This is a genomic window from Seonamhaeicola sp. (assembly GCF_028281565.1).
Classification (GTDB): domain Bacteria; phylum Bacteroidota; class Bacteroidia; order Flavobacteriales; family Flavobacteriaceae; genus Seonamhaeicola.
On record NZ_JANQJQ010000009.1, the window covers coordinates 57,672 to 165,086 of the forward strand.

Below are 107,415 nucleotides of genomic sequence, written 5' to 3' on the forward strand. Positions count from 1 at the left end.
AAAATGTAAACCTCTTAAAACTCCTTTAGAAGATTTCGATTGATTGTCTTGTACAAAATTGACATTGACGTGTGTTTCTTTCTCAAATACACTTTTATTGAAACTTTCAAAAAAATAGCCTCGACTATCTTTAAATACCTTTGGCGTTATTATATAGCAACCTTTTAAATATGTTTCTTCAACGATCATTCTCTATATTAATTGTTGAAGGTACTTACCATAGCCACTCTTAAGTAGTGGGTGCGCCAATTTACTGAGCTGTTCTTTATCAATAAACCCCATCTTATAGGCTATCTCTTCAATACACCCTATTTTTTGTCCTTGACGTTCTTCAATAACCTGAACAAACTGTGAGGCTTGCATTAAAGACGCAAAGGTTCCTGTATCTAACCAGGCTGTCCCCTTGTCTAAAATTTGGACATTCAACAATCCCTGATTCAAATATACTTTGTTAATATCTGTAATTTCCAACTCATCCCTACCACTTGGTTTAATTTTTTTAGCAATTTCAACTACTGAATTATCATAAAAATAAATACCTGGAACTACATAATTGGATTTTGGCTTTTCAGGCTTCTCTTCAATTGATATTACCTTGTTATACTCATCGAAATTAACTACACCGTATCGTTGAGGGTCCTGAACGTGGTAGGCAAAAATAATACCTCCAACAGGATTGACTAACCCCTTTAAAGTTTTGCTTAAACCAGAACCATAAAAAATATTATCTCCTAAAATTAACGCCACATTATCATCACCTATAAACTTTTCTCCAATAAGAAAAGCTTCTGCCAGCCCTTTAGGTTGTTCCTGGATAGCATATTCAAACTTGCAACCATAATTACTACCATCGCCCAATAGGTCTTTAAACCTATCAATATCTGTTGATGTAGTAATAATTAAAATGTCATTTATACCTGCCGACAAAAGTGTAGTTAAAGGATAATATATCATAGGTTTATCATACACAGGCATGAGTTGCTTACTTACTACTTTGGTAAGTGGATAAAGTCTTGTTCCTGATCCTCCCGCTAATATTATTCCTTTCATTTAACCAATATACTTGTTAATATACCACGCTATGGTTTTCACTATACCTGATTCGAAATTTTCCTTTGCTTTCCATCCTAGTTGTTCTTCAATTTTTCTGGCATCAATCGCATACCTGAAATCATGACCTGGTCTATCCCTAACAAAGGTTATTTGTTTTTTATATGATGCCTTCTTAGGTCTTATTTTGTCCAAAATCTCACATATAGTGTTAGCAATATATAAATTATTCCGCTCGTTTCGACCTCCAATATTATATGTCTCCCCTGAAACACCTTTTGAGAAAACTATATCAATTCCTTGACAATGATCTTCTACATACAACCAATCTCTAATATTCTTTCCATCTCCATATATTGGAATTTTTTCTCCTTCTAAGGCTTTTCTAATTATAGTTGGTATTAATTTTTCATCATGTTGCTTAGGTCCGTAATTATTTGAACAATTTGTGGTAACTACATTCATCCCATAAGTATGATAATAGCTTCTAACAATAAAATCTGATGAAGCTTTAGAGGCGCTATATGGACTATTAGGAGCATATGACGTTCGTTCTGTAAACAATCCTGTTTTTCCAAGTGTACCATAAACCTCATCTGTAGAAATATGATGAAATCGTGAAGTTTTATACTCCTCTCTTACCTTAAACGGCGATTCCATCCAATGATTCTTAGCAACATCTATTAAATTAAATGTCCCAATAATATTGGTATTTATAAACTCATCAGGACTATCTATTGAATTATCTACATGAGATTCAGCTGCAAAGTGAATAACGCCTTTAAAGCTATACTGATTGAATAAACTTTCAATTAAACTTCTATCACAAATATCCCCTTTAATAAAGGTATAATTTGAATGATTTTCAACCCCTTTTAAATTATTAAGAGTTCCTGCATAAGTAAGTTTATCTACATTAACTATACTAACATGAGGGTTTTGTTTAAGCAAATAAACTATAAAGTTTGAACCTATAAAACCTGCCCCCCCTGTTATCAAAATATTCATGTATTATACCTTATCCTTAAACTGTTCTAAATACTTTATAAACTGAAGTCCTAATAATACGAAGAAGGTTAGCCCAGTAAAAATAATACCGTAAAATACTTTACCACTTACAGATATTCCTAATAGCTCCTTTTTATTATCTATAGAGCCACTGTCTTGTTTACTGGATGTTATTTCAATGATATGCTCCTTATCTGCAATTTCCCTTTCAATATCCACCAATTCTTGTTTTAGTTCTATTGACTTATTGTAAAGCTCAAACTCCTTGGTAGAACTTGTTTCTTCCATATTAGAAGATATCTTAATTTTTGATTGAAACTCGTTATCATTTTCTGCTGATTTTACAATGGCTTTTTGATAAACATCTAATAGAGTATCAGACATAATTAATGCTTCCGATATGGCCAAAGCCTGATCTTTAAGCTCTCTTAAATCCTTTTCCTGTTCCCTTTTAAAATAAGCGTTCGAGTTAATGTTTGCAATAATCTTATCAAATACTGTTTTAAAGTTATTTCGCTCTTTAGCTTTAATTGTAATTTGCTGATATTGATGATGATAATCCTCTGAATTTCCTAAAAAAGTTTTATACTCAACTGTTTTTGCTACCGTCGTATCAAGTGTTTTAAGGTACTTGTCGTATTCCTGCAGTTTTTGATTTTTGCTAATTACAGACTCCATATTAAAATCTAAAATAGATGCTGCTTCTTCAGGTTTAATCTCCAAAACAGTTTCTAATGTACCTACATCCCCCTGCTTAACTAAGTCGTTATAATAGATAATAGAATTGTACAGGTTTTCACCCGTATTGTAATTTTGCTTTATCGTAACATATGATTTATAAACAGGATCTGATGTTTTCTCCAACAAAACACTTAATCCTGTTCCTAATGTTCCTGCTATTACCAATTTTATGAAATGTTTTTTAATAAAAAACACCAACCAAACAAATGCCAAAAACAGCCTGTTAAGAATGCTTCCAATAAACTTAAAAAGTTTATCAAACATATTACTAATCATTTTAAACAACTGTCCTAAATCTACTTCTTCAGATTGTTGTGTGTCTTTACTCATAATTGTATTCTGTTAGTTTAATATTTGTTCTAAAATAGTTCTTGTTATTAAATAGGTTGGTTTAACTCCGGTAGTCCCTAAACCACCCGAAGCTAATGTTGCTCCTGTTTCCAGAGGGTTATCACTGGCATAATAGGCATATCTCACTTTTACATCGGAACAAATACTTCCTCTTACTTTTGAAGCAGCCTGTATGGCTTTTTGGTAATGCGCTCCTTCCATTTCCAAACCAATGACTTGCCAGGTGGAATTATAAAAGAACTTTAAAATGTCTTTATTCTGAAGCGATGTTCCCAAAACGGTGATCATGGTGCCTTCATAAACATCTACTCCCTGACCTTCCAGGTCTTCCTTTCCTAATTCATTTTTAAACGGATAATTATCTGCTGTTCCCTCAAAAATGTGCGCTGACGGAATCATAATATCTCCTTTTCCACCTTCCAAAATGCCTGCTTTACCCATAATAGACATAGATTCAACATTTAAATGAACTTGACCGCCATTCTTTTTATAAGGTTTCAATAACTCGTCAATGGTTTCATAGGCCTGTTCCCCAAAAGCATAATCCATTACCAAAATAACCGGTTTATTTTCTTTTAAAGCAGACTCATTAGCATTTATATCAATCTTGGATATATCAATTTTACCTGTGTCAAAAATTTGAACATCGATATTTGTTCCGGACGCATCTTTTATATACAGCATGCCATTTTGCAAGGCCAGCGCATTGACTTTATTACGTAAGGCTTCATTTTCTTTATTACTTAAAGCTTCATAAACCTCAAAAATATCCTTTTTAGAAGCTAAGGTCTTTAACGCTGAAGGTGCAAAAAGTGTATTCATAACACTATGCATGTTGGCACTAATAATGTGAATTGGCCTGTCCAGTAAATTATTTTTGAACAGAACTTCCTTAATGTTATCTGCCCAAATTTCACCATGGATATGATGCCCAATCCGTTCTCTTAAAACCGGACTAAAAGTAACTGTTCTTTTATTATTATTTACTTGTTCCTCTATGGCCAGTTTACCAAGCCAATAAACAATATGCAATAATCTTTCCGGTTGTTTAGGTGTAGAAAAATCTTCGTAAACTGCCCTTAGCTCATTAAACGTTCTTCCTAAAATATTCGCGGTATGGGTAATAGCAATTTCACGCTCCTCCTTTGTAAGCTTCTTTTTTGACAAAACTGCTTTTTCAAGCTTTTCCCAATCTCTTGTAGTTAAGCCTTCTTCATCATTTATTAAAACGCGGTTACTAATTTTATGAGATTCGACAAAAAGAAACGTAAGATGTGTTAAAATATCGTAGATTTCAGAACGGCCTCTGGTAATCTCAATATTCATTTGCTCGTCATCAATCCTGTAACAATTCCTGCGTCTTTTCTCTGGAATTATGGGCTTAAAATGTGAATTAGAATAGCCTTCATCACTTGTTAAATTGATAAAAGTACATTCTTCAATCCCTTCAGGAAGCCTGTCTATAACATAAAGTAAACCTTCCAGTTCGGCTTTTTCGTCACCTATGGAGCCATAAATTTCCGGTCGTAAAAGTAGTAATGAATTACGAAGCATTTCACCTGAAACACCCATAGGTTTATAAAACCCCCGAATAAACAAATGGCGCATGGTAATATACATCCTTTCAATAGCATTCGAACTCTCTTGAGCTCTTGTTCTTTCGTGATGCTTTATATTACTCATTAGCGCTTTTTTTCCTTGCCAAAGATAATACTATTTGATTTAATTTGTGTACGGAAAATCGTCAACCAGTTTTCTGTCGTTAGAAAGTCTCGGAAGCTTATTTTGCCCTCCCAATTTCCCAATGGATTTCATATAATTTTTAAATCCGTCTTTTTTAACCGGTGTGATTTTTAAAGTTTGCAGTACATGACCCTGAATTAAATCGAAGTAATATGTATTTTGTTTTTGAAGCGACTCATCTATTTTTTTGGCTAAAGCCGAAAGATCTTTAGGCTCTTCTTCAAACTCAATAAACCATTCGTGATACGGCAACCCTTCTTTTGGATTGATTTGGGGTGCTACGGTAAACTCCGAAACGCTTATACCAGTTTTAGCTGTCGCCTCCTGAATAGCTTGCTCAACTTCCTTACCAATAACGTGTTCACCAAAGGCAGAAATAAAATGTTTAATCCTACCGGAAACTATAACCCGATATGGATTTGTAGAAGTAAACTCAACTGTGTCACCAATATTGTATGCCCACAAACCAGCGTTTGTTGAAATTATCATTACATAATTTACGCCAACCTCAACATCCTTAATAGTGATTCGTTTAGGGTTTTCATCAAAGAATTCATCAGCCTTTATAAACTCATAAAATATTCCTGAGTTTAGCTGAAGCAACATGCCCTTTTCATTCTGTTTATCCTGAAACGCAAAAAAACCTTCGCTTGCAGGATATAACTCTATACTATCAACTTTTCGTCCTATCAAGTTTTCAAACTTGGTCCTGTATGGCTCGTAATTGACGCCTCCAAAAATGAAAAGATTGAAATTTTTAAAAATGTCTCCAACCGGTTTACCTGTTTTTTGAATGAGCTTCTCAAAATACATTTGCACCCAGGAGGGAATCCCTGAAATAATAGTCATGTTTTCCGGCAGGGTTTCTTCAACAATGGCATCCACTTTAGTTTCCCAGTCTTCTATACAATTGGTTTCCCAAGAGGGTAATCTGTTTTTTTGAAGGTACTTAGGCACATAATGGGCTACGATACCTGAAAGCCTTCCTAGTTTTACACCATTTTGTTCATTTAAAATGGGGCTTCCCTGGAGGAATATCATTTTGCCGTCTACAAACTTGGTATTTCCGGTTTCATGGATATACATTAAAATGGCATTTCTGGCGGCCTCAACATGACTAGGCATGCTTTCTTTGGTTATAGGAATATATTTTGCTCCTGATGTGGTTCCCGATGTTTTGGCAAAATAGATGGGCTTTCCCGTCCAAAGGATATCTTCTTCTCCATCAACAACTCTGTCTACGTAAGGCTTTAGCGCTTCATAATCTCTTACGGGAACTCGTTTTACAAAATCTCCATACGAATTTATACTAATAAAATCATGGTCCTTTCCAAACTGTGTCCTGGCAGCTGTAGAGATTAATTCCTGAAAAACTTTTTCCTGTGTTTTAACCGGGTTGTTAGCCCATTTTTGAATGCTTTTATAAATACGTTTTGCAAATGGTTTTGCTAAAGCAGATTTTATTGATAACATTATTTAAAATCTATAAAATTTGTTGGATTGATAGGATACCCGTCGTTCCAAAGTTCAAAATGTAAATGAGGCCCTGTTGAAAGTTCTCCGGTATTTCCTGCGGTGGCAATTACTTCACCTGCTTTGACCAAATCACCTTGAGATTTAGTGAGTCCAGCATTGTGTTTATACACCGAAATAAGTCCGTAACTATGCTCCAAAATAATGACATAACCTGTGCCTGCTGTCCATTCAGCAAAAATAACAATCCCATCGGCTGTAGCCTTAACAGGAGTGTCTTTAGGTACCACAACATCAACGGCATAGTGCTTTTCTTTTAAATTGTAATGCTCACTAATGGTACCGCTAACCGGAGGGAATAACACAAAATTTGTGGCTGAGGTAGCAGATTCAAACAGGTTGTACTTATCTTCTTTATCTACTTTTTCTCTTAAAAGAGAATCTTCCGCCGTAGGTGCAAAATCTACCTCACTTGCTTCTAACTTTACTGCTTCAATAATAGAATCTTTATTGAAGTCAACAGTGCTAACATCGCCTTTCAATACTTTTTTTATGGAGCCATAATACAACTCGTTCATTGCTATTACTTGTTGTAACGAGTCTGTTTTAAAGTTAAGCTCAGTCGCTTTCTTTTTTAATGCTGTTGAAGAATATCCGGGAATGTATTCTCTTAAAGGCGTAAATGCAATTAATAAAAAAGTAAGTGTTATTAAAAACATTGCTGATAAAGACCCCAAAACAAAAACATTTAGCCTTGTTAATTTAAAAGATAAGCGTTCTTCAAAAGTAAGTTCATTAAGTATGACCAACCTATACTTATCCAGTAGTTTCTTTTTTATTTTTTTAGGCTCCTTTTTTTTCTTCATGAAAAGCAAAAATAACGAATTTCTTATAACCAACTATTCCTGAAACCAGAGTTTCAGAAGTATTCGGGCTTCTTTACTTACATACTAAAGTAATCTTAAAAATTCTATTTATTTTTCAGATTCCCGATTTCTCGGGAACGACAATTTCAACAGAAACTCTTAAGCAATGCTTTAGAGAATTCACTATTATTAAATAAAATTATTGCAAGACTAATTTTTGTACATATTAAAGTTATGCTTTAAACGACATTATTAAACTTTAATTATTAACTTTGTTCTTTAAATTAATTATTATGAGCTTATATATGTTACCCTTAGCTATTGGACCCTGGCAAATAGCTTTAATAGTTGTTGTAGTTTTACTGTTGTTTGGCGGAAAGAAAATACCGGAATTAATGCGAGGTTTGGGAAGTGGCATTAAGGAGTTTAAAGATGCCAGTAAAGAGGAAAATGGCGAAAGCGACAAAAAAGAATAACTTTATTTTATTTATAATGAAAAGGGCAACATAACGTTGCCCTTTTTTGTTATCCGTATTTATATTAAATCATTCAATTTTAACCGATTTAATAATAGCCTCTAATTCCAGCATATAGTTGCGTTTTTCAACCGAAGGTGCGAATATAAAGCCTTCCACACCAACCCAGCGTTTGTTCACTTTGTCTTCAATAGTGTAGTTTATAAAAGAACCTCCCATAAAATCATTTGTCAACTCCCAAATACCTTTGGTTTCAAAAGCCGGTTTATTATCAATAATGGTTTCTCCGTGAAATGGTGTATAAGCATCCTCTGTAACCATAAAAGAACTAATGGTTGTACCATCAGTATCAATATTACCATCAAGCCTGCCTTTAAAATAGGCTTGCCCAATAGAGTCTCTAATTTTTATTATTTGTACCACTGTGCTGTCGTTCCTTTTAATTGCATCATATGGTAATTCATAAATCATTAAATGCGAATGACCTGTAGTAATATCTTTTCTAAGCCAAAAGAAATTGTCACTTTCTTTTGCCAGGTCATAAATGGAAGGAAATTTAATAGTTAACCCCAACTTTTCTTTTATGGAAGTAAAGTTATGAGGTGATTTAGCCATTTGACGTTGCCTTTCAGCAATCTCCATAGTTCTAAAGGTTTCTGTTATTTTATCACCATTTTCGGTTACCAAATCAATAATATCTTGTTTTGTATTACCGGAAAGAAGAATCACTTTTTGCGGTTTAGCATAAATATTTTCTTTAATGGTCATTCCGGGCGCTTTATTCATTTCAATCTTTAATATGGTCCTGTTTCTTGTTACAAATCCTGAAAATACAGAAGGGGGGATTTGGCTCAATGTGAACAACGGTTCATCTTGCGGAAGCCCATAGATAGTTTTGGTTAATACACCTCTTATGGCTTCGCCAACCCTTCCATTCCATAAATCATTATCTACAATAACCGAAACGTGATTGATGTTTCCACTAGAATCATAAAGAAATCTTTTAGGGGTTTTGTTTTTGTCCTGGCAGGACATTACAACCAACAACAAGAAGGCTAACAGAAGGATTTTTTTCATTAGTACATTATATTTATTTGAGGAACTATCCTTTGGATATTTTAAGTTTCATTCCCGGTTTTAAATTATTACCACTAATACCGTTCCAATCTCTTATATTTTGAATAGAAACTCCAGAAAATTTTTGAGAAATACTCCATAACGAATCACCGCTCTTAACCGTATAGATAATAACATCACCTGTAAGTGGTTTGGTTATGGTTGCTTTTTTTGATGTAGCTGTTGATGATGCCACAGGTGGCGTATAAGGTTTTCTCGGGTATATGGTCAAACGTTGTCCAATTTGCAAATTGTTAGAACGCAAACCGTTCCAACGTTTAATCTGACTGACCCTAACACCATAACGCCTGGCTATTTTTCCTAAGTAATCACCGGAACGAACTTTGTAACGTACTCTATCGGTAGCATTGAAAAATTGCGGTAAGGGCTTTTCTCTTTTTGCAAATTCTTTCTTTACAAAGGCATAAATTTTTTCTTCATTGTTTACAAAAGTGCCAACAACTTCTATGGGAAGTCTCAAATAATAGTGCTCTCCTTTTATTACCGGAATGATATCTAATTTATACGAAGGATTTAAAAACTGAAGCTGTTCAACAGGTGTTCCGGTAACTTCAGAAACCTGATCTAAAGTAATCATACTTTTAACCAGTACCGTGTCTGTTTCAGCAAGTGCAAACTCCGGTTTCACCTTTTTAAAACCATGTTCTTCGGCATATTCAAAAATGTACATATTTGCTAAAAATGCTGGTAAATAGCCTGCGGTTTCTCTTGGTAAATTGTGCCTGATATTCCAATAGTTCTTATACCCTCCGGAACGCCGTATAGCCTTGGTGACATTTCCCGGACCGGAGTTGTAAGCGGCCAGAGCCAAATCCCAATCACCAAAAATCTCATATAGTTTTGCCAGATATTTTGTAGCTGCTTTGGTAGACTTAATCGGGTCACTACGTTCGTCAACATAACTACTCACATCCAATCCGTACATTTTACCGGTACTAAACATAAATTGCCATAATCCGGTAGCACCTACTCTTGATTTTGCTCTTGGTTTTAATGCCGATTCTACAATGGCCAAATACTTTATTTCTAATGGAATATTGCTATTATCTAACTCACGTTCAAACATGGGGAAGTAGAAATCACTTAAAGTTAGAAGCCTTTGAATGAGATCTCTTCTGTGTTTTAAATACGATTTAATAACACTTTCTAGAGAAGGATTGTACTCCACATTAAACGGTGTTCTGGCATTAAGGGCTTCAAGCCTGGCTTTTAACGTATCGGTTGGTAGTTCCGGATAGTCAACTTCTTTAAAGTCTAATTCCGAAACCGTTTTGTAGATCGTATCAAACAGGCTATTGCTATATAACTCTTCAAGCCATTTTTCATCTATACCTGCCGCCAATTCATGGTCTTCCAGTTTTTTAATGTTTGTACTGTCAGTAATCGCTTCAATGGGTGTCGCAAGTTGGTTTTTTCCATCAACAACAGTGTCTTTAACTTGTTCTGCTGACGGCAAAACAGGATCCGGAGCTTGTGAAAAGCAAAGTGATGAGCCTAAAAATAATATGAATATATAAAAACGAAAAGCCATAATATCTATTCCATGTGAACGATAGTATGGCTAAAATCGTATTTTTTATGGGAAATAAAAAATTTCTTAAAAAAACTGATCCAATATAGATAGTTTTACGGCATTTTCTTCCTTACAAAATTTTTTATTTCAGATTCCCGTATTCACGAGAATGACAACTTTAATGGAAACCACAAGGCTTACCCCTTGTGGAGTTTTTTTCGATTTGAAAACTTAAATAAAGAATTTCAACAAATTATTTATATCCCTAATCATGTTCAGAGTTTACAAGAATGTAAACAAATGTCCCCTTGAGGGGACTATAGGGGTGTGTTCTATAGTAATGACAAAAACACCTCCCTTAATCCCTCCTCAAGGAGGGAATTCCAAATATTGTTAGGATTAGTACTTGTTCTAAAAGTCAAGTTTATTCCAAAATAGCAGCTATTCCCGGCAACGTTTTTCCTTCTAAACTCTCTAACATGGCACCACCACCGGTACTAACATAGCTTACCTTATCCTGGAACCCGAATTGTTTTACAGCTGCCACAGAATCTCCTCCACCAACAAGTGAGAAAGCACCATCTTTAGTGGCCTTGGCAATGGAATTCCCTAAGTCTATTGTTCCTCCTGCAAAACTTTCCATTTCAAAAACACCTAACGGTCCGTTCCAAAGAATGGTTTTAGATTGCATGACAACCTCATGGAATTGCGCTCTGGACTTTGGGCCGGCATCAACACCTTCCCAGCCGTCAGGAATTGCATCAATATCTACTATTTGTGTGTTGGCATCGTTACTAAAATCGTCAGCAGCAATAGTATCCACCGGAATGTGAACCTGTACATTCTTTTCTTTGGCCTGTTTTAAAATATTTAAGGCTAACTCTTGCTTATCGTCTTCACAGATGGAATTACCAATGCTTCCGCCCTGAGCCTTTACAAAAGTAAATGCCATACCACCCCCAATGATCAGGTGATCCACTTTATCTAAAATGTTTTCTATTATGGTGATTTTAGACGATACTTTAGCGCCGCCAAGAATGGCTAAAACAGGTTTTTCACCTGTCTCCATTACTTTCTTAATACTGTCTATTTCCTGAGCTAACAGACTTCCAAAGCATTTATCCTGTGGGAAGAACTGAGCAACAATGGTTGTAGATGCATGCGCCCTGTGAGCCGTTCCAAAAGCATCGTTTACATAAATATCGCCTAATTTTGATAGCTTTTCTGCAAAACCAACATCACCTGCTGTTTCTTCTTTATAAAAACGAAGGTTTTCCAATAATAAAATCTGCCCCGGTTCTAAATTTGCAGCAGCAGCTTCAACATCGTCTCCTATACAATCGACAACAAACTTAACCTCAACGCCTAAGACATCTTCAACCTTTCCTACAATGTGTTTTAATGAAAATTCATCCTGGAACCCTTTTGGACGCCCAAGATGAGACATTAAAACACAGCTTCCGCCGTCTTCTAAAATTTTAACAATGGTTGGTTTAGCCGATATAATTCTTGTAGCATCGGTTACTTCAAAATTTTCGTTTAAAGGCACATTAAAATCTACACGGATTAAGGCTTTTTTATTTTCGAAATTAAAATCGTTTAGCGTCTTCATTTTTATAGTATTAACTAATTAGTTCAGCAAAAATAACTAATTAAACAGCACTAAAAAATGCCTTTTTTAACGAAAACGTTTGAAGTGAAAAATATTTTTAAAAAAACTGGTTTTCTTACTCTTTTTTGATAGAAAATCCGGAATCTATAAGGGTAATAAGCTCATTGAAATTCTCTAAAATAGCTGATTTCAGTTTTTTCCTTAAAAGGGGCTTCATAATAATCCCTAAGGGTTTAAAATCTGCAAAAACCTCAATAGCTACTTTGGTAATACCCTCTTCAATCTCTTCTAAAACAAAATAATTGCTCATTCGTTTTGTAAAGGGAAAATCGGTGGTAGATTCACCGTAGACCATTTGATTTTCAGACACCGCCTTAGTTACAGTGGTTTGACTCACTTCCTGGTTATTAACCAAACATTTATGTTTTAGACCGGCTCTATTTACTTTATTTTTTTCGTATTCCAAATCATCAATTCCTTTAACCCAAAGCAATCTATAGTCAAAATTACTCAGGATTTCATAAAGCTCTACGGAAGGCATTTTAACCTCAACCGTTTCTTTAATTAAGCATGTTTTGGGAACATCACTTGGTATTGGGTCAATATCAGGCAGGTTTTCTTTTAAGTGAGAGAGTTCATTATAAGAGAATACAATATCACCAAAATCGTAAGTCGCTTTTAATTGTTGTTTGTTTTCTTTTTCAATCGGTAAAACTTTTTCTGTAAAAAGCGCATATTCATTTAACGGCACTTCATTTTTTAGTAAACGATGCACTTGAATCACGTTACTACCATAGGGTTTTTTAGAATCTTTTACTTGAATAAACTCAATCTCACCATAATGCACCACAAATTTAATCTTCAAATTATAAGCCGACGAGCAAGCACCACAATGACAAATACGCTGATATTCATAACGCTTTATATGTGTATGAAACGCCAAGTACATGGCTTCGATTTGTTGTTCTATAACCACTACGTCAACCTGATCTTCCAACTTGTATAAAAACAAGGCATCGCCTTCAATTTCTGCTAATTCCAAACCCATGGTATTGCTATCTATTAACAATTCCAAAAGCTCAGAAATAATATGCCTGCTATGACTTATGTCTGTATGATGAACAAACTCCGTAAAGCCGGAAATATCCGGAATAAAAAGTATAGCGTTATGGGTCATTCTTTACTTTGATTGGTTTTAGAACTATAAAAATAAGACGATTTAAATTTATTTTGTTACAAACTAATGTTAAAGCTGCTTTATAGACCGTTAAGCTTCAAAAGCTGAAAAAAAATATGTACGTTTGTCCAATGCTATTCTCTGAGATTTTAGGGCAGGAACACATTAAAAACCACCTCACCCAAAGTGTTGATAACGGTAGAATTCCACACGCACAACTTTTTGTTGGAAAAGAAGGCTGTGGCACCTTACCAATGGCTTTAGCCTATGCACAGTATCTTTTATGCAACTACGTTAACGGTGAAAATAACAGCGGTAATGAAGCTTGTAACCTGAAGTTTCAAAACCTGTCCCATCCCGATTTACATTTTGCATTTCCGGTAACAACCACGGATAAAGCTAAAAGTCACCCGGTTTCCAGTCATTACCTTGAAGAATGGCGTCAATTATTAAAAGAACAACCTTATGGGAACCTGTTTGATTGGTATAAGCTACTTGGCGTTGATAACAAACAAGGTCAGATTGGCGTTGACGAAGCACAGGATATTGTAAAAGCATTATCCTTAAAATCGTATGAAGGCGGTTATAAAGTGATGATTATTTGGATGGCGGAAAAAATGAATATCGCCTGTGCCAATAAATTATTAAAGCTTATTGAGGAGCCACCAAATAAAACCATTTTTATTCTTATTGCTGAAGACGAAGAGCAAATAATAAATACTATTAGGTCACGCTGTCAAATTTTGCATTTTCCTCCTTTAGCCGAAGACGTGATAAAGCAAGCGCTTATCAAAAATTATAATTTAGATATGGCTGTTGCTACCAAAATTGCCCATCAATCAAACGGGAATTACAACAAAGCCTGTGATTTGGTTTATCAGGATTCCGAAGATCTGCAGTTTGAAGAATGGTTCATTTTTTGGGTTCGAAGTGCTTTTAAAGCCAAAGGTAACAAAGCGGCTATTCACGATTTAATTTCCTGGAGTGAAAACATAGCCAAAACCGGGCGGGAAACACAAAAACAGTTCCTGAATTTTTGTTTGGATTTTTTCAGACAAGCCTTACTGCTTAACTATAATGCAACCGATTTAGTTTTTCTGGAGCCAAAAACTGAAAAATTCAAACTGGAAAATTTTGCGCCTTTTATACACGGCAATAACATTATGGATATTAGTAATGAGTTGCAAGACGCCATTTATCATATTGAACGCAACGGAAATTCTAAAATTATCCTGACTGATCTATCTATTAAGCTTACGCGATTATTGCATAAAAAGGTTGAATAGCTATTAAGTATTTTAGAGGTTCCATTCTTAAAAACATCCTTTTTAATAAATCTAAGCTATTTAGCTCTTTGTGCCAGACCTTTTAAAGATTAGCAATATAATTTTCAAGCTTTGCGGAGCGGTCTAACCCAATCTTTTTTCTAATACGCGACCTTGAAATGTGCACACTGTGAGGTTCTATATTTAAGATTCTTGCCATTTCTTTGGTACCAAAATTCAATTTAATTAAAGCACAGTGCTTACGTTCGGTCACACTTAAATCAGGGTGTTGATCTTTAAGCTTTTCGTAAAATTGACTGTTAACCTCTGTAAATCGTAAATTAAAAGAATCCCATAGATCTTTAGAGCCTTTTGTGTACTTATAACTCATAGCTTTATATGACGAAGGAGATTCCTCCTTAAGGACTTGTAAAAGTTCGTCTATATCCTTTTCCTTATCGATTAATTGCAAAGCGTAAGAGGTGAGTTCTTTACTTTTAGATTCTATTTGAGCTTTGCTCTGTTCCTCTTTCACTTTGGCTTGTAACTCGGTTTCTTTTTTATCAAGTAAGGTACGTTTTAACTTCAAACGCATACGGTAAACCACTGAAAGTGCGACTATCAAAAAAACCGTTAGCCCCAATATTATTTTTAAGCGAAATTGAACCAACTCATTTTCTGCAATTAGCAATTCCTGTTCAGCTAATTGCTCGTTTTTTTGTGATAGTGATTTTAAATAACCATCCTTGATTTCAAAAAGTTCACCGTTAGTTATATTTCTAAGTTGTAACATACTATCGGCAACCTTCCTGGACTGTTCCAAATAGTTGTACGCCCTGACATACTGCTGTTTTTTATTATAAACCTGAGATAATTTACGAAGAATATCAGGCATTAAATCGCTTCTGTAATTTTTCGCTCTAATCAATCTAAGCCCTTTATTATAATAGAAAGCGGCACTATCCAGTTCATTAGTTGCCGTTTTGAGCTCCCCTAAATACATACTGATGTTGGTCCTGTAATGAACCGGTTTATTATCGGTGTTTTTACTTGCCGAATGCAAAAGTCTTTCCGCCTCGTTAAGGACTCCCAATCGCAGCATGATATACCCACGCTCAGCATCAATAAAAGGCATTTCAACCTGTTTATTTTCTACCACCGTTTCGTTAACCAAACAAGAGTCTAAATGTTTAAGGGCAATTTTGTAGTTTTCCAATTTACGCTCTTTAACGGCCAAATTCATATAACTGGCAATTAATTGATCTACATCTTCCTCATTTTCAAAATATATATCCTTGGAAATACCAAGCGCTTCATTAAAATGATAAAATACTTCATCATTCATACTAAAAATGTCATAAAGCCTTCCTAGTCTAATGTGTAATTTAGCCGTTTCTTCATTGAGCTCAGCATTTTTTGATAAATAAAGCCCTTCCCAGGAATGATCAAAAGATAAACTATACTTCCCCTTTAAAAGTTGGATCTCTGCCATATTCATAAGGCATTTTACAACTAATGATGTATCTTTCTGTTGACTAAAATAATTATGACTTTTCTTTAAAACCCCATAAGACCTATTGGGGTATAACTTATGTTGTTTAATAGCTCGATCTAACTGGTTTGTATAATATGAAGTTGAGTCAGGTATAACCTGAATAACAGATGCATGTGAGAAACCATATGCAAATAAAAAAATTACTATTATTCTTAATAATCTATTTAGCAATAGTTTAGTGTCTTTAGTTTTAACCGGTTTACAAAACTATTTAATTCCTTTCAGTATAAGAAGCAATATATCAAAAATTAGTCTTTATATAATTTTTGTATAGTGACACCGTTTGATGGCATATTCCCATTTCAGTAACTTTGAAAAGTTCTAAACTAAGCTATAAGATGCTCAAATATTCTTTGTTAATCCTTGCGTTTTCATGTTTTTTAAGTCATTCTATTAACGCTCAAAAACAGGATAGACCCAACGTCATCCTGATCCTTACAGACGATCAGGGTATTGGTGATATTGGTTGTCACGGCAATCCGTGGATACAGACGCCTCACCTGGATAAGTTTTATAAACAATCTGTTAGGATGACTGATTTTCATGTAAGTTCGGTTTGTACACCAACCCGAAGTGCGATAATGACAGGGCGTTATCCAATTAACAACGGTGCCTGGGCAACATACAAAGGCAGGGATGCCCTGTCTGGTGATGCCATGACTATGGCGGATATTTTTAAGGCGAATGGCTATGTGACCGGAATGTTTGGAAAGTGGCATTTAGGCGATAATTATCCTGTAAGGCCTACAGATAGTGGATTTGATGTGGCCATTCACCATAAATCAGGTGGTGTAGGTGAACTGTCCGATTATTGGGGAAACACCTATTTTGATGATATTTATTTTGTAAATAATAAACCTCAACAATTCAAAGGTTACTGCACCGATATTTGGTTTGAAGAAACCATGAAGTTTATTGAGGCCAACAAAAACAAACCATTTTTTGTATATCTACCCACAAATGCGCCTCACGGTCCTCATTATGTAGAAGAAAAATATGCCAACCCATACAAACCATTGGTTGGAACCGAGATCATGAATGCCGAATTCTACGGAATGATCACCAACATTGATCAAAACTTCGGGAAACTGGAAGCCTATCTGAAAAAATCGAAATTGGCTGATAACACGATCGTAATATTCATGACAGATAATGGGACGCATCATGGTTATAGCGCCGATGGCAAATTAGGTCACAACCACGGGTTTAGAGGAAGGAAAGGTGGTAAACAGGAAGGTAGTCATCGTGTGCCGTTTTTTATCCGTTGGAAAGATGGTAAAATTTCGGGAGGCAAGGACATTCATGTGGAAACCGCCCATGTAGACCTGATCCCTACTTTAACTTCGCTTTGCGGAATCGATATTCCGAAGACAAAAAAATTAGACGGAATTGATTTTTCGGGCTTGCTGACTAGAAAACAAAGAAAACTTGAAGACAGGACCATATTCGTACATAACCGTCAGGATTGGCGGCCGCCAACCGATATTGATAAAACCTGTATCATTAAAGACAACTGGCGCCTTATTGATGGTAAGGAGTTATACGATATAGAGAAAGACCGTATGCAACAAAATGACCTGTCTGCACAATTCCCTGAGGTTGTAAAAGAATTATTGGTGTACAATACACAATTTTTAAAAATCACCAAAACCAATCCGGAATACTATGAATTACCGGTGAGTATAGCAGGCAATGAAAAGCAAAAAGAAATCACCTTAACCATTCAACACGCCATTGGAGAAAGTGCCGGTATTTGGAAAGCAGAACATGTTGCTGTAGGAAAGAAAAGCTTGAACAACACCCACGCCATTGAAATTGAAAAAGAAGGGCTTTACCAAATTGAATGTAGACGGTGGCCTAAAGAATGCCCTGGTACCATTTGGGGAATTCCTGAGAAAAACCCAAAAAACTTCTACACTTATGAGACAATCAAACCTCAAAAAGTGCGGATAAGCATAGCCAATCAAATCCATGAAAAGGCTATTAAAAATGAAGATGAAGCTGTTGTTTTTACTGTAAATCTTCCTAAAGGGAAAACCTTGTTGGTAAATGATTTTATTAATGGTAAAGAGACGTACGGGGTTTACTATACTTATATCAAACCTGTTTTAAACTAAAGAAAACGCTTTTAAAACTATATATGAAACTCGCTATTTACTTAATAACTGTACTAGTGCTTTTGGCTTGTAAGCAAAAATCCTCTGAAGAAATAATTCAAACAAAGGAACAAGGAGGTTTCCCATTTGTTCTTCCAGATGAAAAACCTAACCGACAAATGAGTGCCGCTATGGAACGCATTTATACAGATTATGCAGCGCCTCAGCCACAAAACAATGAGCTTTTCAGTCAGTTTAAATACACAGAACTAAAAGGGTTTGATTATAACAATTTTGATGGTACTATCTCACGTAGAGATCCGTCAAAAGTGTTATTTCACAATGGAAAATACTATATCTGGTATACCTACAGAAACACGCCAACACCTCCACAAGGCGCCAAAAAAAGTAATGATACCATTCCGTCTTCGGATTGGGATTTAGCCGATATCTGGTATGCCACCTCAACCGATGGCTTTAATTGGGAAGAACAGGGAGTTGCCATAAAACGTCCGAAAAAACCAATAGTAGGCTGGCGCTCGGTAACGACTACCGATATTTTAGAATGGGAAGGTAAATTCTATTTGTATTACCAAGGGTTTATGGAAGCCAGTGGTAAACGTGGAGACGATTGTCCGGTAGCAGTATCTTATGCCGATTCTCCTGAAGGCCCCTGGACACCGTACAACAAAATTGTGATTCCTAACGGAGCAGAAGGCGAATGGGACCAATATTCCATTCATGACCCATATCCACTTGTTCATGATGGTAAAGTTTATATTTATTATAAATCAGATTTTGGAGAAAGACCGGATTTGGTTAGAATGCAAGGTCTGGCCATTGCGGATAACCCACTAGGACCGTTTAAAAAACATCCTTTGAACCCATTGATCACATCAGGCCATGAAACCTCTTTATTTCCTTTTAAAGAAGGTGTAGCGGCTTTAGTTTACAAAGACGGACCGGAACATAATACTATTCAGTATGCAAAAGACTGGGTGAATTTTGAAATTGCTTCTATCACAGAATTGATGCCTTATGCCGCGGCGCCTTATGTGCCGGATGCCTTTACAAATACTACCGACGGCCGCGGTATTACCTGGGGAACAGCTCATTTTATTAATGCGAATAGTAACTGGAGTAAATTCTGCTCCAAACTTGTACGATTTGATTGTGATTTAAGCTTAGATGTGCACGACCCGGAAATGAAAGAACACCGTGTGGTTCATAAACCGGATGTTTATTATCGTCAAGGTTTAAGCAAGGAACAAAAGGAGCGTATTGCAAAGGAAAATGAAGCTTTAATTGGGAATTCAAACAATGAATAACCATTTATCATTTTAGGTGAGTTACTCATTGGTAATCTCAAATATGCTGCTCATATAATATTAGTTTCAATATGAAAACAAAGACTAATATTTAAAGGGTATGGCTTTATTATTTTTTAACGGTTTATTATTTATTCGGTTTTATCTACCTCGACTTTTGGAGCTTTAAAAACAATTTGAGCACTTGCGGAAAGGGAAGAGTTTGGCACAGCCTGATTGCCATCATCCAGATAAGATGCCATTAACACATATTTTCCACTGCTATTATCCTTAAGATGATCCTTAAACTCAACTATACCGGATAGTGGCAATAGTTGTTCATTATGGTTCTCATCCGCGTTTAAGGATAGGATATAATCAATAATTTTTCCTATTTCCTCAATTTCAAGTTGTGGATGGGCAGACATCGGGGATTCTCCCCATACTCCTGAGCCTCCTTTAACAACCCTGTCAATAAGGTAATCCTTATCTTCTTTAGTATACCTTTGAGCAATCTCGGTGTAGCTAGGACCATTTACTTTTTCCGTGGCAGCATGACATGCTTTACAATCGGTTTCATCTATGATTTTCTTTCCTTCGGGAACCACATTTTGTTGATGTCCCAAAGTGGCTTTTATCATGTCTTCCCCTTCCGGAATGTAACTGAATGTTACTTTGACCTTGTCTGAAGCAATAGACCCGCTTTCGGAATCACCATCTTCCGTATCAGTAACCACAACTTTGTAGGCCACTTTTTTATCACCGGTGTATATAGAATCCTTGGGTTGGGTCCGGATCTCAAGCTTAGGAGCATCATTTCCGACCAATAATTTGGTATCAGCTATCCCCGTGTTTCCCAATTCATCGGTAACCTTAAGCTGAATTGTATAGGCGCCGGCTTTTGTAAATGTGTATTCAAGGTCAGCCTCTGTAGATTTTACATTGGAATCATCGGCAAAGGACCATTCATATTTTAATTTATCACCATCATAGTCTATGGATGATGCGCCTGAGAATCTTACCGTAAGAGGAAGGGCGCCAATTTCCTTATCAGAAATTATTTTGGCAATCGGGTTCCGATTCCCGGCTATATAGGATATTTTACTCAAACGGGCATCCAGATTCCTGGTATTCCATTTTTGTCCGTACTCCAGCATATACATGTTCCCGTCAGAGCCAAAGATCATATCCATAGGATGGGAAAATTCGGTATTGGGCATAAAGGGCTCCGCTTTTACATAGTTTTGATCTTGATCCAAAGTGACTATATAAATCCAATCCCGCATCCATTCATACACAAAAAGTTTATTTTCAAAATACTCAGGGAACACACCTTCCCGAACATTGGGGAATTCCGAGGAATGGAAGACCATTCCTGCCATAGGATTTACACCACCTTCACCCAGCCACGGAAATGCTTCAGAGCGGTCATAAGAGTACCAAATAAACGACTCCCGGGCAGGAGGTAGTTCTTTAAGTCCGGTATTGTTAGGTGAATCATTGATCAAATGATCAGGATTAAATTTTGGCCCTGATTGTTTCTTTGCAAAGTCATAATCATTGTATTGCTGATTGTTTCCTCTCGTATAGGGCCATCCCCAAAACCCGGCTTTTCTGGCCTGATTAAATTCTCCCATACCTTTTGGGCCACGGTCTGAGTTGTCATTTCCGGAATCCGGGCCTACATCTCCCCAATACACAAATCCTGTTTTGGGATCGATTGAAAACCTAAAGGGGTTACGGCATCCCATTACATAAATTTCGGGCCTGGTATCAGGAGTTCCTACGGGAAAGAGATTGCCATCGGGAATAGAATAGGTACCGTCATCTTCAGGTGTTATCCGGAGGATTTTTCCTCTTAGATCATTTGTGTTGGCAGCAGATCTTTGGGCGTCCCAGAGTTCTCGGCCCTCTTGTTCATCAATAGGTGCAAATCCCTGAGACTCAAAAGGGTTGGTATTGTCACCTATGGCGATAAACAAATTACCTTGGGGCCCAAACTCCAAAGCACCGCCACTATGGCAACACTCTCGAAGTACCGGGATCTTAATTAATATTTTTTCCGAATCCAGGTCCAACTTATCATCTTTAAGGGTAAACCTGGATATACGTTGTTCCCGCTTGTCAGAAGCTGAATAAAAAAGATAAATCCAATGATTCTTTTCATAATCTGGATCTACTGCCAATCCAAGAAGTCCATCCTCGTTCCCGTAAAATAAATCCAATTTGGAAATTTCCCTAGTATTGGAAGTTTTAAAATCATAGAGTTTGAGACGCCCCCTTCTTTCAATAAATAAAATCCCTTTTCCGGGTAATTCGGCCAACTCCATGGGTTCATCCAGATTAAAATCCAGGACGTTTTTAATAAACCTGTTTTCCGGGGGTACCCGGTGAGATTTTGCCATTGTGTAGTCTAGCAAGCCATCTCCCATGGCATACTGCAAACCCGCCAAAAGGTGATTTAGGAACGTCGAATCCGTATAGGTGTCATTTGTATGTCCCATAGCTGTATAAAATGACCTGCCACCATCAAACTCATGATACCATGAGATCGGGTGGTGCTCACCATTCTCACCTCCGTTATAGGAACTTTCATCTATTTCTATCAATACCTTAATGTCTGGATTGATACTTTTGAAGTTATACCATTCATCTTCTTTTAACCAAACACTATCCAGTTTTTCGGTACTCATATGACCTTTATCCACAATGCGAAGTTTAGCAGATTGAACTGCCGGATGCCCATTGAAATACGCACCAACCAACTTATTATACCAGGGCCAATCATGTTCTGTATCAGTAGCTGCATGTACCCCAACAAATCCACCTCCTGCCTGGATGTAGCGCTCAAAATCCGCCTGCTGAACGGCATCTAAAATATCACCTGAGGTATTAAGAAAAACAACGGCATCATAATTTTTTAATGAATCTTCAACCATATAGGCCATATTTTCTGTAGCCTTTACCTTAAAATCGTTTTCTATTCCCAATTTCTTTAAGGCTGCTATTCCAGGCTTTATGGATTCGTGTCTAAAACCGGCTGTTTTACTCAGCACTAATATTTCTTTTTCTTTTTTTCCACAGGAAATTGCGGTTATGAGCACAAGAAGTACTCCCAAATACCTTGTTACATTCATACTGTTAACATTCAGAATTTGATTAGCTCTTTTAACTAAACAGATTATCCAAAATTTAATTGCATCGTTCAATAGACATTTTTTTAGCAATAATGCGTTCAAGTACGCCATGGTTATTCAAGCATCTTATCCTTAGGTATTATATTAGTACCCGAAGCGGCTATCAAGGATTTTCTAACAAAGCGCCTTCAATCAGTGATTTCTTTTTTTGCCGTACATCTAAATTTCCTTCAATTCATTGACTTTAAAGCACAAATAAATACGCTTAAGCATAAAAAAAGGGGTATTAAACAGGGTAATGCATTTAAAAAATCTATTTTTTCAAAAGAAACTTGATCGATTTTCATACAGAATTTTCATTTGTAAAACTTCCACTAATAAAAATTCATACATTTAAAACACTAAATATATACTTTGGAAGATGCTTCAAAAAAATGGTTTGTTATCGTTAATCCTACTTCAGGTAATGGCAAAGCAAAACGCAAATGGCCAAACATTGAGCGTTTACTAAAACAGCATCAATTTGATTTCGAGTTTGCTTTTACCCAATATGAAAAGCACAGTGTTTACCTGGTCCAAAAAGCCATTCGGGATCAATTTAAGCACATCATTTGTGTTGGCAGCGACGGTACTTTGCATAATACCGTTAATGGTATTATGGCCCAAAAACTTGTTTCGAGTCAGGTAATTCAAGTTGGTGTTATTCCTATTGGAACGGGTAACGATTGGGTGAAAACCTATAATATTCCCAATACAATGGAGTCTGCCATAGAGATCATCAAAAAAGGCCATATAGCCTCTCAGGATATTGGGAAAATTGAATTCGAAAATGATCACCGGGAGCCTATTTACTTTAATAATTTAGCCGGTGTGGGTTTTGACGGTTATGTGGTAAGCCGGGTGGAGACATATAAAAAATGGGGCGCCTTAGCTTATTTGATCGGAGCACTTTCGGGAATGTTTTCTTTTAGAAATTTCAACACTAGATTACATGTAAATTCAAAAGTCATATCTGGTAAAACATTGATGATTTTAATAGGTATATGTCAATATTCAGGCGGTGGTATGCAACTTACGCACACGCCCAATCCCTCAGACGGCTTATTCGATATTAGTTATGTAGGTAACCTCAATAAATTGGAGATCATCAAAAACCTTCCCAAACTATTCAATGGTACTATCACGAACTATAAAAAGGTTAAAATCTTTAAGGCGGCATCTGTACGTATTGAGTTAACTGGTAAAAGTCAACCTTTAATTCAAGCCGATGGTGAATTAACAGGTACGGGGAACTTTAAAGTATCTGTCATTCCCCGGGCATTTTCATTTTATACCTCTTAAAATTCTACTCTAAACACAAGGTTAGGCGTTATCCCCAATGATGCTCTGGCAGTTTCCTGCAAAAAAGATGGCGTATTCGGATCTGAAGATACGCGCACTTTATAGACCCTGCTTAAAACATTCTCCCTATTATACAGGTTAAGTATGGACAATCCTAATTTTCCCTTCCAGGTCTCTTTTTTAGAAAAATTAAATGTATAGGTAGTTGAAAAGTCCAACCTATGGTAATTGGGTAAACGTGCATTATTTATCTTATCGTAGATAATGGTAGTATCATCATTTTCAAAACCTAGTGCCTCTGTATAGGGTATCCCGGTTCTAAAGCGCCAACCCAGAGAAAGATCAAACCTGTTTAACTTATAAGAATGCATCCAGTATAGCTGATGCGCTATATGAAAATTCCCCGGAAATGTTTGCCCGTCATTAATAGCATCGAACTTAAAATCCTTTTTTGCTGTGGTATAACTTAACCAGGTCCTATAATTACCTGATTTTTTTTTGATTAGAACATCTAAACCTGAAATATCGCTTTCACCTTCAGAATAGTTCGAGTCCGAATTTTCAAACCCGCGGGCTAATGACGATAATCCTTTTGTTTTTCTAAGATAAAGGTCCGCATCTATGTTCCACCCGTTTTTTGTAAAATTAATCCCAAAAGACCATGTACTGCTTCTTTGTAAGGGAAGAAAATCATCCTGAGCCAGCGCCCAAATCTGATTTTCCAAGCCAAAATCCAAAGTATTAAACTCTAATATCTGGCTCACATTCTGATGTCTTTTTTCAAATGCTATCCGGGTCTTAAAATCACTATTCAAATATATTTGAGTTGAGATCCTTGGCTCTAAGTAAAAGGTCTTTAATACCGATACGTAATCCCCTCTAAGACCGGCATTTAGTTGCCACTTTTCGTTTTTTTTATGTTCATAATCGAAATAGAAAGCATTTGTTGTATTGGTGCTATTATCGGTTTCTAAAAAATTGCTGTCAGCGATAAAATTACTGTCAAATCCCAAGATATAATCTACCCGGGTTTCTGAGAGCTGATAGCCAACCGATAATGTTTGGTTTGTATTAATGTTCCAATTGGTTTGAACTGAAACACCTTTATCCTGAATGGTATTCTCCTTATCCGTAAGATCAAAAAGGTCATCCGGGAATTCATTGGTGCCTCTATAATCTAAATTAAACTCAGAATAATATGCCTGTACCTGGTGTGAAAGCGATTTGCCGTAGCTGTGGTTCCAGGAGGCACTAATGCCCTTGTTCTCTATTTCTAATTTGTCATTCGATGTTTCTTCAAATTCCTCAATTAAAAAACTATAATCCAATGCATTTTTGGTAGCTAGGCTGCTAACAACAATTTTATCGTTATCCGAGGGTTTAAAAATGGCCTTTAGTGTAATATCCGAAAAACGAAAGTAGTCGTTAGTTATGATAAAATCATCATCATCAAAAATCTTATTGCCTTCTGTAATTTTGGTGTTTTGAAAAACCCGGTCCGATAGATTTTCAAACGTAAACGTGTTGATCGCATCGGTATACGAGCGTCTAACCGAAGCTATTAAGGCAAAATTATCTGTAACCGGTGTTTTTATAAAGGCATCTGCATGCGTCATATTAAAACCAAAACCTCCTTGAGTATTCCCGGGAATTTTATCTACCGATTCAATGGCTATAATACTGGAAATGCGATTGCCGTATCTGGCATTGGCTCCAATGGTGGATAGCCTTACGTTACTTGTTATATAAGGATTAAATGCTGAGATCATTCCAAAAAAATGTCCGGAGTGATACATTTTTATACCATCCCATAATATCAGGTTCTGGTCTGGTGTACCACCCCTGATAAACAGCCCCGATGCGGTTTCGGTAGGGTTTTGCACTCCGGGAATTAATTGTAAGGTTTCCAAAACATCCGCTTCCGTAAGCCCTGGTAATATGCCCAGCTTTTGTGGTGATATGCTTATGGCTCCGTCTGCCTTCCTACTTATTCCTGAAGTAAGGTACTCTGTTATAACAACTTCGTCTAACTGTTGCGTTGTGTAAAATTCCGGTTCTGATCGCGCCTTTATAAGGTAATAGCGTTCTGTGATTTTATGAAATTCTAAATCTACCTGTTGTGTAATTTCAAATAAAATAGTTTCTAATGTGGCTGCCGCTTTTTTAAAGGAAATGGTTTGGTTATGGATCAACTCCGAACTATACGAAAATTTAACCCGGAACTTGTCTTCTACGTCTGAAAGTACATCAGCAATAGGCTCACGGTCATAATACACTGAAAGTGTTTCCTGGGCGTTAACAACCGAAACCCAAAGAAAAAAAGCAAAGAAAACAAATCTGGATACCACTACTATTATTGAATCTTTTGTTATGTATAACAATAATAATCAAAAAAAGTTGCCCATTTATTTGTCCTTAAGCAAAATTGTATTGTTCCCTGTTGTTGTATATGTAATATCTAACGGTTCAAAAACGGTTTTCAGGGCCAGGTTTAGGTCGTTATGGGTAAAACTTCCTGTAAATCGTCTTTCCAAATCAACACCCGAAACATCGATCTTCACTTTGTATTGATTTTCCAGAGCTATTATAACCTGCTTTAAAGGGGTATTGATAAAGCTGCTTTCTCCTGTTTGAATCCAGGAGGGTGTCACTTCATTAAAAACCCATGTTTCACCCTTATTTTCAACTATTCTAATAGCTTTCCCGGATTCTAACAGTACTTCAATATCATTGTCCGGATTCAATACCCTGACCCGACCTTCATAACACCGGACTTCAAAATAATTTTGCCTGGAAATTACATTGAACTCCGTCCCCAAGACTTCAACCGTTCCCTGGTTTGAACTTACTTTAAACGAGGTGCCCTTTTCAACATCAAAAAATGCTTCACCCTGAAACCTTACTATTCTATGCTCTTCCCAATGTTTAGCTTTAAATTCCAGTGAAGAATTTGCGTTTAAATTTACTTTGGAGTGATCAGGTAATGTCACTACTAATTGTTCTCCATAAGAGGTTTTAAAGTGAGTGGACCTGTTATTCATAAAGAACAAAATACCAAGCGTAACTACCAGGACCGCTGCAGTACTATAAACCCAGTTAGGTACCAACTTAACAACCTTTGTTGTTTTCTTTTTTGCATCTATATTCTCTAATAACTCAGAAAAAGCAGCCTCTTTATCATAGGACGGGGATTTAAGCTGCTGAGCCTTATCATTAATTCTCTTAAATGTTTTGTAATCCCCGGATGCTTTAAATGCCTCCAGCTCTTCCGGGGTTAACTCTCCGGAAATCCATCTGGCTAAAAATGTATCATCAGTGTATTGTTTTTTCATCGTCCCCTTTCGTTTTATAATAAAACAAATAAGTGTTGTTCAACCCTACTTTTATTAAACATTTCCTATTTTTTTTCTTAATGTAACAAGTGCCAGGCTCATACGTTTTTCCACAGCTTTAACAGTAATTCCTATTATTTCGGAAATTTCAGAGTACTTTTTTTTGTCAACCCTGCTCAATAAAAACACCTCTCGCTGCCTATACGGTAAGCTTGCTATGGCTTCATTTAATTTTTCCTCAAACTCTTTCTCTTCCAATAAAAATTCAGGATCTATCGTGGTGCTTTCTTTTACATTGCTTTTCTGATATTCCAAGACCACTTTTTGGTGTGCTACCTCATTTAAAAACGCATTATTTGCTACGGTGAACAAATACGACCTAACTTTCTTATAAAGAACCTTAGCACAATTTTTCCATAGTTTAATAAAGGTATCCTGAACTATATCTTCTGCCTGCTGCAAGTCACCACATTTGTAGTATATAAAATTTCGCAAGGTTTCAGAATACGTATGGAAAATCGCTTTGTAAGTTTCTTTCTCGCAAACAGATTTCATTGTCATTTGTTAGATGGGTCTTTTTCCAAAACTAAATAAAAATTAAATAAAAAGTAGGGTGTTTTTGTCAGGAACTGTTTTACCTACAAACCACGTTGAATCTAAAAATTAAAAAACAGATGAAAAATTTAAAACATATTTCAATCCTTGCGATCTTATTTTCACTTTTATTCATTTTTAATTCCTGCAACAATGAAGACATTTATGAAGAAGACCTAACCGGTACTATTGTTGATGTGGGTAATGACCCTAATGATGATGGTGATGATGACAGTAATGGCAGTGAACCCGGAGATGATAACCCGAACGGAAGTGACGGCGATATCACCCTTTATAGAGTAGAGGGAGATAACATTGTTAAAGTACAGGACTACAAAGTTACCGGGCAGGATCTCGTGTACCAGCAGGATATTGAAAAGCATCAACACATATGGGACTTAACAAAAAAAGTAGTGCCTCCAAAGTACAGATCTAAGATGAGCGAGTTTTTAATTTTCAACGGAGAGCCTTCCGGTACAGCAGGGTTTGTTGTTGAAACCAGTTCTGATCTTTCTAAATGGCAAATGGCCATTGCCATAAACTACAGTGATGATGAACAGGAACTGATCTATACTATAATTCATGAGTTTGCCCACATTTTAACCCTAAACAACGATCAGGTTAATTCAGGTATCAATGAATCCTCCTGTAATAACTTTTTTACCGGTGAAGGTTGTTCTAAACAGGCATCTTATATCAATAAATTATATGGCCAATTTTGGGCCGATATCTGGGGAGAATATCTTAAAGCCAGTGACTCTGAGACCGGATTGGACAATTTTTATAACAAATACGAGCGTCGATTTGTTACACAATATGCATCAACAAACCCGGGGGAAGATATTGCCGAGGTCTTTGCAGTATTTGTAACCAGAAACGGAGGGGTTAACGGAAACAGTATTGCTGAGCAAAAAATTCAATTGATGTATGATCACCCTGAACTTGTGTCCCTAAGAGATTATATAAGGAACAATTTAGGAGCATCCAGAACATCAAAAGGAAGGAATATGCTTCCCGCTCCGGGCAGTTGGAAACATGCCAATACCTTTGGAAACCCCAAGAAGTCACATTGTTCAAAAACAAAATAAATTAGTTTTTTTGGTTGGTTAGTATGATAGCTTGTAACAAAGTGGCTTTTAGAAGCGCTATATGCTTTGTTGCAAGCTTTTTTAAACCTCCATTTAAGATATAACGACATGAAATATTTAACAATAATTATAATGATCATGATCACTTTCTCATCTTGTTCTGCAGGAAAAAAGAAACCGCAAAGCACTCCGGATAAAATAGTTGTTTCTTATTCGAAAGGAAGGTGCCTTGGAAAGTGCCCGGTATACGATTTACATATTTATGATAGTGGCCGTATGGTTTATAACGGTTTAGATAACGTATCAAAAAAAGGGATTTATAAAAGTACTATTTCCTTAGATACCTTGAAACGTATTACTTCTCTCATGAGGTATGTTACCCCAAAAGAAATAGGGGAAATACCGGGTAGGGATCTACCCTTAACCGTGTTAAAGGTCCATGATAAAAAGGTGGTTTACCAGGCTTTGAGAATAAACGGTAATTTACTGGATATCAATACGTTAATAGAGGGTATTGTAAATAATATTTAAGCGTTATTCGTTATTGTATTCAGCATTCAGGGCCTCTAAAATGGTTTGAGTTAAATTGTTTTCATCCGTACCATAAAGTACTGATGCAGCACCATCACTTGTACCTAAAATATAGGTATAACCATTTGTTTTGCCATAGCTTTTTACAAAGTCCTTCACTTTAATAATTAAAGAATCAATTTCAGACTGGGCCAATTGATTTAACTGCTGCTCTTCAAATTGTATTTGCTGTTGCAGTAATTGTTGCTTTTGCTGTAAACCACCCATTAATTCCTGAGCTTTCTTCTGAGACGATTTTTGAGCCGTAAGTTGAGTTTGTTGTACTTCTAATTGAAAAGCCTGACTAATACTATCCGTTTTTTTCTTAAAAGCTTCTTGCTTTCCCTGAAATTTAGTTTCTAAATCCTTCTTTTCCTGAATTTCATTAATCAAGATGGAATTATCAACATAACCAATTTTTTGTTGTTGGCAAGATGTAAATGCAAAAGCTATTAGTATAAGGTAAATTAAGTTTTTCATGTGTTTATTTTTATTGTTTTAATCGGTCACATGTAACCTTACATAATTAAATAATTATTTAATCATGTCGGTTTCATTTTTTTGTTTTTAGCTCGGACAAATGTAATAAACAAAATAGATTATGAAGTTGAAATTAACCCGGAATTAACTCTATAAATAAAACTTATTGAAATACAACTCAGCAATTAAAAACTTTTATTAGCACAGGGTTAAAATAAAGCCATTTAAGAGGCTTTTAAAAATCAGGCAGGTATTTCGACACCTCTATTGCTAAACTCAAAAGAACGTTAATTAAAATAAGTTTCAGCTGTTTTTTATACAATAAATTAAAGAAGACACTTCTTTTGAGGTTAAGCCTTTAAAATTTGATACAGCTCCTATGAAAAATCCTTTAACGGGATTCATTTTTCCGGTTTTATATTTTTCAGAAAGCAGGCTCACATAAAATGCATCAAACCACATGGGTTTTATTTTTACAACTCGCATTGAAAATTTAGACACTAATCTTGAAATAGATGATTTACTAAAATGCCAAAGGTGTCTTGGCACATCATAGGCGGCCCAAAATTCTTTGTAGTGTTTTGCATCAAAACTTTTATAGTTTGGTACAGCAATTATTAAAACACCATTTGGTTTTAAAAGTTTTTTGAAAACAGCCAAGTGATCTTCCAAATTTGGTAAGTGCTCCAAAACATGCCAAAGTGTAATGACATCAAAACTGTGTGTTTCAAATTCCAAAAGTTTCTCAATTTCAAAAACAGACTCATTAGTTTTTTTATTGGCAATAGCCCGGGCTTGTTCATTAGGTTCTATTCCGGAAACTGTCCAATTATTTTTTAAAGCTTCCTGCAAAAAATCACCGGTGCCACATCCAACATCTAAAAGATGTTTACTTTCCGGTTGAAACGCATTAATCAATTTTGATTTTTGTTTTAAAGATATGGTTCTGATTACATGATATACTTTTTCAAATAAATTTCTCCTGGCATCTGTGTGTGAAATGTAATCTTCACTTTGATAATATTCGGGTAATTTTTCCTTAGAAGGTTGTGGCGTGGTTTCTAAAAAACCGAATGTTTCATTTTGAATCAACTCAAAAGTTTCTCCTGAAACGGCATGGTCTTTTAGAGTTAAAAAAGGAGAATTGTTTTTCATTTGGAATAGATTCTGAATCAAGTTCAGAATGACAAAAAATAAAAATTAAACCTAATGTTCCACGTGGAACATTAAAAAATTTACCGACCCATATACACCAATAAAACGGAAATATCGTTTGGTGAGACGCCACTGATTCTTGAGGCTTGCGATACGGTTGTTGGTTGTATTTTTTTTAGTTTTTCACGCGCCTCAAAACTCATGGATTTGATTTTAGAATAATCAAAATTCTCAGGAATTTTTACATATTCTAATCGGTTTAGTTTATCGGCATTGTTTTTTTCCTTAGCAATATACCCGGAATATTTTACCTGAATTTCTGTTTGCTCTATCACTTCCCTATCCAGATTATGATCCTGAATATAAGACTCAACACTGGACACTTTTCTGATATCTTCCATCTCAATATTAGGTCTGGCAAAAATCTTAAAAAGTTTTCCGGATTGTTTTACAGGTGCTGAATTTTTATTCTCCAATATCGGATTAATTGCTTCCGGCTTTACACTTGTAGTTTCAAAAAACGAGACAAATTTTTCAGCCGCTTCGTGTTTTTCCTCCATCCTTTTAAGACGCTTTTCACTAGCTAACCCCAATTCATAACCTTTAGGAGTTAAACGTAGATCGGCATTATCCTGACGTAACAACGTTCTGTATTCTGCACGAGACGTAAACATTCTATAAGGTTCTTCCGTGCCTTTTGTAATCAAATCGTCTATTAAAACACCTATATAAGCTTCATCTCTTTTTAATGTAAACGTATCTCTTACCTGAACTTTTAAACTGGCATTGATGCCTGCCATCAGACCCTGAGAAGCGGCTTCTTCGTAGCCTGTAGTTCCATTGATCTGCCCCGCAAAATAAAGTCCGTTTACAAGCTTGGTTTCCAAAGTGTGCTTTAACTGCGTCGGTGGAAAATAATCATATTCTATAGCATAACCGGGTCTAAAAAATTTCACATTCTCAAAACCTGCTACAGAGCGCAATGCTTTAAACTGAACATCCTCCGGAAGGGATGTTGAAAACCCATTTACATAAACCTCCACGGTATTCCAGCCTTCCGGTTCTATAAATAATTGATGCCTGTCCTTATCCGCAAAACGATTAATTTTATCTTCAATAGAAGGACAATACCTTGGGCCTAAACTCTTAATTCTACCATTAAACATGGGTGACCTGTCAAACCCTTCACGAAGCAAATCATGCACCTCCGGACTGGTATAAGTCATGTGACAAGACCGTTGCTTTTCCAAAGGTTTAGTGACATTTAAATACGAGAATTTTTCAGGGTTATCATCACCTGGTTGCTCAATCATTTTAGAATAATCTAATGACCTGCCATCAACACGTGGAGGTGTTCCTGTTTTCATTCTACCGGAATCAAAACCTAAATCCACTAATTGTTCAGTGATACCGGTAGCCGCTTTTTCTCCAGCTCTTCCTCCTCCAAAATTCTTATCGCCTATATGAATTAATCCATTCAAAAAAGTACCATTAGTCAATACAACCGTTTTCGATTTTATCTCAACACCAAGCGATGTTCTTACACCTACAACCTGATCACCTTCAATCAATAATCCCGACACCATTTCCTGGTAAAAATCCAAGTTTTCGGTTTGCTCCAAAAGCATCCTCCAGTCCTCAGCAAACCGCATTCTGTCACTCTGTACTCTCGGACTCCACATAGCGGGTCCCTTAGATTTATTAAGCATCTTAAATTGAATAGCTGAGGTATCAGACACGATACCACTATAACCACCAAGCGCATCGATCTCACGCACAATTTGTCCTTTTGCAATACCACCCATAGCCGGGTTGCACGACATTTGAGCAATGTTTTGCAAGTTCATGGTAACCAACAACGTTTTACTACCCATATTGGCAGCGGCTGCAGCAGCCTCACTACCGGCATGACCGGCACCAACTACAATAACATCATAAACTTCGTTAAACATTACTTTTTATTTTAAAGATGTTCCACGTGGAACATTCATTATTCAGACTTCTGTCTCAATGTAAATGAATTTGCAAATATACGTCGAAATCCTGATTCTAAGCAAGTCGCTCCAAATAGTAATCTTCCTTGCTTCTCATTGCTTCAGTATCTTCAGCGGATTTATCCTTATAACCACAATAGTGCAATACCCCATGAACGATAACACGATGTAGCTCTTCTTCAAAAGCAACACCAAAATCATCAGCATTATCGGCCACCCTTTCTACGGAAATAAATATATCGCCCTGTATAATTTTTCCGACCGAATAATCAAAGCTAATAATGTCAGTTAAAGTGTCGTGATCGAGGAATTCAACATTCAATTTATGTAAATAGTCATCATCACAAAACACATAATTAATCTCCTCAAGTTTGTGTTCCTCAGAGTTAATAACATCTAAAATCCATGTAGAGATTCTTTGTTCGTCGGCTAATGAAAAATCAGTTTCGTAGTTAAAGTTAATCATTAGATTTCTTAAAATACGCTTGCACTTTCTTTCTGTAAATTTGCTGCAAAGGTAAGGCTTGTTTGTCTAAAATCTCAATAGTGTTGAAATATTGTTTTGCGGTTGGAATTTGGTTTCCGGAAGTATTATTAAACTGTTCTTTATTGGTTTCCGATTCTCTTTTATCATCCTCTCCTTGTTCAAAAGTTGCATTCTCCATTTTTAATAATTGGTGCTTAAGCTCCATCATTTTCTTAAGCGTTTGATTGGTGAATCCCTTATTCAATAACTCCAACTCTATATCTTCCATTTTCCGGGTCAAATTATTTCCCTTTGATCCCAATCCTTCTTTAGCAATTTTATCCTTTAAAGCATTACGTAACTTTTGTTGCTCCTGGTAAATTTCATATAACAACCCATCAAGTTCTTCATTAGTACCTTCTCCCTCCCCATGGAGCTTCTCTCCATCCTTACCCTCCTTATCACCTTCTTTACCTTCATCTCCTTCTTTCTGCTTACCCTCATTTTGTTTTTTACCCTCTTCAGACTTTTTAAGCCCTTCTTCCATCATTTTGTTGAGCTCTTCCTGGCTCATGATGATATCGGGTAATTGCATATCACCTTGCCCTTTTCCGGCCGACATACTCATACTCTCCTGCATGCTATCAAGAATATTACTCAGGAAATCAGCTAAATTATTAGCCGCCGTAATGGCGAATTGCTGATTAGACACTCCCTGGTACAGCTGGTTCTCCGCCAACAAACTAATAGCTTTATCTATATTAAAATAGACTTCTGTGATTTCCTTATTGACTGTTTCCGACAGTTTAGGCTGGCGAAGCGACAATGCAAATAAACTATCATCTATATGCTCAAAGTGTTCTCTTAAGGTATGTTGCTTACGCAAATAGGATGCATACTTATTGTGTTCTCCGTTTATAGATTTAAAACGGTCCATGAGGGCTTCCTGATCAAAAGAAAACAACACCAAATTATCCAAAATCTGACGTAACATCTCCATATCTTCCTGCATTTGTTCTCCTCCCGAAGCATTCATGGCACTTTGCATACTCTGAGCCATCTGCTTCATTTTCTTAGCGGCGTTCTTTTGACTTTTTTGAGCGTTCTTCTGACTTTGACTTTGCTTCTCAGAAGGTTTCTGCTCATCCGTCTCATTGGGCATTTCCTGTTCACCCTTGCGCAATTCATCAGAAGCTTTTTGCTGCTCCTTTTTTATTTCATTTTCGTCTAGCTTATCCTGAGGAATCTCTATTGGCTTTTTTAAGGCTTTCCCCTCTTTCTTTAAATCCTCTAGTTCCTTGGTAAATTCATCAAACGCTTTGTTAAGCTCCTCTTGTTTATCAACGGTATTTTCCTTCTCATCCTGATCAGAAAGTTTCTCCTGATCATTGGCCAGCCTCATCAAATCTTCTTTTAACTTTTCAAGTTTCTTTTCAACATAAAATCGTTTGGTCAATTCTATCAGTTGTTCGAGACTTCGCTTTTTATTCTTATTCTGTTTTGCCAGCTGATCAAGCTTTTTAACCAACTCATCCTTATTGATTTTTTCCTGGAGTTTTTTTAATTCTTCCAGTAGCTTTTCATCCTTTTCCAACTGCGCTTCATTCTCCTTTAACCGCTTCTCCAAATCTTCCTTAAACGGATCCTCTTCCAAATTCTCGTTTTGAAACTTCTCTAAATTATTCTTGAATTTCTTATTGAAACTTTTCATCATGTCGTCTTGCTGTTTCTGACGCTTTAAAAATGATTCCAATTTCTTTTTATCATTAAAATTCAAATCCGGTTTTTCTTTTTGAGTCCTTGTAAGTTCCTCTAAGATCTTATCCTGCTCTTCAAACCTATTTAAGGATTTGTTAAGATCCCGGATGGTTTTACTCTGTTCATCCAATTGTTTTTGAATCGCTTCCTCCCTGGTTCGTTTTCTATAAGTATAAACCGTGCTTTTAATGCTTTTGTAGTTGTTAACTACATCATTATCAAATACTTGGAAGTATAAATTATAGGGTATGCCTTCAACAATTTCCAAATTATTCGGAAATGCACTAATAAACTCAGCAATATTGGAATTGGTTATAGGCATGGTCTCAATTTGTTTGTTATCCTCAGAATCCGCAGGATAATAAACTAATTGCAGCTTACTAAAACCATAATCGTCACTGGCTTGTCCAAAGAAATACAAGGTTTGCTGGTCCAGGCTATCCACTTCCATTTGAATGTTTAACTCAGGATATTGGTCTTTAACAACATCGATTCTAAAAGCCAGATTCTCATAATCCTGCAGGTTCTTGTTGCTGGTACTAATGCTATAATCCAAATTCCTTAAAACGCGCTTAGAAGTTTTAAAAACACCATTGTCCTTATTAAATCTTGTAGTATCCTCAGTATAAAGATTTACATAATCGGTGGATTTGGTTTTTAATTGCCATGTAATATTAGTGCCTTCAGGAACCAAAGCATTCCCCGTACTTTTTAAAACGGCATCTTGCTTTTTAGTATACTTAGGATAATCTAGAATCATTTCAAAACTCAGCAAAGAAGGCGCTTTAATAATATTGAGTTCATAGGGCTTTGAGCTAACATTATTGGCATGTAATTGAAATTCAATCGGTGCTTTGGGTTGCGTGAAAACATACTCAAATTCACCTACTCCGGTTTGATGTAAAAAGTAAATTTCATTGTCATACTCAATTTGGACATTCTCCGGGATCAACTCACCGGCAGTCCTTACCATAAGTTTAAAATCTTTATTCTCTATGGTTTGTAAATTCTCATTGACTACGAAAAACTGAAATGGTGCCGGTGGTTCATATTCGGTTTTATAATGCACCACCCGTTGGTAACTATTACTAAACCAATTCAAATTATCAGTTAAAAAAGTTATCAAAAGAATTAAAACCGGGACAGCAGCGTACTTTAAATATTTTACGTTCTGCCTTAGATTAATGGCGAGTTTGAACGGAACAGGTTTTAATTCAACGGACTTCTGCTCAATACCGGCCAGTAGTAATTCTGATTGTGCCGGGTTATCATTAAGCTGAAGTACGTTCAGTAATTTATCATTTACTTCGGGAAAATGACTCCCGATTATTTTAGAGGCCTCCTGGTAATTAATGCCTTCTTTTAGCTTAAATAGTTTGACAACAGGTAATACTATAAACTTTACTAAAAGTGCTAACTCAACAGCTATAAACAGCCAAAACAAGACTGTTCTTGCGCCTGTTCCCAACCATAAGGTATACTCAATGAAAAGCGTGAATAGAAAATACAACAACCCCATGGTAAAAAACAAAATGGTCCCCTTGAGCAACTCATTGGTGTAATAGCGCTTAATAAAAGCTTCCAGCTTGTTTTTTATGGCTTCAAAGTTTTGCATAATACTAAACTACAATTTTATTCAGTACACCCTTTATAATAATGTGTTAATTGTATCTTTCTTCAAAGAAACCACCCTTCGACCGGCTCAGGGCATCGCTTTGTTAGTCAATAAATTTTTTTCATTTTGACCATGTAAATTATAAACGAAAAAATTCATTTACTTTTGCCCTTAAATATAAAAAACATGACCAAAAGCGTTCGTGTGCGTTTTGCACCCAGCCCAACAGGCCCTTTACATATTGGCGGAGTTCGTACTGCGTTATTCAACTATTTATTTGCTAAAAAACACGGTGGTGATTTTATTTTACGTATTGAGGATACGGATCAAAGCCGCTATGTTAAAGGTGCGGAAAAATATATAATTGATGCGCTGAATTGGTGTGGCATTCCGTTTGATGAAGGCCCCGATAAAAACGAAAAATTCGGCCCTTACAGACAAAGTGAACGTAAAGGTTTATACAAGCAATATGCAGAACAGCTTATTGAAAGTGGTCGTGCCTATTATGCTTTTGATACCGCTGAAATCCTGGATTTTCACAGAAAAGACCATGAGGTTAAAGGAAAAACTTTTATTTACAATTGGCATAATAGATTAAAACTGAGTAATTCTTTATCGCTTTCTGCCGAAGAAGTAAAAGCAAAGCTCGAGGCCGGCGAAAATTATGTGATCCGATTTAAATCACCGCAAGACGACACTCTACACTTAAAAGATATTATCAGAGGGGACATTAAAATAGATACGAATATTCTGGATGATAAGGTGTTGTTTAAAAGTGATGGTATGCCAACCTATCATCTGGCTAATATTGTGGATGATCATTTAATGGAGATCACACATGTTATTCGTGGCGAAGAGTGGTTACCTTCTTTAGCATTACACTATCAATTATACCAGGCTTTAGATTGGGAGGCTCCTGAATTTGCCCATTTACCATTGATCTTAAAACCAACGGGAAAGGGCAAGCTAAGTAAGCGTGATGGTGATAAGCTAGGCTTTCCCGTATTCCCGTTACAATGGGAAGACCCTAAAACACATGAGATCTCCAGAGGGTACAAAGAAGATGGCTATTTTGCTGAATCTGTGGTCAACTTTTTAGCCTTTTTAGGCTGGAACCCTGGAACGGAACAAGAAATCTTTAGTTTAGAGGAACTTATTAAAGCCTTTGATCTAAATCGCGTTAACAAAGCCGGAGCGCGTTTTGATCCTGATAAAATTAAATGGTTCAACCATCATTACATGCAGGAACAGTCTAACGGTGATTTGGCTAAAGCGTTTAAAGAGGAATACCCTCAATTAAATGATATTGATGTCAACTATATTGAACTGGTTATTGGGCTTGTAAAAGAACGTGCAACCTTTGTTTCTGACTTTTGGGATCTAAGTTATTTCTTTTTCCAGGCACCAAAAAGCTATGATGAAAAAGCCTCAAAGAAAGCCCTTAAAGAAGACACTAAAGGTATTCTTAACTCGGTTCTAGGCCTCATCGATAGTACCGAGGAGTTTACTGTAGAACATCTTCAGACCACTATTAAGGGTTGGATCACTTCTAACGAAATCGGTTTCGGAAAAGTTATGATGCCATTGCGTTTAGCTTTGGTTGGTGCGTTACAGGGGCCCGATGTGTTCGATATCATGTTTATGATTGGAAAGGTTGAAACTACTAAACGAATACATGCCATAATCGATATATTATAACATCATGAAACACTTTTTTTTAATTGCCATAATTGTACTGTTTTGTTCGTGTAACCATTCAGAAAAAGATTTATATCCCTTACATAATAAAAAGGTTTTGATCCTTGGAAACAGTATTACGGAAAATGGCAGATATGTTGATTTTATTGAGTATTATCTTAGAAAAAACTACCCTGAAAAGCCTCTGGATATTATAAGTGTTGGCCTATCGAGTGAAACCGTTTCAGGCGATTCAGAACCTGACCATGGCTTTCCCAGGCCATGGGTTCACAACCGGTTAGACAACGCTTTAAACTATACCAAACCGGACTTAGTCCTGGCTTGTTACGGCATGAATGACGGCATCTATTCTGAGTTAGACAGTACCAGATTCAACAATTATAAAAAAGGTATTTATAAGTTAAAAGATAAGGTGGAGGCACAAGGCGCCAAAATCATATTACTGACACCAACCATTTTTGATGCGGCACAAAAAAAAGACTACCTGTTAGTCGATAGCGATACTTATTCATACAATACACCTTATGCATATTACAACAAGGAAGTCCTTAAAACTTATGCCAATTGGCTTTTAGAATTTGAAGATGTTCCTGTTATAGATTTACATAGCTATTTAAGTAAAATCCAGGCAGAATTTAAACAAATAGATTCTGCTTTTACTTTAATTCCGGATGCGGTTCACCCCAATGAAACGGGACATTTTTTTATGGCTAAAAAGATTCTAAACGATTTGTATCCTGAAATTTCCTTAGAGATTGATTATTCTGAAGTTGAAAACCTGAAGGAAGATTCATTGTATAATTTAGTTAGAAAACGCAGACATATTAGGTCTAAAGGTTGGAGAGACTACATTGGTTATGAAAGAGGCGAGACCGTAAAAACGAATGATATTAGACCTACCATCGATCAGGTACAGGAACTTGACAAACAAATCGGTGACCTTTTAGAGACCCTGAAATGATCCCGATAGCTATCGGGACAGAGTGACACATTAAAAAATGTATCAAAACGAAAGAATTGCTCCCAGCACAAGCATATTCATATGGCCTTTAAGCCTGTCTTCGCCACCTGAAGTATCCAAATTTTTACCGTCCAGCTTATTAAAAATATTGGTAAAGCCATAAATATATTGGGCCCTGAGTTTAAAGTTTTTAATACCTAAAGAAGCACCTATGGCACCGTTTATATTGAATCGGGATATATCAGATATATCACTGGCTGTTAGATTAGAATAATTGTTTATATAGTAGTTTTCCTGAGAATCCTCTTTTAACTCCAATTTACTGTTGTATTGCAACATAGGACCAACATCGATAGTGAAATGGTCTTCAATTATCTTAACGTTCATAAATAAAGCCACCTGGGCCATAAATAATTTATAGTCAATAAACTCATTGGGATTGCTGGCGCTTAACATTGAGGGCCTTGCAGAAATGCCTATAGTATTTTCAGAAAGTTGCATACCAAAACTAACATTATACCATTGATATGGGATATCAACTGTGGCTAAAAATCCACCGGCAAAACCTTTCCCTTTCTCTGTAATGAAATTATCCGTAGCAATATCTAATTGACTGAAACCTCCGGCAACCGAAATACCGTTGGTAATAGGATATCTGCCACGTTGGGCTAAACTATTTGTAACAAAAGTTAGGGATAATACTACTAATAGTATAAGCTGTAATTTTTTCATAGCATTTTTGGGTTAAAGGGCAAATATAACTTAAATTTAGTAACACATTTATTCTAACAAATATTATATAAACCATGAACTATCTTTTGATTCCTATTATTTTTTTCGGATTAATTATATTAATCTCTTCCTTCTTTATTGTTAAACAACAAACCGCAGCAGTTATAGAACGTTTTGGACGCTTTCAAAGTATACGTCATTCGGGTCTTCAGCTAAAGATCCCTGTTGTAGATAGAATTTCGGGAAAACTGAGTTTAAAAATCCAACAGTTAGATGTTATTGTAGAAACTAAAACCCTTGATGACGTATTTGTAAAATTGAAGGTTTCCGTGCAATATTTAGTCATAAGAGATAAAGTTTATGACGCCTTTTATAAACTGGAATATCCTCATGATCAGATTACATCTTTTGTTTTTGATGTAGTTCGTGCCGAAGTACCAAAAATGAAACTGGATGACGTCTTTGTTAAAAAAGACGATATTGCTATAGCCGTAAAACGCGAGCTACAGGAATACATGTCTGAGTATGGCTATGATATCATCAAAACCCTTGTAACGGATATTGATCCGGACGCCCAGGTAAAAGAGGCCATGAACCGTATTAATGCTGCTGAACGCGAAAAGATCGCTGCTCAGTTTGAAGGGGATGCACAACGTATCTTAATTGTTGAAAAAGCAAAAGCCGAAGCTGAAAGCAAACGTCTGCAAGGGCAAGGTATAGCCGATCAACGCAGGGAAATTGCCCGCGGACTGGAAGAGTCTGTTGAAGTGCTTAACAAAGTTGGCATCAATTCCCAGGAAGCTTCTGCGCTTATCGTAGTAACACAGCATTATGACACCTTACAGGCTATAGGCGAAGAAACTAATAGTAACTTAATCCTGTTACCAAATTCACCACAGGCCGGAAGCGATATGCTAAACAACATGGTAGCTAGTTTTACTGCCAGTAACCAGATTGGTGAAGCTATGAAAAAGCAGGCCAGGAAAAATGAAGACGAATAAATTATATTAAAGCTTTGTTTTGAAAAGCAGGAGGATCAAAAAAAGCCCTTAAAAATTAAGGGCTTTTTACGTTAGTTATTATGAGCTGTTTCATCGGGGTCTGCCTTATTTGGAGTCATGACCATTTTTGTTTTGCTTTCATCAGAATCTTTTTTCCAGGGCTTGTAATTTTTAAACGCAGGGCCTTTCAATTCAACTCTTTTTGAGTTAAAGGCAACTTTATTGTATTCTTTATTATTGTTATTCTGCCAAGGTTTATTGTTTTTAAAAGCCGGGCCCATTAACTTTTCCTTTTTTGTAGTTGTATAAACAACAGTAGCGGGTTCACTTTTATCCTTATTTAACCACGGTTTGTAGTTCTTATAAGCCGGTCCTTTAAGGTCACTTCTTTTTTGAGCAAAAACACCAGAAGCTATAAAGACCATCGCTAAAGTAAAAATTAGTGTTCTCATAATCCTTCCGTTTTAAAATTCACTCAAATATAAATACAGAGCATAGCATTTGGAGTTCTATGAAATCACTTAATGTATATCCGTATAAATACGGATATTTGATTAAATAAGTTTCATTTTTACCGCTTTTATAATAAGCTCTGCAGTATTTTTAGCACTTAACTTCTTAAGGATATTAGAACGATGGGTTTCTATGGTTCTTTTACTAACATAAAGTAAGGCAGCAATTTCCTTGGTTGTGTTTCCTTTTGAGATTAATGTCAGCACCTCTATTTCTTTTTTTGAAAGTATGTTTTCGCTTATGGAATTATCAGACATATAATCAATCATCTTTTCAGATATTTTGGGACTGAAGTATTTCTTTCCTTTACTAACTATGCGAACAACCTTTATAAGTTCTTCTTGATCAGTGTTTTTTAATAAATAGCTATAGGCACCCATTTTAGCACATTTAGCAATATAATTTCCCTCGTCATGCATAGATATTATTATTGGCTTAATGGCCGGGTTTAAGTCTTTTATTTCGTTTAAAACCTCAAATCCATCCATGTTTGGCATAGTGATATCCAACAGAACAATATCTATCTCCCGGTTAGCTTTAACGAGTTCAATAAACTCTTCGCCATCACCAACACAGCTTATGACTTCAATATCATGATGCCTTTTTAATAATTCTTTCAGACCATTTCTAAACAGTTCATGGTCATCGGCAATAACGAGTTTAATTGTTTTCATTTTTTATAGGTAATTCTATATCAAAAGTTGTCCTTCCTTGTTTGGAGTTTATTTTAATCTTCCCGTTGCAAATTTCAACCCTTTCCCTGATGTTAATAATACCTGAACCCAGTGTTACATTATCCATATTAAACCCTACCCCATCATCAAAATAAAACAGGGACACAAAATCATCAAATTCTGATAATGTAATCCTTATATTTTTCGCTTTCGCATATTTTAACGTATTGTTTATTAATTCCTGGGTTATTCTAAATATATGAATTTCCTGGTTCTTTGTAAGTCTACTGTTCTTCTGCTTTAAAAGATCTTCAAACACGATGGAAGCATCAGATGCTTTCTTAATGTCTTCCGTAAAATTTGTAAGTGCGGCACCAACGCCAAAATCGTTCATAGTAGAAGGTGCCAACGCATTAGACATGATCCGGATCTCAGAAATGGTGTCATCAATTATTTTTCCCATCTCCAAACGTAACACCTTGTTATCAACCTTATTATCAATATAAAATTTTAACGATGTTAATAACGGACCTAATCCGTCATGAAGCTCTCTGGAAAGTCGTTGTCTTTCATTCTCCAAACCATCCACTAATTGACGTTTAGTGTTAATACGGCTTATGTTTTCATTACTTCTGAACTCTTTTAGCTTATCCCTCATTTTAATCAAGCTTTTTCCTAAAGCGTCTTTTTTACTTTTAGGGATGTATTCTGAGTTCAAATTCATCTCTCCAATTTCCTCAGAAAAATTTACCGCACCTTGTAATGACTTTTTTAAATTATCCAGGGCCTCAAACATTTCCTTTATTTCATTAGAGTTTTTTGTAAACCTATTGATCTCATTATAATTACCATCTGCCATTTCTTTCAGGCTGTTTTTCATATTTAAAATTGGGTTGGCAATTATTCTGGTAAGGAACAAAGAAATGAAAATGGCTATGATCAGAATTAAAAACATTAAGACAAAAAGCCTGCTTTTCAAGCTTTGTAATGGTGCTTCTACCTCTTCTTTATCTATCTCAGAAAGTATGACTAGCTTAAGATTCTGTATTTCAATAGGGCCGTATACACCATAGACATCAACATGTCTATAATCTTTATACAGGCCTTTTCCAAACTCACCCGATAAAGCATTTGACACCCCTGTTGTTTTTACAATAATATCATATGGTACGGAATCCTTAAAAAAACGTGATTGCGACCGCATTCTGTAATCATCTCCCACCAAATACGATTCCCCCGTTTCTCCCATTCCGGTCCGCTCCAGCAAAATATTCATCACTTTACTGTAAGGTATAATTTTTATAGTGTGTTTACCATGCTTTACATCAACTAAACCAATAGTTAGCTGATGATTTTTATTGTACTTTGTGAAATCATAAATACCTGTTTTAAAATCTTTTTCCGGTAACTTAAAATTCAAGCTGTCTTCTTCTATATTGGACACATTGATAAAATTACTCCATTCAGATTGAATTAGTTTTTCAATCTGATTTTGTTTCAGGGTTTTAATGGAATTTAATTGTTGCAGAATCCTATTTTGCAGTACATCTGAAAACTGCCCGTAAAATGTAATTGACAGCATGACAACTACCAAAAAAACGAGGCCGTTTATAATAATTAATATGAGGGATTTTAAGCTAATTTGTCAAGGTATTAATAAGTTCTTACACCTTTTTATACAAATATAGCACTAATTGATTTTATTAAAAGGATGCCTTTCTTCCCATTTCCGTATGGGGTTCATATACTTAACCACGCACTTTAAAACCGTATTGGCAATAAAGTTATTGGTGTGCTTCAAATACACGTGCATGGTATGGGGTTTGGCTCCAATAGAACTTTTGATCTCCATGGCGGTTCTGGCATATACAATGGTTTTAAAGTTGTTTTCAATACCAAAAGAAGCCATGTTAAAAAGCATATTTAAATACATTTGATATTGACGTTGGAGCTCCTTGTTATAACCCAAAAAATAGGTTTCCAAACAATGGCCATTCATTATCAAAGTATAAAAACCAATGAGTTCGTCCTTTAGGAAATACCCAAAAACCTTGAATGATTCTTTTAGATACTTCTTTAAACTTAAAAAATGGTTGCGATCCAGTTTAAATGAATTCACTCTGGCATTATCAGATACATTTTCATAAAGTTTGAAAATCGTCTCTGAATGCTGCTCTATGTAGTTTAAATCCAATTCTTTGCAAGTTAAGTCAGCACTTTTTCTTCTCGCTGTTTTATAGCGCCTTTTATACTTTTTGTTGAAACCGGAAATATAGTCTTCAGGTGTTTTCCAGGAGTCAGAAACCTGAAACATCATATTGGGCTGCACCTGAATTTTATAAAGGTTTTGGCTTTTGAAATAAGTCATGCTTTGATGTATTGAATCGTCTTCAAAATAATCCTTAAACGCAACAATGCGTATTTTTTTATTGAATCGCTCCTTTATTTCAATGGTCAAAACATCGATTGCTTTTTGTATGGTATTCAAAAAATCATTTTGAGAAATAGCATCGGAATCAAAATAAATTCCATGTTGCCCGGTATGCATTAAATTGCCAATTACCAAAGCATTTCCTCTTACAAACCTGGAAACCAATTGCTTTCCTATTTGTTTTAAGTAACTGTTTGAGGTACGCCTGAAGACATCATCCAAATACATTTGAACCCGTTGAACAATAGCAATGCCAACCAAGGCATCGGCTTTAAAAACCCCAATATAATATGAAGTAATATTACCGGGCGATGAGTTTTCAAGTGCTTCTAAAAACGATGATCTCAAAAACACATCATTAACAGGTAAGTTATTCCAAGTCGATGGAAGTTCAGAAGTAGTCCGATATATTTTATAGCCTAGCAATAGCAAAGAAAAAGACCGAAGTTATACACCTCAGTCTTTGTTTATGTTAAAAAATTACAAAACTTTTATTTCCATCCGCAAATGATAGCGCCCATGACACCCATAGTCACTACCCAATAACCTGTATTAATAAGAATATATTTAGCACTTTTACGCTCAAATAAAGCATTAGTGCCCAGAATAGGAAGTGCTACGAAAATACCGGCTATAACACCGTGAAACGCCCCGTGTTTAAACGTTCTAAACTCATTGGCGTATTCCGCCATAAACGCTTCATAAGAAGGTTGCACTCCTAATTCTCCCTGCGCCAAACTAAAAGCACCCATTTGGTGAATCACCATAGGCATAATTGACATAGCCAGTAAAACAGCAAAAATAAAGGCCATAATAAAGATCTTTGCCATATTAGCACCTTTCATTTTCTCTTCACTCATGTCTGCGGCTTGCATCCAGGCCGTACCAAATACTTTCGGATTGTACCAAATAAAACCTACAACAAGGGCAGAAACAGCAGCAACAAGAATTGCTGGGAAATTCATTGCATCCATAATAATTTTAGTTTATAGTTAGAACTTAAATATAGCTAAAAATATAATACAGGATTGCTTTTTAACGCTTTATATCCGTTATGAAGAACTTCTAAAGCGCTTCTGCCTCAGTAACTAAAAGGGTGTTTTTATCTTCTAAAGCTTTAGTTATGAAGCTATCGATAGCTTCGTTTCTTTCCAAACCATTTTTAAGCAAAACACTAAGGGCAAGCGCCGTTGCAATACGTGTTCCAACCTTTTTAACAGCGGTTCCAAAAAGCGGTTCCAGGTCTTCATAACTAACCCCTTCGGCCAGCTCTAAAATTTCCGATTTAACCTTTTGTTGCTTGGCTTCCGGTAAGTTAGTATACTTTTTACCCAGTTGCTTAATAAGGTCTATTGGCTTACGTTGTGATTGCTGCTGTTGTTGCGGTTTAGGTTGAACCTGTTTCAAAGTGTTTTGATTAGTTTTTTGCTTCGCCCAGGTATCTCTTAGTCCAACGGTTTTATTAAAAATAAGGTTTTCAGAAGTTGCATCATCATCCACATTAAAATACCCTAAACGTTGAAACTGAAACCTGTTCCCTACTTTAGCATCAATTAAACCGGGCTCCACATAAGCTTCAATCACTCTTAAAGAATCCGGGTTGATAAACGCCATAAAATCTTTGTCCTGATGACTATCCGGTGCTTCGTCCATAAACAGCCTGTCATATTCCCTAACCTCAGCTTTAACAGCATGTTGAATAGACACCCAGTGCAGCGTTCCTTTCACTCTTCTTGCCGTATCTTCAGAATACGTACAATGTATCTCGGTAATAGTGCCGTTTGTATCTTTTACAACATGTTCCGCTTTAATGATATAAGCATTTTTTAAACGAACCTCACCTCCTAGTTTCAACCTGAAAAACTTATTACCGGCTTCTTCTTTAAAGTCGTCTTTTTCAATATAAAGTTCTTTTGAAAACGGTACTTTTCTGGAACCGGCAGCTGCATCTTCCGGATTGTTTTCAGCATCTAACCACTCTACCTTACCTTCCGGATAATTTGTAATAACAAGCTTAACAGGATCTAAAACTGCCATTACCCTTGGGGCCGTTTTATTCAGATCTTCACGAATACAGAATTCTAATAGCGATACATCAATGACATTATCACGCTTGGCAACACCTGCTGTCTCCACAAACTTTCTTAGGGCATTTGGTGTATAACCCCTTCTTCGTAAACCTGAAATAGTCGGCATTCTGGGATCATCCCATCCCTTCACCACGCCTTCATTTACCAGTTGCAGCAGCTTACGTTTGCTCATGATGGTATAACTTAAATTCAAACGGGCAAATTCGCGTTGCTTTGGTGGCAATGGAAGTGTATCTGAACTATAATCATGAACTATATCCCTAAACCAATTATAAAGCTTTCTATGGGGCTTAAATTCCAAAGAGCATAGGGAGTGTGAAATTTGTTCAATATAATCGCTTTCCCCATGGGTCCAATCATACATAGGATAAATACACCATGCATCACCCGTTCTATGGTGATGTGCAAACATAATACGATACATGATAGGATCCCGCATTAACATATTGGGATCTTCCATATCTATTTTAGCACGTAATACATGGGTTCCGGCTTCAAATTCACCGTTTTTCATACGTGTAAACAAATCCAAATTCTCTGCCACACTTCTGTCTCTGTAAGGACTGTTGGTTCCTACCTGTGTTGGTGTTCCTTTTTGTTCAGCCATTTCCTCACTGGTTTGAGAATCTACATAGGCCTTACCATCTTTAATCATCTGAACAGCCCAATCATACAACTGCTGGAAATAGTCTGAAGAATACAACTCTTTATCCCACTTGTACCCTAACCAGGCTACATCACGCTTAATAGCATCTACATATTCCTGCTCTTCTTTAGTCGGATTGGTATCATCAAACCGAAGGTTAACCGGTGCATTATACTTTTCACCCAACCCAAAACTAATGCCAATAGCTTTAGTGTGTCCTATATGCAAATAGCCGTTTGGTTCCGGAGGAAACCTAAAACGCAGGTCGTTTTTAGACATTCCATTTGCTAAATCCTCTTCTATAATTTGCTCAATAAAATTGAGTGGTTTTTTATCTTCAGACATATCATAAATAAAACGCAAATTTATAGAAATAATAGCATATTTAGCTATAAAAAGCTTTCAGAAAACAATATTCCGAAAGGGGTGTGCTTAAATAAAAAACAGCTTTATCCAGGTACTTTTATTGTTTTTATCAAAGTATATCCATCTGATGCATTACCGGTAACAGAATCTGCTAGGTTTGAATTATCTACTATTCCATCATTAAGGTTATTTGTATCTGCTGTTCCTTTATAACCTGTTGTTGCATAGACGGTATTTGATATCGTATCCGGAAATGAAACTTGAGTAATTAATAGTGATTTATTAGAAGAATCTTTTATTTCAACATGAAGATGTGGGGTGCGTCCTGGATACCAACCTGGATATATACTTATAAAAGACGCATTACCATTATTGTCTGTTGTTTGTCTGCCTCTTAAAAAGCTCTCATTAGTAAAATTGCCATCTAGTTGGTCGGAATATTCAGAATAATTCCCCTTAGCATCACAGTGCCAAACATCTACATAGACACCGGCTAGGGGCGAACAACCCTGATTGACATTTTGAATAACAAATTTCATCAATAATGGTACTCCTTGTTTGTTTCCAATTATATTTTCTCTTACCAAATCGGCAGGTGTTTTTATTGGAAAAGGTCCTGCCGTTTCTCGTGGTGACATTGTACATGAATTCGCAGAAACCTCTTCATCTGTACTTTCACATGAGGTTACTAATGTAGGTACTGCAGCTATGATCCCAATTGCTTTAATTCCATTCTTTAAAAAAATTTTTCTATCCATCTGTTGCTTTTTTAATACTAATTCTTGACTCGTTAATTTAATTATGTTTTTATTACTTTATGTATATTAAACAGCTACTATAATAGTTACCCTACTTTATAAGTATATTTGTGCTTTTATATTAAACTAAAAATGGGAATAATAAAAGTTGAAAACATTAAAGTTTACGCTTATCACGGTTGTTTAAAAGAAGAGACAAAAATTGGTAGTGATTACAGGGTGGATTTAGAGGTAAAAGCCGACTTACAAACCTCGGCAAATTCTGATGATTTAAAGGATACAGTGGATTACGTATTTTTAAACCGCATTGTAAAGGAAGAAATGTCTGTCCCGTCAAAGCTACTGGAAACGGTAGCAAAACGTATATTAGACCGCATTTTTTCTGAAGATGTATTAGTTAAAAAAGCTACGGTTTGGGTTAGTAAAATAAATCCTCCTATTGGTGGTAATGTTGAAAGTGTAACCATTAAAATGACTGATAAACGTAAAAAATAATTTTAAATAAGAAAACGTAATAAATTTTTTTACATTTGCAGCAGATTCCTGATCTCGTTGGAAGAGACGGTTTCAAAGGTTTATCGAAAATAAATTTTTGATAGATTTTTTTCATTATGGCGTCGTGGCCGAGTGGCTAGGCAGAGGTCTGCAAAACCTTTTACAGCGGTTCGAATCCGCTCGACGCCTCAAAGAGCTTTCAGTTAATCTGGAAGCTTTTCTTTTATAGGGTTTATTTGTTCCAGCTTTTCTTTATTCTTTTCATAGGTTTCCGGAAATAGTCCCTGAACCAGTAAAAGCACGCCAAATCCTAAAATTACCAAAGCCACAATTTTCTTTGTTTTAAATATTAACCGTGGTGTTAATCGTTTCTTTATCCGTTTAGCAACAGCAATTTTTACTAAATCAACTAATAAATAAGTAACTAAAATAGTACCTAAAAAGATAAAAACTCCGTACTCGGAAGTTGTTAAAGTATTAGCTAAAGCTATAAAAACAACCCAACCGAGCAGTACGCCTATATTAATAAAATTGAGTAAGAATCCTTTTAAAAACAATCTGCCATAACCTCTTTTAAATTCTACAGCGTGATATTCCCTAACAATCTCACGAAAAGATTTTGATGTTTTTATAAAAGAAATGATACCATAAGCTATTAGCAAAACACCTCCGAATATTAAAAAATTAGGATCATCCTTTACTCTGTCTAATAATCGATTGGTACTGAAAAATGCCACAAGAATAAACAGGATATCGGCTAAAATAACACCTAAATCAAATATTAAAGCTCTTCTGAATCCTTTAGTGGCACCCGTTTCCAACAGCACAAAAAACACCGGACCAATGGTAAAGGCCAGTATAATTCCGAAAGGAATAGCTGTTAAGATATCATCAAACATACTTTTATGAAGCTTTACACAAAGTAAAGAAATATTTTATGATTTTTCTTATAGTTATTTCAGTGTTATTAAAAAGAAAAAACCGCTAAAATTAGCGGTTTTATTAGAAGTTTTATTTCATTAATTTATTTACATTCGTTTTACCCTGCCTCCAAAAACACGGTCCTCATTAACCGTCTCAGGGTCGCCATAAATGAATACATCCCCACCGGCTCTAATTTTAACATCTACCAGATCTTTAGCATTAACATAAGCTTCACCTGCAGCTCTGATAGCTACTTCGGTTTTGTCGGTTTTAAGCTCCGCCCCTTTATAAACACCACCGGTTAACAAAGAAACATCCTGGCTTTTGGCTTTACCGGTAACCTTAATAACACCGCCGGTAACCGATTTAATATTAGCATAGGTAACATCGACTTTGACTTCAATTTTGCCACCTTCCTGGGATTTTAGATCTATTTCAAACTGTTTTATTTTGTCGTCGGAATGGACGGCTGCACCTTCATTAACATCAATAACATCCACCTTCGAATAATATAACTTTACTTTAGTGTCATTACCATCAAAGATCTTTTTTAGGTTCATTTTAATTTTCAAGGTGCCATTTTTGTTATTTATTAGAACATTTTCAGTATCCTTTCCCGTAATAACAACTTTATTATGTTTTGATTTAATCATTTCCACATTAATTAAATCATAAACTTTTAGTTCACTAAATTCTCCTATTTCCTTTTCTATTGAATTTTGAGCAATAACTGCAGTAGTTATAAGAATGGCCAGTATTGTTGATAAACTTTTCATGGATTAATATTTATAGGTTTTTAACTTAAACGTAAAATTATCAAGAATTATTCCGTTGTGTATTAACTTTAAGAAAATTTTTAATCAGATAGCTACTTTTACAGCTGTTCCGGTTATAGAAACAAAAAAATAAACACCCGATGATGTTTCAATATCTAATCTAATACCAACAATAGCGTTAGCTTTTAGATTCAGGGCATTGGTTTTTAAATTTTGAAAAGCTTCTTCTTTAGCCTCATTTATAAGGTCTGAAGTTATTTCTAAATTCTTAGTTGTCTTTAAGGAATACTTCTTTTTTATATTAGTAGATACTCCAGTTACTATACCTAAATAATCCTCTATTTTGTGTCCTTCAATGGAATTTGTTGTTGTTAGTACCATAAGTCTATAATGTTTTAGTAATTAGTTCTTGATACAAAAGATTGTTACTATGTATCTTCCGGCTTACCTATTAGATGAAAGTCTAAATGTTTTTTAACCAAATCGGTATTTTTAACTTTTACAACCACTTCATCTCCCAACTGATACATGTTTTTAGAATGCCGGCCTACCAACGCATATTGACTTTCATCAAAAACGTAATGATCATCCGTAATATCACGTATACTCACCATTCCCTCACATTTATTAGTAATAATTTCAACGTAAATACCCCAGTCGGTTACCCCGGAAATCACGCCTAAAAACTCCTGGTCTTTATGATCTTCCATAAAACGTATTTGCATGTATTTTATAGAATCACGCTCTGCCTTAGTGGCTAAATATTCCATATTACTGGAATGCTGGCACTTATCTTCATAGGCTTCTTCATTAGCTGATTTTCCACCATCTAAATAGTGCTGTAAAAGTCTATGGGCCATAACATCCGGATAGCGACGAATAGGAGACGTAAAATGCGAATAATAATCGAATGCCAAACCATAATGACCGATATTATGTGTTGTGTATTCCGCTTTACTCATACTCCGTATAGCTAAGGTATCCACTAAATTTTGTTCTTTTTTACCAACGACTTCGGATAGTAAACTGTTTAAAGATGCCGATGTTGATTTCCTGTCTTTAAAATTAAGTTTATACCCAAACCGCCCAACTATGTTTTGAAGTGCTGCTAATTTACTAACGTCAGGTTCATCATGTACACGATACACAAACGTCTTTTTAGGATTTTGTTTCCCTATAAATTCGGCCACTTTTTTATTAGCTAACAACATAAACTCTTCTATGAGTTTATTCGCATCTTTACTGGTTTTAAAATAAACACCTTCCGGATTATTATCAGCGTCCAAATTGAATTTTACTTCCACTTTATCAAATGAAATTGCCCCGCCTTTCAAACGTTTTTTACGCATGATCTTCGCTAATTCATCAAGTTTTAAAATAGCATTAGCTAAATTTTGATCTGTTTTATAAGCCTTTCCTGTTAAAGAAACTTCTCCAGGAATTTCATTTGTTTTAGATTCTATAATAGCCTGGGCTTCTTCATATGCAAAACGTGCGTCACTATAAGTAACGGTTCTGCCAAACCATTGGTCTTTAACTTCGGCCTTATCATTCATTTTAAACACGGCTGAGAAGGTGTATTTCTCCTCATGTGGCCGCAATGAACACGCATTATTCGATAATATTTCAGGTAACATAGGCACTACCCTGTCTACCAGATACACAGACGTGGCACGGTTATAGGCTTCATCATCCAGAACAGTACCTTCTTTAACATAATGGGATACATCGGCAATATGAATACCTATTTCATACAATCCATTGCCCAGAACCGTAAACGATAAAGCATCATCAAAATCTTTAGCATCTTTGGGATCTATGGTAAAGGTCAGATTTTTACGCATATCTCTGCGATTAGCTATTTCTTCTTTTGTAATGGAAGTATCTAACTTGTTAGCATAATCTTCTACTTCATAAGGAAATTCATAAGGTAAGCCGTACTCGGAAAGTATGGCATGGATCTCTGTGTTATGTTCTCCCGGTTTTCCTAAAACCTTCATTACTTTTCCATAGGGTGAATCGGCATTCTCAGGCCAATCTTCAATTCTAACCAACACCTTGTCACCTTCTTCTGCTTTGAATGTTTTATTGATTGGAACAAAAATATCTTTATACATTTTAGCACTATCCGGAATCACAAAAGCGTACTTTTCATGTATTTGAATGACACCAACGTATTCATTCTTTTCTCGCTTTAAGATACCTGTAATTTCACCTTCCAGTTTTCCTCGTTTTCGTCTTTTATAAAGGTAAAATTCAACTTCATCACCATTTAAAGCTCTATTGATATTATTAGAGGCTATAAAAACATCTTCATCAAAAGCATCACAAATGATGTAACCGGATCCTTTAGGAGACAGGTCTAATATACCGGTATGATATTCGGTATTTATAATAGCCTTAAATTTTCCTCTGTCTACTTGCTGTATTTCTTCTTTAGCCGCAAGTTTAGCTAAAGTTTTTATAATTTGGTTTCGACTGCTGGCATCATTGACACCTAATTTGGCAGCTATTTGCTTGTAGTTAAACGCTTTATTTCGTTCTTTTTTTAATAAGCTTAAAATGGTATTGGTTAAGTTTGGGATGCCTTTTCTGGATTTTCTCTTTCTCTTTTTTGCCATGAATTAATTGAAGCAGTAATATATTTTGTTATTTGTTAAAGGTATTAAGATTTATCTTAAGAATCTAAATTAAAATGTTATCCACAAATTATATTATAATACTTTTTTCTTTTAAAAATTTTAAAAATAAAATGATGGTTATTATAGTGTGTTAATAAGGCTGATAACTTTTTTAAGGTTTATTTTGAAATGTATTTTATTGAATTTTGTTGATAGGAAATTAACAGGTTTTAACCTGGTTAACTCATTATTTTTTAGGTAGTTTTATTTTACTGTTAACAGTTGTTCACAACCTTATTAAACAATTTTTTTTAATAAATAAATGACTTAACATTGGTTACTAAAATACCTTTTGGTGCTAATAACTTAACTAAAAATTTACATAAACTAATTTGGATGTTACCTAAATGTTACGGATTGTAAAAAATGATCAATTTTCCAAGTTTATTTTTTAGAAAATAATGAATAGATATTAACATGTCATTAAAAATGTAGTTAACAGGTTTTGATTTATTAACTTTGACAAAAATATAATACACCTTAAAATTATGACTATTTCTATAGGAAATGACCATGCGGGAACCGATTATAAATTCGCTATCAAACAATATCTTGAAGATAACGGGTATACTGTTGTTAATCACGGTACAGATGCTTCCGATAGTGTTGATTATGCTGATTTTGTACATCCTGTTGCCGAAGATGTTGAAAGCGGTAAATCTACTTATGGCGTCTTAATTTGTGGTAGTGCCAATGGTGTGGCTATGACCGCTAATAAACATCAAAAAATACGTGCCGGTTTATGCTGGAATAAAGAAATAGTTGAGTTAATTCGCGGACATAACAATGCAAATGTTTTGTGTATTCCTGCAAGATTTACAGCTATTCCACAGGCGATTCAAATGGTTGAGACTTTTTTAAATACTGAATTTGAAGGTGGTCGTCATCAAAAACGTATAGATAAAATCCCGTTATCCTGTTAAATGGGGCACTCACATACGCATAATCACTCGCATTCACATACCGATTTAAAGGGCCGGAACCTTTTTATTTCTATTTTTTTAAATATCCTGATAACTACCGCACAGGTTATTGGTGGTTTAATATCAGGAAGCCTTTCTTTATTAAGCGATGCATTACATAATTTCAGTGATGTTGTATCACTTATCATAAGTTATATAGCAAATAAACTGGTAAAGAAAAAAGCGTCTTTACACAAAACATTTGGCTATAAACGCGCTGAAATTTTAGCCGCATTCATTAACGCGGCCACTTTAATGATTATATCTGTTTTATTAATTATTGAAGCTATCGAGCGTTTTAGAAATCCGCAAGAGATTGAATCCAATCTGGTTATTTGGTTATCCATAGTAGCCATCTTAGGAAACGGTTTTAGTGTCCTGTTGCTAAAACGGGATTCTGAAGCTAATATGAATATGAAAAGTGCCTATCTGCATTTATTGACCGATATGATGGCCAGTGTGGCAGTTCTTATAGGTGGTTTATTAATGAAATACTTTCAATTGTATTGGGTGGACAGTGTATTGACGTTTTTAATTGCCCTGTATTTGATTTGGATGGGGTTTGACCTGTTAAAACGGTCCACTAAAGTATTGATGTTATTTACACCGGAAAATATTCCTGTGCAACAAATAGTTACTGAAATAAATGCTTTGGACTCTATAAAGAATGTGCATCATGTCCATATTTGGCAATTAAATGAAGAAGAAACACATTTGGAAGCCCATATTGATTTTAATGAGGATATAACCTTATCTCAATTTGATACTATTTTACAGAAAATAGAAGATCTGGTACTTAAGAAGTACGATATTAACCATGTTAATATTCAACCGGAATACGGTAAAGAAGATGCTAAGGATGTGATTGTTCAGGATTGACAAACAAGTTCAGAATGACAAAAGTATGTTAGACATTAAAACCAAATCATTTTCAGAATTAACTACCCGGGAATTATATGATCTATTACAATTGCGAAGCGAAGTTTTTGTGGTAGAACAAAACTGTGTCTATCAGGATATTGATGGAAAAGATCAGAACGCACTCCATGTTCTGGGTTATAAAGAAGGTATTTTGGTCGCCTATACACGTATTTTTAAACCTGGTGATTATTTTGAAGATGCCAGTATTGGTAGAGTAGTAGTGGCTAAAGATCAAAGAAAGTACAAGTATGGATACCATATTATGGAAGCATCGATCCAGGCCGTCAATCAACATTTTAATTTAAGTAAAATCAAGATCTCTGCCCAGGTTTATCTTAAAACGTTTTACAATAATTTAGGTTTTAATGAAGTAGGTGAGGAGTATTTGGAAGATGATATTCCACATATTGTTATGATAAAAGCGTGATCACTCGAACTGACAAGTCAATTACCGCTTTAAAGTAAAGTGCCCTTTTATAGGAACATCGGCATCACGGTATATTATAAACCAATAATCATCGGTATTCATTAATTGGCCATTAAAAGTACCATCCCATTCAAAGTTGTTGGGTAGAAGCGATTTTAACAGTTTTCCGTATCGGTCATAAATACGAATGGATGTGAAGGAACCTGCATTATCTATCACTTTCCAGGTGTCATGACTGTTATCATTATTAGGCGTGAAGTATTTTGGAATATAAAAATCACCGGAAGTTATCACAACATTAAAACTGGATTCATTAGTATAACATTGGGTACTACTAAAAATATAAATGGTTTGTGAGGTTGTTATAACCGCTCCAGGCAAAAGCTGTTGACCACCCGCGTCAGGTTCCGTATGATAGGTTCCGTTTGTTAATGGTGGTAAAGTATAGGAACTTCCAACAAAATCACTTAAAACATCTACGTCAGGTGTTCCATTTCCTAAAGCATCACAGTCACTTTGAGAAAGAACAAAATTTGTGACCGGATCAATGTTTGTCCAATTTGTTGTACTATAGGCAACATCATCTACAAAGACACAACTTAAAAAGGGGTTTAAAGTGGCTTCAAAAGCCGTTATTATTGAATTATTCCCGTTTTGAATATTGATAAAACAAAGTAAATTATCTACGCAATTTAATTGTTCCAGTTTTGTATTACTACTTAAATCCAAAGAGCTCAAGCCGTTTAAACCAATTGACAGTTCTACTAATTCAGTGTTGTTGGAAGTGTCTAAAACAGATAAAATATTACCATTACCAGTAACCCTTGTTAATTCAGTATTATTGGTGATATCAATAACTGCAATGGTATTGTCATCAAAAGAAAACTCCTGTAGTTCCGTATTATTGGTGACATCTAATGAAGTAAGCAAATTATTGGCACAATTAAACTGTTTTAAATCCAAATTATTAGAAGTATCAACTGTAGTTAAAGCGTTGTTATTACAAAAAAATATATCTAATGAAATGTTTTGGGAGATGTCCATTGAAGTAAGTTGATTGTTATCACAGATAAGTACATTAAGTTTAGGATTGTTTGTAACATCTAAATTAGTGAGTTGATTTTCACCGCAATCTAATGAGATTAATTCCGGGTTATTAGTAACATCTAAATTCACTAATTGATTGTTATCGCACCAGAGGATTTGTAAAAGTGTATTATTAGAGACATCTAAACCTGCAAGTTGATTATCGTCTACAAATAATTGAGTTAAATTTGAATTGTTTGTAATATCAATACCGGTTAACAGGTTGTTTGTGCATTCCAGAATAGACAATGCCGCAAAATCTTCAATACCTGTTAAATCGGAAATATTTTGGTTATCTATATTTAAAATTGCAATACCACTGATATCGGATGTGGTTACAGAGCCATTAACAGGTGCCGTATCATAACCTAAATCAATTAGCGCCTGTTCAAAATTAGGATCCGGAATAAGTGTATTTTGTGAAAAACAAGTGATACTTATCTGGCATAAGAATGTAAATAAGAAAGCGGCTTTTTTAAACATCGGTTATTGATTCTCATCTCCTACGTAAGTAATTAAAATTTCAACACGTCTGTCATACTTGGGGTCGCCACCAAGCGGGAATTTACGTCGCATACCCATATAGCGCATACGTCTTTTATCTACCCCTTTTTTAGCAAAATAATCATACACATACCTGGCTCGGGCCTCAGAAAGGTTTCGTTTTTTTGTTTTTCGGTCTACGGCGTCACGGGTATATTTTGTACAACAGACATGACCCTGAATAGTAAAGTAGATATTATCACGCTCAACCAATGCCTTTGCAATAGATTCCAGTGTTTTCTTTGATTCGGGATTCACCCTGGCATATCCGGTTTTAAACAGAATATTTTCAAAAATGATCTTATCACCAACCTTAACATCTCCCCGTATCTTTTCAGATGAACTTTTCTTTATCTCGGCAGCTACTTCTTTTTCTTCTTTGGGTTCGGGTGCTTTAGGCTGAACAATAATCTCAACTTTTCTATTTAATCCCCTGATTTTTATAATACTTGTTTCATCAACAATTTTGAGTAGAATTTCGCCTTTTCCATCAACATTGGTGATCAGGTCTTCACTAATTTCATTTTCTGAAAAAATAGTCTTTATAGCATCAGCTCTTTGTTGCGATAATTTTAAATTATAGGTATCTGCACCCCGATCGTCACAAAACCCATATATTGAAATAGATTCAATGTCCAGATCTGCTAAGGTTGAAATAAATAGAAGTAAACGATTTGCTTCTGTTGAAGGCACTATATATTTATCAGTATCAAAATAAACCTCATGTGTCAATTCCTTTTGAGCAAAAGACACCCCACAAGTAAGTAATAATGATATTAGAAATACTAGCAGTTTATTCATAGTAGGTCGAAATATTATGGGATATAAATATAATATTTTTGAGCAATTAGCCCAGAAATCACCTAACTTTTAAGTTAAATTGCAAATACTAAAGGTTGAAAAACAAGTAGTTCTAGTTTAAATACCCCAAATAGGTTGATGTACTACCAAGTATTTCCGTAGCCTTTTTTATTTTAGGATCATGAATTTTATAATAATCGTATAGCCCTTCCCTGTAAACATAACGCTTCACAATTTCTTCGGTTAACAGCTCCAATAAAAAGCTCTTATTTTCGTCAATAACCTCTTCTTTTGAGCGATTCAAATTTGTGATCAAGGTATTAAAATCTTTTTCAATATTGTCATTAAGTTCTTCATCTGTGGCAGCTTCAAAAGCTTTGTAAAGCACTTTTTCGGTTTCGGTCTTGAACGAAAAATTATGAGCTTTCAAATATTTTTTAAAGTTGGAGAAATCGGCATCTTTCAACATAAAATCATTCACATTGCTGAGCATGTTTTTATAATAATAATCTGTTGCAAAGTTGAATATAAGGTCATCATTTACAATTGCATTGGTAACTGTTGCGTTTTTAGAGGCATCAAAAACCACATCGGGAAATACACCACCACCGTCAAATACTTTACGTCCGTTTTTGGTTTTAAACTCGTTATAGTTTTCCTGTTTTACACGAACCGCTTCACCTTTTTCATCCCTGTTCCAATAGTCCAAAGATTGAATACATCTGCCGGAAGGCGTATAATATCTTGAAATGGTAATCTTTACCTGTGTACCATAGGTAAGTTGTTTTGGGCGTTGTACCAGGCCTTTTCCAAAACTTCTGGAACCCACAATAACCGCTCGGTCCAAATCCTGTAACGACCCCGAAACAATTTCACTGGCAGATGCACTGTTGCCATCAATTAAAACCACTAACGGAATTTCCGTATCAATAGGTTCGGTTTGGGTGTAATAGGTTCTGTTATACTTTTTAACTTTAGATTTTGTAGTTACCACCAATTGTCCTTTAGGTACAAACAGGTTTACAATTTTAATGGCTTCGTTTAATAAACCACCCGGGTTTCCACGTAAATCCAAAATAATGCGTTTGGCACCCTGAGCTTTTAAATCGCGTAGGGCATAATTGGTTTCTTTGTACGCTTTTTGGTTAAACCTACTTAAAACAATATAACCGGTTTTATCATTTATCATAGAGAAATGCGGTACTGCTTTTATCTCTACTTCAGCCCTTTCAATGGTTGTGGTTGCCTCTTTTCCCTGGCGTTTATAAGTTACTTCAACTTTAGAACCTGATGTGCCTTTAAGTAAATCACCACTGTTTTCTTTATAATTTTCAATTAAAGTATTACCTACTTTAATAATTTCATCACCCGCTTTTAAGCCTGCTTTATCAGCCGGGTAATCTTTGTACGGCTCTACAATAACCAGCTTATCTTTAAAAGTTTTTACTCTGGCGCCAATACCGGTATAATCGCCGGTATTATTAATTCTGGCAGCTTCCACATCCTGTTCGTTCATAAAGTTGGTGTATGGATCCAGGTCGGCCAACATACTTTTTATGGCGGTATCCATTAAATCGCCCGGGTTGGTCTCATCAACATAATTCATATTGAGCTCTTTGAACAACGTAGTGAAGATCTCTATCTGCTTAGCGATTTCAAAAAAGTCATTCTTAAAAGCCGTAGTGCTTAAAAAAATAGTTGCTGCTAAGATGAAAAGGACAAATCTATTTTTAATTATTTTCTTCATGGGGATATATTTTTATTCGGCAATTTTGTTTAAAAATTTATCAAACAATTGTTTCATTTTTGTTTCAACCTGGAGAAACGTTGGTTCTTCCTTGCCAATGTACAAAATCATTAACGCATATTGTGTTGTAATGTTGTTAAAATAGTCAGACTTATTTAACCGGTAAGCCTCTCGTAATAAGCGCTTTATTCTATTTCTGTCAACAGCACGTTTAAAATGTTTTTTACTAACAGACACACCGGCCTTCACCATAACATCATCTTCAAATCCCATTTTCATATATACCAACCGTATGGGAAAAGCAGATACGGATTGTCCTTCTGTAAATAGCTGGTCTATTAACTTTTTGCTCTTGAGTTTTTCTTTTTTAGGAAATGAGGTGTTCATTAAGGTGCTTTATCAAAACAAAAATAGTAATAACAATTAATACATTTCATTAGCTGGGATTTCATAAATTATGATTTCTAATAAGTATTAAGTATGGTGTGACTGAGAAAAGAAAAGCGACGGAATAATTCGTGCTTTAGAGGTGACTTTAGCCCTTTTTATATGGAGTTTTACAGAGAACCAATATGATAAAAATCATAGTTTAAGCACTGTTTCAGGAGTAATTTAGCTAGGTTCTAAGCACTTAAAATATAGGATCATGGGAGATTTAAATGTAATAAAACTAAAGAATAAAAAAGATAGAGCAAACTACATTCATCACTTATTAAACGACATAAAAGCACTCGATCTGATCATTGAAAGAGGTCTGATTGAAGAAGGCCCGTTAAGAGTTGGTGCAGAACAGGAGTTTTGTTTGGTGAACGATCAGTTTTTACCGGATAATAGATCGTTAGAGGTTCTTGAAGACATAAACGATGACCATTTTACAACCGAAATAGGTAATTATAACCTGGAAATCAATCTGGATACCCAAAACTTAGGTGGTGAGTGCTTTTCTAAAATACATAAACAATTGGAGTCCTTATTGGAAAAGGCAAAAGAATCGGCTTCAAAAAAAGGAATTAAGATAGTACTAACAGGGATTTTGCCGTCGCTTACGGTTAAAAACGCCGATGAACAAAATATGACTGAAGTAGAGCGTTATGCCGTTTTAAATGATGCTATAAAAAGCCATAGAAGACAGAATTTTGATATTCACATAAAAGGGGTTGATGAGTTGAACCTATTACATGATTCCGTCATGCTGGAAGGTTGTAACACCAGTTTTCAGATGCACTTGCAGCTAGGCCCTAAAAACTTTGTAGATAATTATAATTGGGCCCAGGCTATTTCAGGCCCTGTTTTAAGTGCCTGTACCAATTCACCCTTATTATTTGGTAAGGAACTTTGGAGTGAAACCAGGATTGCCTTATTTACCCAAAGTGTAGATACCAGGGCCAATTCGTTCTTATTAAATGAAAAACAATCCAGGGTTAGCTTTGGAAGTAAATGGCTGACAGGAGCTATTACCGATATTTTTAAAGATAATATTTCAAGGTTCAGAAGTTTTTTAACTACGGGATTCATTAAAGACAGCGTGCAAATGCTTAATAATGGTGAGATGCCAAAATTAAGGGCTTTAGGGCTTCATAACGGTACGGTTTACCCCTGGAACAGGGTTTGCTATGGTGTTATTGACGGGAAACCCAATTTGCGCATTGAGAACAGGTACATTCCTTCCGGGCCCACCATAAAGGATGAGATTGCCAACCTGATGTTTTGGGTAGGCGTGATGTTAGGAAAGCCAAAGCAATACAATAATATTCATGAAAAATGGGATTTTAAAGATGTAAAAACCAACTTCTTTAATGCGGCGCGTTACGGTATGGCCACCCAGTTTTATTGGAACGGCAAGTATATTTCCAGCTATGATCTAATAGTGAATGAGCTGTTGCCTATGGCTTATAAAGGCTTATATAAATATGGGGTTTCGCCGCAAGATGCCGAATACTATTTAAAGATCATTAAAAACAGGGTGTATAATAATAATGGTTCTGAATGGATAACAAGGAATTACAGGCGTTTATTAAAAAACCATCAACGTTATGAAGCCATGCAAGTGCTTACCGCCAGCCTGTATGAAAAACAAGAAAAAGGCTATCCGGTGTCTACCTGGGGTATGTTGCACCACAGTACCGAATCCAGGTTTAAAGACCAACGCGTTGTTAAACATATTATGAGTTCCGATATATTTTCAGTTGATAAAAAAGACAGCGTAGAGTTGGTTTTAAATATCATGAAATGGAAGGATATCCATCATATGCCCGTTATTAATGGAGATAGGGAACTTATCGGCTTATTAAGCTGGACCGATGTTAAAGGTTATTTGGAGACTCCTAAAAAATTAGATAATAGTGTTAGCAGTGTTATGAAAACCGATATTATCACTATTGATGAGTACACGCCTGTTAAGGAAGCCCAAGCCATCATGGAGAAACATGGAATAGGAAGTTTACCGGTTGTTAATCAGAACAAATTAATAGGCCTGGTGACGTTAAACGATATTTAATATATGGTAAATGTTTACAGCAAAGCTTTAAAAAAAACCATACAGGTTGAAAGACTTATTGGTAGGGTTCAGGGTGTAAATCCCGGACCAACATTTGTGGTGTTTGCCGGTATTCATGGTAACGAAACAGCTGGAGTTTTTGCGGTAAGGGAAGTGTTAAATACCATTAATTCTGAAACCGTAAGCGGAACTATTTACGCTATTGCCGGAAATTTAAAAGCGTTGGAACAAAACCAGCGCTTTATTGATTCTGACCTAAACAGGTTATGGACCCCGGAATATATTGCTTCCGTTCGAAAAAAGGCTGATTTAAATACCGATGAAAAAGAGTTGTTGGTGTTGTTCGATATTTTAAACACTATTTTAACGGACAATGAACCGCCGTTTTATTTTATTGATCTGCATACCACTTCCAGTAAAACCTTACCGTTTATAACCATAAACGACGCCCTGATCAACCGAAAATTCTCAAAACATTTTCCGGTACCTATAGTATTGGGCATTGAAGAGTATTTAAACGGCCCTTTATTAAGTTATATCAATCAATTGGGTTATGTGTCGTTAGGGTTTGAATCGGGGCAGCACGATGCTGCCGCTGCCATAGACAATAGCATGGCTTTTTTAAATTTGGCTTTAGTCTGTGCGGGACTTATAAAAAGGGAATCCGTAAGAGATTTTGAAGCCTCTTATAATTTACTAAGAACACAATCGGAAAATACCGAAAGCTTTTTAGAGGTGATCCATTTGCATAAAATAGCGCCTAAAGACCACTTTAAAATGCTAAACGGTTTTAAAAGCTTTCAGGCTATAAAAAAAGGCATACCGCTTGCCGTTAGCAACGGGGCAAATATCTTCTCAAAACGAAACGGTATTATATTCATGCCTTTATACCAAAAACAAGGGTCTGAAGGGTTTTTTATAATACGGACGATTAAACCGTTTTTTTTAAGATTATCGGCCTTTTTAAGGCGAATTAAAGTTGATGGCCTGTTGGTGGCTCTGCCGGGAATAACATGGCTAAATAAGGCGGAAGGCACTTTAAGAGTGAATTTAAAAGTGACCAAATTTTATGCTAAATCCATCTTTCATTTATTGGGTTACAGAAGCAGATATACCAACAAAACTCATTTAAAATTGAATAACAGGGAACGGGTTGCTAAAACCTATATGTATAAAAAAGAAGAGTGGTACAGGCGATTAGGAGCAACGTGTAAATAAAAATATGAAACTAGTAGAGGTAACACCGGAAAATGCAGTAAAAGAAACATTTTTCTGTATAAAAGACCCAAAAAGGCCAGGGTTTAAAGATAAACTTCTGTGGTTTGAAAAGCGTTACAAAGAAGGCTTAAAAATAAAGATCCTTAAAAATGACGCCGATAAAATGATCGGGTTTATTGAATATGTTCCGGCCGAAAATGCCTGGAGACCTGTTGATGCCGACAATTATATGTTTATTCACTGCACTTACATATACTCTAAAAAGGAAAGGCATAAAGGGTACGGCTCCATGCTTATTGAAGCTGCCGAAAAAGAAGCAAAAGCTAAGGGAATGGATGGTATTTGTGTTATGACAAGTGACGGCTCCTGGTTGGCGGATAAAACGCTTTTTGAAAAAAACGGATTTATCCAAATTGAAACAAAAGACAGGTTTGAGCTATTATCAAAAACATGGAATAATAGCGCCAAAGAACCTAAATTGTACAATTGGACCAGCCAACAAAAAAAATATAAAGGCTGGCATATTCTGTATTCTGACCAGTGCCCCTGGAATGAAAAGTCCGTGGCAGCCATATTAAATGTTGCTATGGATTATGGTGTAGACTTAAAAGTATCAAAAATAAACACCGTAAAAGAGGCTAAAATGGCACCTTCAGGCTTTGGTATTTTTAATCTTTTGCGCGATGGCAGGTTGCTGGAAGACCATTATATAAGCGCGACCAGATTTAAAAATATTCTAAAAAAAGAACTCCATAATTAAAACCCAAGTTGAGTTTTTGAACCGGGAACTAACTTTTTAAGTGCTGCGTTTTATAATAGTCCAATACCTCATTTGCCCTTTGGGTGACAAAAGGGTTAGGTTGATTCACTTTTCCAATAGAGGCTACCATATTATTCATTGTTCTTTCTAACATCCATTTTCCATCTTTGGACCTTTTTGATTTCAGCAATTCTATTGCCGGAAATATTTTTTCTGAATTAATACCTTCACGTTTTAGTAACCAAAGTATTTCCAAAAAGTCACCTTTGTAGAAGTTTGGAAATGTTAATAAATCCATTTTGTTTATCATTATTTTGTCAGGGTTTCTGGAACTGTAACAGATTCTGTGTTTCAATATGAAGTTGATGCATTTTTCTTTTAGTATTTCAACGGTATCAGTTCGCTTATCTTTTGAAATAAAGGAGATCCCTTTCAGTAGCTTAACAATTCCCCAATAACAAGTGTGTTTGCCATAGCAACTGGTGTTTGTGCAGAATTCATTCTTGAGTTCTTTGTATTGCCCATCATCAAATCGCTGGTTTTTGCAAAAGAACTCCAATAATCGATTACTTTTTTCATCAGGGCCATTATTAAAGTAACAATCTAAATACAGCATGTTTCCGTTTAAACAGGGTATTGGAAAATGGTCTTCCTTTAAAGAATAGATCCCAAATTCTTCATCGAACAAATGGGTTTTTACTATTTCCAAAGGTTTTCTTATTCGTTCATCATTTTTATCACACTCAAGTTCTGCCAATAGTATTAGGGTCCAAAGTGACGCTTTATAATTCGGCACGTAGTGCAAATAGTCAGGATAGTACTTATGGGTTTTAGAAATTACTTTCCAGAGTCCATTTTCATCCTGATTATTAAAAATTCTTTCAATTATGCTTTGTTTGTACTCCGTCATTTTGAATTTTTCAAATGGCACCTAACGATTTGGCTATTTTTTTTGCTGTTTCAACATTAGTTCACCGGCTAATTCTGAAACAACCCATTCTTCAATAATTTTATTGTTTTCAAAACGACTCACCACTATCTCTGTCCAGGTCACTTTTTTATTAGTAGCGGGAATCCCCCTCAGGTTATTTACGTGCCTACCAGTCAAGGTTCGCTGCCAGGTTATGTTTTGTTCGTCCTGAGACAGGAACAAAATCTGATCAACTGTAATATCTTGAATAGCGGAATGCATTTGTTTAGTCCAACGCTTTAAAAAATCATGTCCCTGATATTTTTTGTCACCCGAATGGGCAATATAGTCTGTAGAAAAGACCTCATTAATTACGTCCAGATTTGCCTGACTTATCAGTTCTTTGGCTGCAAATGTTATCAGTTGTTCCTTATCCATAATTAGGAATTAAAAGTAAGAAAAGTTCTTTGAATAAGACCATAAGACTGCAATGAATCATAGCCATTGTTGTGTGATGTAATGAATTATTGGGACACCCTGTTGGCAGTAATATTTACTCCTTACCTTTTTTGACCTGTTCTATGATTTCAACAAATTCTTCATAACTCTTTCTACCCCAAAAACGATTCGCAACTTTACCTTTATCAATGATAACGGTAAGCGGCAAAAACTTTTCAGGATTGATCCATGAATGTTGTTTTTGTGAACCAATAATAGACGGGCTGGATACGTTTGATACAAACTGTTTGATTTTTGCGGGGTCTTCATCACTAATGGCAATAACCACCAGATCTTCAGAGTATCGGGTTTCCAGCGCTTTTAAATCGGGGAATTCTTTGATACAGGGTGGGCAATAGGTGCCCCAGAAGTTTAAAAGAACCATTTTGCCCTTATACGTTTCAAGTGTTTCAATTTTGTTGGTAGCTACATTCAGATATTCGAAATGAACCATGTCTGTCCCAATAGCCTCATTAACTTTAGACAAAGACCTGACTATGGGTTTAAAAGAGAAATTTGTCAAATAGATCAATATCCCCAAAGCAATGGCTAAAATGCTTAAAACAGGCCTGATGATCTTTTTTCTGCCGCTTGAGACGTTTGCTTTGGAAACCTTCCAGTCTACTATGAGTATCAACACAAAAACAGGGATCAATACGTAATTTCCATAGTGATCAAAAAAGCTTGCGTACTCTCCAATTATCTTAGCTATACGTTCCATTTGTTATGATATCATTATTGCCTAGGGCTTGTTTACGATTAGTTGTTTGGTTGAGTCAGTAATTTAGCAAACTTGGGCGAGCCAAGAAAAAATCCTTCAGATTTTCAGTATAAGCCAGAGCCAAGCAATTATTTTTATACTTTGCTGTAGGCTGTTTTACGTTTGTTCTCTTATTATGTCTGTCGTTTTATTTTTCTTCGAGCTTATTCCATTTAGAATTCATCAATTTTAATCCGTCAATATTTCGATTTAAAACTTTTTGTACGTCTTCGGTTTTAATGTGTCCTAAAATGCCCCAGGATCCGTTAAACCCTTCATCCAGTAGTTGCCTGATCATGTCGAATTCATGATCCCCCTGGCCTATTGGCAGGATTTGAGGCCCTTCTTTTTTTACCCCGTTTAAATTGACATAGGACAAATAAGGCGTTATCTTTTTTGCAATGGCCGCGAAGTCATCTACGTACTCATGAGCATGATGAAAATTATATACCATAGTGATGGCGTCCTGGTTCAATGTTTCCAGAATTTCAACCTGATTATGAGGGCTTCCAAACCAACCATGATGATTGTACAGGGCCAATTTACAATCCACTTCATCAGCTTTTAATTTGACAAACTCAATCATTTTAACAGCTAATGCTACGGACTGCTCATGAGTAAGCACTTCAAAAAAATTATTGCTGAAACTTAACCATATAGCAGGCTTAGTATCTGTTTCAGCCAGATTGGCCAGCAATTCCTGATTCGTTGGGCTCAACTTGCCTATACTGTCTCTTTTGGCATTTAACCAGAGAAAAATAGAGGTTATCTCAATATTATTTTCACTGGCGAGTTTGAATTCATCTTTCATTTTACTCAGGTCGCCTTTGCCCTTATTAAAACCGTATTTTGTAAAGCCCATTTGTTTTAACATGGCAATCCGCTGTTCCGGCGTTCTGTCTAAAGCGTCAAAATCTATGATACACCAAGGAGCTACCTCATCAACTTCGATAAGTTCTTTCGGTATTTTATTTGCACAGGCAAATAGAAATACCGGAAGAGTCAACAAAACAGTTAGTTTAAAAAGGGTTTTCATTTAATGCCTTATTTCCTTTTAAAATGTCATACAACGGAGGTGTATGGTTTGTTACGGATGATTCGTGAGAAACATGCCGTTACCCGCTAAGATAAGTAATACGAGTGAATTTCCTTTGAGGAAATTCCATAGCAATCAATTATAAATATTGTCAGAAGCAGCCTTTTTTGATCTTCGCAACTTAAATAGGTGAAATCCAGGAATCATAGTGTCCGGCACATTATTTTTTCGGTTCTTTCCAATACATCCATCTGAGGTGGTGCCTCTTTGTCGCTAAATCCAAGTTTATAATACAGTTTGTGGGCCTGAGGCATGCTCATTGTAGTTTGCAGCCAAAGCTCCGTAGCATCATTTTCCATACAACGACTTATGCAACGTTCAATAAGCCTGGTTGCTATACCAAGCTTTCGAAAGTTTGGATTTATGAATAACTTGGCGAATTCAAAAGTATCCTCATCTAACCGTTTTAAGGCAACGCAGCCCACTATGTCGCTATTATATTTTGCGTAAAACAAAAACCCTCCATGTTCCAAATACGCCTTATCCGGATTATTTAAGGTGAACTTATCATCATCTTCCAGTTTACCATCCAAAACGCCTAATAGCCAGGGGCCTGCCAATTCATAGAAGTATTTTTTTAAACTAGGTTTATAATCAATGATCTTTACAAATTCACCTTTGGGTTGATGAATACGCTCATTAATTGGTTTCGCATTAATCTCCCAATCAAGCCTGTTCAAAATATTGAGCATATCCGGATGTCCGATAGAGAACAGGTCTTTTAAAGTATTTGAAAACGAAAGCCACAGAGGCTCAAGTTTCGTTTGCAATGCTTTTCCTTTTTTTGTCAGTTCAACCAATTTAGAACGTTTGTCGCCCGGATTGGGTTTAATTCTTACTAATTCATTTCTATGTAATTCACGTAAAATATTCTTTACTGTAATATGGGAAAAGTCAATTTGCCTGGAAATTTCGAGTATCGTTTGTGGGGAATTCGATTTTGCCAAAACATAGTAAACGGAAAACCAACTTGCCTTGAACTGAATATTGGCATCGGAATAGATCTTATCACCATCTTGCTGAAGTTTTTCACTAATTCTTCTAAATCTTGAAGCGCCTGCAAGACATCCTAACTCATTTAATATATCTGTCATAGTTTTAATTTATGAAAGTACTTTCACAAAAATATGAAAGACGTTTCATAAGTCCAAAAAATGCTCCAATAGGAAAACCGGAAGCAAAGCATTATACAAGGTATTGGCTTTAGTTTTTTGCAAATGTAATTAATGGTTCAATGTTTCCATTATCAGCTTTTTTTAAGGCGTCAATATACTCTTTCCTTATTTTGTTCGCTTTGACCATATTTGATTGATGCCACGAGAATACTTCTCTACCAAATATTGATTCGATAATTATGTCTGCCATCATTCTTGAATGCCTTCCATTTCCGTTGGGGAAACAATGAATAGATACGATTCGGTGTTTAAATCTAATAGCAACTTCTTCAGGTGAATAGGTTTTGTTTTCAATCCAATACTTTGTGTCGTCAAGTAAATTCTTTAATTCAATTGTGATTTGTACCCACGGAATCCCGATATTTTTTTCGGTTTGCCTAAACTCACCTGCCCATTTCCATACATCACTATACATTCGTTTGTGCAAGTTTTTGATAAACTTTTCGGTCAAAATATTTTCAGATCTTAATTTTGTATGAATCGTCCATTCAACGGCCTTCTCAATGTTCAATTGCTCAAATTCATCAAGTTCTTCTTGAGTAGTAATTGACTTTATTTTAAGGCCTTCCTTTTCTTCTTCGTCTAATGGTGTTTGGCCATCTTTATAGTCTAATTCTAATCCCATAATGACTTTCTCATTTCTCGCTTTATATCATCAGCAAGCTCCTTTATGGTTTTGGCTATCTTTTCATCTCCAATTCCCTGGTCTTCTAATTTCATATTTTGATTGGTCCGTAACACTATCTTTTGGGCCAGTTTTTCTGCTTTTATTTGTATTAGATCATCGATGGTCTCATTTTTTGGGACCAGTGCATATACTAACTTTAAGTCCATTGCATTGGCTACATCTTTTAAGGAATTAAGCGTTATTGTTCCATTGGCTTCGCTTTCTTCAATTCTTTTTACACCTTGTCTCGTTATATTTAATTTGGTCCCAAGTTGGGCCATGGTCATATTAAGCGCTGTCCGAATTGTATTTATCCATCCACGTTCCGGGACCAGGACCTTTCTGGATTCAGAGAATGGTTGTAGCTTATGGTCCAATTGCTCAATTAAAAGTTTTCGTTTATTTCTCATTTTTTGTAAATCTATAAGTTTACAAAATAAAGATAATGTAAACATATTAGTTTACAAATATATACAAAAGTAAACACATATGTTAACAAAAAATAAAAAAAGTAAACTTAAACGTTTACTTTTAGAGTGCTTTTAAAATTAAAGCCAATGTTCCGTGTAGTTTTTTCATTCGGCTATTCTATTTTTTTAAATCCATTTGACCATGTAAAATTCTCGTAATTTCAATCGGCTGGTCAATTCGTTTACGATAGAAAATGATATGTCCACTAGTTTTAAGTCCGAACAGGTCATTTGTTATTCCGTCATAATTTTTCCTAGTTCAGGATTATTGGCAATGTCCTGGCAACTGTCCAATATTAAGTTATAATATCGGTCCGCTTGTTATTCGGATCATTTCTCAATTGTGTATTCCCAAATTCCGGTCAAATCTTCAACAGCTTTATTGGTCAGTTCATATTTAGCCATTCTTTTTACGTTTGGCTTTTAATTCCTGAAGATGTCTGTCTGGGTCAAAATCGTGCGCAATTCCACTGTCAATCCCTTCTTGAATTGCATTTCTCAATGCAATAGCTTTACTTTCTTCGTTTTCTAAAAGTCTAAGTCCAGCTCTGATTACTTCACTTACGTTTTTATATCGTCCAGCCGAAACTTGGCTTTTAACAAATTGGTCAAAGTAATTTCCGAGTGATATGGATGTATTTTTCATTTCTAATTAATTCTATCAGATTTACCAAAAATTGGTAAAAATCACAAATTTTGCTGTTTTCACAAATTACTCACAACGGTCTCGTATAACCGTCAGTTACGTGATTAAAGTTAATGTTTTTCGGTTTAGAACTGTTGTTAGCAATTCAGAGTGGATTCGCTTGAGCCTGTCCTGAGCTAGGTCGAAGGGCAGTCGAATCCGCAGTAATTGCGGTTATACATTGTTGTGCTGTGTTTTTATTTCATCGTTGGTATTATACAATCCGCCAAAAGGCTAAACTGTTTTGTTCCGGAATTATATTGCCCACCTGTAAAAACCACCACAGCTTGTTTTTCTGGTATTACGATGATTTTTTGCCCACCCCACCCAGAAGCCATAAAAATATCTATCTGCTCACCTCCGGTTGTGTGCTTTTTTGTCCACCAGGAGTAAGCATATCCTACTTTTCCCGAATCTTCACCTGGTATTTTTATGCCAGTATTATTTGTGTACGGTTTTGAAGAATTTGTTACCCAATTTTTTGATAACAATTTGGTCTGATTCCATTTTCCTTCATTTAGAAACGTAATACCAAATTTTAACATGTCTCTTGGTTTCATTTTTAGGTTTCCAGCACATTCAATCACGCCATTGCTAAATGTATTAGTCCATTGAACACTATCTATTCCCATCGGTTCGAATAAATATTTGGATGAAAAATCATCAATACGATAATTTGTTGCATTTTTCAATATTTCACCTAAAAGTATTTGATGTCCTCCGAAATAAGAAAAATGAGTCCCGGGTTCATGAGCCAATGGTGCCTCTAAAATGAATGAAACAGGATCTTTATCTGAATACCATATTCCGATGATGGGATTTTCGATATCACTATAACTGGTTCCCCATTCTGTCCATGCTAAACCAGAAGTCATCGTTAAGAGATGCTCTATCGTTATGTTTTCTTTTCCGTCTTTTTTAAGATGCCGATGATCCGGTAAATAATCAAAAATCGATTGATTAACTGATTCAATCATTCCCTTGTCAATAGCAATACCTATACAAGCAGAAGTTATGCTTTTGTTTACAGACATTATGTTATGCAAATCATTGTGTTTCCACGTTATGTATTCTCCATAATGATTTGGGGCTTCCCAGAGATACCGGTTACCGGAAAAATACTCTTCCACGACAAGCTTGTTGTCTCTAAAAATTAAAAGGGAATGTGTTTGCCCTAATGCTCCTCCTTTGATCCTTTTGATAGTTTGATAAATCAGGGCAGAATCAATATTTACAACAGAAATATTCGCTACCTGCAAATTGTCATTTAACTTTTCAGGCGATTTGTAAGCATATGGTACATCATTGTAATTTTTACAAGCAACAAAGAATGATAAGATGATGATCAGAGCATGAATGCCTGAGAATATTTTGATTTGTTTAATCATTACATAACAAGCTTTTTATAATACAGCACAACAGTCTTGTGTATGAGTAGTAGCGGATTTATGGAGACTACTTTTTAGTTTACAATATACTTTAATTAAATGAAATAGCGGCTTGAGTTGACACCCAAACCGCTATTGCTTATACACGTTGTTGTGCTTAGTACTTATTTGATTTTTTTAAATTTTTAAATTGCTTAACCATTTTTCCAAAATTTTTGTCCTTTTTGCGTTTTTCAGCTACCGTTGATTCAAAATGTTCTTTTTCTCGTTTCATTTTCAGATAATTTTCATAGAACAATTTATCTACTTTTTCACTTTCAACGGCTGCCATAACAGCACAATCGATTTCTATTGTATGAGTACAATCTTTAAATTTACAGTTTTTAGATAGCTCAACTATTTTTTCAAATGTTTTTTCCAACCCTCCAACTGAATCTGTGATACCCACTTCTCTTATTCCTGGATTGTCAATTATAATTCCACCATTTTCAAGAACTATTAATTCTCGGTGGCTTGTAACGTGTCGTCCTTTATTTGTACTTGTGCTAATCGTATTTGTTTTCATCAGTTGTTTACCCGAAAGATTGTTTAGAAGGCTTGATTTTCCTACTCCTGACGAACCCAACAAACAGTAAGTTTTGCCCTTTACTATATATGCTTTCACTTTCTCAATCCCTTTTTGAGACTTATTACTTATAGCAATTATTGGTACATGCTTCACTCTTTCTTGAACTCTGAACATTAAATCGGTCAAAGCAGTATCGTTTATCAAGTCAATTTTATTTAGAATGATAATCGGTTTTACATTCGATACATTGCAAATTGTAAGATATCTTTCTACTCGATTGATATTAAAATCATTGTCAACTGCTTGTATTACAAAAGCAAAGTCAATATTTGTTGCTATGATTTGTTTCTCTCCTTGTTTGCCAATTGCCTGTCTTTCAATGATGGTTTTTCTGGGAAAAATAGAATGTATGAGAACTTTATTATCATCATATTCAGAAATTGTAACCCAATCTCCTACAGCTGGAAAATCTTCACGAGTATTTGCAGTATATCTTAAGTTTCCTGTAATTTCTGCATCAAATTCCCCTTTTTCAGTTTTAACAATATATCTTTCCTTATGCTCTGAAATAATTCTCCCAATTTCAAAGTCTACTAGATTATGTTGAATTCTTAGTTTTTCTATTTTGTTGTTATATCCGAAATGTTCTAATTTCATATTCTGTGTGTTTTAAAATATTGTAAACAATACGATATTTATAAATCAATTTAAACACAAAAGCGTCCACAATTGATGTGTTTATTTGTAAAATGTGAATAAGTAGAAATGCTTCAGATTATTACCTGAAGTAAAGAATGGTGATAGTCAAAGAAAATTGACTATCTATTTTACAATATCCGAATATGATATTACAGATGTAATAGACATAAAATTTAATTAGAGTACAAGATTACAAATTTCTCTTATAAAGTTCAAATATAGCAGAGTGTTTTGTATTAAGCACCACGGTTTTGTGTATGGCTTGTTGCGGAAAATCATAGCTGATTTTCCGCCGTAAACTAAAGATAACAAATTACAATGAATTCTGTTTAAGGAATTTAGCCGCAATGAGCTATACACCTTTTTGTGGTTAGTGTTTATTAGTCATGCCAGATTTCATATTTATTGACATAGCCATTTTTTAGCTATATTAATAACCATTCACTGTCTATTCCCAATCCTCTTTCTGGGCCCAGATGATAAACTAAATTTCTTCCATTTTCTTTAAAATAAGTAGGTTCTTTTTCTGGTTTTCCTAGTAGGTTTAATAATTCCATTTGAACAAGTGAATCCAATATTTTAGATTCAATTAAATCGTCCACTAATTCCACCCGATTATACTTTTCTTTTTTCCATTCTTCAGAATTAAAAGTTCTGGATTCAAAAGAGTCATAAAAAATGGAGGTAAAAAGAAGATATGATATAAGACCAATGGTGATAACAAATCCAATTAAAATCAGAATAATTTTTTTAATGCTCATAATTCTATTTCAGTTTTATTTGTCACATTAACCACAACGGTCCGGCTACATGCAGTGCGAAGTGAATGCGAGCATTAACATGTAGCTGATGTTATGCCTCGTTAATTATTTATTATTTTCATCTAAAGGAGCGCTTCTGATTTCTATCGAGAATGCTTTTGAAGGATTAACTGAAATCAATGTATTAAATTCATCATCTGTAAATCCTCTCGATTTGAGCTCAGGATAGAGTTTTTTGAAAATAGCTGTGTATGGTTTTATAGTTTGAGTTTTTTTTTGTGGATCATACCAACCAGCATCGTGTGAAATTAAAATTCTATCTAAAATACCATTTGTTTTAGCAAACAAGATTTTTTCAACATGTTTTTCTAAGTCCCAGCCTAATCCATCAAGACTTATCCAGCACCCTGTTTTTGCTGCTTTAAGATAGTTGTCATTGTTGTTCTCATTCTGGGCATGTACCCAAATAAAAGCCTCAACCGAAACTCCCATTTCTTTAAGAATATCTAATTGCGGCCATAATCCTGCCGCCTTTCCTGTATGTGAAGCTATAGTTAAACCAGTGTTTAAATGTGTAAGAGCTGCTGCTTTTACCAACTTTTGATGCATAATGCTTAAGGTGTCTGAGTTGTCAATGCCAATTTTTATAAAGCCGGGTTTGATCGAAGTCCCATCAATGCCAAGTGTGTATTCTTTAATCCACATTTGGGCAAGGTTTTCTGCAGTACTCTCTTTTGCATATTTCGGAATAAACTTATCCCTTTGTGCACCATATAGACCTGTGTTCGTAATTATTTTAATACCAGTTTTGTTTGCTATTTTTTCAAGTAGAAGTACATCTCTTCCGAGGTAATTTGGTGTGGCATCAACAAAATAATCTACATTGAAATCTTTAAGCTCATTGAGATATGGAATTACTTCATAAATTATTGAATCATGGTTCCGGTTAGAAGTTTGAATACTGTCTGCTCCTATAAAATCGACTAAAATATGTTCGTGTGATAGCCAAATTTTATTTTTGGCTAATTGATGAGTTCCGTTTACATCTTGTATTAATAGTTGTTTTTTAGGTAATGAGCATCCAAAACTTATTAATATGAAGTAAAATAAAATATATGCTTTTAATTTCTCATTCATTGATTTATCGAATTTCGTCCATTATATGAGGCATAACGGTTGGGCTATGGTTTGTTGCGTGAAAATCCGCAGGATTTTCCGAGTAGGCAAGAACCAAGCAATTATTTCTACACTGTATAGTGTGACGCACTTTTTTATTTAAATATTCTTAACGCAGGAATATATCTAGTCTTTTTATTTCTAGACACTCTGATAGTATTCAAAACTATTATTGTGGCATTATAAATATATAATATTACTACAGGAATATAAATTTTTATGATACTAACTGCGTTATTCTCAGGACTAATATATTTCATTATTACACCTAGTAATCCTGAAAATAAAAAAATAAAATAGGAGAAAAACAAAATTGACCAAGTAATTTCAAAATTTAAAATTGATTTACCGAGCTCATTTACGTTTTTTAATTTATCTTTTTTAAGTATCCAAAAAATCAATGGTATAATGATTCCCAATATCGGAAAGAATAAGAATCCTAATGCAGATAAACTCATTAGTGTTAAATACCCTTTGTCTTCTTGTATTTTCCAATCAATGATATCATCAGGCGTTGTATTCAGGGCAATTGCTAATAGCTTTAAAGAATCTCCTCTCGGTACCGTTTCATTATTTTCTATACGTTGAATTGTTCTTAAACTTAATCCAGAATTTTCAGCTAATAATTCTTGGGTCATTCCCTTTTGATTTCTTAAATCTTTTACTCTTTGTGCTAAATTCAAATCATTCATTTTTATATAAATTTAATTTGAAGTAAAAGTATTCTGAATTCTTTCATTTATGTTGCGTCTTTAATGCGTCATTCTTATGTCATTTGTGTCGGAATATGGCACACAACGGTTTGTCTAGGGATGGTTGCGTGATTAAGTAACCAACTTAACAAAATTGGAACAAACTAGAGGAAAATCCGCAGGATTTTCCGAGTAGGCTGGAACCACGCAATTATTTTTACACCTTGTTGGCAGTTCGTTTTTTATTTTAATTCAAATACAAATTCCCTAATTTTTTTCGCACGAGCATTAGCAAATCCTTTTTCAGTTCCGATTTTAGAAAATCCACAATTCTCTAAAACCTTTATGGAACCTACATTATCAAACGCAACTCGACCATAAATCGGTCTTACTTTTTCAACTTCAAGAAATTTTTTAAGTGCACTACTTGCAATTCCCTTACCCCAAAATTCCTTTCCAATCCAATAGGTGATTTCTGCATTTCCATTCATTTCAAATTTAGCTATACTGCCTACAATCTCACTATCTAAAAGTATAGTTTTTACATGCACTTTTTCTTCAGATAATAATCTTGTCCACTTTTCAATGTAAGCTTTTTTATCAGTAGGATTTTCTGAAGTGAATGCAGCTAAATAATTTGCATCTTTATCTAGTCGAAATTCGAAAAGAGTTTGCAAATCGCTGATGCTTGTTTTTCTTAAATCTATATTCAATGTGTTTTTTCTATTGATTACTTTCTTTAATGGCTGCCAACGTTTTCGGCTATGATTTCGTTGTGGATAATCCGTGGTTCCTGAGCTTGTCGAAGGGTAGTCGAATCCGCCGACCAGAGCGCAGCGACCGATGAACTCCTTTTACAAAATCACAAACTGTGAATAAATTGCGGTTATACATTGTTGTAGTGCGTTATTCTTCTTCATCACTTTCCGTTTTAGGATTTCTTTTTTCGTATAAGTATTCTGCTGAACGTTTAACAATAAGTTTTTTGTCCTCGTCTGTTAAATTCCATTTAGAGTCATCCTCAAATGATATTTCGCCTTTCATGGCTTTTTGAAATAATTCTTCATCCTTTTCGTATTGTTCCACTAAATTGGATGCTATTTCACTCATATAATGCAGTCTAACTGGGTCTTTAATTTCGTGGTGTTCAATTAAAGATTTCACTCTACTTTCAGTATCTCTTTGTTCTTTAAGTATTATTTTGACATAAGAATCTATTGTATCAACTGTACTTTTTGTATCAGAAGCTGACATTTCTGTCCAATCTAATAGACTCGATATATTCTCAACTTTTGAACTAATATTTGATTCCATAAAATCAATTGTAGACGTGATATTGTCGATATTATCTACAAGATGTTTAGTAGCTTTTTTAAACTGTTTATTGAATTTCTTAGCTTCTTTGACTAAATAGATTTCGAGAATTTCATTTGGTGTTAAAACAGCGTTTCTACCATCTTTTCTGATTTTATATGTTCCGCTACTTGTACAATGAGGTTTTTGAATACCACTTGGAATTTCTAATCTAAATATTGGTTTGTCATCCGTATTTTCTACATAAATCGACAATGAAATTGGTGGTATACAAGCTAAAGCTTTGGACATAATAACAAGTCGAGATTTATCAGAAGTGTCACAACCATAAATTTCTCCTATTTGTGTTTTGCCATTTGATTTTTCATCAACGCCAATAAGAATAATTCCTCCAATATCTGAATTAGCAAAAGCAACCAAATCTTCAGATTTTAAACCTTTCAAATCTCGTTTATAATCAACCTTTTCATTCTCTCCAGATTCCAAAAGTTCTTTTGTGATTTTGGTAATGGTTTTAAATGTTTGTTTAATTTTCATAGGTTGATTCTAATGCACTACAACGATTTGTGTAAGGATAGTTGCGTGGTTAAGCAACTAACTTAGCAAAAATGGAACGAACTATTAGAAAATCCTTAAGGATTTTCAGAAGTAGGCGAGAACAAGCAATTACTTATAGCCATTGTTAGTTGCAGTTTTTATTCGGTTTCTTTCTGTAAAATGAATGTAATGCTAATAATTATATGTTGAATTGTTTTCACTTGTAAAACAGTCAATAACGGTGTAACTTTCATCAAGATTTTTGTAGACAGCATTTAGTTCAACTTTTTGAATTCTGTCAGAACCTTTCAAGTTTATCCAGTCTAGATATTTGCAGTTATACCTTTTTGTTTAATCGTTATATCCTTCTTTTCTATTTAACAACTCTTTAATGCGTGCGATGTATCTTTCCTGTTCATTTTGTGCTTCTCGGTATTTAGCTCCGTTAAAGTTTTTCGTTTTTTCCTCTACATTAGAATAATAACTAACTAAGGTGCTTAAAGCATTTAGCTTTGCTGTTATTTTTAAATTTTCAGATTGCCTCCTTTGTTGTCTTTCAGATTTTTCTTGAGCATTGGCAGAACGTTCAAGTTCTAATCTTGTTTCCTTTAATTCTTGACGTTGTAAGGCAAGTTCTTTTCTCTGTAATAAAATGGTGTAAATAATTCCAGCAAAAGCTAATCCTGAAAACAAACTGTTAATCGTTCCAAAACTGTCTCCTAATAGCGCTCTTTTCTCTAAATCCGATAAGAAGCAAGGAATAATAAATACCGAAGAAATCCAAATAATAACTACGATTACTAACAGAATATAAAGTCCGTTTAATTTATCTTTTTCTGACATAATGGTTTCGTTCATTTTTCAAATTGTAGCTTACGTTTGGTATAAGATTGGTTGTGTAAACACTAAGATAGTAAAATAAGATAAGCCTGGGTAAAATTAGGGGAATTTTCTGATTTTACTATTACATACTTTAGCCGTGACTTTTATACGTTCTCAGCTTTAGTTATTCTAATTTCCTCAAATTATCAATAATTCTTTTTATCGCATAAACAACATTCTGAACATCTTTTCGGTCAAAAGTATCCTCTTCTACATAAAATAACATCTCAATTCCCAAATCCAGGTATTGGGCAAATTCCTCTGGTGTTAGAGAACAATCATTAGTTAATTTCGAAAAATCTATATCCTGCTTTTTTATAAAACTTGTCATATATGGCATTAATATATGCAAATATAAACCTTTTCTTGACTTGTCAAATATGACAAGTATGAAAAAATCAGAAGTTTTAAAAATTGTAGGTCAGAACATAAAAAGAATTAGGCTGGAAAAAGGTTTTACGCAGGTAGATTTGGTCGGTAAAATAGAGGCTCGAATTGACACAACAAATATTTCAAGAATTGAGAAAGGAAGGACTAATGCCACAATCCACACTTTATATAAAATAAGTCAGGCTTTAGAAGTTCCTTTGTCTGAAATTTGCAGTGTAAATATTTCAAAAAAGGTCTGATTCGCAGTTTTTCCCCTGAACTTAGATTCCTTAAAGTCGTTTTCTAATTAAAGCTAAAGTTAGTTTTCCCAAACTTATTAAAGTTCAACAAACTACTTCTTATTATTCGTCTTATTTACATCCGCCAGCAAACCACTTGGATCAATTTCCACACCTTTAACGGCTTTAGATGTTTTAAAAGTATAGGTAGGGTAGGCCCAGGCCCAATCTGAAATGATGGTAGCTGAGGTTGGTTTTTCACCACGCATCATTTGTAGCGGTATATAGAAATCTTCCACAGCACCATCGGTATAGGTAACCCTTAGATCAATAGGCATCGGCATTAGGCCAATACGCTCTAAAGTAATGGTATTACCTTCAACAGATCTAATGCCATAATCTATGGTGTTGGTAGTTTGAGCAAAATCTATTAAATACCAGTCCAGTTCCAGCCCGGACACTTTTTCGGCAGTACGGATAATGCTGTTAGGCGTTGGGTGTTTAAAAGCCCAATCGCTGTAATATTTTTTTACGGTTTTCTTAAGGTTGTCTTCACCAATGATGTACCCCAATTGTGCTAAAAACACTGCTCCTTTACTATAGGCAGCTATACCATAGGCCTGATTAAAGCGATACCGGTCCGCGTGGGTGGTAAGCGGTTGTTCTGCCCCTGAATTAGCCAAATAAACATAGTTAGTGTAGGCGGAGGCAGAGGGATTTTTTTTACCCTGTTTTAAAACGAGGTTCACCGCAGCATCACTGTAATAATCCGTAAACCCTTCATCCATCCATTCGTGTTTAGCTTCATTGGTGGCTAGAACAAACTGAAACCAGCTGTGTGCCATTTCATGGGCCGTAACACCTACCAAACTGCCATAACTACGCACGCCGGTAATAAGGGTGCACATGGCATATTCCATACCGCCGTCACCTCCCTGGATCACAGAATATTGGTCATAAGGGTAGGCACCGATCTGCTCGCTAAAAAATTGCATGAGCTCCACCGTTTTGGGTTGCATCTTTTTCCAATAGGCCTTTCTTTCTGCATCTAAAGTACTTTTATAAAAAAAGTGAAGTGTCGGGCCGTTAGGCACTTCCATTATGTCATGAATATAGTCCGGGTCTGCAGCCCAGGTAAAATCATGTACATTGGGTGCTTTAAAATGCCAGGTCAATTTATTGGAGTTTGGCCTGTTTACGGTCCCGGTTTCGTAACCATGGCCTATTTCATTGGGGTTTTGCAAGTAACCGGAACCTCCAACCACGTAGTTTTTATCAATGGTGAGTTTCACATCGAAATCCCCCCAAACCCCGTGAAATTCACGTCCGATATAGGGGTCGGCATGCCACCCTTCAAAATCATATTCGGCCAGTTTGGGATACCATTGCGCCATAGACAGGGCCACCCCTTCCTTATTGTTCCTCCCGGAACGACGGATCTGAACGGGCACCTGAGCGTCAAAAATCATATCAAAAGTTACTTTTTCTCCCGGTTGTATGGGTTTTGCCAGATCCACCTCCAATACGGTACCAACGGTTTCATGATTTAAAACAAGGCCGTTCTGTTTTAACGACCGTACTTTTATATACCCGATTTCATCGGGTTTCAGTTTACTGATTCTATCACCAACTCTCGGGTCCGGGTCTGCAATGGTGCGAGAACGTACATCCATTTCACTTCCCGGTTGAAACGCATTAAAATACAAATGGTAATACACCCTGTTTAAAACATCTGGTGAATTATTAGTGTACACCAGGGTTTGTTTTCCTTTGTATTGATAGGTGTTTACATCCATATCAATGGCCATTTTATAATCCACATGTTGTTGCCAATAGGTAGAAACGGTGTTTGGCGTTTCAGGTGTTATTGGCGGTGTTGGCGCAGGCGGATTTGTTACGGTATTGGTTTTAGCCCCGCCACAAGCCCATAACAAAACCACACAAAATAGAGCAAAAAGAAAACGATACATTGATTTATGGTTTAAAACAGAGGTTCATATTTATTATGAGATGCTGAAACAAGTTCAGCATGACAACCATATTTATTTATAATTACGGAAATAGTTGAATTATAATTTAAATTAATTCGCTTTCGATACTTTTGAAGCCATAATTAATGCATTGTAAGCATTGGCTATTTTACCGGATTTCACTACATCCGCAAACGGACGTACATCGTCGCTATTACCACCAACAATAACTTTGGTATTAATGGCCAGACCGGAATCCATTATGATCTGTTTTACCTGGGCAGCGCTTAATTTAGGATAATAAGAACGAATTAAAGCGGCAATACCTGCAACACCCGGAGCTGCCATAGATGTTCCGCCTTTGGTCATATATTCGTTTTCAGGCGTGGTTGAGTAAACCGAAGCCCCTGGTGCAAAAACATCCACGTTTTTCTTACCGTAGTTTGAAAAACCAGCCAGCATATTAGAGCCGTATTTAGGTGCCAAAGCTCCAACCCTGATGTAGCTGTTTGATACTTCTACATAGTCTACATTGTCATCAGGGAAATTAGGCTCCGTATCTACATCTTTGCTATCGTTTCCGGCCGCATGTACAAACACCACATCATTGTCACTGGCATAAGCAATAGCTTCACGCACGTAGGCATTGTGCGGTGAAAAGCTCTTTCCAAAACTGCCGTTGATCACTTTGGCGCCGTTATCAACTGCATAGCGAATGGATAAGGCTACATCTTTGTCATATTCATCACCATTTGGTACGGTTCTAACACACATGATCTCTACGTTGTTAGCAACACCATTGGCCCCTAAACCATTGTTGCGTTCTGCAGCAATGATACCGGCAACATGTGTTCCGTGGCTTTCACTTTTCTTAACCGGTTTTACATTACCGTTACCGTAATATTTAGTTGAAAAATTGTCCGGGTCATCCCCGTTAACACGCCCTTTAAAGGTTTTGTTTAGGTGATAATTCAAGCGCTCGTTAATGCTTTCCAATCCGTCAGTAAGCTCTTTAACAGCCTCTTCTAGGGAATCTAAACCGTTACTGTACATGTATTTAGCTAATTGCACCGTTTGCTGCAACCCTTGATCCTCGGTTTTTATAGCGTTAACTTCTTCTTTGGTATAATCTTCTTTACCAAAATGAGCCGTTAAGGTTTCGTGTGCACTTTTTACCTGCATGAGTATTTGGTCGTAACGTGTTTTACGTTCCTGCCATTTAGGGAGTTCTTTGTCGTATTCAGCCTGCGCTCTGGCATAATCAGGATTACTTTTATCGCCACTGGCTAAAATTCTAATAAATTCCAGTTGTTCGTCATAACCATCCCCTAAAAAGTTCCATCCGTGAATATCGTCAATATAACCGTTTTTATCATCGTCAATCCCGTTGCCAGGCTTTTCTTTTTTGTTCACCCAGATCACACCGTCCAAATCTTCATGGTCAATATCAATTCCGGAGTCAATAACCGCCACAATGACCTTTTTGCCTTTTCTGTTCTTAATAATTTCGGCATAGGCCTTATCTACACTCATTCCGGGAATGGTGTCTTTTACCAAATCCAGGTGTCCCCAGTTTTCTTTTTCTGCTTTTGTTAATTCCGAAACCTTTAACGGATTTTTGTCAACGTTTTCAATAGGCGTAGAAATAATTTCCGCAGAACCACAACTTGAAATTATGATAGCTGAAAATGCTGCAACGGTTAACGCTTTAAATGTTCTCATATGTACTCTTATTAAATTTTAATTGAATATATCCTGAGCGGAATACTTGGCTTTTAGTCTCACGCCCTTTTCTGTTTTTTTTACTGTTATTATGTCATTATGAGCATCGTGTTCCAGGAACAAATAATACTCTTTATCTGCGGCTAAATTTAGAAATTTTTCTTTTTCATCCAGTGTTAGCAACGGTCTTGTATCATATCCCATGACGTAAGGCAATGGCAAGTGCCCTGCTGTTGGCAGTAAGTCTGCCATAAAAACAATGGTTTTTTCTTTATAACGGATCATGGGGATCATCTGTTTATCAGTATGTCCGTCAACAAAGAGAATATCGAAACCTAATGCTGAGTTTTTTAAAGTATCACTTTCCGGAACGGCTGTAAATTTTAACTGGCCGCTTACTTCCATGGGCAAAATGTTTTCTTTCAAAAATGAGGCCCTTTCCCGCCTGTTGGGTTGTGTGGCCCATTGCCAGTGGTCTTGATTGCTCCAAAAATGAGCATTTTTAAAGGCTGGCTCGTAACCTGTTCTGTCTTTGTTCCATTGAATGCTGCCACCGCAATGATCAAAATGAAGGTGCGTCAGGAATACATCGGTAACATCATCTCTGTGGAAACCATAATTTTTGAGCGATTTGTCCAAAGAGTGATCCCCCCAGAGGTGATAATATCCAAAAAACTTATCCGATTGTTTATTACCCATGCCGTTGTCTATCAATATCAACCTGTTACCATCTTCTATCAGCAAACAACGTGCCGTAAGATCGATCATATTATTGGCATCTGCGGGATTGGTTTTTTGCCAAAGCGATTTAGGGACCACACCAAACATAGCACCACCATCCAGCTTAAAATTTCCTGCATTTATAGGGTATAAATTCATAGTAAACTACCACGGAGTAAGTAAATGAGGCATTCCATTAAAAACTATTCTTAATTTTGAAGCCGGCCTCAGCGCACTAAACTTTCATTTTGTGAGTAAAATTAAGAAATCTCAAACAATACCTAAGAAAAGTTAAGAATTTATTAAGAGTTTTGAAGCAAAAAATGCATTTAAATGTTTGAAACTACCTCTCTAAGGCGTTTTCCAAAATCAAATAAGGCCTTGATCTCTTTAACACTGGCCAATCGTTCTTTTCCGAAGATCAATAAAGAGGTACCGTTAGACTCGACATGGTAATACGGATTACTTTCAAAAAAGTGGATTAAATCGTCATTAAAGAACTTTTTAATGGCGTCTTCGTTATCTCCCAATAAATAGAATCGTCTTGAAAAATCAGAGTGGTCCTGAATAGGAATATCTTTAAAGCCCGCAAACGCATAGACCTTTTCTAAAAAGCCCTCCCTGTCCAGTGTAAACTCAGGAATGGCTTCATCAAGCTTTATATGCAACATAGTTGACCTGACAACCTCTTTGGCTATAAATTCACCTTCGGAAAACTCGATATCAAATAAATTAATAACCCCCTTTTTATAGGATAACTGATTATAAATATGATTGATGTGCTTGGTATTGAAAAACAGGAAACTGTTTAAAAAGTCGACTTCTTTTTGTTTTTCAGAATTGTAATGTAGGTCATAATCTGCCGCAAGTTCTTCCATACTGGTTTGACGCCTGGTCAAATTGTTTTTTATAATATTTGGCACCGGCAGTAAACGCCTTAAAGCAAACGGGTGTTCAGAATCGGTATCGTGCATATCCAAACCGATCACATCAAAATGACCGCCACGTTTTTTAAATAACTCCTGGTAATTATGCATGTTTTCCATAACGGTATGGTCTACAAAGCTGCATAGTGAAAAATCCACAATCACATCATGGTCTTCCGGAATGGCATCCAGTTTGTCCTTCAGCTTATAATAATTTAAAAAGCTGCAAAAGTGTTTTACGCTTACATAAAAGTTATGGTCGCCTTCGGCTTCCTGGTACATCAGAACATTAGGTTTTAACACATTTCTAAGAAACAATGACAGGCTTTTATTAAGAATAATGTGAATGATAAAAGTGGTTACAACACCTGAGAGAATACCTGAAATCAGCCCTATTTTTAAGGTAATTAACAGGGTAACAAAAAAGATAATAAGTTGCTCTTTACCAATGGAGAATATTTTTCTAATGATTTTTGGAGAGGCCAATTTATAACCGGTATATACCAAAATAGCCATGAGTGCCGGTAACGGAATACGTGTTAATTGTGTACTGAACAATACGATAAACAATACTAAAAACGTAGCATGTGCAAAGTTTGAAGAGCTGTTGGTAGCGCCATTATTAACGTTTACCGAGCTTCGAGCAATTACGGTAACAACGTTAAGTCCACCTAAAAACCCACTTCCAACCGTCGCCAATCCAAGTGCTTTTAAATCCCTGTTGACATTGGAACGCCGTTTTTCAGGGTCTAATTTATCAACGGCTTTAATACTTAATAGGGATTCTATACTGGCGATTAAGGTAATGGCCAACACACTGGACCAAAACGATATGGTGCCAACTTTGGAGAACAAAGGCATTTGTATATCTGCAATAATTTGCTGGATTTCCGGGATCCCGGAGATCATATATTGTTTTGAAATAGGGTTTTCTTCGTGCAGGACTAACTCAAAATAATAACTAAACCCAATGGACAAAATAACAATCCACATGGGAGCGGGAATCAACTGGAAAAATTTATTCCTAAGCTTGGCATAAAAGGTCATGATCGTTAAACTTAAAATACCTGCCAATGCTGCATAGATAAGCCCTTTATTTTCATAATGGATCATATCATTGAGCGTATATGGGATCTCAATGAGATAGTCTAAAGTATCTTCCCGTTTGATCTTATGGGCCAGCATGATATGAAACTGTTTTCCCAAAATGATGAGCCCTATGGCAGCTAACATACCCTGAATGGCAGAGGAGGGGAAGAAATCTGCTAATTTTCCCATCCTGAAGAATCCTAATAGCATAATAAGCACTCCGGAACAGACAACAGCGGCATAGGCACTGTCTAAACCTAAGGTTGTAATGGCCACTAAAAGTACACCAACCAAACCATTTCCCGGTCCGGCGATAGTCACGTGGCTTCCCCCGAGAATCGCCACCACAATACCCCCTACAATAGCGGCAATAATACCGGCAATAGGCGGTGCATCACTGGCCATGGCTAATCCCAGACCCAGTGGCAATGCAATAAGGCTTACCACAAACCCGGAAAACACGTTTTTTGGTAATGCCGTAAAAAAGTCTTTTATGTTATTCTTTTTGGGGCTCATTGAAGCATCAGGACGTCAGTTGGAAGTTCGGTTAAAATATGTTCTATATCATGCGGGAACAAACGATCCCAAAAAGTCATTTTACTGGGGGCATTCATAACTAATAGATCGGCCCTGGAAATTTGGGCATAATGCCCGATGGAATACCCTTGTTTACCAAAAATGGGCTGTGATTTTATAGCAATGTCTTTAGTATATTTTTCAGGGATATGCTCAATGATCTCTTTAATTCTCAAATTTTCACGCATCCTGATGCGCTCTTTCATGATATTGGCTTTTCGCAATGATTTATCGTCATCCACTTTAACAGTAACCTGTTCCTGCTTAATCTCTTCAACAATAGTGATCTTTTCAGCTTCTAATTGCTTCCCCACATAAAAAGCCGCTTTGATAGTTTGTTCGGTTTTAGGGTCTTTTAGCCCGTTAACTACAATATGCTGACATCGAACGCGCTCCACCGAAGGTTTGATCAATAATAAAACAGAGCACCTGGCTTTCCTGGTAATTTTCCTGGCAATGGACCCTACATAGTATTTGATAAAGCGCTCACGCTGTACCGCTCCGAGAATTAAGAGGTCAATATTTTTTTCTTCGGTAACAGATAAGATGGCATCCACCGGATCACCGGGTTTAAAAACCACGTCGTATTCCAGGTTGTCCTTTTTAAAAGCATTTAAAAAGACTTTGAGGGTTTTTAGTTTGTCTTCCGAAGATTCGCCTATATGAATTAAAACCAGTTTACAATTAAAAAAAAGCGACAACCTGGCTGCTTCGTACAGGTTTGCTTTTAAGTTGGGCGAAAAAGCAGCCCCCATACCAATAGTGTTAAATGGTTTTAAACTCAAATTATTCCAGTTAGTTGTTGAAAGTTGAAAGATAGTATTTTTTTAAAAAAATAAAATCGTTGGTTTTACTTAAATTAGTGATCTCATAAAACAATGATTATATGTTAGAACTTGCCGGAATTATTATTCTCGGAATTTTAGCGCAGTGGTTTGCCTGGAAATTTAAACTTCCGGCAATTTTACCTTTAATATTAATTGGTCTATTGGTTGGCCCTATTGCTGCAGCCTATTTAAGTAGTGACGGGCAGAAGTGGATTGAGCCCATTTGGAACGGTGAAAAGGGCTTGTTCCCGGGCGATGGACTGTATTATTTTGTGTCGTTGGCTATTAGTATTATTCTTTTTGAAGGTGGCTTAACCTTAAAGCGATCAGAAATTAAAAGCTTAGGCCCGGTAATAACAAAGTTAATTACACTGGGTTCCGCCATAACATTTATAGGCGGCGGTTTACTTGCGCATTTTATTTTTGGCCTTAGCTGGGAACTGTGTTTTTTGTTCTCTGCATTAATAATTGTTACAGGCCCCACGGTTATTACCCCCATTTTAAGGAACATTCCGCTTAAAAAAGATATATCAACCGTGCTAAAATGGGAGGGGATCTTAATAGACCCCATAGGGGCTTTGGTAGCCGTATTGGTATTTGAGTTTATCAGTGTTGAGGGTGACGGTGGCTTTACCAAAACCGCCCTTATAGAGTTTGGGAAAATTTTACTTTTCGGCACCACATTCGGGTTTACGTTTGCGCACGCCCTGGCTTTTGTGATCAATAAAAAACTAATTCCGCATTACCTGTTAAATGTGGTGTCTTTATCTACAGTATTACTGGTGTTTGTGGAGTCTGAAATTTTTGCGCATGAGTCCGGATTATTGGCTGTGGTAGTTATGGGGATGGTGTTAGGCAACGGAAAATTAGAAAACATAAAAGAGTTACTGTATTTTAAAGAATCGCTCAGCGTCTTACTCATTTCAATTCTTTTTATTCTTCTGGCGGCTAATATCAATATTGAAGACATGAGGTTGCTGTATAACTGGAACACCGCCATAGTTTTTGCTGCTGTTGTGTTTATTTTAAGGCCCTTGTCTGTTTTTATATGTACTGCCAAATCCACCTTAAAGATAAACGACAAACTATTTATCAGCTGGGTGGGTCCAAGAGGAATTGTAGCCGCAGGTATAGCTTCTCTGTTTGGCAGTAAATTAGTAAAGGCGGGTGTTGAGGGTGCCGAATATATCACGCCTTTAGTATTTATGGTTGTTCTTGGTACAGTGCTACTTAATGCCACCACGGCCCGGTTTTTTGCCAGAATTATTGGGGTGTTTTTAAAGAATTCCTATGGAATTTTAATTGTTGGAGCCTCTCCGGTATCCAGGCTGATAGGTAAATATTTATTTGATAATGACAGGCATGTTGTGTTTATTGACAGTAATCAAAATAATGTTAAGGCAGCACAGGACATGGGGCTGGAGGCCATTAACACAGATATATACTCTGTAAAACTAGAGGATAATATTGAATTAAACGACGTTGGATTTTTAATGGCGCTTACCGGAAGTGCAGCCATTAATGACTATGCCATTAATAAGTTTAGCGAACAATTTGGAGAGAACGGAACGTTCAGGCTTATTACTGCCGAAGAAATGAACGACCCGGAAAGTATTCCGAAAGAGGGCTTGTTTTCTAATACAGAGGACTTTAATACACTTACCGAGATAGCACTTAAATATCCTTCTATTCATGAAATTGAAATTAAAAACAGAAAGCATTACGAAGAACTTATCGAAATAATTAATGAAAACGAGGACATGACTCCCATATTGGTAAAAGACCATAGAGGTGTTTTTGAAATTATTTCGTCTTATAATAAAAATATAGCCAAAATTGAAAAAGGCTTTCAATTGGTGTATTTGGGAAAGCCTTTTAAAAAGTAATTTTCCTTTCTCTTCCAGATATCAAAATTAAAAGGATAGTCCTCGACAGGCTCGGACTGACAAGGATTTTTTGATTTGGTCTTATGTCTTTTGAGGGTTTTTGAGATGATCTCAATTTTAATAGGGGCCACTCGAAGTGACCTTCCGGAACTTTTAACCCTCCGAATCCCGATGACTCGGGATCCACCTCCCTTTCAAAAAAGGGAGGAGCCATTTCAGGGGTATGCAGTACGGTTGGACGGTATGATCCTCGACAGGCTCGGACTGACAATGGCTGCCTGATTTGATTCTATAACTTATTGATCACAAAAAAAGCCCTTACAAGTTGTAAAGGCTTCATTGACTATATTTAGTTAAGATCTAATCCGCTTTTAACTGCAGGTTCGTGAACAGTTTGGTAACGACTAAGGAGTTGTTTTTAAACTGCACGTCTTTGAAATCTACATATTCATTATCCACTTTAATGGATTTTACCTTGAAGGGCAAGCCATAGATATTAATTTTAAACGTGTTGTATGAAGTATTGAACTGCCCTCTTTTATGGATTCTGATGATCATTTTATCACCATTACCGGCATAGTTAAATTTCTTTAAACTGTAACGTCCTTTGGTGTAATCGTAACCATCATTGGCATCTTCGTATAATTCCGAATCTTCTTTGCCGTTTTTGTAGTACACATCAAGTGTCAATCGCTCAATTTCCTTTTCACCAACATACTGTTGCACCGGGAATTTAGGAATAATGGCACCGGCTTTAACAAATAATGGCATGCTATCTAAGTCGGCATCCACCCAGGTTTCTTTACCACCCGTGATTAATTCTTTGGTCCAGTAGTTATACCATTCGCCTTTTGGAATGTACATACGTCGTCCTTTAGAATTTGGCTCGTTTATGGGGCAGACCAGGATTTGATTTCCGCAGATAAACTCGTCGGTTCTATAATGTGTTTGTGTATCTTCCTGGTCAAACAGCACCAACGATTTTAACATCGGTACATTGTCATGGTGATACTGATAGAATGTGGTATATAAATACGGCAATAACTCATATCTGATCTCAATGAACTTTCTGACAATATCAGTGATCTCCTCGTCAAAAGCCCAGGGTTCCTGATCGCCATGGTCCCCTGATGAATGTGTTCTGCAGAACGGGTGGAAGACCCCTAATTGTATCCAACGGGCGTATAACTCGCCATTTGGCTGTTCTGCAAAACCTCCGATATCAGAGCCTGCAAAAGAGAAACCGGATAAGGCCAAACGTTGTGCCTGAATATTAGCAATTTGCAAGTGCTCCCAGGTAGCCACATTATCACCCATCCAGGTGGAGGTATAACGTTGTGTACCGGAATAGGCCGACCGTGTAATTACAAACGGACGCTTTGGATAATTAAAGCGTTTTAAACCGTGATACGTCGCTCTTGCCATTTGCATCCCGTAAATGTTATGTGCTTTTTGGTGCGAACACGGGTTACCATCGTAGTCATGACGTACATCGGGAGGGAACGATTTACCAGGAACATCCATCACAGCCGGTTCGTTCATATCATTCCAAACCCCTTTAACGCCTATTTCGGCTATTAGTTCTTTAAATAACCCAGCCCACCATTCGCGTACTTCAGGCCTTGTAAAGTCCGGGAAATAACATTCTCCGGGCCATACTTTACCTTTCATATAAGGGCCGTCTGCACGTTTACAGAAATAATCTTTTTCCAACCCTTCACGGAACACATCGTAATTCATATCGATCTTAATACCCGGATCGATGATCACAACCGTTTTAAATCCATCATCCGCTAATTCCTTAACCATACGTTTAGGCTCCGGGAAATATTCTTTACTCCACGTAAAACAACGGAACCCTTCCATATAATCGATGTCCAAATAAATGGCATCACAAGGAATTTTTAAGTCTCTGAACTTTTTCGCGATCTCTTTTACTGTAGATTCGGGATAGTAACTCCATTTACACTGGTGGTACCCTAATGCCCACAATGGTGGCAATTCCGGTGTACCGGTTAAATCGGTATAGCTAACCACAACATCTTCCATTTTTGGCCCGTAGAAGAAATAGTAATTCATTTCACCACCGGAAGCCCAAAAACTGGTGACATTACGTCGTTCCTGGCAAAAATCGAAGTAGGTCCTAAAGCTGTTATCAAAGAAGATCCCATAGGATTTCCCATTGTGCAGGCCTGTATAAAACGGGATGGCTTTATAAATGGGATCGGTGTGCTTTCCGTAGGCATAGGAATCTGTAGCCCAATTTTCAAAACGGCGTCCTTTTAAATTGATATGTTCCGGCTTATCCCCTAAACCATAATAACTTTCACCGTTTTGAGCTACTTTACTCATCTTAACAATATCACCACCTAACTCATAACTCTCTTCCCAGTGAAATCCTAACTCATCCTGGCAAACTACTTTTTTGTCGTTGGCGTCAAGAATGGAGATCCTTAGATCTATTTTGTAAATGTGGCAAATCAGTTTTGCCGTAGTAATAATATATTTTTCTTTATCGTCGGTAATTTCAAGATGATTAAAGCCTCTGCTGGCATTTTGATCTATAGCATAAGAAAAATCTTTGCCAAATTTTCCAACGGTAGAGTATCTGAATCTTAAAACACTATCTCTTAATATGGTAACTTGTAATATAACATTGTTTGACGTGGTAAAATATAATACGTCAACATCTTTTTTATAGTCAATTACATTAGAAGGAAATAAATCGCCTTTGTATTCTAATTCCGTGTTTAAAATCATAATTCTGAGAGTCAATTATTTAAACGACGAAAATACTAAAATTAGAAAAATCAAAGGGTTTCTATTTATTAAAAATATAGCCCGTTCATTGATTAAAATGCAATGTACAGGCTATAATTATTTTATATTTTTAAAAAGAATTATTATTTAATCTGAAAAACTGTAACAGCTAATGGCGGAAGCGTTATTTCTGCGGAATAATCTTTACCATTCCAGGGTTGTTTTTTAGCTATAATTTGCCTTGGGTTTCCAATGCCGCTACCGCCGAATTTTTTGGCGTCGCTGTTAAATATTTCTTTGATCGTTAATTTTTCCGGAACGCCTATTTTATAGTTTTCTCTAACCGTTGGTGTTAAATTACAGACTACAATAACATTGTTTTCTGCTTCATACCCTTTTCTGATGTATGATATCACACAGTTTTCATGGTCATCGAAACTTATCCACTCAAAACCTTCACCACTAAACCCTTTTTCGTATAGGGCAGGAGTGTTTTTATACAGCGTATTCAGTGCTTTAAAGTAGGTTTGCGTGTCTTTATGCGGTTTGAATTCCAGCAAGTTCCAGTCTAAACTTTCCTGGAAATTCCACTCGTTATACTGCCCGAATTCACCACCCATAAATAACAGTTTGGTTCCGGGGTGCGTGAACATATAGCCGTATAGTAGCCTTAAGTTAGCAAAACGTTGCCATTCGTCACCGGGCATTCTTCCTAAAATGGAGTTTTTACCGTAAACCACTTCGTCATGTGATAGCGGCAACATAAAGTTTTCCGTAAAGGCGTAAGCCAAACTAAAGGTGATATCGTTCTGATGGTATTTTCTGTACACCGGGTCTTTTCCAAAATACTCTAAGGTATCATGCATCCAACCCATCATCCATTTCATACCAAAGCCTAAACCACCCAGGAACGTTGGTTTTGATACCATGGGGAATGCTGTGGATTCTTCGGCAATAGTTTGAACATCCGGGAATGATTTGTAAACTTCTTCATTGAGTTCTTTTAAGAAGCTTATCACGGCTAAGTTTTCCCTGCCGCCATACATGTTTGGTTCCCATTCACCGTCTTCTCTCGAATAATCCAGGAATAACATAGAAGCTACGGCATCCACACGAAGGCCGTCGGCGTGATATTGTTCTAACCAGAATAAAGCGTTACTTATCAGGAACGATCTGACTTCATTTCTTTCGTAATTGAAGATCAAACTTTTCCAATCCGGGTGATAGCCTTTACGCCTGTCCGGGTGTTCATATAAATGAGAACCATCAAAGAATCCCAAACCATGTGCGTCTTCCGGGAAATGCGATGGAACCCAATCTAAAATAATCCCTATATCGTTTTGATGTAACTGATCTATCAGATATTTGAACTCTTCCGGGTATCCGAAACGCGATGTAGGTGCAAAGTACCCTGTAAGTTGATAACCCCAGGAAGGGTCGAAAGGAAATTCCATAATGGGCATCAACTCCACATGGGTAAAGTTCATCTCCTTTACGTAGTTCACCAGGTCATCTGCTAATTCATAGTAAGACATGAACCGGTCCTCTTCAACCTGTCTTTTCCAGGATCCCAAATGGACTTCATAAACCGAAAAAGGCGCGTCAATGGCATTGTGCTTTTTACGCTTTTTCATCCAGTCTTTATCTTTCCACTTATAAGCGTCATCCCAAACAATGGATGCCGTACTGGGCGGATGCTCACAGCGCCTTGCGTAAGGATCTGCCTTTTCAGTTTTGATGTCGTTATTATGACTTTGAATTTTGTACTTGTATGTGTTGCCCTTTCCAACCATAGGGATAAAACCTTCCCAGATACCACTGGAATCCCAACGGACATTTAGTTGGTGTTCGCCTTCCATCCAATAGTTAAAATCACCTACTACAGAAACGGCCTTGGCACTTGGTGCCCAAACCGCAAAATAGGTACCATCTATACCATCAACGGTTACAATATGCGACCCGAATTTTTCATAAAGTCTGTAGTGCTTTCCGCTTTTAAATAAATCAACATCAAAATCTGTAAATAAGCTATAAGGTTTTACATGTGCCATAGTTAGTGGTTTATTATGTTAGAAATCCCTTTTAAAGGAATGACTGCCCATTGTGGTCGAGAGTTAAGTTCATAGCCCAACTCATAAACTGCTTTTTCAAGCAAGCAGTATTTTAATATAAATATGCGTTCCTGGTTGTATCCTAAATTTAAATTGGCCTCTTGTATTTCAGTAACATAAGTGCCTAAAAATAATCCGGTTAAATAGCCATAAAATAGTTCTCCGGCTTCAAATAATGATTCCTGAGAGGCATTATATGCTTTAAAGTTATTAAAAATTGTACCATAAATGGCATAATGGAAAGACCTGAATAATCCCGCTACATCCTTTAAAGGCGGTTGTTTTACCTTTCTGTCCCTAATCGTGCTTTCCGGTTCTCCTTCAAAATCAAGAATATAAAAATCATCGTTATGTACCAGCACCTGGCCTAAATGGTAGTCGCCATGAACTCTGATACGTTCACTTTTTAGTTTGGTCCAGTCAAAAGATAAGAACCGTTTTCTGATTTGATTCTTTTTATCAAGGAACTCATTGGCTAGTTCTAACGAAAGGCCTTCTAATTTATGAAGGTTGTTCTCAATAATATTCAGCCTGTTTTGAAACTGATACAGCATGCGGTTCTTCAACCAAACGGTATAATCACCGTTAAAATTGGTTGGTGTAAAAGCGGTTTCTTCAAATTCAGATCCCAAAGCAATGTGCATTTCTGCCGTACGCTTGGCCAGTTTTTGAATTTTTAAGAACAATCCCAAACCAATCCAATCTATTATTTGGGCGGGAATATCATTTATTGAAAGGCGCAGGTACAATTCTGTATTGGGCAATGCGTTGATATCAATTCTTTTCTGTTCGATATTTTGAAACACGGAATGAAACTCCTTCAGCATATAATCCCAGGCATCGCCTTCATTAGGGATCATTTGCTGCATAAGCCCTATGGTAATATTATTCTCTTCAGAATCTACCACATTAATACTTCCTAAATAGGGTGGGGTGTTTTTAAACTCTTTTTTCTCTGATAGAAAGCGAGACATTTCATAGTCAGGATTTCTATCAGCGTAGATCCTTCTAAAGAATTTTAAAACGTATTTTTCATTGTAAACCAACGAGGTATTGCTTTGCTCAAGCCCCATGAACCTGGAAGATTCATAAACCACATTGTCTAACAAATGACTTTTATGATACTGGACTTTGGTTGTATCTTTTGGTAATGCCGTAAGAATACGTTCAAATACCAGTTTCCTAAACGATTCCAGGTTTACGGCATCAATAATATGTCCTTTTTGACCTTTTATGCTAATGGGAAGTATGCGGTCTTTTTTGGCAAAATTCTCATCGGTAACAAAGGCTATTGGTAAAAAGTAATGCTGGTAAAAAGCTTCAACAAAATTAACTTCCAGGATAAGCCCAAAATACACTTCGCCATCTTGCTGAATTTTAAAATACTCGGCTAGTTCAATGTATTTAATGTTACTGGCCTTACCTCCGTACCAGCGTTGCTTAAGCATATAATCGCCTAAAACATCAGAAAGGAACGCCTTAACAAACGCTTCATTCTCTAATAATGTTTCCCAATTATTATCAAAATTAAAGGTTTGTATCACAGCCGTTTCTTCCTTCTTTTTAGTCATAGGCTATTTGTTTATTTCAAAAATGTGGAATGGTAGTGTGGGATGTAGTTCCACAAAATTCCATTCCCCCTGCCAGTTGTAACTGCTATTGGTTATGAGATCTTTAACCTGAAACTTATGATTGCTGTCAATGCCCAGATCATGCAATGGCATTTGGATGGTACCTTGCTGCATACTGTGATCATCTAAACTAATAACAATTAAAAGTTCATTGGTTTTGGCATCATTCCATTTATAGAACGCTAACAGGTTATCGTTCTCCACATAGCAGAACCTGATATTGTTGGTTTGTTGCAACGCTTCGTTTTGATGCCTTAAGGTATTAATTTTTGTAATAACCGTAATGAGCTTATTTTGGATGTTCCAGTCATAATGTGTGAACTGGAACTTTTCAGAGTTGTTGTATTCTTCACGTCCCAATAAAGCATCACTCAACATATACTCGAAAACCGGACCGTAAATACCTATACTGGAACTTAAGGTAGCGGCCAGCGCATACCGTTGTATGTGTTTAGACTCGTTAGCGCCTTGTAAGTGATAGGGATTTATATCCGGTGTATTTGGCCAAAAGTTAGGCTGCATATACTCACGGGATTCTGTTTTGGTTAATTCTTCCAGGTATTCAATAAGTTCGTGTTTAGAATTCCTCCACGTAAAATAAGTGTATGATTGGGTATAGCCTTGTTTCGCTAATTGCTGCATCACTTTAGGAGCAGTAAAGGCCTCGGCTAAAAAGATCACATCTGGATGTTTGGCTTTCACTTCTGCAATGATCCAGTTCCAAAAATAAAAAGGCTTGGTATGCGGGTTATCTACTCTAAATACGTTAACACCACAATCTATCCAGTGCAGTAAAATATCCAAACACTCTTGCCAAAGGTTTTCGTAATCTTCACTTTCCCAATAAATAGGTAAGATATCCTGGTATTTTTTAGGCGGGTTTTCAGCATACTGCACAGTACCGTCTGGTCGCCATTTAAACCAGGTAGGGTGTTCATTAACCCAGGGATGATCCGGAGCGGCTTGTAGTGCGTAGTCCATGGCAATTTCAAGACCGTGTTCTTTGGCCTTTTGAACCAGGTTTTTTAAATCGTCTATAGTTCCTAAATCCGGGTGCACATCTTTATGGCCACCAAACCTGGAACCAATACCCCAGGTAGAACCCACATCGCCTTCAAAAGCTTCGGTGGTATTATTTTTTCCTTTTCTATTCACTTCTCCAATTGGATGAATAGGAGGCAGGTATAAGGTATCAAACCCCATATTAGCCACACGCGGCAATAACCGCTCGCAATCTTTTAATGTCCCGTGGACGCCTTCATGCTCTGATGCTGAACGCGGAAAGAACTCATACCAGGTACTAAAGCGCGCTTTTTTACGATCAACATAAGCCTGGTATGCTTTGGTTTCGTTGGCTAAGATCCTCTGTGGATGGTTAAAGAATATATGATGCAGGCGTTCGTTTGTGGCCTCCTGAATGGCTTCCTTGTAATGGTCGTCATTACCGAAAATATTGATGAGGTGGTCAAAGTAGAATGAATCGTTTTGCTCTATATTACCTTTAATAGCCTTTAAATATTCAATGCCTTCTAAAAGCTCCGATTTTACATGCTGGTTATCATCAATCTTACGCTCAATACCATGTTGCCAGTTGAGAGCATAATCTACCCAGGCCTGTACTTTGTAGGTGTAAAATCCTTGTTTGTCAACGGTAAAGGCTCCCCGCCATTCATTATTAACATCTAAATGTAAGCGAGATTCACTCCAATTTTCGTCGTTTTCATGTTTATAAAGAACCGATGCTCCAAGCACATCATGTCCGTCTGCAAGAATATGAGCTTCAACATTAACAATTTCGTTGACTACTCTTTTAATATGAAATTCACCGCGGTTAACACTCGGCGAAACATAGTCTATAACAACTCTTTTTTGGTTTTGCATTGTATCTTGTTGGTTTTGAAGTGCGTAAAATTAGTAAATTAAAGTGATCTGTTAATCACCAAAAATACGGTAAACACCACGAAAACGTTTGATTGTTAAGAAATTAATGTTATTAAATGGTTAAATAACAAACTATTAGGAATAAATGGCATTCTTTTTAATGACCGTAATACCTAAAGAAAAAAGTTATTAGTTGTTATTGAATAATAGTGTTTTTAGGGATTACAGCATCTTTTTTGATGACCACAATACCGTCTTTAATACAATAGGTGTCTGTTTCCGTGTCTTTCAGATGGCTGCCTCCATTGATCCTGACATCGTCACCAATACGACAGTTTTTGTCTAAAATGGCATTTTTAATAAAGCAGCGTTCGCCAATACCCATCAAAACTTCAATTTTATCAGTTTCCATTTCTTCAAGGGTTTCATAAGTATCATTTCCCATCATGTAGGTATTGATGACAGTGGATTCTTTTCCAATTCTTGACCGAATACCGATTACCGACTTTTCAATTCTGGAGGCGCTTATAATACACCCTTCAGAAATTACAGCTTTATCCAGAATGGTTCCGGCAACTTTAGTAGTGGGGAGCATTCTGGCATGGGTATAAATACGTTTGTTTCTATCGTATAAATCAAATTCAGGAATATCATCTGTTAATCCAAGGTTGGCTTCAAAAAATGATCCTACAGTTCCAATGTCAGTCCAATACCCTTCGTATTGATAGCTTAGGGTTTTATGCGAATCTATGGCCTGAGGGATAATTTCCTTTCCAAAATCATTGGTGTCCGGGTTTTCCATCAATTTAATTAGCAAATCCTTGTTAAAGATATAAATACCCATGGAGGCCAGATAATGACGTCCCTGATCTTTCATTTCCTCACTTACTTCCGAGGTCCACTCCGGGAGTAAACTGGCTTCGGGCTTTTCAATAAAAGAAGTAATAATGCTTTCTTCGTTTGCTTTAAGAATACCAAATCCGGTGGCATCTTTGGCGTTTACAGGAATTGTTGCAATAGAGATCTCGGCGCCGCTTTCCTCATGTGCTGCAATCATTTTATCATAATCCATTTGATATAACTGGTCACCTGATAAAATTAAGGCGTACTCAAAATCATTACCTAAAAAATGGTGCATGCTTTGCCTTACAGCGTCTGCTGTTCCCTGGAACCAGGTTTTATTATGAGGCGTTTGTTCTGCCGCTAATACATCCACAAAGGCACTACTAAAAAAACTAAAATGATAGGTGTTTTTGATATGTTTATTTAAACCGGCAGAGTTAAACTGTGTTAACACATATATCCGCTTAATATCAGCATTTATACAATTCGATATGGGAATATCTACCAACCTGTATTTTCCGGCAATTGGAACCGCCGGTTTTGAACGCTTTTCAGTTAAAGGATATAATCTTGAACCTTGCCCACCTCCTAAAATAATCGATAAAACTTTGTCATTTATCATAATAGTCGTTTTTATTTTTAGTGATTAGTTGTTGTAATTTCTATATCAAAGATTTGTAAAGTGCTTCAACTTGTTTAGCAATAGCTACCCAGTCAAAATGCTCTTCTACACGCTTTCTTCCGTTCACAGCCATTTTATGTCGCAAGGCATCGTCACTAATGACTTTATTGATACCCTCTGCCAGGTCCCTGGAAAACTTATCCGGATCAATAGGCTCAAAAGGCGCCACATTTTGTTGCTCCAACGGAATTAGTATGCCGGTTTCATCAGGAACCACCACTTCTTTTATACCACCAACAGCACTTGCCACTACAGCAGTGTTGCAAGCCATAGCTTCAATATTTATAATCCCGAAAGGTTCATAAATAGATGGACAGCAAAATACAGCGGCGTGAGAATATAGTTGAATAATTTCTTCCTTGGTTACCATCTTATCAATCCAAATGACGTTGTCTCTGGTTTTCTTGACCTCATTAACAGCATCTTCCATTTCTTTGCTAATTTCCGGCGTATCAGGCGCTCCTGCACAGAGTACAATTTGCGTATTGGGATCAATATATTTGATAGCATTCACTAAATGAATGATTCCTTTTTGGCGTGTAATCCTACCAACAAATAACACATACGGTTTTGTTTTGTCAACACCATAAGCATCTAAAGTAGCCGTTTCATCGGTTACAACATATTGTTGGAGATTGATCCCGTTATAAATAACATGCACTTTGTCTTCGTCTACATTAAAATGTGTCAGGATATCTACTTTCGTTTCTTCCGAAACTGCTATAACGGCATCCGCCATTTCCAGGGCCGTTTTTTCTACCCAGGACGAAGCGTCATATCCTCTCCCTAACTGTTCACGTTTCCAGGGTCTTAAAGGTTCTAAGGAATGCCCCGTTACAACTAGCGGTGTCCCGTAACAAAGTTTTGCTACGATACCTGCAAAATGTGAATACCAGGTATGACAGTGTACCACATCGGCATCAATGGCTTCGGCATTCATATGAATGCCCGTACTTAGGGTTTGAAAAACCGACTTTAACTTACTATTCGAATCTTTAAAAAGGGGATTATCATAAGGAAAGCCCTTAACGGCCATGTTATCGTTTTGTTCGTCCTGATCGCCAAAACACCTAACATCAATTTTCATTAGTTTGGCAAGTTCGGCTGCCAGATATTCAACATGTACGCCTGCGCCACCATAAACATAAGGTGGAAATTCTCTAGTAAAAAAAAGAGCTTTCATATAGATTTCTCCAAGGGATTAGTTAATTAGTTTTACGATATGATAAATGATCGTTCAAACAATAGATCGTTGTTTATAAACATACAAAAATATTGTTAATAACTTTGTTGAAATCTCATTTTTGAAGAAAAAAAAGCATTATTGAGAATAATTGAAATTTTTGTCAAAGAAATTCAATAAATTCCGAATTTTTCCACTAATATTCTATAAAATTTAATAAGGTCTTCTGGTAGGGACTGTTAGGTTTTTCGCTTTGAGATAAGTGGTTTTGAATGTGTTTTAATCATTCAACTTTAAAACTGCCATAAACGCTTGTTGAGGAATCTCTACATTACCCACCTGGCGCATCCGTTTTTTACCTTTTTTCTGCTTTTCTAACAGTTTGCGTTTACGTGAAATATCACCCCCATAACATTTGGCAGTTACATCTTTTCTTAGTGCTTTAATGGTTTCCCTGGAAATGATCTTGGCCCCAATGGCTGCCTGGATAGGAATGTCGAATTGTTGACGCGGGATCAATTCTTTAAGCTTTTCACACATCTTTTTACCAATGGTTTGGGCATTATCGGCATGGACTAAAGCCGAAAGCGCATCCACCGGTTGTGCGTTCAACAGAATATCCACACGTACTAATTTTGAGGTTCTCATACCGATAGGGTGGTAGTCAAACGAGGCATAACCTTTTGAAACGGTTTTTAACCGGTCGTAAAAATCAAAAACAATTTCAGCAAGCGGCATATCAAAATTAAGTTCTACACGCTCCGGAGTCAAATAGGTCTGATTGGTGATCATACCGCGTTTGTCAATACACAAACTCATGACGTTGCCCACAAAATCAGCTTTTGTTATAATGGTTGCTTTAATATAAGGCTCTTCAACACGGTCTAAAGTAGAAGGGTCCGGTAAATCACTTGGGTTGTTTACAATGATAATATCGTCCGGCTGCTTTTTTGTGTAAGCGTGATAGGACACATTGGGAACGGTGGTTATCACGGTCATATCAAACTCACGCTCCAGGCGCTCCTGGATGATTTCCATATGTAGCATCCCTAAGAATCCACAGCGGAAGCCAAAGCCCAGGGCTGCAGAACTTTCAGGTTGAAAAACTAAGGAAGCATCATTGAGTTGCAGCTTTTCCATAGAAGCACGTAACTCCTCGTAATCATCTGTATCAACAGGATAAATACCGGCAAACACCATGGGTTTTACATCTTCAAACCCTTCAATGGCATTGGTGGTTGGGTTTTTTGCATCGGTGATGGTATCACCAACTTTTACTTCGCGTGCATCTTTAATACCGGTGATCAGGTAACCAACATCCCCGGCTTTTATTTCATTTTTAGAAACCTGATTGAGTTTTAAGGTACCAACCTCATCAGCAAAATAAGTTTTACCGGTAGCAATAAACTTAATGTTCTGCCCTTTTTTTATGGACCCGTTTATAACTCTAAAGTAGGTCTCAACACCTCTAAAAGGGTTATAAACAGAATCAAAAATTAATGCTTGTAGAGACTCGTTTAGGCTTCCTTCAGGTGCCTGAATACGCTCAATTACGGCAGCTAAAACATTGTCAATTCCAAAGCCTGTTTTACCACTGGCGTGGATCACTTCGTCTGGATCGCAGCCTAACAAGTCCACAATATCGTCAGTGACTTCCTCCGGGTTGGCGCTTGGTAAATCTACTTTGTTAAGTACCGGAATAATTTCCAGGTCGTTCTCTAACGCTAAATATAAATTTGAAATGGTTTGTGCCTGGATACTTTGAGCGGCATCCACAATTAAAAGGGCCCCCTCACAGGCGGCAATAGAACGGGATACTTCGTAACTAAAATCAACATGGCCCGGTGTATCGATCAGATTCAAAACATAGGTTTCACCTTTGTATTCATATTCCATTTGAATGGCGTGACTCTTAATGGTAATACCACGTTCACGTTCCAGATCCATATTATCCAGTAACTGATCCTGCTTTTCCCTGTCGGTTACAGAACCGGTATAATCCAATAAGCGGTCTGCAAGCGTACTCTTACCGTGATCAATATGGGCGATGATACAAAAGTTTCTAATGTTCTTCATTCGTCTGTTTCTTACTACAATAGAGGCGCAAATATACTCTATTTATTGAAGATAAAGCTAGTTTTTTATATCTCCAAATACTTTTATTTTCCAGCAACAATATACAGATAATCTCCCAGGGTATTTTGATACGATCTCATAACGTTTTTAATGGTGCCGACATCGATATCTTTTCTTAAAGAAGCCAAGCCGTTTTTTACCTCTTGGTCGTTTGATAAATCTGAAAACGACGAAATACCGTTTCTTATTTTTGGATCAAAATACAGTTCAGGGTTGTCTTTGCCACCGTATAAAAATTTGTCTTCTAAATCCGGTTGAACACTATATGTTTCGGTATTTAAAATTTGAAATCCGGATGGTTCCATGGCGTCTCTGACCAGTTCTAAAGATGGCATTTGATCTATGGAATCTTGTAACATCTTTGGAAAGTAATGGTTTAACCAATACCCTTCCATTTGCCCGGGCGTTGAGGTGAAGATCACCAGGGTTCCTTTAGGTTTAAGCACCCGGTATAATTCTGAAAAGGCTTTTGGTAAATGCTTCCAGTGATGTATTGTTAAGCCGGCTACAATGCCATCTATAGATTCCGATAATAGTTTGGTGTTTTCGGCAGTCCCCATACGATACTCAATAAAGGCGTTTTTATTTCTGGCTTCTTCCAGCATGCTTTCTGAAGGATCCATACCGATAAAATGATAACCTTTCTTTTGAAATTCGTTGGTGTAATTCCCTGTACCACAACCTATATCCAGATAGAGACCATCCTTTTCAGGTTGCAGATGAAATAACATGCGTTCCACTAAATACGGATCCGGTTTTCGAGTATCATTATAATCTAAGCCTATTTTATCGTATTTGGTATTCATAAACTAATCCTGCCATTCGGCAATAAATAAATTAGTGTCTCTGGTGCCACCATTATTCCGGTTAGAAGAAAAAGCTAAATACTTGCCGTCATTGGAAAATACCGGAAAGGCATCAAAGGTTTTGCTATGAGTGACACGTTCCAGGTTTTTACCATCAATATCAATTAAATATAGGTTGAACGGAAATCCGCGTTCTGCCTCAAAATTTGAAGAGAATAAAACTTTTTTCCCTGAAGGATGGAAAAACGGGCTCCAGTTTGCGTTTCCTAAATCTGTCAGCTGGCGCAGGTCACTGCCATCGGCATTACAGATAAATAATTCCATGTCGGTTGGTTCTACTAATCCTTCAGCCAATAGTTCTTTGTAGTCTTTAATTTCCTGTTCTGTTTTTGGCCTGGAGGCGCGGAAAATGATTTTAGTACCATCGGGTGAGAAAAATGCGCCGCCGTCATAACCCAATTCATCGGTTATCTGTGTTACATCGCTTCCGTCGAGATTCATAGTGTATAATTCCAGGTCGCCACTTCGGGTAGAGGTGAACACAATCTTATCCCCTTTAGGTGATACGGTCGGTTCGGCATCATAGCCTTTTTCATGGGTTAATTGGTTGACGATATTCCCTTCCAGGTCGGCTACAAAAATGTCGAATGAATCATAAACCGGCCAAATATATTTGCCATTTTTTCTCAATGGGGTTTCCGGACAATTGTCATCGGCTAAATGGGTTGAGGCATAAATAATATGCTTGTTATCCGGCAGAAAATAAGAACAGGTAGTTCTGCCTTTTCCGGTACTAACCATAGGTGGCGCAACACTATCGAAAGTGTCATTAAAATTCATTAGGAACATTTGATCGCAGCCCACATTCCATTTGCTGAAATTGGATTGAAACACTAGTTGCTTATCGTCAAAACTCCAATACGCTTCAGCATTATCGCCGCCATGTGTTATTTGCCGGATCGATTTAAAGTGTTTTTCTCCCGGAAAGATCAGGGAGTCTTTTACAACTTCAGGTTGCGGATCTTTTTGTGAAGCCGATTTTGTTTCATTTTTACAGCTGACAAGTGCTAAAATCAGAATGACAAGGTATAACTTATGCATAGTAATGACTAAATTTGTATAAAGTAAATTTATTAAAATTTAAGCGAATGAAATGAGCCATAATAACTAAACGGAATATCCACCAAAATGTTTAATGGCGAATTACATCTGACCTATGTATAACAATAAAATTTAAACAGATGAAATATTGTAGCCTACTTATTTTTTTGGTGGTTTTGATAGCGTGTAAATCCAAACCGGCAGACGTTTCAATTAAGGACGATGTAGTTTTCTTATCGGATGATAAACTGGAAGGCAGGCAAACCGGCACTAACGGAGAAAAGGCCGCCGCCAATTATATAGCTCAAAGGTTTGAAGATCTGGGAGTTGAAGCCAAAGGAACAGAGAACTACCTGCAACCTTTTACATTCAAACCAAAAACCAATCCACACCAAAAGGTGAGCTACAATGTAAAAGCAGGCGATAGTACCATTACCGGACTCAATGTGATCGGGTTTATTGATAATCAGGTAGAAAATACTATTGTTATTGGCGCACATTACGACCATTTAGGCTATGGGGCCGAAGGCTCTTTACACAGAGGCGCACGGGCTATTCACAATGGTGCCGATGATAATGCCAGTGGCGTAGCGGTGTTGTTGGACCTGGCTAAAAAGCTTAAAGAATCAAACCAAAACAACAACTATTTGTTCATCACTTTTTCAGGTGAGGAAATGGGATTATTAGGGTCTAATTATTTTGTGAAGAACCCGACCATTGATACAAAAAAAGTGAACTATATGATCAACATGGATATGGTTGGCAGGTTAAAGGCCGATAGTACCCTGGCGGTTTACGGCGTCGGGACGTCACCTATTTTAAAGCAAACGGTGACCTCAAATAATTCTAAATTTAAACTGATCCAAAAAGAGTCGGGGATTGGCCCAAGTGATCATACCTCATTTTATAATGCCGATATTCCGGTGTTGCACTTTTTTACAGGGCAGCATGAAGATTATCACAAGCCAACGGATGATTTTGAAAAGTTGAATTACGAGGGCATGCAAACCATTTCGAATTACATTTTTGAGATTATTACCGATTTGGACGATAATGGAAAATTGCCTTTCAGAAAAACAAAAAATGAAAGTGATGATACACCACGTTTTAAAGTGGTTTTAGGCGTGGTACCGGATTATTTATACGATGGAAAAGGCATGCGAATTGATGGGATAAGCGAAGGGAAACCGGCTCAAAAAGCGGGATTGCAAAAAGGCGACATCGTGATAAAATTAGGAGATAAAGACGTTATTGATATGATGTCTTATATGATAGCATTATCAGCTTATGAAAAAGGAAATAAAACCAAAGTGGTGGTGGATAGAAACGGCACTGAAATAGAAGCCGACATAGAATTTTAGATATGTCGTTCGTTTTCAATACTTTTGCAAACCAATTTTAATGAATGTGGTAAAAATAGACAACATAGAACTTCCGGATTTTCCATTGCTTTTAGCGCCTATGGAAGATGTCAGCGATCCGCCTTTCCGTGCGTTATGCAAGGAACAGGGTGCCGATGTTGTATATACCGAATTTGTGTCCAGTGAAGGGTTGATCCGCAATGCGGCTAAAAGTGTTATGAAGCTGGATATTTATGAAAAGGAGCGTCCGGTAGGGATCCAGATCTTTGGAGCTAACCTGGATAGTATGTTGCAGACCATTGATATTGTTGAAAGGTCCAATCCTGATATTATCGATATCAACTTTGGTTGCCCGGTGAAAAAAGTGGTCAGTAAAGGTGCCGGCGCTGGTATTTTAAAAGATATCTGTTTGATGGAAAAGCTCACCGCTGAAATGGTGAAGCGTACCAACTTACCTGTTACGGTTAAAACCCGTTTGGGCTGGGATCACGATTCCATTAGAATTGTTGAGGTTGCCGAAAGGCTTCAGGATGTGGGCTGTAAAGCGATTTCTATTCACGGGCGTACGCGTGCCCAAATGTATAAAGGTCATGCTGATTGGAAACCCATTGCCGCCGTAAAGAACAATCCCAGAATGCACATACCTGTGTTTGGAAATGGGGATGTGGATACCCCGGAAAGGGCTGTTGAAATGCGTGACAGCTATGGACTGGACGGCGCCATGATAGGCCGTGCCAGTATTGGAAACCCCTGGTTTTTTAAACAGGTGAAACACTATTTTGAAACGGGGGAGCATTTACCACCGATCTCCTTGACAGAGCGTGTGGAGGCGGCCCGCAGGCACTTGCAAATGTCTATTGAATGGAAAGGCGAAAAGCTAGGTGTTTTTGAGACCCGCCGTCATTATACAAATTACTTTAAAGGCATTCCTAACTTTAAGGAATACCGCATGAAAATGGTAACCAGTGACCATTCGGAAGATGTGTTTGCTGCTTTTGATGAGGTACTGGAAAAATTCGGAGATTACCAGTTTACACATTAATGCACTTCTACTAAGAGCTACCGTATATCCACAAACATATTGGATTTATTTAACCCTCCGAATCCCGATTTCCATCGGAATCCACCTCCCTTCAAAATAAGGGAGGAGCTGGCTTTTCCAGTTTTATTGTTCCTAACGGTTCAAACGATCCTTACCTTGGCTCTCCCCTTAAATTTAAGGGGAGAATGAATTTCGATTTTCTTAAAATCGGAAGAAAGAGGGGTTTTTATCCCAATTATTTTGGGAAGTTGGGTAATTTACATTTGGAACGCAAGGGTATGGAGTTATGGTGCTGGAAAAGTTTGGAGATTACCAGTTTACACATTAAAATCTTCCTTAATCCTTCCTTTACCTCGACTAAGCTTAGTGCGGGCTTAGGAGGAAAACCGTTGCTTTTAAAATATATGAGTTTGAGTTTCCCTGCTACTAAGAGCTACCGCGTACCCGGAAACATATTGGATTTATTTAACCCTCCGAATTCCGATTTCCATCGGGATCCACCTCCCTTAAAAATAAGGGAGGAGCCGGCTTTTCCAGTTTTATTGTTTTGACGGTTCAAACCATCCTTACCTTGGCTCTCCCCTTAAATTTAAGGGGAGAATGAATTTCGATTTTCTTAAAATCGGAAGAAAGAGGGGTTTTTATCCCAATTATTTTGACAAGTTGGG

The 107,415-nt window shown here is 36.4% G+C and carries 89 protein-coding genes, 1 tRNA gene and 1 pseudogene (1 of these 91 cut by a window edge); 22 read left to right on the forward strand and 69 right to left on the reverse strand.

From position 1 onward, the window contains the following. The 7 genes in view from rfbC to Q0983_RS03620 are tightly spaced (at most 39 nt apart) and all read right to left on the reverse strand, a layout consistent with a single transcriptional unit that may run on beyond the window. Nucleotides 1-189 carry the beginning of a dTDP-4-dehydrorhamnose 3,5-epimerase gene (gene rfbC / locus Q0983_RS03590; protein ID WP_299548852.1) on the reverse strand. The gene continues 360 nt to the left of window position 1, outside the view, so only the first 189 of its 549 coding nucleotides appear in the window; it begins with the start codon at nucleotides 187-189; its stop codon lies off the left edge, out of view. Nucleotides 190-192: 3 nt separating this feature from the next. Beyond that, a complete protein-coding gene (gene rfbA, locus Q0983_RS03595; RefSeq protein WP_299548855.1) occupies nucleotides 193-1,050 on the reverse strand; it encodes a glucose-1-phosphate thymidylyltransferase RfbA in 858 nt (285 codons plus the stop codon). Beyond that, nucleotides 1,051-2,058, reverse strand: coding sequence for a dTDP-glucose 4,6-dehydratase (rfbB, locus tag Q0983_RS03600; RefSeq protein WP_299548858.1), 1,008 nt, complete (start codon nucleotides 2,056-2,058; stop codon nucleotides 1,051-1,053). 3 nt (nucleotides 2,059-2,061) lie between these two features. Further along, on the reverse strand, nucleotides 2,062-3,129 hold the full coding sequence (locus Q0983_RS03605) for a hypothetical protein (RefSeq protein WP_299548860.1): 1,068 nt from the start codon (nucleotides 3,127-3,129) through the stop codon (nucleotides 2,062-2,064). A gap of 12 nt (nucleotides 3,130-3,141) precedes the next feature. Continuing rightward, entirely contained in the window at nucleotides 3,142-4,833 is a 1,692-nt protein-coding gene (locus tag Q0983_RS03610; protein ID WP_299548863.1) for a hypothetical protein, read from the reverse strand. A gap of 39 nt (nucleotides 4,834-4,872) precedes the next feature. Beyond that, on the reverse strand, nucleotides 4,873-6,366 hold the full coding sequence (locus tag Q0983_RS03615; protein ID WP_299548866.1) for a GH3 auxin-responsive promoter family protein: 1,494 nt from the start codon (nucleotides 6,364-6,366) through the stop codon (nucleotides 4,873-4,875). Next, nucleotides 6,366-7,232 (reverse strand): M23 family metallopeptidase, encoded by an 867-nt coding sequence (locus Q0983_RS03620; protein ID WP_299548869.1) that lies wholly within the window; start codon nucleotides 7,230-7,232, stop codon nucleotides 6,366-6,368. The genes Q0983_RS03615 and Q0983_RS03620 overlap by 1 nt, the downstream gene beginning before the upstream one ends. Nucleotides 7,233-7,525: 293 nt before the next feature. Here Q0983_RS03620 and tatA point away from each other — a divergent pair, with 293 nt between their 5' ends. Then, nucleotides 7,526-7,708, forward strand: a complete 183-nt coding sequence (gene tatA, locus Q0983_RS03625) for a twin-arginine translocase TatA/TatE family subunit (protein WP_299548872.1) — start codon at nucleotides 7,526-7,528, stop codon at nucleotides 7,706-7,708. A gap of 69 nt (nucleotides 7,709-7,777) precedes the next feature. On the opposite strand, the gene Q0983_RS03630 is transcribed toward tatA, so the two are convergent. The 4 genes from Q0983_RS03630 to Q0983_RS03645 form a co-directional block, all read right to left on the reverse strand. Then, a complete protein-coding gene (locus Q0983_RS03630) occupies nucleotides 7,778-8,785 on the reverse strand; it encodes a DUF4837 family protein (protein ID WP_299548875.1) in 1,008 nt (335 codons plus the stop codon). Nucleotides 8,786-8,810: 25 nt separating this feature from the next. Further along, nucleotides 8,811-10,376 carry a LysM peptidoglycan-binding domain-containing protein gene (locus Q0983_RS03635; protein WP_299548878.1) on the reverse strand — a complete coding sequence of 522 codons (1,566 nt, stop codon included), beginning with the start codon at nucleotides 10,374-10,376 and terminating at the stop codon, nucleotides 8,811-8,813. Between the two features lie 406 nt (nucleotides 10,377-10,782). Continuing rightward, the gene (locus Q0983_RS03640; RefSeq protein WP_299548881.1) at nucleotides 10,783-11,970 is read right to left on the reverse strand and encodes a phosphoglycerate kinase; all 1,188 of its coding nucleotides are present in this window, start codon (nucleotides 11,968-11,970) and stop codon (nucleotides 10,783-10,785) included. A gap of 115 nt (nucleotides 11,971-12,085) precedes the next feature. After that, a complete protein-coding gene (locus tag Q0983_RS03645) occupies nucleotides 12,086-13,147 on the reverse strand; it encodes a DUF2652 domain-containing protein (protein ID WP_299548884.1) in 1,062 nt (353 codons plus the stop codon). 131 nt (nucleotides 13,148-13,278) lie between these two features. Between Q0983_RS03645 and Q0983_RS03650 the strand changes: the two genes are divergently transcribed. Continuing rightward, nucleotides 13,279-14,433, forward strand: coding sequence for a DNA polymerase III subunit delta' (locus Q0983_RS03650; protein ID WP_299549095.1), 1,155 nt, complete (start codon nucleotides 13,279-13,281; stop codon nucleotides 14,431-14,433). Nucleotides 14,434-14,515: 82 nt separating this feature from the next. Here Q0983_RS03650 and Q0983_RS03655 read toward each other — a convergent pair whose 3' ends face one another. Then, nucleotides 14,516-15,904, reverse strand: a complete 1,389-nt coding sequence (locus tag Q0983_RS03655; protein WP_299548887.1) for a hypothetical protein — start codon at nucleotides 15,902-15,904, stop codon at nucleotides 14,516-14,518. A gap of 401 nt (nucleotides 15,905-16,305) precedes the next feature. On the opposite strand from Q0983_RS03655, the gene Q0983_RS03660 reads away from it, so the two are divergent. Further along, entirely contained in the window at nucleotides 16,306-18,084 is a 1,779-nt protein-coding gene (locus Q0983_RS03660) for an arylsulfatase (RefSeq protein WP_299548890.1), read from the forward strand. Nucleotides 18,085-18,107: 23 nt separating this feature from the next. Next, the gene (locus tag Q0983_RS03665; RefSeq protein ID WP_299548893.1) at nucleotides 18,108-19,391 is read left to right on the forward strand and encodes a family 43 glycosylhydrolase; all 1,284 of its coding nucleotides are present in this window, start codon (nucleotides 18,108-18,110) and stop codon (nucleotides 19,389-19,391) included. A gap of 131 nt (nucleotides 19,392-19,522) precedes the next feature. On the opposite strand, the gene Q0983_RS03670 is transcribed toward Q0983_RS03665, so the two are convergent. Continuing rightward, a complete protein-coding gene (locus Q0983_RS03670; protein WP_299548896.1) occupies nucleotides 19,523-22,507 on the reverse strand; it encodes a ThuA domain-containing protein in 2,985 nt (994 codons plus the stop codon). Nucleotides 22,508-22,921: 414 nt separating this feature from the next. Here Q0983_RS03670 and Q0983_RS03675 point away from each other — a divergent pair, with 414 nt between their 5' ends. Next, nucleotides 22,922-23,848 (forward strand): diacylglycerol kinase family protein, encoded by a 927-nt coding sequence (locus tag Q0983_RS03675; RefSeq protein WP_299548899.1) that lies wholly within the window; start codon nucleotides 22,922-22,924, stop codon nucleotides 23,846-23,848. Here the strand turns inward: Q0983_RS03675 and Q0983_RS03680 are convergent. Genes Q0983_RS03680 through Q0983_RS03690 form a run of 3 tightly spaced genes read right to left on the reverse strand, consistent with a single transcriptional unit; the run spans nucleotide 23,845 to nucleotide 27,735 of the window. After that, entirely contained in the window at nucleotides 23,845-26,229 is a 2,385-nt protein-coding gene (locus Q0983_RS03680) for a TonB-dependent receptor (RefSeq protein WP_299548902.1), read from the reverse strand. The two genes, Q0983_RS03675 and Q0983_RS03680, sit on opposite strands and share 4 nt — an antisense overlap. Nucleotides 26,230-26,253: 24 nt before the next feature. Then, nucleotides 26,254-27,180 carry a FecR family protein gene (locus Q0983_RS03685; RefSeq protein WP_299548904.1) on the reverse strand — a complete coding sequence of 309 codons (927 nt, stop codon included), beginning with the start codon at nucleotides 27,178-27,180 and terminating at the stop codon, nucleotides 26,254-26,256. A gap of 54 nt (nucleotides 27,181-27,234) precedes the next feature. Further along, nucleotides 27,235-27,735: an RNA polymerase sigma factor gene (locus Q0983_RS03690; protein ID WP_366140989.1), complete on the reverse strand. Its 501-nt coding sequence runs from the start codon at nucleotides 27,733-27,735 to the stop codon at nucleotides 27,235-27,237. A gap of 119 nt (nucleotides 27,736-27,854) precedes the next feature. Between Q0983_RS03690 and Q0983_RS03695 the strand changes: the two genes are divergently transcribed. Next, nucleotides 27,855-28,862: a putative zinc-binding metallopeptidase gene (locus Q0983_RS03695; protein ID WP_299548908.1), complete on the forward strand. Its 1,008-nt coding sequence runs from the start codon at nucleotides 27,855-27,857 to the stop codon at nucleotides 28,860-28,862. A gap of 108 nt (nucleotides 28,863-28,970) precedes the next feature. Then, nucleotides 28,971-29,393, forward strand: coding sequence for a DUF6438 domain-containing protein (locus tag Q0983_RS03700; RefSeq protein WP_299548910.1), 423 nt, complete (start codon nucleotides 28,971-28,973; stop codon nucleotides 29,391-29,393). 3 nt (nucleotides 29,394-29,396) lie between these two features. On the opposite strand, the gene Q0983_RS03705 is transcribed toward Q0983_RS03700, so the two are convergent. The 5 genes from Q0983_RS03705 to Q0983_RS03725 form a co-directional block, all read right to left on the reverse strand. Further along, nucleotides 29,397-29,912, reverse strand: a complete 516-nt coding sequence (locus Q0983_RS03705; protein WP_299548912.1) for an OmpH family outer membrane protein — start codon at nucleotides 29,910-29,912, stop codon at nucleotides 29,397-29,399. A gap of 303 nt (nucleotides 29,913-30,215) precedes the next feature. Then, nucleotides 30,216-31,067, reverse strand: a complete 852-nt coding sequence (locus tag Q0983_RS03710) for a class I SAM-dependent methyltransferase (RefSeq protein ID WP_299548915.1) — start codon at nucleotides 31,065-31,067, stop codon at nucleotides 30,216-30,218. Between the two features lie 80 nt (nucleotides 31,068-31,147). Beyond that, the gene (mnmG, locus tag Q0983_RS03715; RefSeq protein WP_299548917.1) at nucleotides 31,148-33,019 is read right to left on the reverse strand and encodes a tRNA uridine-5-carboxymethylaminomethyl(34) synthesis enzyme MnmG; all 1,872 of its coding nucleotides are present in this window, start codon (nucleotides 33,017-33,019) and stop codon (nucleotides 31,148-31,150) included. 97 nt (nucleotides 33,020-33,116) lie between these two features. Next, the gene (gene ybeY, locus Q0983_RS03720) at nucleotides 33,117-33,527 is read right to left on the reverse strand and encodes an rRNA maturation RNase YbeY (RefSeq protein ID WP_299548920.1); all 411 of its coding nucleotides are present in this window, start codon (nucleotides 33,525-33,527) and stop codon (nucleotides 33,117-33,119) included. Beyond that, nucleotides 33,520-36,900 (reverse strand): DUF4175 family protein, encoded by a 3,381-nt coding sequence (locus Q0983_RS03725; RefSeq protein WP_299548922.1) that lies wholly within the window; start codon nucleotides 36,898-36,900, stop codon nucleotides 33,520-33,522. The genes ybeY and Q0983_RS03725 overlap by 8 nt, the downstream gene beginning before the upstream one ends. 186 nt (nucleotides 36,901-37,086) lie before the next feature. Between Q0983_RS03725 and gltX the strand changes: the two genes are divergently transcribed. Further along, nucleotides 37,087-38,598 carry a glutamate--tRNA ligase gene (gltX, locus tag Q0983_RS03730; RefSeq protein ID WP_299548924.1) on the forward strand — a complete coding sequence of 504 codons (1,512 nt, stop codon included), beginning with the start codon at nucleotides 37,087-37,089 and terminating at the stop codon, nucleotides 38,596-38,598. A 4-nt stretch (nucleotides 38,599-38,602) separates the two neighbouring features. Continuing rightward, entirely contained in the window at nucleotides 38,603-39,559 is a 957-nt protein-coding gene (locus Q0983_RS03735) for an SGNH/GDSL hydrolase family protein (RefSeq protein ID WP_299548926.1), read from the forward strand. Between the two features lie 42 nt (nucleotides 39,560-39,601). Here the strand turns inward: Q0983_RS03735 and Q0983_RS03740 are convergent, their stop codons facing one another. Next, nucleotides 39,602-40,291: a hypothetical protein gene (locus Q0983_RS03740; protein WP_299548928.1), complete on the reverse strand. Its 690-nt coding sequence runs from the start codon at nucleotides 40,289-40,291 to the stop codon at nucleotides 39,602-39,604. Between the two features lie 74 nt (nucleotides 40,292-40,365). Here Q0983_RS03740 and Q0983_RS03745 point away from each other — a divergent pair, with 74 nt between their 5' ends. Continuing rightward, nucleotides 40,366-41,292 (forward strand): SPFH domain-containing protein, encoded by a 927-nt coding sequence (locus tag Q0983_RS03745; protein WP_299548931.1) that lies wholly within the window; start codon nucleotides 40,366-40,368, stop codon nucleotides 41,290-41,292. A 71-nt stretch (nucleotides 41,293-41,363) separates the two neighbouring features. Here the strand turns inward: Q0983_RS03745 and Q0983_RS03750 are convergent, their stop codons facing one another. The 7 genes from Q0983_RS03750 to Q0983_RS03780 all read right to left on the reverse strand — a co-directional run bounded on the left by Q0983_RS03750 (nucleotide 41,364) and on the right by Q0983_RS03780 (nucleotide 48,770). Next, a complete protein-coding gene (locus Q0983_RS03750; RefSeq protein ID WP_299548934.1) occupies nucleotides 41,364-41,744 on the reverse strand; it encodes a hypothetical protein in 381 nt (126 codons plus the stop codon). A 102-nt stretch (nucleotides 41,745-41,846) separates the two neighbouring features. Next, nucleotides 41,847-42,479 (reverse strand): response regulator transcription factor, encoded by a 633-nt coding sequence (locus Q0983_RS03755; RefSeq protein WP_299548937.1) that lies wholly within the window; start codon nucleotides 42,477-42,479, stop codon nucleotides 41,847-41,849. Further along, complete coding sequence (locus tag Q0983_RS03760) at nucleotides 42,466-44,061, reverse strand: ATP-binding protein (RefSeq protein ID WP_299548940.1); 1,596 nt, start codon at nucleotides 44,059-44,061, stop codon at nucleotides 42,466-42,468. The genes Q0983_RS03755 and Q0983_RS03760 overlap by 14 nt, the downstream gene beginning before the upstream one ends. A 108-nt stretch (nucleotides 44,062-44,169) precedes the next feature. Then, nucleotides 44,170-45,264, reverse strand: a complete 1,095-nt coding sequence (locus tag Q0983_RS03765) for a GNAT family N-acetyltransferase (protein ID WP_299548942.1) — start codon at nucleotides 45,262-45,264, stop codon at nucleotides 44,170-44,172. A gap of 137 nt (nucleotides 45,265-45,401) precedes the next feature. Then, a complete protein-coding gene (locus Q0983_RS03770; protein WP_366140990.1) occupies nucleotides 45,402-45,875 on the reverse strand; it encodes a DUF1761 domain-containing protein in 474 nt (157 codons plus the stop codon). Nucleotides 45,876-45,975: 100 nt separating this feature from the next. Next, nucleotides 45,976-47,991 (reverse strand): glutamine--tRNA ligase/YqeY domain fusion protein, encoded by a 2,016-nt coding sequence (locus tag Q0983_RS03775; RefSeq protein ID WP_299548948.1) that lies wholly within the window; start codon nucleotides 47,989-47,991, stop codon nucleotides 45,976-45,978. Nucleotides 47,992-48,095: 104 nt separating this feature from the next. Next, nucleotides 48,096-48,770, reverse strand: coding sequence for an intradiol ring-cleavage dioxygenase (locus Q0983_RS03780; protein WP_299548951.1), 675 nt, complete (start codon nucleotides 48,768-48,770; stop codon nucleotides 48,096-48,098). A 132-nt stretch (nucleotides 48,771-48,902) separates the two neighbouring features. Between Q0983_RS03780 and folB the strand changes: the two genes are divergently transcribed. Both folB and Q0983_RS03790 read left to right on the forward strand, forming a co-directional pair. Further along, entirely contained in the window at nucleotides 48,903-49,265 is a 363-nt protein-coding gene (gene folB / locus Q0983_RS03785) for a dihydroneopterin aldolase (protein WP_299548954.1), read from the forward strand. A 118-nt stretch (nucleotides 49,266-49,383) separates the two neighbouring features. Next, a tRNA-Cys gene (locus Q0983_RS03790) sits at nucleotides 49,384-49,454 on the forward strand. Nucleotides 49,455-49,468: 14 nt separating this feature from the next. Here the strand turns inward: Q0983_RS03790 and Q0983_RS03795 are convergent. The 4 genes from Q0983_RS03795 to rnr form a co-directional block, all read right to left on the reverse strand. Further along, entirely contained in the window at nucleotides 49,469-50,164 is a 696-nt protein-coding gene (locus Q0983_RS03795; protein ID WP_299548957.1) for a LysE family transporter, read from the reverse strand. A 129-nt stretch (nucleotides 50,165-50,293) separates the two neighbouring features. Next, nucleotides 50,294-50,965, reverse strand: coding sequence for a head GIN domain-containing protein (locus Q0983_RS03800; protein WP_299548959.1), 672 nt, complete (start codon nucleotides 50,963-50,965; stop codon nucleotides 50,294-50,296). 84 nt (nucleotides 50,966-51,049) lie between these two features. Then, complete coding sequence (locus Q0983_RS03805) at nucleotides 51,050-51,346, reverse strand: heavy metal-binding domain-containing protein (protein ID WP_299548962.1); 297 nt, start codon at nucleotides 51,344-51,346, stop codon at nucleotides 51,050-51,052. Nucleotides 51,347-51,393: 47 nt separating this feature from the next. After that, entirely contained in the window at nucleotides 51,394-53,586 is a 2,193-nt protein-coding gene (rnr, locus tag Q0983_RS03810) for a ribonuclease R (protein ID WP_299548965.1), read from the reverse strand. Nucleotides 53,587-54,134: 548 nt separating this feature from the next. Between rnr and rpiB the strand changes: the two genes are divergently transcribed. From rpiB to Q0983_RS03825, 3 genes are read left to right on the forward strand one after another with little or no spacing between them, the layout of a single operon-like run. Next, nucleotides 54,135-54,569, forward strand: coding sequence for a ribose 5-phosphate isomerase B (gene rpiB, locus Q0983_RS03815; protein ID WP_299548968.1), 435 nt, complete (start codon nucleotides 54,135-54,137; stop codon nucleotides 54,567-54,569). After that, nucleotides 54,570-55,487, forward strand: coding sequence for a cation diffusion facilitator family transporter (locus Q0983_RS03820; RefSeq protein ID WP_299548971.1), 918 nt, complete (start codon nucleotides 54,570-54,572; stop codon nucleotides 55,485-55,487). A 25-nt stretch (nucleotides 55,488-55,512) separates the two neighbouring features. Next, nucleotides 55,513-55,956, forward strand: a complete 444-nt coding sequence (locus Q0983_RS03825; protein ID WP_299548974.1) for a GNAT family N-acetyltransferase — start codon at nucleotides 55,513-55,515, stop codon at nucleotides 55,954-55,956. Nucleotides 55,957-55,977: 21 nt separating this feature from the next. On the opposite strand, the gene Q0983_RS03830 is transcribed toward Q0983_RS03825, so the two are convergent. From Q0983_RS03830 to rnpA, 4 genes are all read right to left on the reverse strand, one after another. Continuing rightward, entirely contained in the window at nucleotides 55,978-57,525 is a 1,548-nt protein-coding gene (locus Q0983_RS03830; protein WP_299548977.1) for a T9SS type B sorting domain-containing protein, read from the reverse strand. Nucleotides 57,526-57,528: 3 nt separating this feature from the next. Beyond that, nucleotides 57,529-58,386 (reverse strand): OmpA family protein, encoded by an 858-nt coding sequence (locus Q0983_RS03835; protein WP_299548980.1) that lies wholly within the window; start codon nucleotides 58,384-58,386, stop codon nucleotides 57,529-57,531. 112 nt (nucleotides 58,387-58,498) lie between these two features. Continuing rightward, nucleotides 58,499-60,133 carry a S41 family peptidase gene (locus tag Q0983_RS03840; protein ID WP_299548983.1) on the reverse strand — a complete coding sequence of 545 codons (1,635 nt, stop codon included), beginning with the start codon at nucleotides 60,131-60,133 and terminating at the stop codon, nucleotides 58,499-58,501. Between the two features lie 12 nt (nucleotides 60,134-60,145). Further along, nucleotides 60,146-60,520: a ribonuclease P protein component gene (gene rnpA / locus Q0983_RS03845; protein ID WP_299548986.1), complete on the reverse strand. Its 375-nt coding sequence runs from the start codon at nucleotides 60,518-60,520 to the stop codon at nucleotides 60,146-60,148. A gap of 259 nt (nucleotides 60,521-60,779) precedes the next feature. Between rnpA and Q0983_RS03850 the strand changes: the two genes are divergently transcribed. Genes Q0983_RS03850 through Q0983_RS03860 form a run of 3 tightly spaced genes read left to right on the forward strand, consistent with a single transcriptional unit; the run spans nucleotide 60,780 to nucleotide 64,608 of the window. Continuing rightward, complete coding sequence (locus Q0983_RS03850; protein WP_299548989.1) at nucleotides 60,780-62,630, forward strand: CBS domain-containing protein; 1,851 nt, start codon at nucleotides 60,780-60,782, stop codon at nucleotides 62,628-62,630. 3 nt (nucleotides 62,631-62,633) lie between these two features. After that, nucleotides 62,634-63,848: a succinylglutamate desuccinylase/aspartoacylase family protein gene (locus tag Q0983_RS03855; protein ID WP_299548992.1), complete on the forward strand. Its 1,215-nt coding sequence runs from the start codon at nucleotides 62,634-62,636 to the stop codon at nucleotides 63,846-63,848. A 4-nt stretch (nucleotides 63,849-63,852) separates the two neighbouring features. Continuing rightward, nucleotides 63,853-64,608 carry a GNAT family N-acetyltransferase gene (locus Q0983_RS03860; RefSeq protein WP_299548995.1) on the forward strand — a complete coding sequence of 252 codons (756 nt, stop codon included), beginning with the start codon at nucleotides 63,853-63,855 and terminating at the stop codon, nucleotides 64,606-64,608. A 28-nt stretch (nucleotides 64,609-64,636) separates the two neighbouring features. Here Q0983_RS03860 and Q0983_RS03865 read toward each other — a convergent pair whose 3' ends face one another. From Q0983_RS03865 to Q0983_RS03950, 18 genes and pseudogenes are all read right to left on the reverse strand, one after another. Next, entirely contained in the window at nucleotides 64,637-65,518 is an 882-nt protein-coding gene (locus Q0983_RS03865; RefSeq protein ID WP_299548998.1) for a hypothetical protein, read from the reverse strand. Nucleotides 65,519-65,551: 33 nt separating this feature from the next. Continuing rightward, on the reverse strand, nucleotides 65,552-65,956 hold the full coding sequence (locus Q0983_RS03870) for an ester cyclase (protein ID WP_299549001.1): 405 nt from the start codon (nucleotides 65,954-65,956) through the stop codon (nucleotides 65,552-65,554). 115 nt (nucleotides 65,957-66,071) lie between these two features. Continuing rightward, entirely contained in the window at nucleotides 66,072-66,737 is a 666-nt protein-coding gene (locus Q0983_RS03875) for a redoxin domain-containing protein (protein WP_299549004.1), read from the reverse strand. Nucleotides 66,738-66,924: 187 nt separating this feature from the next. Beyond that, the gene (locus tag Q0983_RS03880; RefSeq protein WP_299549007.1) at nucleotides 66,925-67,812 is read right to left on the reverse strand and encodes a hypothetical protein; all 888 of its coding nucleotides are present in this window, start codon (nucleotides 67,810-67,812) and stop codon (nucleotides 66,925-66,927) included. Between the two features lie 203 nt (nucleotides 67,813-68,015). Further along, nucleotides 68,016-68,966 (reverse strand): bifunctional helix-turn-helix transcriptional regulator/GNAT family N-acetyltransferase, encoded by a 951-nt coding sequence (locus tag Q0983_RS03885; RefSeq protein ID WP_299549010.1) that lies wholly within the window; start codon nucleotides 68,964-68,966, stop codon nucleotides 68,016-68,018. A 109-nt stretch (nucleotides 68,967-69,075) separates the two neighbouring features. Next, on the reverse strand, nucleotides 69,076-69,672 hold the full coding sequence (locus tag Q0983_RS03890; protein ID WP_299549012.1) for a mobile mystery protein B: 597 nt from the start codon (nucleotides 69,670-69,672) through the stop codon (nucleotides 69,076-69,078). Further along, complete coding sequence (locus tag Q0983_RS03895; RefSeq protein WP_299549015.1) at nucleotides 69,663-70,124, reverse strand: mobile mystery protein A; 462 nt, start codon at nucleotides 70,122-70,124, stop codon at nucleotides 69,663-69,665. Before Q0983_RS03895 ends, Q0983_RS03890 begins: the two co-directional genes overlap by 10 nt. A gap of 178 nt (nucleotides 70,125-70,302) precedes the next feature. Next, nucleotides 70,303-70,589, reverse strand: a pseudogene (locus tag Q0983_RS03900) (type II toxin-antitoxin system RelE/ParE family toxin). Next, nucleotides 70,582-70,830, reverse strand: coding sequence for a type II toxin-antitoxin system ParD family antitoxin (locus Q0983_RS03905; protein ID WP_299549018.1), 249 nt, complete (start codon nucleotides 70,828-70,830; stop codon nucleotides 70,582-70,584). The pseudogene Q0983_RS03900 and the gene Q0983_RS03905 overlap by 8 nt, the downstream one beginning before the upstream one ends. 236 nt (nucleotides 70,831-71,066) lie before the next feature. Beyond that, nucleotides 71,067-72,257, reverse strand: a complete 1,191-nt coding sequence (locus tag Q0983_RS03910; RefSeq protein WP_299549020.1) for a serine hydrolase — start codon at nucleotides 72,255-72,257, stop codon at nucleotides 71,067-71,069. 157 nt (nucleotides 72,258-72,414) lie between these two features. Further along, nucleotides 72,415-73,482 carry a ribosome small subunit-dependent GTPase A gene (rsgA, locus tag Q0983_RS03915; protein ID WP_299549023.1) on the reverse strand — a complete coding sequence of 356 codons (1,068 nt, stop codon included), beginning with the start codon at nucleotides 73,480-73,482 and terminating at the stop codon, nucleotides 72,415-72,417. A gap of 467 nt (nucleotides 73,483-73,949) precedes the next feature. Continuing rightward, nucleotides 73,950-74,285: a hypothetical protein gene (locus Q0983_RS03920; protein WP_299549026.1), complete on the reverse strand. Its 336-nt coding sequence runs from the start codon at nucleotides 74,283-74,285 to the stop codon at nucleotides 73,950-73,952. A gap of 105 nt (nucleotides 74,286-74,390) precedes the next feature. After that, nucleotides 74,391-75,422 (reverse strand): phosphotriesterase, encoded by a 1,032-nt coding sequence (locus tag Q0983_RS03925; RefSeq protein WP_299549030.1) that lies wholly within the window; start codon nucleotides 75,420-75,422, stop codon nucleotides 74,391-74,393. A 134-nt stretch (nucleotides 75,423-75,556) separates the two neighbouring features. Then, the gene (locus tag Q0983_RS03930) at nucleotides 75,557-76,153 is read right to left on the reverse strand and encodes a helix-turn-helix domain-containing protein (protein ID WP_299549032.1); all 597 of its coding nucleotides are present in this window, start codon (nucleotides 76,151-76,153) and stop codon (nucleotides 75,557-75,559) included. Nucleotides 76,154-76,395: 242 nt separating this feature from the next. After that, complete coding sequence (locus Q0983_RS03935) at nucleotides 76,396-76,866, reverse strand: GNAT family N-acetyltransferase (protein ID WP_299549034.1); 471 nt, start codon at nucleotides 76,864-76,866, stop codon at nucleotides 76,396-76,398. Between the two features lie 193 nt (nucleotides 76,867-77,059). After that, on the reverse strand, nucleotides 77,060-78,004 hold the full coding sequence (locus Q0983_RS03940) for an ATP-binding protein (protein WP_299549036.1): 945 nt from the start codon (nucleotides 78,002-78,004) through the stop codon (nucleotides 77,060-77,062). Between the two features lie 351 nt (nucleotides 78,005-78,355). Continuing rightward, nucleotides 78,356-78,862 carry a hypothetical protein gene (locus Q0983_RS03945; RefSeq protein WP_299549038.1) on the reverse strand — a complete coding sequence of 169 codons (507 nt, stop codon included), beginning with the start codon at nucleotides 78,860-78,862 and terminating at the stop codon, nucleotides 78,356-78,358. A 148-nt stretch (nucleotides 78,863-79,010) separates the two neighbouring features. After that, nucleotides 79,011-79,217 (reverse strand): hypothetical protein, encoded by a 207-nt coding sequence (locus Q0983_RS03950; protein WP_299549040.1) that lies wholly within the window; start codon nucleotides 79,215-79,217, stop codon nucleotides 79,011-79,013. A gap of 58 nt (nucleotides 79,218-79,275) precedes the next feature. Between Q0983_RS03950 and Q0983_RS03955 the strand changes: the two genes are divergently transcribed. Then, nucleotides 79,276-79,515: a helix-turn-helix transcriptional regulator gene (locus Q0983_RS03955; protein ID WP_299549043.1), complete on the forward strand. Its 240-nt coding sequence runs from the start codon at nucleotides 79,276-79,278 to the stop codon at nucleotides 79,513-79,515. Nucleotides 79,516-79,607: 92 nt separating this feature from the next. Here the strand turns inward: Q0983_RS03955 and Q0983_RS03960 are convergent, their stop codons facing one another. The 5 genes from Q0983_RS03960 to Q0983_RS03980 form a co-directional block, all read right to left on the reverse strand. Further along, the gene (locus Q0983_RS03960) at nucleotides 79,608-81,464 is read right to left on the reverse strand and encodes a M1 family metallopeptidase (protein WP_299549045.1); all 1,857 of its coding nucleotides are present in this window, start codon (nucleotides 81,462-81,464) and stop codon (nucleotides 79,608-79,610) included. Nucleotides 81,465-81,575: 111 nt separating this feature from the next. Continuing rightward, nucleotides 81,576-83,186, reverse strand: a complete 1,611-nt coding sequence (locus Q0983_RS03965) for a S8 family peptidase (RefSeq protein WP_299549048.1) — start codon at nucleotides 83,184-83,186, stop codon at nucleotides 81,576-81,578. 18 nt (nucleotides 83,187-83,204) lie between these two features. Further along, entirely contained in the window at nucleotides 83,205-84,065 is an 861-nt protein-coding gene (locus Q0983_RS03970; RefSeq protein WP_299549051.1) for an MBL fold metallo-hydrolase, read from the reverse strand. Nucleotides 84,066-84,235: 170 nt separating this feature from the next. Continuing rightward, a complete protein-coding gene (locus Q0983_RS03975; RefSeq protein ID WP_299549054.1) occupies nucleotides 84,236-86,437 on the reverse strand; it encodes a SulP family inorganic anion transporter in 2,202 nt (733 codons plus the stop codon). After that, a complete protein-coding gene (locus Q0983_RS03980) occupies nucleotides 86,434-87,282 on the reverse strand; it encodes a universal stress protein (protein ID WP_299549057.1) in 849 nt (282 codons plus the stop codon). The genes Q0983_RS03975 and Q0983_RS03980 overlap by 4 nt, the downstream gene beginning before the upstream one ends. Before the next feature lie 101 nt (nucleotides 87,283-87,383). Between Q0983_RS03980 and Q0983_RS03985 the strand changes: the two genes are divergently transcribed. Further along, nucleotides 87,384-89,210 carry a sodium:proton antiporter gene (locus tag Q0983_RS03985; RefSeq protein ID WP_299549060.1) on the forward strand — a complete coding sequence of 609 codons (1,827 nt, stop codon included), beginning with the start codon at nucleotides 87,384-87,386 and terminating at the stop codon, nucleotides 89,208-89,210. A gap of 360 nt (nucleotides 89,211-89,570) precedes the next feature. On the opposite strand, the gene Q0983_RS03990 is transcribed toward Q0983_RS03985, so the two are convergent. The 9 genes from Q0983_RS03990 to Q0983_RS04030 form a co-directional block, all read right to left on the reverse strand. Further along, a complete protein-coding gene (locus tag Q0983_RS03990; RefSeq protein ID WP_299549063.1) occupies nucleotides 89,571-91,970 on the reverse strand; it encodes a glycoside hydrolase family 31 protein in 2,400 nt (799 codons plus the stop codon). 143 nt (nucleotides 91,971-92,113) lie between these two features. Continuing rightward, entirely contained in the window at nucleotides 92,114-94,021 is a 1,908-nt protein-coding gene (gene glgB / locus Q0983_RS03995; protein WP_299549066.1) for a 1,4-alpha-glucan branching protein GlgB, read from the reverse strand. Nucleotides 94,022-94,023: 2 nt separating this feature from the next. After that, nucleotides 94,024-95,652 (reverse strand): trehalose synthase, encoded by a 1,629-nt coding sequence (locus tag Q0983_RS04000; protein ID WP_299549069.1) that lies wholly within the window; start codon nucleotides 95,650-95,652, stop codon nucleotides 94,024-94,026. A gap of 3 nt (nucleotides 95,653-95,655) precedes the next feature. Next, nucleotides 95,656-97,593 (reverse strand): alpha-1,4-glucan--maltose-1-phosphate maltosyltransferase, encoded by a 1,938-nt coding sequence (locus Q0983_RS04005; protein WP_299549072.1) that lies wholly within the window; start codon nucleotides 97,591-97,593, stop codon nucleotides 95,656-95,658. A gap of 196 nt (nucleotides 97,594-97,789) precedes the next feature. Then, on the reverse strand, nucleotides 97,790-99,058 hold the full coding sequence (locus Q0983_RS04010; protein WP_299549075.1) for a glucose-1-phosphate adenylyltransferase: 1,269 nt from the start codon (nucleotides 99,056-99,058) through the stop codon (nucleotides 97,790-97,792). A gap of 40 nt (nucleotides 99,059-99,098) precedes the next feature. Continuing rightward, nucleotides 99,099-100,301: a glycogen synthase gene (gene glgA, locus Q0983_RS04015; protein ID WP_299549078.1), complete on the reverse strand. Its 1,203-nt coding sequence runs from the start codon at nucleotides 100,299-100,301 to the stop codon at nucleotides 99,099-99,101. A 279-nt stretch (nucleotides 100,302-100,580) separates the two neighbouring features. Continuing rightward, nucleotides 100,581-102,377 (reverse strand): translation elongation factor 4, encoded by a 1,797-nt coding sequence (gene lepA / locus Q0983_RS04020; RefSeq protein WP_299549081.1) that lies wholly within the window; start codon nucleotides 102,375-102,377, stop codon nucleotides 100,581-100,583. Nucleotides 102,378-102,460: 83 nt separating this feature from the next. Then, complete coding sequence (locus Q0983_RS04025; protein ID WP_299549084.1) at nucleotides 102,461-103,243, reverse strand: class I SAM-dependent methyltransferase; 783 nt, start codon at nucleotides 103,241-103,243, stop codon at nucleotides 102,461-102,463. A 3-nt stretch (nucleotides 103,244-103,246) separates the two neighbouring features. Next, nucleotides 103,247-104,344 carry a hypothetical protein gene (locus Q0983_RS04030; RefSeq protein ID WP_299549087.1) on the reverse strand — a complete coding sequence of 366 codons (1,098 nt, stop codon included), beginning with the start codon at nucleotides 104,342-104,344 and terminating at the stop codon, nucleotides 103,247-103,249. Nucleotides 104,345-104,484: 140 nt separating this feature from the next. On the opposite strand from Q0983_RS04030, the gene Q0983_RS04035 reads away from it, so the two are divergent. Both Q0983_RS04035 and dusB read left to right on the forward strand, forming a co-directional pair. Beyond that, complete coding sequence (locus Q0983_RS04035) at nucleotides 104,485-105,705, forward strand: M20/M25/M40 family metallo-hydrolase (RefSeq protein WP_299549089.1); 1,221 nt, start codon at nucleotides 104,485-104,487, stop codon at nucleotides 105,703-105,705. A gap of 46 nt (nucleotides 105,706-105,751) precedes the next feature. Next, nucleotides 105,752-106,747 (forward strand): tRNA dihydrouridine synthase DusB, encoded by a 996-nt coding sequence (dusB, locus tag Q0983_RS04040; protein WP_299549098.1) that lies wholly within the window; start codon nucleotides 105,752-105,754, stop codon nucleotides 106,745-106,747. Nucleotides 106,748-107,415: the final 668 nt, after the last annotated feature.

Coding starts and splice junctions, on each gene's coding strand:
- Q0983_RS03710 (WP_299548915.1), bottom strand. CDS start 31,067: ATGAAAAACAATTCTCCTTTTTTAACTCTAAAAGACCATGCCGTTTCA.
- Q0983_RS03640 (WP_299548881.1), bottom strand. CDS start 11,970: ATGAAGACGCTAAACGATTTTAATTTCGAAAATAAAAAAGCCTTAATC.
- Q0983_RS04010 (WP_299549075.1), bottom strand. CDS start 99,058: ATGATAAATGACAAAGTTTTATCGATTATTTTAGGAGGTGGGCAAGGT.
- Q0983_RS03925 (WP_299549030.1), bottom strand. CDS start 75,422: ATGAATGAGAAATTAAAAGCATATATTTTATTTTACTTCATATTAATA.
- Q0983_RS03780 (WP_299548951.1), bottom strand. CDS start 48,770: ATGGATAGAAAAATTTTTTTAAAGAATGGAATTAAAGCAATTGGGATC.
- Q0983_RS03960 (WP_299549045.1), bottom strand. CDS start 81,464: ATGTATCGTTTTCTTTTTGCTCTATTTTGTGTGGTTTTGTTATGGGCT.
- Q0983_RS03885 (WP_299549010.1), bottom strand. CDS start 68,966: ATGACAGATATATTAAATGAGTTAGGATGTCTTGCAGGCGCTTCAAGA.
- Q0983_RS03795 (WP_299548957.1), bottom strand. CDS start 50,164: ATGTTTGATGATATCTTAACAGCTATTCCTTTCGGAATTATACTGGCC.
- Q0983_RS03605 (WP_299548860.1), bottom strand. CDS start 3,129: ATGAGTAAAGACACACAACAATCTGAAGAAGTAGATTTAGGACAGTTG.
- glgA (WP_299549078.1), bottom strand. CDS start 100,301: ATGAAAGCTCTTTTTTTTACTAGAGAATTTCCACCTTATGTTTATGGT.
- rsgA (WP_299549023.1), bottom strand. CDS start 73,482: ATGAAATTAGAACATTTCGGATATAACAACAAAATAGAAAAACTAAGA.
- rnr (WP_299548965.1), bottom strand. CDS start 53,586: ATGGCAAAAAAGAGAAAGAGAAAATCCAGAAAAGGCATCCCAAACTTA.
- Q0983_RS03975 (WP_299549054.1), bottom strand. CDS start 86,437: ATGAGCCCCAAAAAGAATAACATAAAAGACTTTTTTACGGCATTACCA.
- glgB (WP_299549066.1), bottom strand. CDS start 94,021: ATGGCACATGTAAAACCTTATAGCTTATTTACAGATTTTGATGTTGAT.
- Q0983_RS03820 (WP_299548971.1), top strand. CDS start 54,570: ATGGGGCACTCACATACGCATAATCACTCGCATTCACATACCGATTTA.
- Q0983_RS03910 (WP_299549020.1), bottom strand. CDS start 72,257: ATGATTAAACAAATCAAAATATTCTCAGGCATTCATGCTCTGATCATC.
- Q0983_RS03990 (WP_299549063.1), bottom strand. CDS start 91,970: ATGATTTTAAACACGGAATTAGAATACAAAGGCGATTTATTTCCTTCT.
- tatA (WP_299548872.1), top strand. CDS start 7,526: ATGAGCTTATATATGTTACCCTTAGCTATTGGACCCTGGCAAATAGCT.
- Q0983_RS03930 (WP_299549032.1), bottom strand. CDS start 76,153: ATGAATGATTTGAATTTAGCACAAAGAGTAAAAGATTTAAGAAATCAA.
- Q0983_RS03870 (WP_299549001.1), bottom strand. CDS start 65,956: ATGGATAAGGAACAACTGATAACATTTGCAGCCAAAGAACTGATAAGT.
- Q0983_RS04030 (WP_299549087.1), bottom strand. CDS start 104,344: ATGCATAAGTTATACCTTGTCATTCTGATTTTAGCACTTGTCAGCTGT.
- Q0983_RS03830 (WP_299548977.1), bottom strand. CDS start 57,525: ATGTTTAAAAAAGCCGCTTTCTTATTTACATTCTTATGCCAGATAAGT.
- Q0983_RS03860 (WP_299548995.1), top strand. CDS start 63,853: ATGAAACTAGTAGAGGTAACACCGGAAAATGCAGTAAAAGAAACATTT.
- Q0983_RS03670 (WP_299548896.1), bottom strand. CDS start 22,507: ATGAATGTAACAAGGTATTTGGGAGTACTTCTTGTGCTCATAACCGCA.
- Q0983_RS03615 (WP_299548866.1), bottom strand. CDS start 6,366: ATGTTATCAATAAAATCTGCTTTAGCAAAACCATTTGCAAAACGTATT.
- Q0983_RS03610 (WP_299548863.1), bottom strand. CDS start 4,833: ATGAGTAATATAAAGCATCACGAAAGAACAAGAGCTCAAGAGAGTTCG.
- Q0983_RS03905 (WP_299549018.1), bottom strand. CDS start 70,830: ATGAAAAATACATCCATATCACTCGGAAATTACTTTGACCAATTTGTT.
- Q0983_RS03650 (WP_299549095.1), top strand. CDS start 13,279: ATGCTATTCTCTGAGATTTTAGGGCAGGAACACATTAAAAACCACCTC.
- Q0983_RS03950 (WP_299549040.1), bottom strand. CDS start 79,217: ATGACAAGTTTTATAAAAAAGCAGGATATAGATTTTTCGAAATTAACT.
- Q0983_RS03750 (WP_299548934.1), bottom strand. CDS start 41,744: ATGAGAACACTAATTTTTACTTTAGCGATGGTCTTTATAGCTTCTGGT.
- Q0983_RS03865 (WP_299548998.1), bottom strand. CDS start 65,518: ATGACGGAGTACAAACAAAGCATAATTGAAAGAATTTTTAATAATCAG.
- Q0983_RS03850 (WP_299548989.1), top strand. CDS start 60,780: ATGGGAGATTTAAATGTAATAAAACTAAAGAATAAAAAAGATAGAGCA.
- Q0983_RS03890 (WP_299549012.1), bottom strand. CDS start 69,672: ATGGGATTAGAATTAGACTATAAAGATGGCCAAACACCATTAGACGAA.
- Q0983_RS03805 (WP_299548962.1), bottom strand. CDS start 51,346: ATGGTACTAACAACAACAAATTCCATTGAAGGACACAAAATAGAGGAT.
- Q0983_RS04025 (WP_299549084.1), bottom strand. CDS start 103,243: ATGAATACCAAATACGATAAAATAGGCTTAGATTATAATGATACTCGA.
- gltX (WP_299548924.1), top strand. CDS start 37,087: ATGACCAAAAGCGTTCGTGTGCGTTTTGCACCCAGCCCAACAGGCCCT.
- Q0983_RS03695 (WP_299548908.1), top strand. CDS start 27,855: ATGAAAAATTTAAAACATATTTCAATCCTTGCGATCTTATTTTCACTT.
- mnmG (WP_299548917.1), bottom strand. CDS start 33,019: ATGTTTAACGAAGTTTATGATGTTATTGTAGTTGGTGCCGGTCATGCC.
- Q0983_RS03725 (WP_299548922.1), bottom strand. CDS start 36,900: ATGCAAAACTTTGAAGCCATAAAAAACAAGCTGGAAGCTTTTATTAAG.
- Q0983_RS03800 (WP_299548959.1), bottom strand. CDS start 50,965: ATGAAAAGTTTATCAACAATACTGGCCATTCTTATAACTACTGCAGTT.
- Q0983_RS03635 (WP_299548878.1), bottom strand. CDS start 10,376: ATGGCTTTTCGTTTTTATATATTCATATTATTTTTAGGCTCATCACTT.
- rfbB (WP_299548858.1), bottom strand. CDS start 2,058: ATGAATATTTTGATAACAGGGGGGGCAGGTTTTATAGGTTCAAACTTT.
- Q0983_RS03735 (WP_299548926.1), top strand. CDS start 38,603: ATGAAACACTTTTTTTTAATTGCCATAATTGTACTGTTTTGTTCGTGT.
- rpiB (WP_299548968.1), top strand. CDS start 54,135: ATGACTATTTCTATAGGAAATGACCATGCGGGAACCGATTATAAATTC.
- Q0983_RS03755 (WP_299548937.1), bottom strand. CDS start 42,479: ATGAAAACAATTAAACTCGTTATTGCCGATGACCATGAACTGTTTAGA.
- ybeY (WP_299548920.1), bottom strand. CDS start 33,527: ATGATTAACTTTAACTACGAAACTGATTTTTCATTAGCCGACGAACAA.
- Q0983_RS03745 (WP_299548931.1), top strand. CDS start 40,366: ATGAACTATCTTTTGATTCCTATTATTTTTTTCGGATTAATTATATTA.
- Q0983_RS03705 (WP_299548912.1), bottom strand. CDS start 29,912: ATGAAAAACTTAATTTACCTTATACTAATAGCTTTTGCATTTACATCT.
- Q0983_RS04000 (WP_299549069.1), bottom strand. CDS start 95,652: ATGACTAAAAAGAAGGAAGAAACGGCTGTGATACAAACCTTTAATTTT.
- Q0983_RS03880 (WP_299549007.1), bottom strand. CDS start 67,812: ATGAAAACCCTTTTTAAACTAACTGTTTTGTTGACTCTTCCGGTATTT.
- Q0983_RS03760 (WP_299548940.1), bottom strand. CDS start 44,061: ATGCTGTCAATTACATTTTACGGGCAGTTTTCAGATGTACTGCAAAAT.
- Q0983_RS03895 (WP_299549015.1), bottom strand. CDS start 70,124: ATGAGAAATAAACGAAAACTTTTAATTGAGCAATTGGACCATAAGCTA.
- Q0983_RS03985 (WP_299549060.1), top strand. CDS start 87,384: ATGTTAGAACTTGCCGGAATTATTATTCTCGGAATTTTAGCGCAGTGG.
- Q0983_RS03685 (WP_299548904.1), bottom strand. CDS start 27,180: ATGAAAAAACAATACACTGATGATACATTTTTAGCCAGATGGATTTCC.
- Q0983_RS03855 (WP_299548992.1), top strand. CDS start 62,634: ATGGTAAATGTTTACAGCAAAGCTTTAAAAAAAACCATACAGGTTGAA.
- Q0983_RS03620 (WP_299548869.1), bottom strand. CDS start 7,232: ATGAAGAAAAAAAAGGAGCCTAAAAAAATAAAAAAGAAACTACTGGAT.
- Q0983_RS03665 (WP_299548893.1), top strand. CDS start 18,108: ATGAAACTCGCTATTTACTTAATAACTGTACTAGTGCTTTTGGCTTGT.
- Q0983_RS03630 (WP_299548875.1), bottom strand. CDS start 8,785: ATGAAAAAAATCCTTCTGTTAGCCTTCTTGTTGTTGGTTGTAATGTCC.
- Q0983_RS04035 (WP_299549089.1), top strand. CDS start 104,485: ATGAAATATTGTAGCCTACTTATTTTTTTGGTGGTTTTGATAGCGTGT.
- Q0983_RS03835 (WP_299548980.1), bottom strand. CDS start 58,386: ATGAATAAACTGCTAGTATTTCTAATATCATTATTACTTACTTGTGGG.
- Q0983_RS03775 (WP_299548948.1), bottom strand. CDS start 47,991: ATGTCTGAAGATAAAAAACCACTCAATTTTATTGAGCAAATTATAGAA.
- Q0983_RS03660 (WP_299548890.1), top strand. CDS start 16,306: ATGCTCAAATATTCTTTGTTAATCCTTGCGTTTTCATGTTTTTTAAGT.
- Q0983_RS03840 (WP_299548983.1), bottom strand. CDS start 60,133: ATGAAGAAAATAATTAAAAATAGATTTGTCCTTTTCATCTTAGCAGCA.
- folB (WP_299548954.1), top strand. CDS start 48,903: ATGGGAATAATAAAAGTTGAAAACATTAAAGTTTACGCTTATCACGGT.
- Q0983_RS03645 (WP_299548884.1), bottom strand. CDS start 13,147: ATGACCCATAACGCTATACTTTTTATTCCGGATATTTCCGGCTTTACG.
- Q0983_RS03770 (WP_366140990.1), bottom strand. CDS start 45,875: ATGAATTTCCCAGCAATTCTTGTTGCTGCTGTTTCTGCCCTTGTTGTA.
- Q0983_RS03875 (WP_299549004.1), bottom strand. CDS start 66,737: ATGGAACGTATAGCTAAGATAATTGGAGAGTACGCAAGCTTTTTTGAT.
- Q0983_RS03655 (WP_299548887.1), bottom strand. CDS start 15,904: ATGGCAGAGATCCAACTTTTAAAGGGGAAGTATAGTTTATCTTTTGAT.
- Q0983_RS03690 (WP_366140989.1), bottom strand. CDS start 27,735: ATGAAATCTGTTTGCGAGAAAGAAACTTACAAAGCGATTTTCCATACG.
- Q0983_RS03955 (WP_299549043.1), top strand. CDS start 79,276: ATGAAAAAATCAGAAGTTTTAAAAATTGTAGGTCAGAACATAAAAAGA.
- Q0983_RS03825 (WP_299548974.1), top strand. CDS start 55,513: ATGTTAGACATTAAAACCAAATCATTTTCAGAATTAACTACCCGGGAA.
- Q0983_RS04005 (WP_299549072.1), bottom strand. CDS start 97,593: ATGCAAAACCAAAAAAGAGTTGTTATAGACTATGTTTCGCCGAGTGTT.
- Q0983_RS03700 (WP_299548910.1), top strand. CDS start 28,971: ATGAAATATTTAACAATAATTATAATGATCATGATCACTTTCTCATCT.
- Q0983_RS03970 (WP_299549051.1), bottom strand. CDS start 84,065: ATGAATTTATACCCTATAAATGCAGGAAATTTTAAGCTGGATGGTGGT.
- Q0983_RS03945 (WP_299549038.1), bottom strand. CDS start 78,862: ATGAACGAAACCATTATGTCAGAAAAAGATAAATTAAACGGACTTTAT.
- rnpA (WP_299548986.1), bottom strand. CDS start 60,520: ATGAACACCTCATTTCCTAAAAAAGAAAAACTCAAGAGCAAAAAGTTA.
- Q0983_RS03940 (WP_299549036.1), bottom strand. CDS start 78,004: ATGAAAATTAAACAAACATTTAAAACCATTACCAAAATCACAAAAGAA.
- Q0983_RS03920 (WP_299549026.1), bottom strand. CDS start 74,285: ATGAGCATTAAAAAAATTATTCTGATTTTAATTGGATTTGTTATCACC.
- rfbA (WP_299548855.1), bottom strand. CDS start 1,050: ATGAAAGGAATAATATTAGCGGGAGGATCAGGAACAAGACTTTATCCA.
- Q0983_RS03740 (WP_299548928.1), bottom strand. CDS start 40,291: ATGAAAAAATTACAGCTTATACTATTAGTAGTATTATCCCTAACTTTT.
- lepA (WP_299549081.1), bottom strand. CDS start 102,377: ATGAAGAACATTAGAAACTTTTGTATCATCGCCCATATTGATCACGGT.
- Q0983_RS03965 (WP_299549048.1), bottom strand. CDS start 83,186: ATGAGAACATTTAAAGCGTTAACCGTTGCAGCATTTTCAGCTATCATA.